The organism is Kitasatospora sp. NPDC059795, assembly GCF_042732175.1.
GTDB lineage: Bacteria > Actinomycetota > Actinomycetes > Streptomycetales > Streptomycetaceae > Kitasatospora.
The window spans coordinates 354,522-466,926 of sequence record NZ_JBHWID010000001.1 but is presented as its reverse complement, the minus strand read 5'-3'; the positions used below and the strand labels follow the sequence as shown (position 1 = coordinate 466,926).

Below are 112,405 nucleotides of genomic sequence, written 5' to 3'. Positions count from 1 at the left end.
CGAGAGCACCGAGTCCGCCGACAGGACGGACGCGGTGCTGCGCCAGGAGCCGATCGACAGGAGGGAGACCGCGGAGCCGACGCTGCCGATCGACAGCGACGACCCGACCGATCCGATCGACAGCACGGAGTACGCCGACCCGATCGACAGGAACGACCCCACCGATCCGAGTGAGAACCCCGCGTCCAGCGCCTTGCGCCACGTGTCCCGGCAGTCCACCACGGTGTGCCCTCCAAGTGATGAGTGATTGTCCGACCGTCCGTCAGTCATACCTGATCGGGGGCGCTGCTTCGAGCGGTCGGGCCCGCCTGCTTGGATGGGTGGCCGCCCGCCGGTGGGCGGGAAAGCGCAGGTCGGAGGGGAGCGGGGATGGGCGCGGTGGGCGCCGAGGTGCTGTCGCTGGGGTTGCTGGGCGTGGTGCTGGTGAGTGCGGTGCGGCGGCCGTTCGGGTGGCCGGAGGCGGTGGTCGCGGTTCCGGCGGCGGCGCTGCTGGTCGCGGTCGGCGCGGTGTCGCCGGCGGCCGCGTGGGCCGAGCTGGGCCGGCTCGGGCCGGTGGCGGGGTTTCTGGCGGCGGTCCTGGTACTGGCTCAACTCTGCGACGACGAGGGGCTGTTCGAGGCGTGCGGCCGCTGGATGGCGAGCACGTCGGGCGGCCGGCCGGTACGGCTGCTGGGTCAGGTTTTCGGGGTCGCGGCGGTGGTGACGGCGGTGCTCAGCCTGGACGCGACGGTGGTGCTGCTGACGCCGGTGGTGGCGGCCACGGCCGGGGTGCTCGCCGTCCGGGCCCGGCCGCACGTGTACGCGTGCGGGCACCTCGCCAACACCGCGTCGCTGCTGCTGCCGGTGTCGAACCTGACCAATCTGCTCGCGTTCGCCGCCAGCGGCCTGACGTTCGGCCGGTTCACCGCGCTGATGGCGCTGCCGTGGCTGGCGGCGGTCGGCGTCGAGTACCTGCTGCTGCGCCGGTTCTTCGCCGCCGATCTGGCCGTCCCGGCCGCTCTTCCGGCGCCCGTCGAGCGGCCTCGGCTGCCGCGGTTCGCGCTGCTGACGGTGGCGGGCACGCTGGCCGGGTTCGTGGTCGCGTCCGCGTGCGGCGTCTCCCCGGCCTGGGCGGCGGCGGCCGGCGCGACGGTGCTGGCGGTCCGGGCGCTGGCGGCGGGACGGACCGACGCCCGCCGGATCGTGGGCGCGGCGGCGCTGCCGTTCCTGGCGTTCGTGCTGGCGCTGGGCGTGGTGGTGAAGGCGGTGGTGGACAACGGTCCGGCGGGGTGGCCGGCCGGCCTGGTGCCGTCCGGCGACTCGCTGCCGGCGCTGTTCGCGCTGGCGGGGCTGGCCGCGCTGCTCGCGAACCTGGTGAACAACCTGCCCGCGACGCTGCTGCTCGTCCCGCTCGCCGCACCGTCGGGCGCGGGCGCGGTGCTGGCCGTCCTGCTGGGCGTCAACATCGGCCCGAACCTCACCTATGCGGGATCGCTCGCCACCCTGCTGTGGCGGCGCATCGTCCAGTCCCGCGCGATCGACGACGGCGGGCTGCGCACCTTCACCCGCCTCGGCGTGCTCACCACGCCGGCCGCCCTCGCCGCCGCCGTCCTGGCACTCTGGGCGTCCCTGCGCCTGCTCGGCGGCTGAGCGCGGTGCTTGAGGGGTGCGCCCGAGCTCGGCGCGCGAATTCGGGTGCGCCGCCGCCGGTCCGGCTCCGAGAATGGCCGGCATGACATCGAGCGGGTTGATCGAGTGCGGCGACGGCGCCGTGTGGGCGGAGGACTCCGGGGGTGACGGGCCGCCGCTGGTGCTGCTGCACCCCGGGGTGGGCGACTCGCAGATCTGGGACGGCCTGTGGCACCGGCTCACCGCGCGCCACCGGCTCGTCCGGTACGACGTGCGCGGCTACGGGCGCTCGCCGGAGCCCACCGGCAGCTACTCGCACGTCGCCGACCTGCACGCGGTGCTGGACCGCTTCGGGCTCGACCGGGTCCACCTGGCGGGGTGCAGCATGGGCGGCGGGACGGCGCTCGGCTTCGCGCTGCGGCACCCCGGACGGGTGGCGTCGCTGGTGCTGGCCTGCCCGGGCGTGCCCGGCTACCCGTGGCCGGACGAGCCGGAGTCGGACGCCGAGTACGAGCGGCTGGTGGCGGCGGGCGACCTGGCGGGGCTGACCGCGTTCGGCCTGCGCGAGTGGGCGGCGTCCGGTTCGGACGCGGCGGCTGTCGAGCAGTTGCGTTCGGCGGCCCGCGCCTGGCCCGGCGAGGACGTCCACCAGCGGGCCGACCCGCCGGTGTTCGACCGTCTCGGCGAACTGTCCGGCGTGCCCGCGGCGGTGCTGATCGGCGACCTCGACCGCCGCCCGGCGGTCGACTGCGCGGAGCGGACCGCCGCCGGGCTCGGCTGCAAGCCGGTCCGACTGCCCGGCGTCGACCACCTGCTGCCGCTGCGGGCGCCCGACGCCGTCCTGCGGGCGATCGAACAGGTCACGGCCGCCCGCTGACGCCGAGGCATCGCCTCCGGGCCGCGAGCCACGCCGCCGCTCCGGCGGCGGTCACCAGCGGCAGCACGTACAGCACCGCGCCGGCCGCCGCCAGGCCCCGCATCCAGACCGCCGTGTTGTCCAGGCTCCCCAGGCCGATCGCGCAGCCTCCGGCGGGAAGCACGGCGATCCCGACCGCCACCGTGACCGCCAGCGTCGCCCAGGCCCGGTTCCGTCCGAGCCGCCGGCCCAGGAAGACGCCCGGGACGGTGCCGAGGACGATCGCCCCCACCGGCGGTCCGACGAGCACGTTCCTGAGCACGACCATCCCGACGAACGGCCCGACGAACGCCAGCACCGTCCAGCCGACGGCCCGCGCCACCGGACGGGTGCTCTTCCCCGCAGCCGCAGCCTCGTTCTCCACTGCTTCCCTGTTCCCCCCGAGCCCAATGGTTCGTGCACGTCATCATGCCACAGAACTGAACACGTTCAACATCGATCCCCCTGTTCCACCGGCCGGCCGATCGGCCACGCTGCCGAACAGCCGAACCCGCTGCTCGGCCGGGATGAATGTCCTGCCAGCCCCACCTGTCGCGCCTGGCACCGCCCGTCCCGCAGGCCATAGGGTCGCTTCCGGCCCGGGGTCGGGGAGATTTCCCCACGTCGGGGAGATTTCTCAGCACTTTTTCGTTATCCGCCGGCCACCGGCGGATCTCCGATGGGTGTGAGGGCACGACGCGAGAACACGAGGACGGTCCGGGCTGTGGACAGTGGGCAGGTGGCGACGCTGGTCGGTCAGGCGCAGCACGGCGACCGGCAGGCGGTGGCAGAGCTGGTGGGTGGTCACCTGCCGCTGGTGTACAACGTGGTGGGCCGGGCGCTGTCGGGGCATCCGGACACCGACGACGTGGTGCAGGAGACCATGCTGCGCGCGGTGGACGGGCTGCCGGGGCTGCGGGATCCGGCCGGGTTCCGCAGCTGGCTGGTGGCCATCGCGCTGAACCAGGTGCGCCGCCGCTTCCGGGACGACAGCGGGGCCGGCGCGGTGCCGGATCCGGCGGCGGTCGCGGACCCGTCGGCGGACTTCGTCGGGTTGACGATCGTCCGGCTGGGCCTGTCGGAGCAGCGGCGGGAGGTCGCGGAGGCGACGCGCTGGCTGGACGAGGGCGACCGGGACCTGCTGGCGCTGTGGTGGCTGGAGGCGGCGGGCGAGCTGTCCCGGGCGGAGTTGGCGGCCGCGTTGGAGGTGTCGCCGCAGCACGCGGCGGTGCGGGTGCAGCGGATGAAGGGCCAGCTGGAGGCGGCCCGGGTCGCGGTGCGGGCGCTGGCGGCGGTGCCGGGGTGTGCGTGGCTGGCGGAGTTGACGGCGGGTTGGGACGGGGTGCCGAGTGCGCTGTGGCGCAAGCGGATCGGCCGTCATGTCCGCGAGTGCGCGGTGTGCGGGGAGCAGCGGCGCGGGCTGATGCCGGCCGAGGGGCTGTTGGCGGGCCTGGCACTGGTGCCGCTGCCGGACGGTCTCACCTCGCTGCCGCTGGACCTGGCGGGGTCGACGCCGGGCGGGACGGGCGGGACGGGCGGGACGGGCGCTCACCGGGCCGGTTCGCGGGGCGGCTCGCACCGGGCGGGGGCGCGGCACGGTCGGCGGGCGGCGCCGCGTCGGGGGCCGGGCCGGGTGCTGGTGGGCGGCGGGGTGCTGGCCGTCGCGGTGGGGCTGGTGGTGGCGGTGGGACTGTCGGACTCGTCCTCGACGCCGGGCGGTCAGCAGGTGGCGGCCGGTCCGGAGCTGGCGGAGGCGTTGGCCGCCCCGGCGAACGGCACGGCGCCGTCCGGTTCCGCGTCCGTCCCGGCTTCGGCCTCCGCATCGGCCTCCGCATCCGGGTCCGCATCCGCGTCCGCGTCCGCCTCGCCGAGTGCGAAGCCGTCGGCCTCGCCGTCCGGTCAGGCGTCCGCGTCGCCGGGCGCGAAGGCGGCCAACCGGCGGGTGTCGGGGGATCTCGGGCAGCAGGTGCTGGACCTGGTCAACACGCAGCGCGCGCAGGCGGGTTGTTCGTCGCTCAAGGCCAACGACCGGTTGACGTCGGCGGCGCAGGAACAGTCGGACGACATGGCGGAGCGCAAGTTCTTCGACCACACGAACCCGGACGGCGACGGCCCGCAGGAGCGGATCGACGCCGCCGGGTACGAGTGGAGCGAGTGGGGCGAGAACATCGCCCGCGGGCAGAAGGACGCCGCCGCGGTGATGGCGAGCTGGATGAACAGCCCGGGCCACCGCGCGAACATCCTGAACTGCGCGTTCACGGAGCTGGGCGTGGGGGTGCACCAAGGCACGGGTGGTCCCTGGTGGACGCAGGATTTCGGCACTCCGGGCTGATGGCCCCGGGCCGTGCTGCGGTCGCCGCGGCCGTCGCCTTCGACGCTGCGGCCTGCCCGCTGCCGGTGCGGTCGTCTCCGTCGACGCCGCGGATGCGGTCGTGCAGTCGTACGGTCGTGCAGACGTGCAGTCGTTAAAGCCGTTCGGTCATACGGTCGTTCAAGCCATACAGCCATACAGCCGCGCGGTCGTCGCCCGTGCCGCCGCCGCAGCCATCGTCGTTGACGCGCCGCGGCCCTGCCCGCCCGGCGGGTCAGTCGGCGACGGCGCGGCTGCCCTCCCGGGGGCGTGGGACGGCGTCGTTGCCGTCCGCGTTCGCCGTGCTCTCGTTCATGAAGGCCTCGCGCAGGTCGGCGAGGGCGTCGTCGACGGAGTCGTGGACGTCGAAGATCCGTTGGATTCCGAAGAGTTGGAGGATCTTGCGGGTGTGGGTCTCGGGTCCGGGGAGGACCAGCCGGAGCCGGCCGCCGCGGGAGGACAGCATGCGGCGGGTGGCGACCAGCACGGCGAAGCCGGTCGAGTCGCAGAAGTCGACCCGGCTGATGTCCACCACCATGCGCAGACAGCCTTCGGTGACCAGCCGCTGGAGACGCTCGCGGAGTGCGGAGACTCCGCTGATGTCCACCTCGCCGGCGACCTGGACGACCGTCCAGCCGTATCGCTCCCCGTAGCTCACGCTCAGTGCCACTCTGGTGCCTTTCTCCTGGGATCGCGGGGGGTATGCGGCCTCTGCCCGATTCCGACGGCCCGAACCCTGTTCCGAGTGACGATTTCGCGGCTGGAGGGAGGAATTTCCGCGAAATGTCATGTCAGGGATCCGTTCGACGGTCGAATTCAATGCTTCACCCGACGATCTGCACAGGATTTCCTCCGCTTGGCGGTACCGGAGGCGGGCGCTCGACGTCCCGGCCGGGACGCGCCGTCCGGGGGCCGGTGACAGGCTGGGAGGGAGTGCCCGGCGAAGGGAGACCGCCATGATCACCACCGATTTCGTGCCCGGCTCACCGTGCTGGCTGGACCTGGGCGCACCGGACGTGTCGGCCGCCGGCGACTTCTACGGGGCAGTGCTGGGTTGGGAGTTCGAGCCGATGGAGGACTCCGGCGGCGCCTTCGGACTGGCCAGGTCGCGGGGCCGCACGGCCGCGGGGATCGGGCTGCTGACCGAGCGCGGGGCCCGTTCGGCGTGGATGCTGTACTTCTTCACCCCGGACGTCCACGAGACCGCCGCCTCCGTCCTGCGGGCGGGCGGCACGGTGCGGGTGGAGCCGCAGGACGCGGACGGCTGGGCGGCGGTGGCGCAGTTCACCGACCCGCAGGGCGGCCGGTTCGCGGCGTGGACGCCGGGCCGGGCGCGCGGCCTGGAGGCGACGGACGATCCGGGCGCGCTGTGCTGGACGGAGCTGTACACCTCGGACGCGTCGGCGGCGCTGGCGTTCTACCAGACGGTGTTCGGCTGGCAGCGCGAGGACATGGCGATGCCCGGCGGCGGGGGCGGGACGTACGTCATCGTCACCCCGGCCGGTCAGCCCCGGGAGCGGATGCACGGCGGCATCCTCCAGGTGCCGGCCGAGCAACTGTCGTTGTCCCAGGGCGTGCCGGACTGGCACCCGGTGTTCACGGTCACCGACTGCGACGCGGCCGCCGCCACCGTGCGCACCAAGGGCGGCGAGGTGCTGGTGGGCCCGTCGGACGCGCCGGGCATCGGGCGGATGGCGGTGTGCCTGGACGGCGCGGGCGCGGACTTCGTGCTGATGACCCCGGCCGCCGTGCCGACCTACTGACCGCCTGCCAGGCCGCGCGCCTCCCGCAGGCGGCGCCCGGTGCTGTCGGGGTCGATCAGCGGGTCGGGGTAGTCGGCGGGACGTCGGCGGGCCCGCCAGGGGCGGTGGATCTCGCGGCCGGGCAGCGCGGCGAGTTCGGGCACCCAACGCCGGACGTACGCCCCGTCGGGGTCGTAACGGTCGGCCTGGGCAAGGGGGTTGAGGACCCGGTTGGGTCGGGTGTCGGTGCCGGTGCCGGCCACCCACTGCCAGTTCAGCTGGTTGTTGGCCAGGTCGCCGTCGACCAGGTGGGCGAGGAAGTGGCGGGCGCCGAGCCGCCAGTCCAGGTACAGGGACTTGGCCAGGAAGCTCGCGGTGAGCAGTCGGGCCCGGTTGTGCATCCAGCCGGTCTCGGTGAGCTGCCGCATCCCGGCGTCGATGATCGGGAACCCGGTGCGGCCCTGCCGCCAGGCGGCGAGTTCGTCCTCGTCGGTGCGCCAACTGTCGTTCCGGGTGCGGTAGTCGGCGTGTGCGGCGGCCGGGCGGGCGGCGAGCACCTGGTGGTGGAAGTCGCGCCACACCAGCTGCCGGACGAAGGCGTCCGCGCCGGGTCCGCCGCGCCGCTCGGCGAGGTGGACCAGCTCGTTCGCGGACAGGCAGCCGAAGTGCAGGTACGGCGACAGGTGCGAGGTGCCGTCGGCGGCCAGGTCGTCGTGCAGGTCGGCGTACTGGCCGCTGTCCCAGTGCCGCCAGGCCCGGCGGGCGGCGCTCTCGCCGGGTTCGGGCAGGCGGGCGGCGGTCGGCTCGGCGGCCTCGACGTCCGTGCCGCGCAGCCCGGTCGGGGTGGCGACGGCGCGGGGCGCGGGCAGCGGGGTGCGGCGGCCGACCTGCTGCCAGGCCCGGTGGTAGGGGGTGAACACCGCGTAGTGGTCGCGTCCGGCGGGTGTCACCGCGCCGGGCGGCACGGCCGTCAGCGAGCCCTCGTGGACCCGCAGGCGGTCCCCGAGGGCGTGCCGCAGCCGCTGTTCGCGCCGCCGGGCGTAGCCGCTGACCCCGGCGGCGAGATGCACGGCCGTCGCATCGACTTCGGCGGCCAGCCGGGCGGTCTGCTCGGCGGTGTCGCCGTGGCGCACCAGCAGCGCGCTGCCGGCCCGACGCAGCGCGGTGTCCAGGTCGGCGAGGCAACCGGCAAGGAACGCAAGGCGGTTGGGGGCGTCGAAGCCGGCCGCGGCGATCGCCGGGTCGGTGACGAACAGCGGCACCACCTGGTCGGCCTCGGCGCACGCGGCGTGCAGGGCGGGGTTGTCGTGCAGGCGCAGGTCCTGGGTGAACAGGACGACGGCGACGGTCATGGCGGGGGCGCGCCTTCCGTGGGCGGTGCGGACCGGACGAACGGGCCGCAGGGGACGGGCGTCCCCCTGTCTTCTTCGGAGCGAACACCGCCGCGGATGAGCATTCGGTGCCAACTTCCTTGCGGCGTCGGGAACATCCCGGCGCGCGGCCACGTTCCTCCGAGGTCCCCACTGCCTTGCCGCCCTTGGGAGCGCCATGCCCGAACTCACGTCCGCCGTGTCCGCCGTCCACTCGGTCCTTCCGCCGCTCGGCGCCCAGGCCGAGCGCCTGGTCGAGTTGGGGGTGCACGAGACCGCCCGGCTGTCGGCCGCCGACCTGCGCGCCTTCGCCGCGGCCGCCGAGACCACCGCGCCCGCCGACGGCGCCCTGCTCGCCGTCCGTCCCGACCTCGCCCCCGCGTCCGCGCTCGCGCCGCTGCTGCGCCGGGACGGGAAGGCGGGCTTCGTCGTCGTCGACATGCCGGACGTGGACGACTTCGGGCCGATCGGGACGGTGTCGCTGCCGGACGCGCCGCTGTACCTGCTCACCGGCCTCGACCGGGGCGACCGGATGGCCAACTGGAGCCCCGACGAGGCACTCCCGGCCCTGGCCGCCGAGGACCGCACCCCGCTGCTGCTCACCGAGGGCATCCACTGGGTGCTGCAACAGCCCGAGGTGCTGGAACGCAACCACTGCTTCATGACCATCGGCTCCCGGCTGCGCAAGCCCACCGGCGCGCTCGACGCCCGCACCCCGGCGCTGTGGATCAGCAACGGCACCGGGCGCGACGGCCGCGAGCGCCGCGACGCGCCGAAGGTCGGCTGGTGCTGGGCCGGCAACCGGCACACCTGGCTCGGCTTCGCCTCCGCGACCGGCCGCCACCCGTAGACCCCGACCCGGCCCGGACGTTCGAGTACCGTCGGGTCCGAACGGCGCGGGACGTGACAGCGGCCCGCGCACAGCCTCGACGCAGCAGGAGCGACAGCGTGCAGCAGCTCACGTACGGCGACATCAAGGCGGCCGGCGAGCGGATCGCCGGGCGGGTCCGGCCCGTCGCGGTGGCCCCGCTCGACCTGCCCGGCGGGGCCGGCGAGGTCTGGGCTGCGCTCGAACTCCTTCAGCACACCGGGTCGTTCAAGGCCCGCGGCGCGCAGAACTTCGTCCAGGCGCACCGGGAGGCCGGCACCCTGCCCGACGCGGGGGTGACCATCGCGTCGGGCGGCAACGCGGGCCTGGCGTGCGCCTGGGCGGCCCGGCAGCAGGGCGTCCGGGCGACGGTGTTCCTGCCGGAGAACGCGCCGGCGGTGAAGGTGGCCCGGCTGCGCGGCTACGGGGCCGAGGTGCGGCTGGCGGGCCGCGAGTACGCGGAGGCGCTGGCGGCCTGCGAGGAGTTCGCGGCGGCCTCGGGGGCGTTGGCCTCGCACGCCTACGACCATCCGCTGATCGCCGCCGGCGCGGGCACCCTGCTGGACGAGGTGCGCGACCGGCTCCCGTCCGTGGACACGGTGGTGGTGTCGGTCGGCGGCGGCGGCCTGTTCGCGGGCGTGGCCACCGCGGCGCGCGAGCACGGGGTGCGGACGGTCGCCGTGGAGCCGGCGGGTTCGCAGGCGCTGCACGCGGCGGTGGCGGCGGGCCGGCCGGTGGACGTCACCGTGGAGTCGGTGGCCGCCGACTCGCTCGGCGCCCGGCGGGCCTCCGCGGCGGCGCTGCTGGCCGCCGGGCAGGACGGGGTGAGCTGCGTCCTGGTGTCCGACGAGGAGATCGTCCGAGCGCGCCAACTCCTCTGGGACGGGCACCGGTTGGCGGTGGAGCACGCCGCGTCGACGGCGCTCGCCGCGCTCACCGGCGGCGGGTACCGGCCCGCCGAGGGCGAGCGGGTGTGCGTGGTGCTGTGCGGGGCCAACACCGATCCGGGCACGCTGGCCTGACGCCACGTCAGGTTCCTGCTCCGCCGTATCCGCCCTGTCGGAGGGCGGCGCTACGGTGCTGCCCATGACCTCTCGCCACGCCCCGGTCGACAACGACTGGGACCGTCAACTCGCCGACGCCTTCGGGATGATGATCGGCCGCCCGCTGCACGAGTTCGACCCGGACGCGGTGTACGCGGCCGGCCTCGGCGGCAACCTGATCAACGAGGTCGAGTTCGACCACGACCCCGCCTGGGTGCGGCCGCAGGCACTGAGCGGGGCCGAACCGGTGTGCTGGGACGCCTCGTTGTTCGACAACAGCGCCCGCACCCCGGTCTTCGACGCCGCCGGTTCGATCTTCGGCATCCCCGCCGACCGTGACTCGCCCGCCCTGCCGGAGCCGTTCGCGTCCTCCGTGGCCGCAGCCTGCTTCTCCGACGGCCTGATCCGCGGCGCGGACCTCGCCCCGCTGCTGGTCGAGCACGGCGTCGACCTTGCCGAGCACCCGGGCAGTTGGGTGGTCCACTTCGCCCGCCTGCGCTCCGACGGCACCCTGCTGGACGCGTTCCGCGCCGCCCTCGACACCGGCCGCACCCCCGAGGAGCTGATCCCGTTCGAGGTCACCCCGGAGGAGGGCTGGGAGGAGGACCTCGCGACCGTCGCGCACCCCGGCCTGCGCGCCCACGTCTCCTACTTCCTCACCGACGGCGAGGTGGGCCTGATGCCGATGTTCGACGACGCCCGCGCCTTCGGCCTCGACGACTACGCCTGCGAGGCCGTCATGGGCTGGGAGGACGGCTTCGGCCAGATCGACCTGAGCATCATCCGCCTGAGCCCCGAGGTCGCCGGCCCCCGCACCTGAGGCCCCACTTTCCCCCGGCCCGCACGGCCGCTCAGACCCGTACGACCGCTCAGATCCGTACGGCCGCCGCCCGGGCTTCCGGCGCCGGGTGGCGGTCGCGGAAGGTGAAGGCGTCCGGGCCGGGCCCGTGGTCCCGGAGGCGGGCGATGCGGCCCATGGCCTCGGCGGCGGTCGGGCGGTGGCCGGCCGGGACCCACCACAGGGCCTGGTGCGGGCCGTCGGGGCGCTCGAACCACTCGCGGCGGCGGCTCAGCACCCGCAGGTGGTCGCTGCGGAAGGCGTACTCCCACAGCGCCTCGACGGACTCCCACACCGAGCAGTTGAGCTGGAACTTCTCGTCGGCCAGCTCGGGGTGCGCGGCGACCGCCGCCGGCTCCGCGTCGTCCACCAGCCGCCACACGAAACCGGGGCTGCGCTCGGCGAGGGCGTTCATCTCGTCGAGCTGGTCGACGAAGTCGGCGACCAGCGGGGAGTGGCGTGGGGCGAGGAGGCGGCCGATGTTGATCTGGGCGAGCTGATAACCGGTCATGGGGCAAGCATGGCCCGCCCCACGATCTATCGTCAATGATTTTAGTTTTTAGAGAGTGCGACGCAGCATCCGCCCGGGCACGCCTCCATCCTCGCCGACCACTCCTCCCCCGCCAGGCCGTCCAGCAGCGCCAGGTTCATCCCGCAGACCAGGCCCGGGAACTCCTCGGCCAGCGCGTGGAACGGGCAGTTCCGCAGCCGCAGCACCTCGCCGTCCCGGAACGGCGCGTAGCCGCGGGCCCGCAGCGCCTCCTCCAGGTCCGCCCCGGCCGCGTCCGCCTCCGCCGCGCCGGCGGCCTTCGCCGCCGCCTGCAACTCCAGGTCCAGCCCGGCCCGTTCGACCGTCTCGGCGAGCAGCCGGCCGGCCGCGTCGTAGGAGCGCGGCGGCACCGACACCGCGAACTCCCCCTCCGCCCGCCGGTACAGCTTGGCCGGCCGCCCGGCGCCCGGGCCGGTCCGGCCCGACAGCCGCCGGTAGGAGACCGTCAGCAGCCCGGCCTCGACCAGCTTGTCCAGGTGGAACGCGGCCAGCGACCGGGAGATCCCGACCGCCTCCGCCGCCGCGTCCCGCCCCACCTCCTCCAGCGCCCCCGCCACATGCCGGTACAGCCTGCGCCGCACCGGTTCGCCCAGCGCGCCCAGCACCGCGTACGAGTCGTCCTCAGCAGTCATTCGGCGAGTCTATGACCAACAGTCGTACCCGAAAGAACGTGCGGCTGCCCGGTGGCGCGAATCCGCTGCCGGGGCGGCGACGTTGCGCCAGGCTCGGGGATTCCCCGCCAGCACTATCTACACCTCTGTAGAGTGATCTCTCCCGATCGGACTCGAAGGAGGCCCACAGTGCTCCCTCCGCAGCTGCGGACCGACCCCGCCTGGTGCCCGCCGGAACCCGAAGTCCGCCCCGCCTACCAACCCGTCGAGGTCCGCCTCGACGACTCCGACGACTGGACCCTCGGCCGCATCAACGCCTGGTGGCACGCCCCCGACGGCACCCCCTGGTGCCGTCTGCGCCTGATCGGCGCCGAGCCGCACTGGCGCCCGTACGACCCCGACCGCGTCCTCCTGCTGCCCAGCGTCGGCACCTGACGGCCCGACCGCACGCGAGGTGCGGCCGGGCCGTCAGGTGCGGTCAGCGGCGCGTGCGGTCAGCGGCGGGTGCGGTCAGCGGCGGGTGCCGCAGCTGGGGCAGAACGCCGAGCCCGCGGGAACGTCCGCGTGACAGGAGGTGCACTGCGCGGGTTGGGCGAGCCGGAAGCCGCAGGCCGGGCAGAACGGGGTGCCGTGCGTCTCGGCGCTGCACTGCGGGCAGACGAGTTGGCGCGGCGCGGTGACGTCGAAGTTCCGGGCCTGGGACTGGCCGTGCTGGTACGCGTTCTCCACCACCGCGTCGTTGAGGCCGCGCTGCGTGGCGGCGACGGCCTCGGCGGCGGTGTCGGGCGCGCAGCCCAGGCACAGGCCCTGGGCGGCGTTCCAGCAGCGTTCGCAGACGTAGTGGGTGCAGCGGGCGCAGCGCTTGAAGTGCTGCTGGGCGTTGCCGACGGCGCGTTCGAAGGCGGCGTCGCGGCCGTTGCCCCAACTCGCCCCGGCCAGGCCGTCAGCGGCGTTGGTGAGGCCGTTGGAGGCGCTGCCGCCGAGCAGGCTCCACGCGGCGTTGACGCCCTTGTTGATCCAGCCCGCGGCCTGCCCGGTGCGGAACGGCTCGAACGGTGAGCGCCAGGTGTCGTAGCAGCGCGAGCAGGAGAACTCGAACTGGAATCCCGCGCCGGTGCCGTGCTGCTCGCTCAGGTCCCGGTAGTTGTTGCTGAAATAGATCTCACTCATGGCCGCCGCCTTACCCCCACAGTTCTCACAGGTTCGCCGCAAGGCTCCCACACGGCCGTGCCGGAGCCGGGACCGGCCCCCGAACTTCCGCCTGGTGGTGCCCCTTTGACGGGGGTCAGCGGCCGAAGAGGACTGGTCCCAGCACGGAGGGACGGAACAGCGCGCTCGGCGGTTCCACCATGGAGACGACGCGGTGGAACGCCGCGGAGACGGTGGCGTCGGTGGCGGCGCGGACGAGGACGCGGTCGAGGTAGCGGTGCTGGAGGCGGACGACGGGGCCGCGTCCACCGCCTGTCGTGCCGGCGAAGCGGACGTCCTCGTTGGCGGCGATCACCCAGGGGTGCCGGGTGACGGCGCAGATCGCCCGGCGGGCCTCGCGGACGGTGGCGGGCCCGAGGGCGCCGTGCCGGCGGGCGGCCTCGCGCAGCGCGCGGGCGCCGAGCGCGGCGACGCTGATGCCCTGCGCGTAGACCGGGTTGAAGGTGCACGCGGCGTCGCCGAGGGCGAGGAAGCCGGGCGGGTCGGTGCGTTCGTGGCGCCGCCACACGCTCGGGCCGGGGACGAACCCCCGTGCCGGGCCGACGGGTTCGGCGCCGGCGATGGCCTCGGCGATGGCGGGGTCCCGGAGTTCGCCGAGCTGCTTCTCGAACTCCTGCGGCTGGATGGACGGTTCGAAGCCGCGCATGCCGCCGAGGCTGACCAGCCAGCGGTTGCCCTCGACGGGCAGCAGGACGGCGAACCGGCCGTGTTCGGGGGCGCGGGTCTGCACGTCGAGGGCGATTTGGTCCTCGCGCCCGGGCGGGCGGTGGTAGAACCGGCTGGCGTAGGCGACGCCGGCGTCGATCCGCTCCACGGGCGTGTTGGGGAAGCCGAGCCCGATCAGCCACCGCCCCGAGCGGGTGCCGCGCCCGGCGGCGTCGACGACCAGTTCGGCGGCGAGGTCGGTGACGGGCGCGCCCTCGCGGCCGCGTTCGCGCAGCTGCACGCCGGTGACGCCCTGCCGGCTGCCGAGCAGGCCGACGACCTCGGTGCCCTCCAGGATCTCGATCGACGGTTCGCTGCGGACCCGGTCGAGGACGGTGCGGTCGAGCAGCGGCCGGCTGCAGCTGAGGATCGTCACCTCGCTGTCGTAGGGGGCGAGGTGCCCGATCGAGGTGAGCACCCGCAGGCCGCTCGGGACGGCCACCAACTGGGCTCCGGCGGAGAGGAGTTCGGCGAGCGCTCCGGGCATCAGCTCGTCGATGGCGCGGTGCCCGGCCTCCAGCAGCAGGTGCCCGTGCCGACCCTGCGGGACGCCGGCGCGGAAGTCCGTGCCGTCCGGGTAGCGGTCGCGTTCGACCACCACGACCCGCCGCGCGACGCCGCGCAGCGCCCAGGCGGCCAGGCACCCGGCCGGCCCGCCGCCGATCACCACCGCCGTGCCGCGGTCCCCGACCGCCCTCCCCGCAGGACTCATGCACCGTACAGTAGGGGACACGACGCGCACCGTCACCGGGGCGCGCGGCTCCGACCGCCACTGCGCCGTCCGGGCGACCCTGCGGGCGTTGCGAGCCGACGGATCGTCAATGTCCGTCGTGGGATTGGCCGGTGACTTCCGAACAGATCCTGATCGGGTCGGGGCTGACGGTGGTGCTCGCCGTGGCGTCCCAGGTGCTGGCGGCCCGGCTGCGCGTCCCGGCGATCATCCTGCTGCTGCCGGCCGGGTTCACGGCGGGCGCGCTCACCGACGACGTCCAACCGGACCGGCTGCTCGGCCCGGCGTTCTCCCCGCTGGTGTCGCTCGCCGTCGCGGTCGTCCTGTACGACGCCGGGCTCGGCCTGGACCTGCGGCGACTCACCGGCGGCACCCGGCACGCGGTGGTCCGGCTGGTGTGGGTCGGCGTCGCCCTGACCGCGCCGACCGCCGCGCTGGTGGCGGCCCCGCTGCTCGGGCTGTCGGCGGGGGCGGCGGTGATGCTCGGCGCGATCCTGGTGGTGTCGGGGCCGACGGTGGTCGGCCCGCTGCTGAACTTCGTCCGGCCGACCGAGCGGGTGCAGCGGATCCTGCTGTGGGAGGGCTCCCTGATCGACGCGGTCGGCGGCATCCTCGGCGCGCTGGTCTTCCATGCCCTGCTCAACGAGCAGCACCGCACCCTCGGCCACGGCCTGCTGGGGTTCGCGGCCAGTGTCGGCGTCGGCCTGACCCTCGGGCTACTCGGGGTGGCCCTGCTGTGGTGGCTGCTGGTGCGCGTGCGGCTCGGCGAAGTCCTCGGCACCAGCGTCCAGTTGGCGGCCGTGCTGGGCGTCGCCGCGGCGGCCGACGCGCTGCGCGACGACACCGGGCTGATCACCGCGATCGTGATGGGCGTGGTGGTCGCCACCGTCCCCGCGTTCGACCTGCCGGCCCGCCGGCCGTTCTTCGAGACCCTGGTGTCGCTGATCGTCGGCGTGCTGTTCGTGTCGATCTCCGCCACCGTCTCCTGGTCCGCGCTGCGCCCGGTGCTGCTGCCCGCGCTCGGGCTGGTCGCCGTCCTGGTGCTGCTGGTGCGACCGCTGGTCGGCGCGCTGTCCACGGCGGGCTGCGGACTGACGGAGGGCGAGCGGGCCTTCGTCGGCTGGATGGCGCCGCGCGGCATCGTCGCCGCGTCCACCGCCGCGACCTTCTCCACCGGCCTGGTCGCGGCCGGCGTCGGCGGCGCGCAGAAGATCCTGCCCGCGACGTTCGTGGTCGTCGTCGCCACCGTCACCCTGTACGGCCTCACCGCCGTCCCCGTCGCCCGCCTGCTGCACGTGGTGCGCCGGGCCCGCTCGCGCCCGCTGCTGGTCGGCGGCGAACCGTGGACGGTCGAACTCGCCACCGTACTGCGCTCGGCCGGCCTCGACGTGCTGCTCTGGGCCGGCCGCGACGAGCAGCGCGCCCGCATCACCGCCGCCGGACTCCCGCTCGCGGAAGGCGAGTTGCTCGCCGAGACCGCCGAACAGGAGGGCATCACCGCGGTCTACCTGCTCACCCCCGAGGACGAGTTCAACGCCCTCGCCGCCACCGTCCTGCGGGACACCACCCCGCTCCCGGTGCACCGCCTCGCCGCCACCCGTCCCGGTCCGGGCATCACCGCCCCCGGCCCGCCGGTCTCCGTCCTGCCCGCCGCCCTCACCGCCCCCGAACTCGCCCGCCGCCACGCCGCCGGCGCCGCCGTCCGCCGCCACCCCGCGCACGGCCCACTCCCGCCCGGCCACACCCTCCTCTTCACCCTCGACCGCACCGGCACCCTCCTCCCCGCCACCCCCCGGGGCCGCCCCGCCAAGCCCGGGCAGATCACCGAACGCATCACCCTCGGCCCGCCCTGACGCGGCCTCACGTCAGCAGGATCGGATTGGTCAGCGCCGCCGGCCGCCCGTCCGGGTGACGGACCTCGACCCGCACGAAGGACGTCTCGGCGGCATCCGCGGTCAGGCCCGCCTGCCACCGCGCCTTGCCGCGTTCGGTGTGGACGCGCACCTGCGGGTCGGGCACCCCGGCCAGGTCCAGATGCAGGGCGACGGGGCGGCCCGCGGTGGCCAGACGCTCGCCGATGCCGGCCCGGCGGCCGTCCGCCTCGGCGGTGAACTCCAGCTCCACGGCGGCGGATTCGGCGATCCAGCTGCGTCCGGCGCGCAGCGCGGCGAGGATCGCCGGGGAGTCGAGCTGCTCGGCGTGGACGACGGTCTGCGGGGTGCCGAGCTGGCCCGGCAGGTGGGCGTCGCTGTTGCCGAGGGCCGGCTGTGGGCGTCCGGCGCGCACTCCGGCGGCCAGCCGGCGGCCCCATTCGGCGTGCGCGGCATGGTTGTCGGCGTTCCACGGCCGGTCGGAGGTCCACTCGCCGTTCCACACCTCGACCGCGTCGAACGCCTCCAGCGGGAACATCAAGTCCCCGCCCGGGTACGGCGCGTGGGGGTGCGCGGCGACGCACAGACCGCCGGCCGCCCGCACCTCGCGCAGTGCCCGGTCGAAGGCCGGATCGCCCACCCGGTGCCGCCAGTCGACGAGTTGCCCCGGGCGCAGGCCCAGGGCCAGCCAGTGGCCGGTGCGGGTGGTGACTTCCTGCCCGAGCAGGATCAGCAGGTCGTCGCCGCCGAGTTCGTCCCAAACGCCGGGCGGGGCGGGGCAGTTGTGTTCGGTGACGGCCAGGAAGTCCAGCCCGGCGGCGCGGGCCGCCGCCGCCAGTTCGGCGGGCGTGAGTTGACCGTCCGAGTGCACCGAGTGCACATGGCAGTCGCCCCGGTACCAGTCGCCCATCGCCCACCTCCCCGCCGTCAACGGCGCTGCACCGCAAGGGAGTTCCGCGAGCGGCTCAGCCGAGTGCGAACCAGGGGGCGGGGGCGTCGGCGAGGGCCTTGTCGAGCAGCAGGGTGTCGTTCGCGGAGAGCGGCGGGAGGGCGTCGAGGGGATACCAGTCCACGGCGAGGGATTCGTCGTCGTTGACGTGGGCGTCACCGGCCAGGTAGCGGCAGCGGAAGGCGACGTTGAGGAACTGGACCTGGTCGCCGTTGGCGCAGACGGAGGCGGGGAGGGTGAGCACGCTGGTGATCCGCTCGGGGCGGACGGTGACGCCGGTCTCCTCCAGCACCTCCCGCACCACCGCGTCGGCGGGCTGCTCGCCGGGCTCGACGATGCCGTGCAGCAGCGCCCAACGCCCGCTGTCGGAGCGGCGGTTGAGCAGGATCCTGCCCTCCTCCACGACCACCGCGGTGACGCCGGACAGCCAGAGCGGGGCGTGCCCGATGTGCTCGCGCAGGTCGAGGATGAACTTCGGAGTGGCCATGCCCGTACCTTAGGGCCTGTCCGGTCGATCTTGTCGGATCAGCGCGCGTCTCCCCCGGCCCTTGCGGGCCGGGAGGTGCCCCCATTTCGCGCCCGGCTGGGCGTGCCGGCGAACCGTCCTCGTACTGGGTGTACTTGGATGGTTTGCCGGTGCGTCCAGGCGGGATGATCCGGCGGCGCGCGCCCGGCAAGAACGACCGGACAGGCCCTGAGCAGCGCCGGGACCGGGGATCAACCACCATCCGTGCCGTGTCCGAAGGCGGGACCGGGGATCAACCACCGTCCGCACCGTGTCCGGGAGCGCCCGGAAAACGCGGAGCGCCGCCGCCCGCCCCGCGAGGGGCTGTGGCGGCGGCGCTCCGACGGTGCGTCAGGCCAGGGTGCCGAGCGCGTCGTTGAAGGTCTTCGACGGGCGCATCACGGCGGCGGCCTTGGCCGGGTCGGGCTGGTAGTAGCCGCCGAGCTCGACGGGCTGGCCCTGGACGGCGATCAGCTCGTCGACGATGGCCTGCTCCTGCTCGGCGAGGGACTGCGCGAGCGGGGCGAACGCGGCGGCCAGCGCGGCGTCCTCGGTCTGCGCGGCCAGCTCCTGGGCCCAGTACAGGGACAGGTAGAAGTGGCTGCCGCGGTTGTCGATGCCGCCGAGGCGACGCGACGGCGACTTGTCCTCGTTGAGGAAGGTGCCGGTGGCGCGGTCCAGGGTGTCGGCGAGGACCTTGGCGCCGGTGTTGCCGGTGGTGGTGGCCAGGTGCTCGAAGGAGGCGGCCAGCGCGAAGAACTCGCCGAGCGAGTCCCAGCGCAGGTAGTTCTCCTTGACCAGCTGCTGGACGTGCTTCGGGGCGGAGCCGCCGGCGCCGGTCTCGAACAGGCCGCCGCCCGCCATCAGCGGGACGACCGACAGCATCTTGGCGCTGGTGCCCAGCTCCAGGATCGGGAACAGGTCGGTCAGGTAGTCGCGCAGCACGTTGCCGGTGACGGAGATGGTGTTCTCGCCGCGGCGGATGCGCTCCAGGGAGAGCTTGGTGGCCTCGACCGGGGACAGGATCTGGATGTCCAGGCCCTCGGTGTCGTGCTCGGGGAGGTAGGTGTTGACCTTCTCGATCAGCACGGCGTCGTGCGCGCGGTTCGAGTCCAGCCAGAACACGGCCGGGTCGCCGGTGGCGCGGGCGCGAGTGACGGCCAGCTTGACCCAGTCCTGGATCGGCAGGTCCTTGGTCTGGCAGGCGCGGAAGATGTCGCCCGGCTGGACGGCCTGCTCCAGCACGGTCTCGCCGTCGGCGTCGACCAGGCGGACGGTGCCGGCGGCGCCGATCTCGAAGGTCTTGTCGTGGCTGCCGTACTCCTCGGCGGCCTGGGCCATCAGGCCGACGTTCGGGACCGAGCCGATGGTGGCCGGGTTCAGCGCGCCGTGGGCGCGGCAGTCGTCGATGACGGCCTGGTAGACGCCCGCGTAGGAGCTGTCCGGCAGAACGGCCAGGGTGTCGGCCTCCTTGCCGTCCGGGCCCCACATGTGGCCGGAGGTGCGGATCATGGCCGGCATCGAGGCGTCCACGATGACGTCGCTGGGGACGTGCAGGTTGGTGATGCCCTTGTCGGAGTCGACCATGGCGAGGGCCGGGCCGTCGGCGATCTCGGCGTCGAAGGAGGCCTTGATCTCGGCGCCGTTGGCGAGCTTGTCCAGGCCGGCCAGGATGCCGCCGAGGCCGTTGTTCGGGTTCAGACCGGCGGCGACCAGCTCGGGGCCGAACGCGGCGAAGGTCTTCGGGAAGAAGCTGCGCACCACGTGGCCGAACAGGATCGGGTCGGAGACCTTCATCATGGTGGCCTTGAGGTGCACCGAGAACAGCACGCCCTCGGCCTTGGCGCGGGCGACCTGCGCGGCCAGGAACTCGTTCAGCGCGGCGGCGCGCATCACGGACGCGTCGACGACCTCGCCGGCCAGCACCGGGACCTTCTCGCGCAGCACGGTGGCGGCGCCGTCCTCGGTGACCAGCTCGATGCGCAGCGCGCCGTCCGCGGCGATCACGGCGGACTTCTCGGTGGAGGCGAAGTCGTTGACGCCCATGGTGGCGACGTTGGTCTTGGAGTCGGCCGACCAGGCGCCCATGCGGTGCGGGTGGGTCTTGGCGTAGTTCTTCACCGACAGCGGGGCGCGGCGGTCCGAGTTGCCCTCGCGCAGCACCGGGTTGACGGCGGAGCCCTTGACCTTGTCGTAGCGGGCGCGGACGTCGCGCTCCTCGTCGGTCTTCGGCTCGTCCGGGTACTCCGGCAGCGCGTAGCCCTGGGCCTGCAGCTCCGCGATGGCGGCCTTCAGCTGCGGGACGGAGGCCGAGATGTTCGGCAGCTTGATGATGTTCGCGCCGGGGGTCTTGGCCAGCTCGCCCAGCTCGGCGAGGGCGTCCGCGATGCGCTGGTCCTCCTGGAGGTACTCCGGGAAGACGGCGATGATCCGACCGGCCAGCGAGATGTCCCGGGTCTCCACGCTCACACCTGCGGTGGCGGCGTAGGCCTGGACAACCGGCAGGAAGGAGTACGTGGCGAGGGCGGGCGCCTCGTCCGTGTGGGTGTAGATGATGGTCGAGTCAGTCACCGTAGCTCCAGCTTCCACGTCTGCAACGTCTTGACGTCAAGATATCTCGACTCGGGGGCATCTCCGCAACCAACCCCCCGCACACGTCCCCCGACGGGCCCCGCCCGATGTCGGCGGGCCAGGCCAGACTGCCGCCATGACCTCCCCGTTTCCCACCGCCCCGACCACCCGGCAGCACCTCGAAACCCGGCTCAGGCTCCCCCGACGTGCCGCCTCCCGTGGCGAGGGTTGGTGTCGTCAGCGGGTCTCTGCGCGGTGGGCGATGTTGCGGGCCATGCCGCCGAAGACTGCGGCGTGGAAGGGGGCGACGGACCACCAGTAGGCCTGGCCGGCGAGGCCGTGGGGGTGGAAGAGGGCGCGTTGGCGGTAGCGTGCGCCGCCGCTCTCGGGGGTGACGGTGAGTTCGAGCCAGGCCAGGCCGGGCAGGCGCATCTCGGCGCGCAGGCGGAGCAGGCGGCCGGGTTCGATCTCCTCGACGCGCCAGAAGTCGAGGGAGTCGCCGACCCGCAGCCGCCCGGGCGAGCGCCGTCCGCGCCGCAGGCCGACGCCGCCGGCCAGCCGGTCGAGCGCGCCGCGCACCCACCAGGCGAGCGGGAACGAGTACCAGCCGTGCTCGCCGCCGATGCCCTCCACCACCTGCCACAGCGCCTGCGGGTCGGCGTCGACGTGGCGTTCCCGGACGTCCTGGTAGAGGCTGCCGCCCGCCCAGTCGGGGTCGGTGGGCAGCGGGTCGCTGGGCGCGCCGGGCAGCGAGGCGGAGGACCAGCGGGTGGCGACCTCGTCGTCGCGGATGCGGCGCAGCGCGAGCGAGACGGCCCGGTCGAAGCCGATCGCGCCGCCGGGCGGGTCGGGGATCCAGCGCGCCACGTCGTGTTCGGCGCACACCACTTCGTGCCGCAGTGATTCGACCAGCGGCCGGGCCAGGGCGCCGGGGACGGGCGTCACCAGGCCGACCCAGTGCGCGGACAGTCCCGGGCTGAGTACCGGCACCGCGACGATCACCCGGCGTCGCAGGCCCGCCAGCAGGGCGTAGCGCTGCATCATGGCGCGGTAGGTGAGCGCCTCGGGCCCGCCGATGTCGAACACCCGGTCGGTGTCGGGTCCGTCCGGCAGTCCGGCCGCGCCGACCAGGTACCGCAGGACGTCGCGGACGGCGATCGGCTGGATCCGGGTGTCCACCCAGCGCGGGGTGACCATCACGGGCAGCCGTTCGGTGAGGTGGCGCAGCATCTCGAAGGAGGCCGAGCCGGAGCCGATCACCACGGCCGCCCGCAGCTCGGTGACGGGCACGCCGCCCTCGCGCAGCGCCCTCCCGGTGGCGACGCGGGAGCGCAGGTGGGGCGAGAGCTGCCCCTCGGGGACGTCGCGCGGCGCCAGCCCGCCCAGGTAGACGATCCGCCGCACCCCGGCCCGGGCGGCGGCGTGCCCGAACGCGCGGGCGGCTTCCCGGTCCAGGGTCTCGAAGTCCGGGCCGGTGCCGAGCGAGTGCACCAGGTAGTAGGCGACGTCCACGCCGTCGAGCGGCCCGTCGAGGGTCTCGGGCCGGGTGACGTCCCCCGCGAGGGCCTCCACCGCGCCGCGCCACGGGTGGTCGCGCAGCCGGGACGGCTCCCGCACCAGGCAGCGCACCCGGTGGCCGTCGGCCAGCAGTTCGGGCACCAGTCGCCCGCCGAGATATCCGGTCGCGCCGGTCACCAGACAACGCACCGTCTCCGCCTCCTCGTTCCGCCGGTCGGTTCGGTCAGTTCGGTCGGTTCGGTCGATCATCCCCGGATCGGCGGTTCCTCGGCGATCCGGGCGCGGCGGTGGGCGGCGACCCGCTCCCGGGTGGCGCAGCGGCGGGAGCAGTAGCGGCGTTCGGGGCCGCTGCCCTGCGTCAGGTACACGTTCCGGCAGCGCGACGCCGCGCAGCTCCCGCCGGGCGGGCGGCCGCGTTCCCACAGCAGCACGGCCAGCGCCAGGCAGGACGAGGCGATCAGCCACTCGTCCCACGGCGCGTCGTCGTCGCGGTCGAGGTGCGGGTGCCAGCCGGTGGCGCCGCCGTGGGTGGTGAGCCGCAGCGGGCCGGTGTGTTCGCGCAGCAGGCGGTTGAGGGCGGCGGCCGCACGGTCGGTGTCGGGCGCGTCGAACACCTCCCGCAGCAGTCCCGCGGCGGCCCGCAGTGCGTCCGCGTCCTGGTCCGTGAGCGCGACGGGCTCGGGTTCGCCGTGCGCGCGCAGGATCTCGGCGAGTGCGGACGGGTCGGCGGTGGCGGCGTTGATCAGGGCGGCGGCGCGCCGGGCCGAGGTGAGGACGGACGGGCGCGGGTCGGCTGGGGTGGTCGGCACGTCGGCAATGTAACGCACCTTGTGGGGTTTTCCGTTACCGACGTAGCGTCCGGCGGGTGATCAGCCGTACTCCCCTGGCCCGCTGCCTGACCGGTGCCGCGCTGGCCCGCACGGGTGACGAGATGTCCGGTCCCGCGCTGCTGCTGGCCGGCTTCGCCGCGACGGGCTCCACCAGCGGGTCCGCCGCCCTGCTCGCCGCCCTGACCGCCGCCTCCGCCCTCGGCGGCCCTCTCCTCGGCATCCGCCTCGATCGCTCCCCCCGGCCGGGCCGTCTGCTGGCCCGGTCGCTCGGGCTGTACGCGGCGGGTCTGCTGGCGGTCCTCGCCGCTCTGGGCCGGCTCCCCCTGCCCGCCGTCCTCCCGCTGGCCGCCGCCGCCGGGCTGCTCGGCCCTGCCGTGTCCGCCGGATGGACGTCCCAACTTCCGCGCGTGGCACCGCTGTTGGCCAGGTCCACCGCCCTCGACGCGATGACCTACGACGCCGCCGCGCTCGCCGGCCCGGCCCTGGCGGGCGCGACGGCGACGGCGCTCGGCGGGGACGCGGCCGTCCTGATCGCGGCGGCCCTGATCGCCGCCGCGCTGCCGGCCGCGTGGGCCCTGCCCGCCCGCGACGGGACGAGCCGCGCGGGCCTGGACGACACCGATCCGCACCCGGATGACAGTCGGCCCCGGCTGTGCCCCACCACGGCCCCCGAGCACGCCGCGCCCGGCCGCGAAGCCGTCTCCCTGCGCGCCGAACTCGCCTCCGGCCTAAGGGTGTTGATGTCCCGCCCGGCACTGGCGCGGGCGACGGTCGTCTCGGTCGGCGCGTCCGCAGGGCAGGGCATGCTGGCGGCCTGCCTGCCGCTGCTGGGCGAACGCGCCCTCGGCGGCGCGAACCGGGGCCCGCTCCTGCTGGCCTGCACGGCGGTGGCCGCCCTGCTCGCGAACGCGGTGCTCGCCCGCCGCCCGCATCTGCTCGCGCCGGACGCGGCGGTCCGGTTCGGCGCGCTGCTCCAGGCGGCCGCACTGGCCCTGGCCGCGACCGGCGGGCCGCTCGTCCTGGTGGTGGCCGCCGTTCTGGCGGGTCTCGGCGAGGGCCCGCAGCTGACCGGCCTGTTCGCCGTCCGGCACCGCGAGGCCCCGTCCCGCCTGCGCAGTCAGATCTTCGCCACCGGCGCCAGTCTCAAGATCACCGCCTTCGCCCTCGGCGCCGCGCTGGCCGGCCCCCTCGCGACCCGCTCGGTGCCCGCCACCCTGGCCCTCGCCGCCGCCCTGACCGCCGCCGCGGCCCTGTGCCGCCCGCCCCGGCGCGGGAACGCGCCGGCCGCGCGTCGCGGGGGCGGTTCGGGTCGATGAGGGTGTCGAGTGCGCAGGCCGGGTACCCGACCCGCAGGCCGGCCGGGCTCAGGCCGCGCGGTTGGTGCGGATCGACCTACCGGTGACGGTGGTCGGCGTCAGGCGGACCCAGCGGCCGTGCGCGGGCGGCTGGGGGAGTTCGGCGAGGAGGTCCGGCTCGGTGACGTAGTCGAGGGGGCCGGTCATCAGGACGCTCCAGCCCTCGCGGAGGTCGGGGTCGGCGCGGTCGACCTCGAAGGCGACCTCGCGGCCGGCGTCGGGGGCGAGGGCGCCGTCGGGGTTGGTGCGGTAGAGGACGGTGCGGTCGTGCACCACGTAGCCGACGGGCCGGACGACCGGGCCGTCGGGGCCGGTGCGGGCGAGGCGGCCCAGGCCGCTGCTGCCGAGGCGGTCCCAGCACTCGGCGACGTCGAGCTCGCCGAGGACCGGCGGTCCGACCAGCGGCGGGCCGCCGTCGGCGTGCGGTCCGGACGCGGCGTCGTGGACGCGGTCGGCGGGGCGGCCGGCGACCAGTTCCTGGTAGTCGAGGCCGCAGACGGCGGCGAGTCGCAGCAGCGCCGGGGCGTCGAAGTCGCGGCCGAGGTCGAGCACCCGGCGCAGGTAGGCGGTCGACATTCCGGCCTTGGTCGCGGCCTGCGCCTCGGTCAGTCCGAGGTCGGCGAGGCGGGCGGCGAAGCGCCGGGCGAGCCCGGTCGGTGCGCCGGCGGTGGCGGGTGCGTCGTCGGTGCTCACTTCGGTCACCTCCCTGATGGTGGCGCCTGATGGTGGCGACACCTCCATGGTGCGCGACTCCGGGCCTCCCCGGCAGAGGCCTTGGGCCCGTTTGGCTCCCCCGCGCAACCGGCCCGGCCCCCGCGCACCGCCCCGCGCACCGGCTCCGACCCGTCACGGACGGGGCCCTGTGCCGAAGGGACCAACGGCCCACCCGTGCGGGCCCCGCGACCCTGGCGGGCCCTCCGGGGTGGGGGAAGAGTGGTCAGCGACCCCGAGGCGGGCGAAGAGGCCCGCGGGGACCCGAACAGGGAAAGGCACTGCCATGACTCGTCCCGTTCTTGCCGCCGTAGACGCGTCCGTTCGCAGCCGGGCCGCCGCCCAGTGGGCCGCCCAGGAGGCCGCCCGCCGCGGCGCGCCGTTGCGGCTGCTGCACGCCTGGCCGTACCTGGGCCGCAAGGTCAACGACCTGGTCAAGATGGACGAGCTGGAGACGGGCGCGCAGACCATGATGGGCGACATCGCCCAGGAGCTGGCGGCCGCGTACCCGGGGGTGGCGGTCTCCTCGGAGCTGGTGCCGGACTCGGCGATCGACGGGCTGACGGCCGCCGCCGAGCAGGGGCAGCTGCTGGTGATCGGCACCCGGGGCCTGGGCGGGTTCCGCGGACTGCTGGTCGGCTCGGTGAGCCTGGGCGTGGCCGGCCGGTCGAAGACGCCGGTGGTGCTGGTCCGCGAGGGCGGCCCGGCCGCGGTGTCGGCCGAGCCGGAGGTGACGGTCGGCTTCGACGCGATGGAACCGTCCGACGCCGTCATGGAGTTCGCGTTCGAGGAGGCGCAGCTGCGCGGCGCCCGGGTGCGGGTGGTGCACGGCTGGGAGCTGCCGCCGACGTACGGCTACGCGGGCTGGATCCCGGTGGAGAGCGAGCGCCAGGAGCTGGGTGCGCTGGCCGTGGGCATGGTCGCGGACGCGGTCGCGCCGTGGCGGGAGAAGTACCCGCGGACGCTGGTGCTGGAGGACGTCCGGACCGGTGGCGGCGCGGCCGCGCTGGTGGAGGCGTCGGCGCAGTCGGACCTGGTGGTGGTGGGCCGTCGCACGCGGACCCTCAACATCGGCCCGAAGCTCGGTTCGGTCGCGCACGCGGTGATCCACCACGCGCAGGCCCCGGTGGCGGTCGTCCCGCACGACTGACACCCCCTCAGCCCCCGGCCCCTCCCCCGGGCCGGGTCTCCAGGCCGCCCCGTCATCGACCCACCGCCTCCGGGTCGCGGCGGGGCGGCCGCAGGTCCGGAGCCGGTGCGTTGTCACACCGGGCGGGCAGGCTGGCCGCCATGGACAACGACGAGTTCTGGCAGCTGATCGACTCCGCCCGGGCCGCGGCCACGCCCGAAGTCCCGTTCGAGCACGCGTTGGTGGACGTTCTGGCGGCCCTCCCGGAGTCGGACATCCTGCGCTACGAGGTCGCCTTCGACCGGCTGCACGGCGCGCTGTACCGGTGGGACATATGGGCGGCGGCGTACCTGATCGGCGGCGGCTGCTCCGACGACGGCTTCATGGACTTCCGGGCGGGCGTGATCTCCGAGGGCCGCGCCTGGTACGAGCGGGTCCTGGCGGGGCCGGACGTGATCGCCGAGCATCCGGCGGCGGTCGGCGAGAACCGCTTCGACGCGGAGGAGGTGTTCTTCAACGAGGCCGTCAACTACGCGGCCTCGCAGGCTTTTGCGCGCCGTACCGGCGCCTGGGAGGAGTTCCACCCGGCGTACGAGCGCCACCGCGCGGAGCAGGGCATCGCCCGCGCCCCCGGGGCCGTCGAGCCGTGCTCGGGGGAACTGTTCGACTTCGACGACGACGCCGAGATGCACCGTCGGCTGCCCCGCCTGGCCGCGCTCTACCTCGTCGACTGACCTGCACCACAGTCAAGTTGACGGATCGTCAGTGATTGAAGGAGAAGGCCAGCAGCGTCGCGTCGTCCTCCGACAGCGGGCCGGACATGTCGCGGACCACGGCGTCCACCAGATCCTGCAGGGCGGGTTCGGCGGCGTGCGCCTCGACGGCCGCGCAGAGGGCGTCCAGGCGCACGTCGATGTCCTGGTCGCGGCGTTCGATCAGGCCGTCGGTGTAGAGCAGCACGACGTCGCCGCGCCGGACGTGGGTCTCCGCCGCCCGGTAGGTGACCGTCGGCAGGACGCCGAACGGCGGGCCGACCTCGGAAGCCAGCAGGGTGGCCCGGCCGTCGCGGAGCAGCACCGGCGGCGGGTGGCCGGCGCAGATCCAGCGCAGCAGGTCCCGGTCGGGGTAGTAGCGGGAGACGATCGCGGTGGCGGTGGACTCGTCGCTCTCGTCGCAGGCGATCCGGTTGAGCCAGCCGCCGAGCGACTCCACCAGGGCGCCGGTGAACGCCAGCCCGGCCAGCGCGTGCCGCAGCATCGACATCAACGCGACCGCGTCCAGCCCGTGCCCGCGCGCGTCGCCGACCGCCAACAGGGCTCGACCGTCGGGGAGTTGACGCATCTTGAACCAGTCGCCGCCGACCCGCCCCTCGGCCGGGCGGTAGGCGACGGCGGAGCTGACGCCGAGGCCGTCCAGGGTCGCGGAGCGTGGCTGAAGGGCGTCCTGGAGGCGCTGGACGACGATGTGCTCGGCGTCGGCGCGGCGGGCCTGCCGCTCGGTCTCCTCCTGCTGCTCGCGCAGCCGGCGCTGGCTCTCGTACAGCTCGGTGACGTCCTGCAGGACGGCGCGCAGGCCCTCGATCGGGCCGTCCTCGTCGCGGACCACCTCGGCGACCAGGCGGACCCGGCGGGGGAAGCCGATGCCGTACAGCTCGGTGAGGACGTCGATGTCGGCACCGGTGGTGAGCAGCCGGTCGAGGGCGCGGTGGAGCTCGGGGCGGGCGGTCTCGGTGACCCGGGCGAGCATCTGTTCGAGGCTCAGCGTCGTGGTGTCGGCGGGGCGGCCGAGCAGGACGGCCAGGCCCGGCGAGACGTCGAGGCGGCCGTCGCGCAGGCTCCATTCGGCCCAGCCGACCCGGGCGATGCGCTGCGCGGCGCGGGCGACCTCCTCGGTGCGGTCGTCGGTCCACAGCAGCAGCAGGCGGCGGCCGAGGCGGTGCACGGTGAGCCGTTCGCGACGGCTGCGGGCGCTGCCGTCCGGGCCGGCGCCGTCCCACCGCACCGGCAGCCCGCGCGCGGCGTGCCCGGTGCGCAGCACGTCCTCGACGGCGTCCGCGAAGCGGTCCGTCCACAGCCCCGGGTAGGCCTCCCGCAGCGACACTCCGTGCCCGTCGGCGGTCTGCCGGAAGTGCTGCTCGGGGTGGTGCGGGTGGCGGAGCGCGGCGTCGTTGACCACCACCACGGCGAGGTCGAGCACGGCGCCGTCGCCGTCGCGGACGGGTTCGGCGAGCAGGGAGGCCTGCGGGACGGCGTCCAGCAGGCGGTGCAGGTCCTGGTCCGGCGGGCGGGCGAGGTCCGGGTCGAGCGCGGCGTCCGGGACGATCGGCGGCACGCCCGGGGGGAGTTCCGGCGATCGGCCCGAGTGCTCCTCGCGCAGCCGGCGGATGGTGCGGCGCAGCGCCTCGCCCCAGTCGGCCTGCTCGGCTCGCCCGTCCAACCTCCGCCCCTCTCCGCTCGGCATTCCCTGCCACTGTTCCGGCCCGTCCCGCCGCCCGGCGACCGCACCGGACCGGACGGGTGAGCGCCGCGGCCGAACCGGCCCCGCCGCACGACCCGGCCTTCCGTCAGGTCCGGGAACCCCCAGCTCAGGTGAGGCGTTGTCGGCACGGAACGATCTTCGGTTCGAGTGGAGGACCAGCATGTCAACGGCCTTGGCCAAGGGCGCCAACGCTCCCGTGCTCCGGGACGGCAAGGGCCCGACGAGCGTCCTGGTCGGCCTCGGGTGGCAGGCCGGCGGCGAGTACGACCTGGACGCCAACGCGCTGCTGTGCGACGGCGACGGGAAAGCGCTTTCCGACCAGCACTTCGTCTTCTTCAACAACCTGACCAGCCCCGACGGCGCCGTCACCCACATCCCCGACCCGGGCTCCGGCACCGACCGCGAACAGCTCCGCGTCGACCTCGGCGCGGTCGAGGAGCGAGTGCAGCGGATCGTCTTCACGGTGGCGATCTACCAGGCGGAAGAACGCCGCCAGGCGTTCGGCTCGGTGCACGGCACGTACGTCCGCGTGGCGGACGCGGCGGGCGGCGGCGAACTCGCCCGCTACGAGCTCGGGCCCGAGGTGACCACCGAGACCGCCGTCGTCTTCGGCGAGCTGTACCGGCACGGCGGCGGCTGGAAGTTCCGCGCCATCGGCCAGGGGTACGCCACCGGCCTGGCGGGCATCGCCACCGACTTCGGCATCGCGGTCCTCGCGCCCGCGCCCGCGCCCGCCGCGCCGGTTGCGCCCGTCACTCCGGCCGCGCCTGCGGCTCCGCCGATGCCCGCCGCTCCCCCGGCCGCGGTGGCTGTGCCCACGCCGACGGTGGCCGTGGCCGTGCCGGCCGCTCTCCCGCCCGAGACCCTCGGAGGTTCCCCGGTGACCTGCTTCTTCGACCCCGCGCACGGCCCCGGCACGACGGCGGTCCTGTGGTCCCCGCAGTGGGGCGTCCCGCGCCAGATCCAGTCCTGCGGGGCATGCGCGCAGCGCGTCCAGACCACGCCGCCGCCGTACTACACGGCCCCCGCCGCCGCGGGCTACCCGCAGCAGCAGGGCTACGCCCAGCCCGGCTACCCCCAGCAGGGTGGCTACCCCCAGCAGGGCGGCTACCCGGCCCAGCCCGAGCAGCAGCAGGGCGGTCGCCGCTTCGGCACCGGCGCGCTGATCGGCGCGGGCGCGGCCGGCCTGGTCGGCGGCGCGCTGCTGGCCGAGGCGTTCGACGACGACAGCCCGGACGTGGTCGTCAACAACTACTACGAGGACTGATCCCCCTCACCCTCACCCTCGCCCGCCCCCGCCTCCGGCCCCTCCCGCGCTGCCGACAACTCGCTTGCGGGAACGTACAGGTGAGGGTGTAGAAATCCAGGGCCCGCGCCAACCGCGGGCCCTGGAACAAGGGGGTTTCCGCGCCATGCGGAAGAACGTCTTCACGCGCGCCGCCGCGGCCCTGCTCGGCGCCGCCGTCCTCACGCTCGCGGCTCCGGTCGGCACCGCCGCGGCGAAGCCGCCGGCCACCGAGAGCACGAACCTGCCGAGCGGCCAGAAGCTCCTGTCGGGGCAGAGCATGATCAGCGGCGAAAGCGAGCTGGTGATGCAGTCCGACGGCAACCTGGTGCTCTACCTGGACGGTGACACCGGCCACCGCGGCCCGGTGCTGTGGGCCACCGGCACCTACGGCAACCCGGGCGCGTACGCCTCCATGCAGCCCGACGGCAACTTCGTCGTCTACCGCCAGGACGGCGGTGCGCTGTGGAGCACCGGGAGCTACGGCCACCCGGGCGCGACCGCCTCCCTGCTGAACGGCTGGCTGGCCGTCAGCGGCGGAAGCCTGTACTGGCAGAGCCACACCGGGTACAGCCCCGCCGTCGGCGAAACCAACGACACGCTCGACCAGCAGCGTCCCACGCTCGCGTCCGGCACCTGGATCGAGTCGAACTCGGTCTGGCTGCTCATGCAGACCGACGGGAACCTGGTGCTCTACCGCAAGCGCGACGGCGCGGCGCTGTGGTCCACCGGCACCTACGGCCACCCGGGGACGAACGCGTTTCTCATGGGCGCGACGAACTACCGGGCCCTGGAACTCCTCAACGACACCGCCGGCCCGATCTGGTCGCTCCCGATCGCGGGCCGGCCCGGCGACCGGGCGAAGGTCCAGGACGACGGCAACTTCGTGCTCTACGGCAGCGACGGCACCGCACGCTGGTCCACCGGCACCTGGGGCAACTGGTAACCGCCCCCTCCCCGTCTGTCGACAACTCGCTTGCGGGGACGCCCGGGTGAGGGTGTAGACATCCAGGGCCCGCGCCGACCGCGGGCCCTGGAACAAGGGGGGGTTCCGCCCGATGCGGAAGAACGTCTTCAAGCGCGCCACCGCAGCCCTGCTCGGCGCTGTGGTCCTCGCCCTCGCGACACCTGCCGGCGCCAATGCGGCGGTGCCGGCGGACCCGTACGGTACGAACCTGCTGAGCGGTCAGAAGCTCACGCCGGGGCAGAGCGTGATCAGCGGCGAGACCGAGCTGGTGATGCAGACGGACGGCAACCTCGTGCTCTATCTGGACAACGACTCCGGCCGCCGCGGCCCGGCGCTGTGGGCCACCGGCTCCTACGGCAACCCGGGCGCGTACGCCTCCATGCAGCCCGACGGCAACTTCGTGGTCTACCGCCAGGACGGCGGCCCGGACTCCGGCGGCGCGCTGTGGAGCAGCGGGACGTGGGGCCACCCGGGCGCGGCCGCCTCTCTGGTGAACGGCTGGCTGCTGATCGGCGGTCCGACCGGCTACTTGCAGACCATCGTCAGGTTCGGCCGGGGCACCGACGGCGACAGGTTCGGCCCGCTGCCCTCCACCATGGACGGCAACCACTGGATCGAGTCGAACTCGGTCTGGCTGGTCATGCATGCCGACGGGAACCTCGTGCTCTACCGCAAGCGCGACGGCGCCGTGCTGTGGTCCACCGGGACCTACGGCTATTCGAGTACGTACACGTGGGCGACCGCCAGCGGTTCGGCGAACGAAAGTGCGCTGCAGCTCTTCAACTTCGGCACCGGATCGTTCCCGATCTGGTCGATCCCGATCAAGGGCAGGCCCGGTGACTGGGCGAAGGTCCAGGACGACGGCAACTTCGTGCTCTACGGCAGCGACGGCACCGCACGCTGGTCCACCGGCACCTGGGGCAACTGGTAGCCGGCCCCTCCCCGCGAGGGTGCGCCGGCCCCGATGCTGCGCAGCCCCTTGACGGTGCACCGACCAGCACCTACCGTGCGGACACCGATGGCCCCGGGCGGGTGGCCACGGCATCCCCCCCACTCCGTGCCAGGAAGGGCGGCCGTGTTGCCCGTTCACCCGCTCCCCCGTCCCCACCACGCCGGCCCCCTGCCGGACGGTGCCGCCCCGCTCTCGGCTCTCCGGCCTCCCGGGCCGACGCTCGCCCAGGTCGCCGCGCACGCGGGGGTGTCCAGTGCCACCGCGTCCCGGGTGCTGAACCGGTCCGCGCCGGTCTCGGCGCAGATCGCCGCCCGCGTCGAGCTCGCCGCCCGCGAACTGCGCTACGTCCGCCGCCGGGCGCCCGCCGCGGCCGCTGCCCGCGACACCGGCGCGATCGCCGTGGTCGCGTTCGCGGACGTCCTGCGCTTCCACGCCGACCCGTTCCCGGTACGGCTCCTCGCGGGCGCGCAACACGTCGCCCCCGAACGGGAGTTGGTGGTGCTCACCGCCGGCCCTGGCCCGGCCCGGCCGTCGCTGGTGCGCTACCTGTGCGGCGGGCACGTGGACGGGGTGCTGCTGGTCGGACGATGGGGCGATCCCGCGCTGCCCGGGCTGCTGCAGGCGGCGGGCGTGCCCGTGGTCGCGCTGGGGCGGCCCCCGCAGTCGCAGCGCCTGGCGCACGTGGACGCCGACAACCTGAGCGGGGCCCGCGCCGCCATGGGCCTGCTGCACCGGGCCGGCCGTCGGCGGATCGCCACCATCGCCGGGCCGCCCGACACCGCCGCCGGCGCGGACCGCCTGGCCGGGTACCGCCGCGCCCTGCTCGACCACGGCGACCCGACCCGCACCGCCGTCGCGTACGGCGACTTCGGGACGCGTTCCGGTGAGCACGCGATGCTCCGGCTGCTCGACCAATTCCCGGACGTGGACGCCGTGTTCGCCGCCTCCGACGCGATGGCCGTCGGCGCCCTGCGCGCGCTGCGCCGACTGGGCCGCCGCGTCCCGGACGACGTCGCCGTGATCGGCTTCGACGACTCCCCCGCCGCCGCGACCGTCCGCCCCGGGCTGACCACCGTCCGCCAGCCCGTCGAGGACCTCGGCGCACGCGCCGTCGAACTCCTCCGCGACCCGTCCCCCGGCCGCTCCGTCGTCCTCCCCACCCACCTGGTGGTCCGTCAGTCCTGCTGACCGCCCCGGAACCCCACAGGACCCGGCCGCACCACCACACGGTCGGCCGCCGGGTCGAACCCGAGCACCGGGTGCGGGCAGTCGCCCTCGGCGCTCATCAGCACCGGCCGTACTGCTCGCCCGCGCGGAGGGCGCGCCGCTCGACGGCCGGACGCTGCTGATGGTGCTGACGCTGTCGTGGGCGCTGTTCGCCGTCACCATCGGCGTGCAGTTGCCGCTGCTGATCCGCTTCGGCTGCGCCCGGGCGAGCGTGCTGGGCTCCACCCTTCCGCCGGCGCTGGTTGATGCCGGCCGTGCTCCGCGGCTGCACCTGACGGTCGACGCCGTCCGCCCCTGCTCGCCGCCGTGGCCCTCTCCGCCCTGCTGGCGGGCCCGCGCGCCCGGGCCGGCGGAACGGGCCGAACGGCCTGGGCGGCTCCGCGCGATCCGGCCGGCCTGCGTCGGCGTCATGTACGTTTCACGCCGCCGGCGGTGCCGACCAGCGGGTTCGTCCCGCTTCTGGGTGGCCCCGTTGTCGGCCGGGTGGGCGGGCCCGCTAGCTGGTGGGCCCACCCGCGAGGCAGGAGAGTTCCCCGATGCGTCCCGTTCCCCTTGCACGCCCGGCCGCCGCCCGGCTGCCCGCCCGCCGGCGGCGGCCGCTGTCCGCGGCGGTGGCGGCCGTCGCGGTCGGCCTGGCCGGTGCGGCGCTGCCCCAACTGTCCGCCGGCGCAAGCGAGTCCGCCGCGCCCGCGTACAGCTGGAACAGCGTCCGGATCGGCGGTGGCGGCTTCGTCCCCGGCATCGTCTTCAACCAGGGGCAGCAGGGCCTGGTGTACGCGCGCACCGACGTCGGCGGCGCGTACCGGCAGGACCCGGTGACCGGGCAGTGGACCCCACTGCTGGACTCGGTCGGCTGGGACGACTGGGGCCTGACGGGCGTGGCCTCGCTCGCCGCCGACGCCAAGGACCCGAAGCGGGTGTACGTGGCGGCGGGGAGCTACACCAACAGCTGGGATCCGGCGAACGGCGCGATCCTGCGCTCCGCCGACCAGGGCGCGACCTGGCAGCGCAGCACGCTGCCGTTCAAGGTCGGCGGCAACATGCCGGGCCGCGGCATGGGCGAGCGACTCGCCATCGACCCGAACAACGACGCCGTGCTCTGGTTCGGCGCGCCGAGCGGCAACGGCCTGTGGCGCAGCGCCGACTACGGCGTCAACTGGCAGAAGGTAAGCGCTTTCCCGGTGACCGGCACGTACGCGCCGGACCCGTCGGACGGTTCGGGCTACCAGAGCGACCCGCTGGGCATCCTGTGGGAGGTGTTCGACAAGGGCAGCGGCACGGTGAACGGCGCGACCCGGACGATGTTCGTCGGCGTCGCGGACAAGCAGAACAGCGTGTACCGCTCCGACGACGGCGGCTCCAGCTGGAGCAGGATCGGCGGCCAGCCGACCGGCTTCGTCCCGCACAAGGCGGTGCTGGACACGTCCGGCGGCAACCTGTTCGTGGCGTACGGCGACACCGGCGGCCCGTACGACGGCGCGCACGGCGACGTGTGGAAGTACGCGACGGCAAGCGGGACGTGGACGAACGTCAGCCCGGTGCCGTCCTCGGACAGCTCGAACAACTACTTCGGCTACTCGGGCCTGACCGTCGATCGCCGGCACCCGAACGTGCTGATGGTGACGGGCTACAGCTCGTGGTGGCCGGACACCCGGATCTGGCGCTCCACCGACTCCGGTGCGACCTGGAAACCCTTCTGGTCGTACGGGAGTTACCCGAACCGCAACGACCAGTACACGATCGACGTCTCCGCGGCGCCGTGGCTGACCTTCAACGCGAACCCGTCGCCGCCGGAGGAGACGCCGAAGCTCGGGTGGATGACGGAGTCGCTGGAGATCGACCCCTTCGACTCGGACCGGATGCTGTACGGCACCGGCGCGACGCTGTACGGCTCCTCGAACCTGACCTCCTTCGACAGCGGCCAGAAGATCACAATCGCCCCCGTGGTGAAGGGACTTGAGGAGACCGCCGTCAACGACCTGGTCTCGCCGCCGTCGGGCGCTCCGCTGCTGAGCGCGCTCGGCGACCTCGGCGGGTTCCGGCACGACGACCTGACGAAGGCCCCGGCGCGGATGTTCACCCAGCCGGACTTCTCCTCCGGCACCTCGCTCGACTTCGCGGAGTCGACGCCCGCCACCATGGTGCGGGTCGGCGACCTCGCCTCGGGCTCGACCGCCAAGCACATCGGCTACTCGACCGACGGCGGCGCGAACTGGTTCGCCGCCTCGGCCGAGCCGTCGGGCGTGACCGGCGGCGGGCAGGTGGCGCTGGCGGCGGACGGCAGCGCCACGGTGTGGAGCCCGAAGGGCGCGGGCGTGGTGCGCTCCACCGGCTTCGGCGGTTCCTGGACGCCGGCCGCGGGCCTCCCGGCCGGGGCGTCCGTCCAGGCCGACCGGGTCGACCCGACGACCTTCTACGCCTGGTCCGGCGGCACCTTCTACGTCTCCACGGACGCCGGTGCGACATTCGCCGCGAGGACCGCCACCGGCCTGCCCACCGACTCGGTGCGCTTCAAGGCCGTTCCCGGTGCCAAGGGCGACATCTGGCTGGCCGGCGGCACCAGCAGCACCGCCTACGGCCTGTGGCACTCCACCGACGGCGGCGCGACCTTCGCCAAATCGGCGGGCGTCGACCAGGCCGACACCATCGGCTTCGGCAAGGCCGCCCCCGGCCGGTCCTACCCCGCGCTGTACGCCACCGCGAAGATCGGCGGGGTGCGCGGCATCTTCCGCTCGGACGACGCGGGCGCGACCTGGATCCGCATCAACGACGAAGCCCACCAGTGGGGTTGGACCGGCGCGGCGATCACCGGCGACCCGCGGGTGTACGGCCGGGTGTACGTCAGCACCAACGGGCGCGGCATCCTCTACGGCGACCTCGCCGGAGGCTCCTCCCCTTCGCCGTCCCCGACCACCTCCCCCTCTCAGTCCAACTCGCCTTCCCCTTCCGGGACTTGCGAGGTCGACTACGCGGTGGCGAGTCAGTGGGGCGGCGGCTTCGGGGCCAACGTGACGATGGTGAAACGGAGTTCGACGGCAATCGACGGCTGGTCGGTGGTGTGGACGTTCCCGAGCGGGCAGCAGGTCACCTCGCTCTGGAACGGCAACGTCACACAGTCCGGCGCGAAGGTCACCGTCACCGATGCGGGATACAACTCCTCGATCGCGCCCGGCAGTTCGGCAACCTTCGGCTTCAACGCCAGCTGGAGCACGGCGAACACCGCACCGTCCGCGTTCACCCTCAACGGCAAGGCCTGCACCGTCAAGACCGGCTAGTACCGGAACGACCGCGGGGGCCGGGGCGGCCCGATGGCTGCCCCGGCCCCGTTCATGAGCGGATGGTGCCGACGGGATGGTGGTACTCGGTCACTTCCAGCTGTCGTTGAGCGTCACGCTGCCGGAGGCTCCGGTGGTGTAGGTGCGGTTGGCACCGCTCTCCCAAGTGACGTTGCCCGAAGCGTCCTTGACGATGTACTTGTACTCGAACGCGGTGCCGGAGGGCAGGCTGAGCGTGAGTTTCCAGTTCGGGTAGGAGGCAGCGGACATCGGGAGTGCGCCGGCCGGGTTCCAGCTGCCGAGCTGGGCGGTCGAGCCGACAAGGTAGACGTTCTGCCCGTAGACGGTGGTCCTGTTCTCGGAGAAGGTGACCGAGACCTGGCCGGGGTTGCTGCCGGTGGCGCCCCAGCTGTCGTTCAGCGTCCCGCCGGAGGCTCCGGTGTTGGCGCTGTGGTTGGCTCCGCTCTCCCAAGTGACGTTGCCCGAAGCGTCCTTGACGATGTACTTGTACTCGAAGGCGGTGTTGGCGGGGAGTTGAACGCTGCCGCTCCACACGGGGTAGCCGGACGACGAGAGCGCGACGGCCGCGTTCGGGTCCCAGCTGCCGAGCTGCGCGAGGGAGCCGACGAGGTAGACGTTCTGGCCGGCCACGGTGGTCTTGTTCTCGTTGAACGTCTGGGTGACCGTGCCGCTGGGGTCGGTCGGGCCGCCGGACGGCGACGGGCCGGAGGACCCGGACGGCGACGGGCTGGCGGTGCCGGTGGTAGCGGTGTACAGCGCCACCGCGTCGCCCGCGTTCACGGTGACGGTGGCCTTGCCGGAGCCGTCGACGGTCACGGTCGGGCCGGTGCAGGCGGAGCCGTTGATGTCACCGTGGACGATGTCGCAGTAGGTGCCGGCGGCCAGGCCGGTGGTGAAGGTCTGGGTGACCGCGGAGCCGCTGTTGTTGATGGCGACCCAGCCCTTGCTGCCACGGCTGAACGCGATGGCGTTGTTGCCGTTGTCCCACCAGTTGGCGACGGACTGGCCGCGGGTCGCGTTGTGCCAGCCGACCATGTTGGCGATGCCCTGGTCGCGGTCGGTGCAGGTCCAGGTGTTGTTCGAGCAGTTGACGTCGGTGACATAGCCGTTGCCGTCGGCGGGCGGCGAATCGTCGCGGTTGGCGAACCGGTAGCCGGAGTAGACCTGCGGGGTGCCGTAGCCCCAGGCAAGTTCGAAGACGTGCGCCAGCCGGTACTTGGAGCCGTCGTTGTACGTCAGGGTGGTCTTGTCGCGCTCCAGGTCGTGGTTGGTCACCATGACGGCGGACTTGTCGCTCGGCTCGAATCCCCAACTCTGGCCGAACGTCTTGAGGTTGGCGATGTTGCCGGTGAACTGCTGGGAGAGCTTGGAGGCGTAGGTGAACTCCAGCACGCTGCCGTTGCCCTCGAACGCGGCGGGCGCCAACTGGCCGCTGCTGCCCGGGAAGATCTCCTGGTAGACGTACGGGCGCCCGCCCCACTGGGTGTTGTCCAGGCGGGAGACGATGTTGGCCATGTCGACCTGGGCGATGTGCTTGGCCGCGTCCACCCGGAAGCCGTCGACGCCCGCGCCGATCAGCGTGTTGAGGTAGCCGGCGATCTTGCCGCGGACGTAGTCGCTCTCGGTGTTGAGGTCCGAGAGGTTCAGCAGCTGGCACTCCTGGACCTGGGTGACGTTGTTCCAGTCGTTGATGCTCAGGTCGGCGTTGGGGCACGGCGGAGAGCCGTGGAAGTCGGACTTGGAGTAGGGCACGGCCGAGTAGCTGTAGGCGGCCGCGTTGAACCCGGACCCGCCGTACGAGGTGGAGCTGGTCTGGTTGGTGCCGGCCATGTGATTGATCACCGCGTCGGCGTACACCTTCACGCCCGCGTCGTGACAGGCCGACACCATCGCGCGGAACTGCGCGTCGGTGCCCATCCGGCTGTTCAGGTTGTACGAGACCGGCTGGTAGACGTCCCACCACGGGTGGCCCGCCACCGAGATCGACTCCTGCGGCGGGGCGACCTGCACCGCGCCGTAGCCCTTCGGGCCCAGGACGTTGGTGCACTCGCCGGCCACCGAACTCCAGTTCCACTGGAACAGGTTGGCTATCACGTCCCCGCCGTTGGGGACGGGGGTGGCCTGCGCGGCGCCCTGCAGGCCCAGCGGCAGCAGGGCTCCTGCCACCAGGGCGGCGGCGGAGACGGCCGCGGCCGGAAGGGTTCGCCGGCCGCGGCGGGTGGGGGTGGGCGGAGCCGCAACGGCTCGGCGCGCAAAGGACATGGGTGGACTCCCGGGTGGTGGAGGACTGGGGGAGGGAGGTGCCCGTCTCGACGGAGACGAGCGGTGTGACCGCGGTGGACGGGAGGCCGTCGCGGCAGTTGCCCGGAACGGAGCAGCGGGCGTCGGCAACCAGGCCGGCGCCGGCGCTGCCGCCGGCCGGGCCGGAACAGATGAATCGGGTCGCACCCGCGGGGCCGGAGCCGGATCTCTCGGCTCCGACTCCGGCGCTCCCGCCGATCGGTGGGAAGACCATCCCGTCCCGCTCGCCCCACCGTCAAGACAGTTACGCAAGAAATTTCATCGCCTTTCAATAGAAGCGAAGGCAGCTTGATGTCGGATTTGAACCTATAGATCCCTACAACAGGCCCGCGCCATCCACTGGTTCACCACAGCCGACCAGGAGACTCTCCGGACCGACTGAAAGGCCTTGCAGCAAGGTTCAGTTCGGCGCGGGTCGGTGCGCAGAGCACCGGAGCGGCCGGGCGAGTGCGTGGCGGATTCCGTGACGCACGGGAGAGGAGACGCGGTCGAAGAGCTTCCTCGCCTCGTTCATGGTGACGGGTGCCTCGGCCGGGTACTTCGGGTGAACTCTGCTGGCCCGAAAGCTAGTTGACTGCGGGCTTCCAGCCGAGCAGCGGGCCGAGTCGGGTGGCGAGGTCGGTGAGGATCTGCGTGTAGTCCTCGGGTTCGAAGGTGAACGGCAGCGCGACCGCCACCTCGTCCACCTCGCGGAACGAGGCGTTCGCGTAGAGGAGTTCGGCGAGCTGGTCGGCGCCGCCCACCAGGTCGGGGGCGAACAGCAGCCGGGCGGGGCCCTGCGGGGTGTGGGTGCGGGCGTGCCGCGCGGCCGCGTACGCCCGGTACTTGGCCCGCTGGGCGGGCGTGGCGCTGTCGGTGGGGATCACCACCAGGCCCTGCGAGACCCGGGCCCGTTCGCCGTCGGGGTGTTCGGCCCGGAAGGCGCGGATCTGGGCGTGCTGGTTGGGGTCGAACTCGGTGCCGGTCTCGGCCCGCACCACGTTGCTGGTGAGCAGCCGGAGTCCGTGCTGCCCGGCCCAGCGGGCGGAGCGCAGGCTGCCGCCGCCGTACCAGACCCGTCCGGCCAGGCCGGGCACGTACGGCTGGACGCGCGGGGAGTACGACTCGATGCCCTCGGCGCCCTGGAAAGCGCTTGCCGTGTCGCCGCGCAGCAGTCCGAGCAGCCGCTCGACCCGTCCGTAGCCGAAGTCCTCCCGGTCGGCGGAGTCGGGGTACAGCGCGTCCTTCACGTCCTCGTAGTGCGCGGGGACGCCGATGCTGACGCCCGGGTTGAGCCGGCCGCGGGACAGCACGTCGACGGTCGCCAGGTCCTCGGCGTACCGCAGCGGGTTCTCCCAGCCGAGCGGGGTGACGGCGGTGCCGAGGGCGATCCGGCGGGTGCGCTGGCCGGCGGCGGCGAGCACGGTGAGCGGCGAGGAGATGCCGTACTGGAGGTGCCGGTGCCGCAACCAGGCGCTGTCGAAGCCGAGTTGCTCGCCGAGTTCGATCAGGCGCAGCGTCGCTTCGTGACCCTCTGCGGGCCGGTGCTCGTCGAACAGTCCGATGGTCAGAAAGCCCAGCGAACGCAGTGGCCGGTCGGGGGTGGGCACCGGGTTCCTCCTTGCGCGGCGGCGACCCCGCATGGCCGCCCGTTCCGTTCCCGTCACGCTCACACACCGGGCGTGACGCGATCAACGGGCGGCGGACGATTGTCACTTGCCGTCACCGCGCCGCAATGGCGCGAAATCCTCCCACCGGGCCGGGGCCGTCGCCGGGCGCGGCTACCGTGGTGCACCAACCGTGCTGCGTCGGGTTCTTCGGGAGGGACGATGGTGCACTTCGACGGTCGGCGGGGCCTGCTGGCGGCCGGACTGCTGCTCACCGGGCTGGCCGCGACGGCCTGCTCCTCCACCCCGGCTTCGTCCCCTCCCCCCTCGCCCTCCCCTCCCCCCTCGCCCTCCCCGTCCTTCCCGTCCTCCTCGCCCTCCTCGCCCTCCGGTGCCGGCTCCGTGAGCGTCACCGTCAGCGGTCCGCCGGCCGATCCCTGCTCCGTTCTCACCGACGCGCAGGTCAGCGCGGCCATGGGCGGCACGGCGCAGCTGCTCGCGGAGGGGCCGTCCAAGGAGGAGAAGTGGGGCTGCGTCTGGGGTGCGCGCCGCTCGTACGTGGCGATCCGGCTGGTGGCGGACGATGCGTTCGCGAGGACGACGGCGAGTCCGGACCTGAAGGTGGAGCCGGTGGCGGGCATCGGCGACAGCGCCGTCCTCACCACCTACCGGGAGGACGGGCGGATGCCCGAGCTGCTGTTCACGGTCGGCGCCGCCCATTTCGCCATCGAGGCGGTCGCCGACCGCGGCGACTCGGGCCCGACCAACGCTCCGGCGGAGGCCGCGGCCGAACAGGCGTTGGCCCGCCTGGTCGTGCCGCGCCTGCGCTCGTGATTCCGCGTCAGCCCCGGTAGGTCTCCAGCAGCCGCAGCCACACCTCGCTGATCGTCGGGTACGCGGGGACGGCGTGCCACAGGCGCGACAGCGGCACCTCTCCCGCGATGGCGACGGTGGCGGAGTGCAGCAGTTCCGCGACGCCCGGGCCGACGAACGTCACGCCGACCAGCGTCTCCCGGTCGAGGTCGACGACGGCGCGGGCGCGGCCCCGGTAGCCGTCGGCGTACAGCGCGGCGCCGGACACGTTGCCGAGTTCGTAGTCGACGGCGCGCACCCGCAGGCCGGCGTCCTCGGCCTGGCGCCAGGTCAGGCCGACGGCGGCGACCTCGGGGTCGGTGAAGACGACCTGCGGGACGGCGGTGCGGTCGGCGGTGGCGACGCTGCGGCCCCAGGGCGCGAGGTCGAGCGGGCGGCCGGCGACGCGGTCGGCGATCGCCTGTCCGAAGATCCGGCCCTGGTACTTGCCCTGGTGGGTGAGCAGCGCACGGTGGTTGACGTCGCCGGCGGCGTACAGCCAGCCGCCGGGGACGTCGCCGGCGACGCCGGTGTCGTCGGTGGTGATCCAGCGGCCGGGGGTGAGGCCGACGGTGTCCAGGCCGAGGTCGGCGGTGTTGGGGACGCGCCCGGTGGCGAACAGGGCTTCGTCGGCGGGCAGTCGGGTGCCGTCGGACAGGTCGAGGGTGAGGGTTCCGTCGTCGGCGCGGTGCACGGCGGTGGCGGAGACGCCGAGGCGGATGTCGACGCCGGCCTCGCGCAGGCCGTCGGCGACCAGTTGCCCGGCGAAGTCCTCGGTCCGGTCGAGCAGTCGGTCGCCGCGCACCAGCAGCGTCACCTCGCTGCCCAACGCCCGCCAGGCACAAGCCATTTCGACCGCGACGACGCCGCCGCCGACCACCGCGAGCCGCCCCGGCACGCTGCTTGCCGAGGTGGCCTCCCGGCTGGTCCACACCTTGGCCTCGGCCAGCCCGGGCAGGTCGGGCAGCGCGGCCCGGGTGCCGGTGCAGACGGCGACGGCGTGCCGGGCGGTGAGGGTGCGCCGCCCGCCGTCGGGGGTCTCGACGGTGACGCGCCGCTCGCCGTCGAGCCGCCCGTGCCCGCGCACCAGGTCGACGCCGACGGACTTCAGCCAGGCGACCTGTCCGTCGTCCTTCCAGTGCGACGCGAACTCGTCCCGCCGCTTCAGCACCGCCCCCGCGTCCAGCTGCCCGCGAACGGCCTCCCGCGTCCCGGCCAGCCGCCGGGCGTCCGCGAGCGCGGCCGCCGGCCGCAGCAGCGCCTTGCTGGGCATGCACGCCCAGTACGAGCACTCACCGCCCACCAGTTCGTGCTCGACGATCGCGACCGTCAGTCCGCCGGCCCGCGCCCGGTCCGCCAGGTTCTCCCCCGTCGGCCCCGCCCCGAGCACCACCAGGTCGTAGCTGTCGCCGTCCGCACCCATCAGCCGCTGCCCTCCCGCATCCGTCGATCCGCGTCACGCACCGCGCTTGTGACGCCCCGTCATGCCCATTCGTACACCACGGCCCGCCCCGAACCCACACGCCTCACGGAACACCACCCGCCCACCCCGGCCGAACCGATGCGTGGCCACACCTCGCCCCCTCGAATTCCCCCCCGCTCTACCATTGCCCCAATTCGCCTCACCCGCACGGCCGTTCCTTACCTATGGGCACAATGGCACGCCCCCTGATGCCCGTTCGACCATTGCCTCCGCCCGCGTTCGCCACGCGCCGGCCGGGTGACGCAGCGCCCAGCGCAACGTCGGCCCGGCATCGGCCGTCCGCAGGAACTCGCCCACGGCGACCTCGCTCTCCGCATCGCACACCGTCCGCCACGCAGCCACTGCCGCCACCACATCCGCGACGGACCTGCCGAGCTCGACGTCCCGCGGCCGACAACTCAGCCGAAGCCGCCCGTCCTTGGTGTCCCCCAGCACCAGGCAGGCCAGCCGCCGCCCGACCGGCGGCCAGTCACGGTCCGCAGGGTCGTCCGAGACGTCCGTCGAGTCGATGAAGCCGGGCGCGCCACCCACCACCGTGCGCGTGTTGGGGCCGTAGTGCCGATGTGTGACCACCACGCACTCCACGAGGTCACCCTTGGCGAAGTCCGAACTCTTCACCGCATCCTCCCCGGAATCCCGGCCGCCGGCCGACTGGTACCCTCACCCACCGAAAGCCGCCGCCAATTCGGTGGCCACAAACAGGAATCCCCTTCCCCGCCCGACGCAATGCCAGCCCCCCCCTGCACTCCAGAAAGCTCCCCCATGACCAAGCAGCCCCCCAAGCAGCCCCCCATCCCTCCGCTCAACGCCACCATCGCCAAGGGCGGCCGCTTCGGCGACCTGCGCGGCTGGCAACTCGTCCTCACCCTCCTGCCCCTCGCCCTGCTCTTCCTCGGCGGCGCAATCGGCGGCGCGATCGGCGCCCTCGGCTCGCTCAGCAACGCCGCCATCGCCAAGAAGAAACTCTCCACCCCCATCACCGCCCTGGCCATGCTCGGCGTCACCCTCGCCTGCGCCATCGTCGCCTTCGCCGCAGCCGCGCTGATAGCCGGCGCATTCACCGAGTAACGAGAAGAGGTCGCTGAGGGCCGGGTTGACCACCTTCCGGCCGATGGCAAGGGTGTCCCGGTCGGGACGGTACGATCCTTCGGCCTCGGCCGCCGGGTGAACGAAGTTGGGACAATCGCGCAGGACTTGACCGAACCGTTCGGCCGGGACGGCGCTCTGCGCGACCTGAACGGCGCTGCGTGCGGCGGCCCCGAACTGCGCGGCGCGCTTCCCGGTGCCCTTTCCGTACGGCGCCATGCGGCGAGCGCGTCGAGCACGTGGGTGCAGCGTTGGCCGCGCTGCCGCCCGTCGGCGACGAGTACGACCTCCGATTCGCCAATTCCGATGCCGCCGACGGCTGGGACCACCTCGGCCGCCAGGCAGCCGGCAACCTGCGCCGCGCCTTCGAGAAGCTCCGCACCGATCCCCGCGCCACCGACCGCCCCGACCGCCAGCACTGCTTCAAGGGCAAGCTCGGCACCGGCACCTTCAAGGGCCAGGAACTGGAGCGCCGGCAGTACGAGGTCACCGGCGGCGGACGCATCTGGTACCTGCTGGACGACGCCGGTCGAACAGCCTGGATCACCTACGCGGGCACCGGCCGTCCGAAGGCCACGGACTGAGCCGACCCGCTGCGCCACAGTGTCACGGGTGGTCGGGGGTCAGGCCCGGGGTGGTGGGGAAGAGGGCGGAGGGGTCGGTGGGGGCGGGTTGGTGGGTGGGTTCGGTGCCCGGCGGGACGAGGATCTGGGTGGCGGTGAGGAATTCGGCGAGGGGGGCGGTGGAGGCGAGGACGGTGGCGCGGGTGGCGTCGGCGCCGCGGAAGGCGAGGCGGATGCGGCCGTTGGGCCAGGGGCGGATGCGGACGGCGCCGTCGCCGGCGGGGCCGGCGAGGCCGGCGGCGAGGAGGTCGCGGGCGATCAGCCAGGTGACGCCGCCGTCGGGGGTGCCGTCGGGGAAGGTCAGGCGGACGGCGTAGGGGTCGCCCGGGTGGTAGCCGACGACCATGACGCGCCGCCCGCCGGTCGGGCCGAACACGTGGACGGGCAGGTGGCGTTCGACGCACGTGCGCATCAGGCGGGTCTCCTCGTTCCGATGTCCGCAACCGCCTTCCCCGGGTGGGGTGTTGCATGCGTCCGAAGCGCGGACGGGCGGGCCCACATGGTACGGCGTGGGCGGGGCATCCGACGGTCCTGGCGGTACCCGGCCCCGGGAGGTCCGATGACGGAGGAACACCGCAGCACAGTGACGCGAAGTGACGCGCCGCCGACTGCAACGGGAAAGCGTTTTCCCGTTGCAGTCGGCGGCGTTGCGGACGGCGGCGTTCGACGACGGCGTTACGGTCCCCGACGTTGCGGGTCTCGGGCGCGCCGTCAGCCCTGCTTGATCGCGGAGATGTCGAACTCCAGCACCACCTTGTCGCCGACCAGCACCCCGCCGCCCTCCAGCGCCGCGTTCCAAGTGACGCCGTACTCCTTGCGGCTGATGGTCACCGAACCCTCCAGCCCGACCCGCAGGTTGCCGTACGGGTCGACCGCGTTGCCGGTGTACTCGAAGTCGATGGTGACGGGGCGGGTGGTGTCCTTGATGGTGAGGTCGCCGGTGACCCGGTAGTCGGTGTCGGAGCGCTGCTCGACGGACGTGGTGCGGAAGGTGATGTCGGGGAAGTTCGGCGCGTCCAGGAAGTCGTTGGTGCGCAGGTGCTGGTCGCGCTGATCGACGCCGGTGTCGATGCTCGCAGACTTGATGACCAGCTGGCCGGTGGACTGCGACGGGTTCGCGCCGTCCAGGTGCGCGGTGCCCTCGAACTGGTGGAAGGCGCCGCGCACCTTGGTGACCATGGCGTGGCGGGCGACGAACCCGATCCGGGTGTGGGCGGGGTCGAGGACGTAGTCCCCGGTGAGCTCGGGCAGGCTGACGGTCATGGTCTGCGCTCTCCTCGTGACGGCGTGACGGCGTGGTGGCCTGGCGGCCGGACGGCCTGGTGGTGCATGGCGGTGCGACGACGACGGGCGCACCCACCGGGATGCTCCGCCCGCTCGCCGCCGCCCGTCCACGCTAGGCGCTCGCCCTCGCCCGACCCGGATGTGACACACCGTCACCCCGGGCCGGTCCCGCCCGCCGGCGCGAATCGGCCGAAGCGAGCCGGCCGAGACGAACCGGCCGAATCGGGTCAGCCGAAGCGGCCGTTCACGTAGTCCGCGGTGCGCGGGTCGGCCGGCGAGGTGAACAGGCTCTCGGTGGGGCCCGCCTCGACGATCCGGCCGGGGGTGTCGTGCGAGGCGAGGAAGAACGCGCAGGACTGCGAAACCCGCTGCGCCTGCTGCATGTTGTGGGTGACGATGACGATGGTCAGGCGGTGCCGCAGTTCGGCGATGGTCTCCTCGATGCGGCGGGTGGAGGTCGGGTCGAGCGCCGAGCAGGGCTCGTCCATCAACAGGATCTCCGGGGAGACCGCGAGCGAGCGCGCGATGCACAGGCGCTGCTGCTGGCCGCCGGAGAGCGCGCCGCCGGGCGTGCCGAGCCGGTTGCTGACCTCGTTCCACAGGCCGGCCTGGCGCAGGCTGGACTCGACCAGGTGGTCGCGCTCGTCGCGGCTCGCCTTGATGCCGGCCAGCTTCAGCCCGCTGATCACGTTGTCGTACAGCGACATCGCGGGGAACGGGTTGGGTCGCTGGAACACCATGCCGATCCGGCGGCGGACCTCGGCGGGGCGGCGGCCGGTGGCGTACACGTCCTCGCCGTCGAGCAGCACCTCGCCGGCCAGCGCCGCGCCGCGCACCATCTCGTGCATCCGGTTGAGGATCCGCAGGTAGGTGGACTTGCCGCAGCCGGACGGCCCGATCAGTGCGGTGATCTCGCCGGCCCGCATCTGCAGCGAGACGCGTTCCAGCACCTTGCGCTGCCCGAACCAGGCGGTCAGGTCGCGGGTCTCCAGCCCGGACAGCCCGTTGGACGGCCCATGGGAAGGCCCGTTGGACGGACCGCCCGACGGCCCGTCCGACGGACCGCCGGGCACCCCGCCGGGCACCCCGCCGGCGGGCACCGGCGGCAGCGGAATCGTCGGCGGGTCGGTCGTTCCGTCGCCGAACTCGGCTGCGGGGTAGGGGGGTTGTGCGGTCTCGGTCATCGGCGGGCGGATCCTCTCCGGCGGTCAGGAAGGCAGGTCAGTAGATGTTGGGCAGCAGCGCGGCGGCGTTCTCGTACACCGCCCAGAACAGCGCGGCGAGCACCGGCGCGAAGCACAGGTAGCTCGCGCTGCGCCGCCAGTGACGGGCCGCGAGGCCGGCCGCGACGACCACCAACAGCAGGGCCAGCGACCAGAGTTGGAGCGCGGAAAGGGCGCCCTTGTCGGCGGCCAGGGCCTTGTCGGTGGGTGCGGCGGCGGGGCGGCGGGCGCCGAGCGGCTGCGGGTCGCCGTCGAGGCGGGCGCCGATCAGCACGGTGCTGGTGGGGATCCAGGAGGAGTCCCCGGTGACCAGCACCAGCCGGTTGGGCGCGCTGTCCTTGATCGGGTGGTCGCCGTCGCCGGAGGCGTTGACGGTGTAGTGGAAGCTGCCCTGGCCGGTGGTGATCTCGATGCCGTCGCCGGGCCGCAGTCCGGCGAGGCCGGCGAAGGGCGCGCCGAACGCGGTGGAGCGGCCGAACAGCACGGCCACGCCGGGCTGTCCGGGCAGCACGGTGTCGCGTCGGTGCCCGGGTCCGCGCATCAGGTCGCGTCCGTTGGTGCCCTCGACCACCACGGCCTGGTGCAGCCCGAGCGCGGGGATGTCCAGCACGGCGAGCGGCGCGCCGTCGGTGGTCGGCCCGGTGGGCGCGGTGGCCTTGCCGAGCTGGTCGCGCAACGTGGCGTACGCGGTGGACTGGTGGCGTGCCTCCTGAAGCCCGGAGAGGCCGAACAGGTAGCCGGCGAAGCCGAGCAGCACCACGGCGGCGATCGTCACCGACCAGGCGACGCCCAGCAGCCGGCGTCGCCCCCGCCCGGGCTCGCGCACGGCGGCGGCAGTCGCGGCAGCAGTCGCGACGGGAGTCTCAACGGGCTTGGTCATCAAGGGAGTTGTCATCGGGGACCCGCCGCGGTGTTGCGACGGCGCCACCAGGCGGCCAGCAGCGGCGGGACGGTGACCACGCCGAGCAGTTCGAGCGCGGTGAGGGTGGACAGCAGCCAGTCCTGCGGGCGTCCGCCGAGCGCGACCACCGTGCCGGGGACGTTGCCGCCGCCCGAACCGCCGCCGTTGCCGGAGTCGGAGATGACTTCGCCGGTCTGCGGGTCGACGGCCTGTCCCCCGTTGCCGCCGCCGGTGCCGCCGCCCGTCCCGTTGCCGCCACCGCCGCCGTTCCCGCCGCCGTTCCCGTTGCCGCCCGAACCGCCGTTGCCGCCACCGCCGTTGCCGCTGTTGCCGGTCTTCACGGCCTGCCCGTTCTGGACGGTGCAGTCCAGCGGGCTGCCCTTCTTGTCGCAGGGGCTGGGCTGCGGGGCGTTCTTCAGGACGATCAGCTGGCCGCCGGAGTCGAAGGTCGGGTTGGGGCAGTTGGAGAGGGTGTTGGGGTCGACGGGGCTGGCGTTGCCGGGGATGTGCTGGGTCTGCAGCAGTCCGCCGCGCACCAGGTTGCGCGGGATCGGCGAGTAGCCGAGGTCGTCGGCCTCGCGCTGTCCGGCGCACAGCACGTACGCCAGGTAGCGGCTGAGCGCGCTGCCCTTCTGGTCGTTGAACTTGGGCGTCACCGGCAACGGGGTGCCGGCCCGCGGCACGATCAGGTAGCTGTAGGAGGAGATCGGGTAGGAGCGCGGGTCGTTGTTGCTGTAGACGCCGTCGAGGTTCTGCTGCAGGTAGTCGGGGTCGGAGGTGGGGGTGTTGTCGTCCACGCCGCGGATCCTGGCGGCGGTCAGCGCGACGGCGACGTTGGAGGCGCTCGGCAGGGTGTAGTACCCGGCGGGGTTGAGCACCTTGACGACGGGCCAGCCGCTGCGCTTGGCGAACGCGTACTCGTCGTAGCCGATCGCGCCGATGCCGGTCGGCGACTGGATGTAGCTGGCCACCACGTCGGAGCCGTTCTGCGCGGTCATCCGGCCGGCCGCCGGGTAGAACTCGGTGTAGTCGCCGCAGCTGACGCCGTTGACCTGTTGGCAGTAGGCGTCCCACTCGCTCTTGTGGGTGTGCTCCATCCAGCGGGTGAACTGGGCGCTGGCGCCGGAGCCGTCGGAGCGCACCACCGGCGTGATCGGGATCTTGGGCAGGGCCCGGCCGTAGTCGGCGGTGATCTTCGGGTCGTCCCAGGAGGTGATCTTGTTGGTGAAGATGCCGACCACGGTGTCCGGGGACAGCCGCAGGTCGGTGACCTTCTTGCCGCCCACCTCCAGGTGGTACATCAGCGCGGTGCCGCCGGCGGTGATCGGCACGTACGAGTAGCCGTACACCGGGTTCTCCGGCTGGCCCTGGCCGTTGCTGGCCCCGCCGCCTCCGACGCCGGTGTCGGCCTTGGAGCGGAACGGCACGTCGGAGGCGGTGAAGTCGTCCTGGCCGATCGACCACTGGACGCGGCCGGCGGCCGAGCCGCTCGCGGTGAAGTCGATCTCGATGCCCATGGGTTGGACGTCGCGCCGCCACTGGTCGATGGCCGGCCCGGCCCAGCTGGAGCCGTCCGCCTTCAGCGAGGTGGCCGCGTACGCGGGTGAGGCGCCGAGCAGCGCGGCGGGCAGGGCGAGGGCGGCGGCGAGCAGCGCCGACGTCAGGTGACGGAGTCGCACGGGGCGGATCTTCCTTCTCGTACCGAAGAGTTGACGAGGCATCAGTTCGCCACCTGCGCAGCCTGGTTGGCAGCGGAAGCAGTGGCAGCAGCAGCGCGCAGCGGGCGGCGGGTGCGGCGTTCGGTCGGGGTGCGGTGGCGGCCGAGGACGCGGGCGGTGACGAACAGGATCAGCACCACGGCCATCAGGGTGAGGCCGCCGGCGAAGGCCCGGGCCACCATGTCGGGGTAGGGCTGCTTGACGTAGTTCCAGATGAACAGCGGCAGGCTGGCCTGGTTGTCGTGGAAGGCGTCCAGGTTGAGCCGGGTGGTGAAGCCTGCGGTGAGCAGCACCGGGGAGGTCTCGCCGACGCCGCGGGCCATGCCGAGCACGACGGCGGTGGTGAGGCCGGGTCGGGCGGTGGGCAGGACGACGTGCCAGACGGTGCGCCACTGGCTGGCGCCGAGCGCGTAGGACGCCTCCTTGAGGGTGCCGGGGACGAGCCGGACGACGACCTCGGCGGCGCGGGTGACGATGGGCATCATCATGACGGTGAGCGCGAGGGAGGCCGCGAAGCCGCTCTTCTCGACGCCGAGGGTGAGGATGACGACGCCGAGGACGAACAGCCCGGCGACGATCGACGGCAGTGCGGTCATCGCCTCGACCAGCACCCGGACGGGCTTGACCAGGCGTGCGCCGCGCCGGGTGCTGCCGGATTCGACCAGGAAGACCGCGGTGAGGATGCCGAGCGGCACGGAGAACAGGGTGGCCATGCCGAGCTGTTCGAGCGAGCCGACGACGGCGTGCAGGCAGCCGCCGGAGGTGATCGGGTCGAGTGCGGCGGTGCTGCGCATGGACTCGGTGAAGAAGTTGAGGTGCCGGGCGGCGTCCAGGCCGCGGTAGAGGACGTAGCCGATCTGGTCGCCGATGACGGCGAGCACCAGCAGGCCGGAGCTCCAGGCGAGCGCGGTGGCCAGGCGTTCGCGGACGGTCAGGGCGTCCCACTGGAGGCGTCCGGCGACGGCGTAGAGGGCGAGGAACAGCAGGTACCAGCAGAGCAGGAAGCCGAACGCGCCGCTGAACGGCAGGATGCGTTCGTACAGCAGCCAGTCCAGGGCGAGCGAGCCGCCGGCGGCGCCGGCCAGGGTGAGGACCTCCTCGCGGGTGACGCCGCCGAGTCGGATCCGCTGCTGCTCGGGGAGTGCGTCAGGGGCGGGGAGTGCGTCAGGGGCGGGGAGTGCGTCAGGGGCGGGAAGTGCCTCAACGGCGTTGCCGGGATGAGTGGTTGACATTGCGTGGCCTCCGGTCAGTCCGAGGTCGAGGCGCCGGACCGGGACCGGCTGATGATGAACCCGGCGGCCACGTTGACCAGCAGGGTGATGGCGAACAGCACCAGTCCGGCGGCCATCAGTGCGGACAGCGAGAGGCTGTCGGACTCGCTGAAGCGCAGCGCGATCAGCGAGGAGATCGAGTTGCCGCCGTTCTCCAGGACGTGCCAGGAGAGCCGGAACACCGGCGAGATGATCAGTGCGACGGCGATGGTCTCGCCCATCGCGCGGCCGAAGCCGAGCATCACGGCGCCGATCACGCCGCCGCGTCCGAACGGCAGCACGACGGTGCGGACCATGCCCCAGCGGGTGGAGCCGAGCGCGTACGCGCCCTCGCGTTCGCCGGCGGGGGCCTGCGAGAACACCTCGCGGCTGAGCGAGGTGATGATCGGGATGATCATCAGGGAGACCACGGTGCCGGCGATGAACGTGGACGAGGTGTAGGAGGTGGCGATGTCGCCGGTGCGGACCTCCAGGAAGGGCAGCGCGCCGCCGACGTGGACGGCCAGCCAGCGGCAGAAGCCGACGATCCGCGGCTGCAGGAAGAACAGGCCCCACAGGCCGTAGACGATGCTGGGGATCGCGGCCATCAGGTCGACCAGCGAGATCAGCGTGGGCCGCAGCCGGACGGGCGCGTACTCGGAGATGAACAGCGCGGCGGTGAGCGCGACCGGCACCGCGATGCACAGCGCGATGACGGCGATCAGGATGCCGTCGGGCAGCACCGCGGCGATGCCGAAGGAGTGTGCGGCGGTGCGCCAGCGCTGCTCGGTGAGGAAGGACCAGCCGACGGCGTCGAACGCCTCGGTGCCGCGCAGCAGCAGGAAGAACGCGATCAGGCCCATCAGCGCGAACACGGACAGGCCGGCGGCGCGCAGCAGGCCGCGGAAGGCCCGGTCGGCGGGCGAGGCGGGGGCGCTGATCGGTCGGGGCCGGTCGGCTTCGGGTGGTGGGACGCGGGTTTCCGTCGGCTGGACGGCGGCGGTCATGGTGTCAACTCTCCGCGCGGTGAGGGTTCCTGGGGTGGTCGAGGGTGGCCGGGCGGGCGCGCAGGGGCGCCCGCCCGGCGGGTGCGGTCAGCCGTTGCGGCGCAGCAGGCGGTCGCGGAGGCGGCCGGTGCGACGGCGGAGTTCGGCGCCGGCGGGGGTGCCGCCGAGGAGCAGGGCGGCGGGTCCGCCGACCAGCAGGACGGCTCCGGTGGCGAGGATGACGGGCAGCAGCAGGCGGGCGAGGCCGGCCCGGTCGGCGGCGGCCTGGCCGACGGCGGTGGCGCCGAGGGTGGGCGAGGCGCTGCCGCTGGGCTTGGCCCCGCCGCCGGCGCTGTTGTCGCCGGGGGCGTTGTCCCCGGCGGGGGCGTCGGCGGGGTTGCCGAGTGCGCCGGCGCCGGGGTTGCCGGCACCGCCGCCGTTTCCGCTGCCGCCGCCGGAGTTGCCGCCGTTGCCGTCGCCGCTGCCGTTGCCGGGTGCGGTCTGGTTGCCGGGCAGGGCGCTGTCCTGGGCGGCGACGTGTCCGGCCGCGGTCTTCGCCGCCGCGATCTGACCTGTCGTCAGTCCGCCGAATCCGACGGCGAGTTGGCCGGGCTGACGGCCGTAGATCTGCCCCTTGGCGGGGTCGGTGACGGTCCGGACGAAGCGGGCGATGGCGGCGGCCTTGTCCGGGGAGACGCCCTGGGTGGGCAGCATGGCGTACTGGACCATGGTCAGCGGGTACGCCTTGGCGTCCTTGGCGTATGCCGAGTCGGCGTCGCCGTACGGGAGTTGCTGGGTGCCGGTGGCGGCGTCGACGGGCATGTCGGCGGCGGCGGCCTGCATGGAGGCGATCGTCGGGGTGGTGAATCCGCCTGCGGGGTTGGGCAGTTGGGCTTCGGGCAGGCTCATCGCCTGGGCCTGGCCGGCGTCCATGACGGCGAACAGGGCGCGCTTGCCGTTGTCCTGGCTGATGCACTTGGCGTGCTGGCCCTGGACTTCGTCGGGGTTCAGGCAGGACGGCCGGACCTCAAGGGTCATTCGCAGGACCTGGCCGAGGCCGCCGAGCACCGGGTTCCACTCGTACTGCTTCCAGTTGGGGCGGCTCGGCGGGCCGGTGAAGTCCTGCGGCTGGAAGGCGTCGACGGGGAAGCCGGGGTAGCTGGAGCGCAGGTACTTGGCGTCGATGTGCATGCCCCACGGGTCGGCGGCGCCCTGGAGGAACTGGGCGGCGTCGGGGTCGGCGGCGATCCAGGTGGTGAGGCGGGTGACCAGGTCGGTGGTGCCGCCGACGACGATCGGGGCGGTGGCGGCGAAGGTGCCGCCGGCCAGGCAGCCGGGCCAGGTCGGGCCGTTGTCGCCGCTGGGGTTGAGCTGGAGGAACTCGGGGTCGGCGAACAGGCAGACCGGGTTGCCCTTGACGCTGTCGGTCTCGTCGCCGGCGTCGAGCCGGTAGCTCTGCGTCAGCATCTTGGCGAGCAGCCGCTGGTTGAGTTTCAGGGTGCGGATCTGCCGGTGGCTGGCGCCGTCGTCGACCAGGAAGACCACGGAGACGGCGCTGTTGGCGAGCGGCGCGTACGTGTACGGGCGGGCCGGCGGGTCGCGGTCGGGCACCGAGGTGAGTGCGATGTCGCCGCCGGCGCGGCGCAGGAACGCCGAGCGGGCCTGCGGTTCGCCGCCGCCGGAGGTGTACTGCACGGTCAGCGGGTCGTTGCCGCCCTGGCACAGGCCGGTGCGCCACTGCTGGACGGCGCGGTCGGCCATCTCCAGGCCGATCGCGGAGAAGTCGGCGTTCTTGGCGGCGCAGGCCGCCGGGGTGGGGCCGAAGTTGAGCGGCACGGTGACGTGGTTGGCCCAGGCGCAGGCCTCGCCGCTGGCGTAGCGCTTGCCGCCGGTGTTCTCGACCGCGACGACGTTGTCGCTGGCGGTGTTGAACAGGCCGTCGGAGTCGCCGGAGTGGTCGTCGCAGTTGATCTCGCCGGCCGGCCACTGGTAGGCGCCGACGGAGTCGCCGCCGTAGTTCGCCTCGATCACCAGCGAGCACTTGTGGGCGGGGTCGCAGCCGAGGGTCTGGCTCTGCTGCGCGGTCCACACCTCGATGTCGGCCTCGCCGCTCCCGTCGGGGCGGGTCGCGGCGATCGCCATGTTCGACGGGAACTCGGGCGTGGTGGTGCCGGGCGCGGGGAACGGCTGCAGGAAGCCCTTGGCCGGGTCGGCGTTGTACAGGCTGGAGCCGTAGCAGTCGGTGATCTGCGGCTTCTCGCCGCGGCACTGGTAGATCCGCACCGGGTAGCGGGCGACCTTGTCGAAGCCGGAGTTCCCGTGCGGGTTGAGCACCACGGGGACGGGCTGGAAGTCGGCGTCCACGGTCGGCGTGAACCCGCTCCAGGTGACGTGCAGCACCTGGTTGCCGAGGCCGCCGGTCGGTGTGACGGTGACGGATCCGGCGGGGCCGGTGGTCCAGGTCAGCGGGTCCCAGCGGGCGGGCCCGGGCACGGTGGTGCCGGCGGCGGCCTGCGCGGGCTGGACGCCCGTCCCGCCGAGCGGCAGCAGCACGGCGGCCGCACCGAGCGCCCACGTCAGGACGGCCGCCAGCCAGGCCTGCAACGGTCGTGATCGGGTTCTGGGCCCTGACGGGCGGACTCTCATCGGCGAAGCACCTCCGGCGACGGCGCACCGGAGCAGGCACGCACGGATGACAGGGAGCGGAGCGACGGCGTTCGACGCCTCCGACGATATTCGGCCAGTGACGTCTGTCCGGGTGCTGTCCACCAGATGTACGAGGCCCCAATTAGTGCTCGAATCAAGGGAACTGACGTGTCGTCAGCGTCCGAAAACGCGCGCACCGCCCGACCGGACGGGTCGGGCGGTGCGGGTGTGGCGCACGGTGCTGCTGTGACGGCTCGTCAGGAAGCCGGGGTGTAGGACACGGTGAAGGTGCCGACGCTCTGGCCCGCGGTGAAGAACGAGGTGCGCAGCTTGCTGTCGAGGAACTGCGCGCCGGCCGGGTCGAGCGTCAGCGAGGCGGCGTTCAGGTTCTGGGTGGCGCCGGTGCGGGTGACCACGGTCTCGCCGGCCGGGGCGAACAGCGCGACGGGGGTGGTGGAGCCGTCCGGGACGCCGGTGACCTGGTAGCTGTCCGAGGAGAACGACAGCTGGCGGAAGGCGACGGCACTGCCGGTGCGGGCGTCGACGAACAGCAGGCCGCCGCCGAACTGGACGCTGCCCCAGAACTCGGCGATGTTGCCGGATCCGCCGGTGACGGGGAAGCTCGCCGACAGGCCGGTGCTCGGGTCGTAGCCGGCGGTCGCGGTGGGCAGCGGGACGGCCACGATGCCGGCCTGGGCGGCCTGCTGGAAGAACGCGTTGCTCTCGTGGATCACCGCGTTGCCGGCGGCCGGCGCGGCCGAGGCGGTGGTCGCCGAGGCGACGCTGGCGACGAGGGCGAGGCCGGCGGCGGCGGCGGCGATCCGGGCGTACGTGCGGGACATCGTGGCTCCTTCAAACTGGGTGCGGGGTTCTTCGCGGTGCGGCTTGCTCGCGGTGCGGCTTGCTCGCGGTGCGGCTTGCTCGCGAGGCGGGGTGCTCGCGAGGCGGGGTGCTCGCGAGGCGGGGTGCAGGGTGCGTCGTGCACGGCGGGTCGGCCGTTACGGGGCCGCCGCCCGTCCCGCGTGGCTGCGGGACGGGCGGCGGGGGTGGCAGGTGGTGCCGGGGTGGCGGGGTGTCAGTGGATGATGACGCCGCAGCCGGTGGCCGGCAGGTTCAGGAAGCCGTAGCTGGCGATGTCGTTGCGACCGGCGGTGGAGCAGATCCAGCCGCCGTTGCTGAAGATGGCGCGCAGCGCGGTGCCCTGGGTGGTGGTGGCGGTGTAGTCGGCGTCGCGGACCACGTTGAACAGCACGCGGCCGTAGCTGCCGCCGGCGAACGCCGGGTTCAGGGTGTTGGTGGCGGTCAGCGGCGTGACGCCGTTGATGTTGCGCAGGGTCAGCTGGCCGGGGGCGTCGGTGGCGGTGGTGTGGCCGTTCAGCTGGCCCACGTAGTGGCCGACCGAGTACGGGAAGATCGCGTCGAGGTTGCCCGTGAACGCGGAGTCGGTGCCCTCGTTCTCCTCGGGGCCGCTGACGACACAGTTGCCCGGGGTGATGTTGCCGAGGGCCTGAAGGAAGAACGAGCGGGTGCCGGAGCCGCTCTGCGGCAGGTACGCCTTGATGGTGCCGGCGGTGCCGCCGAACTGCGACCAGTCGGTCTTGGCACAGGTGTAGATGTCGACCAGGTTCGCGGTGGTCAGGTTGGCCGGGGCGTGGCCGTTGACCGTGGCGGACCAGGTGACCGCGTCCTTCGCGAAGGCGATGAAGTCCAGGGTGGACGGGTCGGTGGCCTGGGCGGCGCGGGAGGAACGGGCGAAGTCCAGGGTGGCGTTGGTGTTGGCGGCAAGCGCGCTGATGCCGGCGCCGGAGCCGTTCGGGCGGGCGATCGTGGCGCCACCGGTCTTCGGGGTGATCGGGCTGGTGCCGGTGGCGTCCCAGCTGTACAGGCGCGGCGTGGTGGTGTCGGTGGCCGGGATCGTCGCGTTGTAGTCGGCCGAGAACTTGGTGAACAGCGCCTGCGTGGTGTCCGAGCCCACGCCCACGATGTCCTTCGCGGCGGGGGTCACGGTCGGGTCGGCGCTGGCCGGAACGGCGGCGACGGTGGTCAGGGCGGCCGTGATGGCAACGGCCGCGAGCGCCTTGGCAGCGGTGTGACGCATGGTCCTCTTCCTCCGAGGGGGATCGTGCCTCGCTGGACCGGACCTGGCGGGGTCCGGTGCCGGAGAGCTCCGCGGCTTCCCGGCGGGAGTGATCCTCGTCGTCCCGCACCGCCGCCCGGAAGCCTCTCCCGGGCGGCCCGCCCCGTCGGCCGCGCTCCGGCTTCCGCATCAACTCCGCTGGTGGGGGCGACGATTGGCGGTCCTTCACCGGACCTCCCCGGCATGGACACGTTCTTCTCCAGGTGTGCCCACGGGGGTACCTCGGCCATCTCCGCTTCACCCCAGCACCACCGACCCCGGCCGGACGTGCACGAACCCCTCGGGCGACGGTCCCGCACCTCTCGACGAGCCCGACTCACCAGGGGTTCCCGGCCGTTCGGCGCATCCGCTGGACGTGCTCGACGCCCTGCAGGAAGCCGGTGACGCTCTGCCGGCACTGGTCGCGCCGCAGATAGCCGCGGGCGCTGCGGGCCACCGGCTCGCCGCCGCCCGCACCCGCCCGGGTGGACCGGGCCGGCAGGTACGCGGTCCACGTCCACTGCCGGTCCTCGCGCTGGCTCAGCACGAACCGCAGGGCGGCCCGCTCGGCAAGCAACTCGGCGACCCCGGAGGCCAGTTCGCGGTCCGTCCGGTAGCCGCGGACGGCCGCGGCCAGCCGCCGCCCGTTCGCGGCGACCAGCGACCATCCCGCCCGGCCGTCCGCGCCGCGCACCGGCACCAGCCGCGGGCCGCGCCCCGACTCCGCCCTCTGCCGCGGCCCGTCCCCCCGCCCCGGCCCGTCCCCGCTCACCGTCCGCCCCCGGGCGTACCGCCGGGCACCGCCGCCTCCGCCATCCGGGCCAGCAGCGCCGCGAACCGGCGGAACGCGTTCTGGCACGTCGCGTAACGCTCGTACGCCCGACTCGACGTGACCAGCGGATTGCCGCGCGCCCCGGGCACCACCCAGGTCCAGCCCGGCCCGCCCCGCACATGGGTGATCCGCGCCACCAACGCCGGCCCCAGGGCGACGAGTTCGGCGAAAGCCCGCTCGGCGTCCGCGGCGGAGTCGTAGACGGACGAGGAGACCGCCACCACCCGCCCGTTCAGCGCCTTCAGCTGCCACTGGAACCGCCCGTTCGACGCCCGTTCCGTGAACAGACCCTCCCCGCGCACCGCCCGCCACCCCCCGGATCTCCGCCGGCCCGAGGCCCGTCCTCGGCCGCAGCACCGCATGGCGAACGATCCGGCTTCGACACGAACCGGACGCACATCGTCACGCTGCGAACGCTATGTGTGCACAGACAATGTCCGGAAGCGGAATGCCTCCCGAGCTGTCTCTGTTCGCCCCGAAGTTCTCCCTTGTTAATGCGTTGCCCATCCCCGCACCAACGCCGCGCCCGACGGCACCGCCGACCAGGCCGCCACCCGCGCCGCCCGCACGGCCCATCGTGGTGCCGGTGCCATCGTCCCCATCGCCGCCCGTCCTCTTCTCGGCCAGCCACCGGCCCGCCCAGGACTCTGCTGCCCGCCCCTGCCCCGGCCGCAGATGTCGAACGGCCATCCCCCGGACACCCGATGTGCCGATCGGCACACCCGCCGCCGCCCCCACGGCCCCTAGGGTGATCACATGAACGGGGACCTGGGGGCAGCCACGCGCACACGTGAGCGCCCCACCATGCCGAATCGACCGACGCCAGGCCCGCCCGAGGCAGCGTCATGAACGCCGAACTCGCCCGGGCCGCAGCCCGGTTACCCGCGTCGCCACCTGTGCTCGGCTCCACCGCCGAACCGGCCGACCCACGCTTCCGGACAGCCCCGTGAGCACCGAACTCGCCTGGGCCGCAGCCGGGTTGCTCGTCCCCGCCGCCGTCGTCGGGTGGACGCTGTGCCGTCCCCGGCGGGCCGGAGCTGTCGCTGCGCTGTCGATCGTGCTCAGCTGCGCCGCCGGGTGGGCCGGGCCGTACCGGGGCGGGGCGCCGGTGGTGGGGCTGGCCGGGGTGGTCGAACTCGGCGTGCTGCTGGGCCTGGTGGCCCTCGCGGCCCGGAACGGCCGGGGGTGGGCGGTGGCGTGGCCGGCGCCGGCCGTGCTGGGGTGGCCGATGCGGTTCGTCGGGTTCGAGCCGCCGCTGCTCGGCTTCGGTGCCGTCGCCGTTGCCGTCGCCTGCGCCGTCGGTGGGTACCTGCGCGCGCTCGACCGTCAACGCGAGCTCGCCGTGGCCGCCGCCCGGCACGCCCAGCGGCTCGAACTCGCCCACGACCTGCACGACTTCGTCGCCCACGACGTCAGCGGCATGGTCGCCCTGGCGCAGGCCGGAGGCGTGTTGGCCGACCGGTCGCCGGAGCGGGCGGCCGAGCTGTTCGGCCGGATCGAGCAGGCCGGGCAGCAGGCTCTCTCCTCCCTCGACCGGACCGTCGACCTGCTGCGCACCCCCGATCGGCAGGCCGCCCGCGCCCCGCACGACAGCCTCGCCGAACTCCCCGAGCTGGCCCGACGGTTCACCGCCACCGGCGGTCCGGCCGTCCAACTCGCGCTCGCCCCGGGCCCGGTGGGACGCGAGTGTGCCGCGACCGTCCACCGGATCGCCGTCGAGGCGCTCACCAACGTCCGCCGCCACGCCCCCACCGCGCGCGCCGTCCGGATCGAACTCGCCCACCGGGCCGACGAATTGCGGCTGATCGTGCACAACGACGGCCCGCCCGCCACCCGCCGGACCAGGCCGCGTGGCGGTCACGGCCTGGCCGGTCTCGCCGCCCGGGTCGAGGCCCTCGGCGGTGCCTTCCACGCCGGGCCCGTCCCGGACGGCTGGCAGCTCACCGCCACCTTCCCCCGCACCCCCACCCCCACCCCCACCCCGACCTCGGAGACCCCGTGACCATCCGGATCCTGCTCGCCGACGACCACGAGGACATCCGCAGCGCGTACCGGATCATCCTCGACGCCCAGCCGGACATGCAGGTCGTCGCCGACGCCCCCGACGGCCGCACCGCGCTCCAACTCGCCCGCCGGATACGGCCGGACGTCGTCCTCGCGGACATCCGCATGCCGCACCTGGACGGCCTCGACCTGACCCGGCAGCTGGCCGGACCGGACGTCGCCGACCCGATCCGGGTGGTCGTGGTGACCACCTTCGACCTCGACGAGTACGTCCACACGGCGCTCAGCAACGGCGCCACCGGGTTCCTCCTCAAGCGCTCCGGCCCGGCCCTGCTCGCCGAGGCGGTCCGGGCGGCGATGGCCGGCGACACCCTGATCAGCCCGCAGTTGACGATCCGCCTGCTGCGGCACTTCGCCCCGCCGGTGCCGTCCCAGCAGGCCCCTCGCGAGTCGCTCAGCCCGCGCGAGCGGCAGATCGCCGTGCTGGTCGCGGACGGCGCCACCAACGCGGAGATCGCCGCCGAGCTGTTCCTCTCCCCCGGCACCGTCAAGAACCACCTGGCGAACATCCAGCGCAAGCTGGGCGCCCGCAACCGCGTCGGCGTCGCCGCCTGGTCGCTGGCGCACGGCCGCCAGCTCACCTGACCGGTGCGGTCAGTGGAACAGCTTTCGGCCGGCCGGGGTGAGCGCCCAGTCGCCGAGCAGGTTCTCGCCGATCCGCACCGCGTAGAGCACGCCGCCCGCCCCGAAGTGGAACGCGCCGATGGGCGCGTCGCGCTCCTCGCCCGTGTAGCAGAGGGTCTTCGGGGCGTCCGGCGCCGGGTCGCCGTACACCACCGACGGCGGCCCGAACTCGCCCAGCACGTCCGCGAGTCGGCGCTTGTCCTCGGCCCAGTCGAGGACCCGGTCGAGCAGTTCCCGCAGTTCCTCCTCGCCCAGCGCCCGGTCCAGCCGCAGCCAGCCCCGCCGGTGGGCGTCCTCGCCGTACTGGGAGGCGACCAGCGGCGGGTCCGCCTCGGCGAAGCTGTCGCGCAGCAGGGCCGAGACGGTGCGGGTGGTGGTGTCGGGGATCCACGCCGTGCCGCGCGCATCGTCCGGTTCGGTGGCGGCCAGCGCGTTCAGCAGCTCGACCACGGCCGCGGTGCCGCCGAGGAGTTCGGGCTGCCGGACGGCCTCGTTGAGGCTGTCGAGCAGCTCGGACCGCCGGTCGGTCGGGGCGTCGGGGGTCGGCCGCTCGGTGTCGGCGTGGGTGACGGTACTCATGGGGTCCAGTGTGCCCGCCCGTCGCTCATTCGACGGCAACGGGGCAGCTCATCCGCCTGCGGTGGTCCAGTTCCCGTTCGGGGCCGGTGAGTTCGAGCGCCACGGTGTGGCGCACGTCCGCGCTGGACGCGGCGAGTCGCAGCCGCAGCTCGCCGGGCTCGACGATCCGCCGCCCGTCGGGGCCGGTGAACGAGGCCAGGTCGGCGTGGAAGCGGAAACGGACCCGACGGCTCTCGCCGGGGGCGAGCGGGACGCGGGCGTAGCCGATCAGCCGGGCGTCGGGCCGGGTGGTGCGGGCGACGGGGTCGTGCAGGTACAGCTGGACGGTCTCGATGCCGAAGCGCCCGCCGCTGTTGCGGACCGTCACCTCCACCTCCGTGCCACCGTCGGTGGGGAGTCGGTGCCTCGGGTCGGGTCCTGGCGTCCACTCGAAGGCGGTGTAGGACAGGCCGTGGCCGAACGGGTGCAGCGGTGTCGGGTCGAGGTTGCTGACCCCGTTGGCGAGGCCGAGCGGCGGCTGCAGGTACGTCCAGGGCTGGCCGCCGGGGTCGCGCGGGATGCTGACGGGCAGCCGTCCGGACGGGTCGGCCGCGCCGGCCAGGACGGCGGCGAGGGCCGGCCCGCCCTCCTCGCCGGGGAAGAACGCCTGCACGGCGGCGGCGCAGCGCCCGTCCCAGCGGCCGAGCGCGTACGGGCGGCCGGTGAGCAGGACCAGCACCACGGGGGTGCCGGTGGCGAGCAGCGCGTCGATCAGTTCGCCCTGGACGCCGGGGAGTCGGAGGTCGGGGGCGTCGCAGCCCTCGCCGGAGGTGCCGCGTCCGAACAGCCCGGCGCGGTCGCCGAGGACGGCGATGCACAGTTCGGCACCGGCGGCGGCCCGCACGGCCTCGTCGAACCCGGCCCGATCGTCGCCGTCCACCTCGCATCCGGCGGCGAACTCGATCTCCGCGTCGGGGAGTTGATCGCGCAGTGCGTCGAGGACGGTGGGGATGGCGAGGCCGAGCGGGACGTCGGGGTGGTGGGTGCCGACGTGGCTCGGGAAGGAGTAGCAGCCGAGCATCGCGAACGGGTCGTGGGCGCGCGGCCCGACCACGGCGATCCGCCGGGCGCCGGGGGCGATCGGCAGCGTGCCGGCGGGGTTGGCGAGCAGCACGACGGACTGTTCGGCGATCCGGCGGGCGAGGGCGCGGTTGGCGGGCGGGTCGAGGTCGATGCTGCCGCGGACGTCGTCGGGTGCGGTGTCGGGGCCGCAGTCGGCGGGCAGCGCGGGCGGCAGCGGGCTCCAGCCGGGGTCGAGCAGGCCGAGCCGGCACTTCTGCAGCAGGACGCGGCGCAGCGCGCGGTCGACCAGCCGTTCGGGGATGCGGCCGTCGCGGACGGCTTCGACGAGGCGGTCGCCGTAGGCGCGGACGGTGGGGAGTTCGACGTCCACGCCGGCGGTGAGGGCGAGGCGGGCGGAGTCGGCGCGGTCGGCGGCGACCCGGTGCAGGGTCTCCAGGAAGCCGATGCCGAAGTAGTCGGCGACCACGGTGCCGGTGAACTGCCAGGTGTCGCGCAGCAGTTCGGTGAGCAGGGCGGGGTCGGCGGCGACCGGCAGGCCGTCGATCTCGGCGTAGGAGTGCATGACGGAGTCGGCGCCGCCTTCGTGCACGGCCATCTCGAACGGCGGCAGCAGGACGTCGCCGAGTTCGCGGGCTCCGGCCCGGACGGGGGCGAGGTTGCGGGCGCCGGCGGAGGCGGAGTAGCCGACGAAGTGTTTGAGGGTGGCGACCACGCCGGCGGAGCGCAGTCCGCGGACGTAGGCGGTGCCGATGGTGGAGACCAGGTAGGGGTCTTCGCCGATGGTCTCCTCGACGCGTCCCCAGCGCAGGTCGCGGGCGACGTCGAGGACGGGGGCGAGGCCCTGGTGGATGCCCATCGAGCGCAGGTCGCGGCCGATCGCCCGGGCCATGTCGGCGATCAGTTCGGGGGCGAAGGTGGCGCCCCAGGCGAGCGGCACGGGGTAGGCGGTGGCGCCCCAGGTGGTGAAGCCGGCCAGGCACTCCTCGTGGGCGACGGCGGGGATGCCGAACCGTCCGGCGGCGGTGAGCTGCTGCTGGGCGCGGGCGAGGGCGAGCGCGCCGACGGCGGGGTCGACGGGGGCGGTGCCGAAGGAGCGGGTGAGCTGGCCGAGACCGTGGACGGAAAGCGCTTTCAGGTCGACCGGGTCGCACATCTCGTTCTGGTGCGGGGCGACGCCGTCGCCGCTCGCGTCGGCGCCGACCCAGACGCCGTACAGCTGGGCGGTCTTCTCCTCCAGGGTCATCCGGGCGATCAGGTCCTCGACCCTCAGGTGCGGATCCTGCGCGGGGTCGCGCCAGGGGTCGGCCGGGTGCGGATCGGTGGCGGCCGGTGCGGGCTGGGTCGTCATCGGACGTCTGGTGTCCTTCCGCTGCTGGGTGGTTGACGCTCTCGCGGGTGGCTCCGGAGGGCCCGGCCCTTGACGGCGCCGGGGGCTCAGGCTCTGGCGGCACCGGGGGCTCAGGCTCTGGCGGCACCGGGGGCTCTGGCGGTGCCGGGGGGCTCAGCCCTTGACCGCGCCGGCCATGCCGCCGACGATGCGGCGCTCGGCGAACACGAAGAAGCCGAGGGCGGGCAGCATCGACAGGGCGGTGTAGGCGAGGATGCCGGCGGTGTCCTGCGAGTACTGGGACTGGAAGGAGGCGACGCCGAGCGGCAGGGTGAAGTGCGACTGCTCGTTGAAGACCAGCATGGGCAGTTGGTAGCCGTTCCAGGAGCCGAGGAAGGCGAGCACGGCGACGGTGACCAGGGCGGGCCGGGCCAGCGGCAGCGTGATCCGCCACAGGAAGCCGAGCCGGGAGCAGCCGTCCACTGCGGCGGCGTCCTCCAGTTCCCCGGGGATCGCGGCCATGAACGGCCGCAGGATGACGATCGTCACCGGCAGCCCGAACGCCGCCTCGGCCAGCGCCACGCCCAACCAGCTCTCCAGCAGGTGGAGTTGGCGCAGCAGCAGGTAGACCGGCAGCGAGGCGACGCCGAGCGGGAAGAGCAGTCCGGCGGTGAACAGGGTGTGGATGCCCTCCCGACCGCGGAAGCGGTAGCGGGCCAGCGCGTAGGCGGCGGCCGCGCCGAGTCCGCAGGTGAGCACGGTGACGGTGACGGCGATCAGGGCGCTGTTTCCCATCAGCCGCCAGAACATCGAAGAGCCCAGCACCTTGCGGTAGTTGTCGATCACCCAGGGGTGCGGCAGGCCGGTCGGGTCGGCGTTCAGCTGCGCGTTGGTGCGGAAGCCGCCGAGCACCACGAAGGCGATCGGCGCCAGCGTCACGCCGGTCACCAGCAGGGCGGCCAGGTAGCGACCGGGGACGGCCAACCGGTCTGCCGTCACCGCCCGTCGGTCTGTGGCGGCGGGCATCAGTCCACCCTTCCGGTGAGCGCGCCGTAGGTGTCGCGGCGCAGCGCGAACCGCTGGTAGGCGAGTGCGAAGGCGAAGCAGACCGCGAACAGCACCACGGCGACGGCGCTGCCGTAGCCGAACTGGTAGCGGCGGAAGCCGCGGTCGATGACGTAGGTGGCCATGGTGGCGGAGGAGCCGGCGGGGCCGCCGAGCGTCATGATCCAGACCAGTTCGAAGAGTTGCAGTGAGCCGATCACCGACAGGAAGATCCAGATCCGGACGGTCGGGCCGAGCAGCGGCAGCACCACCTTGCGGGTGGTCTGCCAGGCGGAAGCGCCGTCCAGGGCGGCGGCTTCGCGCAACTCCGTTGGCACGCCCTGGAGTCCGGCGAGGAAGAGGATGATGCCGAAGCCGAGGTACTTCCAGGTGGAGACCGCGAACAGGGTGTAGAGCACCAGGTCGGGGTCGGCCAGCCACTGGTGGACGAGGGAGTCGAGGCCGATCGAGCGCAGGGCCCGGTCGACGGCGCCGCCGGGCTGGAGCATCACCAGCCAGGCCACGGCGGTGATCGCCTCGGAGAGCACGTACGGGGTGAAGGCGATCAGTCGCAGCAGGGCCCGGCCGCGCAGGCGGCCGTTGAGCAGCAGAGCGAGGGCGACGGTGAGCGGCAGTTGGACCGCCACGGACAGCGCGGCGAAGACCAGGTTGTGCCGGACGGCGCCCTGGAACACCGGATCGGCCAGCGCCTTGCGGTAGTTGGCGAGTCCGACCATCCTGCTGGGCGGGCCGAAGCCGTTCCAGTCGAAGAAGCTGTAGTAGACGGCGGCGGCGATCGACACCAGCACGAACAGCGCGAGCAGGGCGAGCGCGGGGCCGAGCAGCAGGGCGAGTTCGGCCCGGGTGCGGGTGCGGGTGCTGGTGCGCCGCCGGGCGGGGCGGCCGCGGGACGGGGTGGCGGAGCGGGCCGGGGCGGCGGCCCGCTCCTCGACGGGGCTCATCCTCAGCCCGCCGCGTTCACCGCGCGGGCCACCGAGCCGGCGTCGCCCTTGCCCGCGAACAGGTCCGCTGCCGCGTCGTTGAGGGCCTGGCCGACGGCGGTGGGCAGCGCGACGTCGAAGTACACCTGGATGTAGCTCGCTCGGGCGTTGTAGTCGAAGATCTGCTTGACCACGGGGTCCTTGATGGCGGCGACGGCCGCCGGGTTGACCGGGATGGTCGCCGCGCCGGAGTTGACCAGTTCGGTCTGCACCTCGGCGCCAGTCAGGTACTTGAGCACCTGCGCGCAGTCGGCGGCGCGCTTGACGGTGCAGGAGAAGCCGTCGCCTCCGCCGAGTGCGACGGTCGGGTCGCCGGCCGCGCCGGTGACCGCCGGGAACGGGAACCAGCCCAGCTGGTCCTTGTAGGACGGGTCGGCGGCCAGGCCCTGCATGACGCTCGGGTTCCAGTCGCCCTGGAGTTCCATCGCGGCCTGTCCGGCGGCGACCAGGCCGGCCGAACTGCCGCTGCCCTGCTGGGCGGGGGTGCCGTTGAAGCCGTCCTGGAACGGCTTCAGGGCGATCAGGTCGAGCACGTCCTGCCCGGCCCTGGTGAAGCACGGGTCGGTGAACTTGGCTGCTTTCACCGAGGACTTGAGGGTGTCGACGGCGCATTCGCGGACGGCGAAGTAGTCGTAGTAGAAGGCGTCCGGCCAGCGGTCCTTGCCGCCGAGCGCGATCGGGGTGCTGCCCGCGGCCTTCAGTTTGCCGATGTCGACCTTCAACTCGTCGATGGTGGCGGGCGGTTGGGTGATGCCGGCGTTGCCGAACAGGTCCTTGCGGTACCAGAAGCCGACCACGTGCGAGTCGTAGGGGACGCCGAGCTGCCTGCCGTCGGCGGCCCAGCCCTGGGCGGCCGGGCCGAGGTCCTTGATCCAGTCGGCGGTGAGCGATGTCAGGTCGGCGACCCGGCCGGACTGCGCCTGGGTGGCGAGCAGGCCGCCGCCCTGGTTGAAGTAGATGTCCGGCGGGTTGTCGGACTGCAGGGCCAGCGGGACCTTGGTGGGGAACTGCTCGTTCTGGAGCGGCACCACGTCGAGCTTCGAACCGGCGTGCGCCTGCCGGTAGTTGGCGGCCGCGTGGTCCCACACGGTCTTCAGCGGGTCCTGGGTGCCGTTGTGCCACCAGGTCAGCGCACCGCCGCCGCTCCCCGAACCGCCACTGCCGCAGGCGGTGAGCAGGGCGAACGCGGTGGCGGCGGCCAGCGCGGCCGCGGGCAGGCGTCTGCGAACGAACATGGTGCGGGCCTCCTGGGGCAGGGAGCAGCTCGAAAGTTTCGGGAACGGCGGCGCGGATGGTGCCGGGCACGGTGCACTCAACGCCGGGGCGGCGGCGCTGAGCTGCGGAGCAGCCCGTCACGCGGAGGTGCGGCCGGGGACGATCGAGCGGGTCGAATGTTTCGCGCTCTGCTCGAATATTGCGAGGAAGCTACGGCGGCCGGACGGGCGAGTCAAGACCTCCGACCGAACCGGGCCACCGTTCGCACACCACCCCGCCCGGTCCGCCGGGAGCGCTACTATCCGTGCTATGAGCGCCGCTGAACTCGAACCCGACCCCGCGCCGACCCTGTCGGAGATCGCCCGGGCGGCCGGCGTCTCGGCGCCGACAGTTTCGAAAGTCCTGAACGGACGGGCCGACGTCGCGCCCGCCACCCGCGCCAAGGTCGAGGAGATCCTGCGCCGCACCGGCTACCAGCGCCGCCGCACCACCGCCCCGCCGTCCCGACTGCTCGACCTGGTCTTCCACCAGCTCGACAGCGCCTGGGCGGTGGAGGTGATCCGCGGCGTGGAGAACGTCGCCCGCGACGAGGGCCTCAGCATCGTGCTGTCCGAGTCCGCCGGACGGCTCACCCCCGGCCAGACCTGGGTGGACGGCGTCCTCGCCCGCCGCCCCGCCGGAGTGGTGCTCGTGCTGTCCGACCTGGACGCCGCCCAGCGCGACCAACTCACCAGCCGCGACATCCCGTTCGTCGTCCTCGACCCGGCCGGCGACCCCGCCGACGGGGTGCCCGCCGTCGGCACCGGCAACTGGCAGGGCGGCCTCGCCGCCACCCGCCACCTGCTCGACCTCGGCCACCGCCGGATCGCGATGATCTCCGGCCCGGCCGGCATGATGTGCAGCCGCGCCCGGGTCGACGGCTACCGCACCGCGCTGGAGACCGCCCGGCTGCCGGTCGACCCCGAACTGGTCCACGCGGGCGACTTCCACCACGAGGCCGGGTACGCCGCCGCCCGCACCCTGCTGACCCGCGACGACCCGCCCACCGCGATCTTCGCCGGTAACGACCTGCAGGCGCTCGGCGTGTACGAGGCCGCCCGCGAACTCGGCCTGCGGGTGCCCGAGGACCTCTCGGTGGTCGGCTTCGACGACCTGCCGCTGGCCCGCTGGGTCGGCCCGCCGCTGACCACCGTCCGGCAGCCGCTGGTCGAGATGGCCGAGACCGCCGCCCGCCTCGCCGTCGGGCTCGGCCGCGGCGAACGCCCCGCCGCCACCCGCATCGACCTCGCCACCAGCCTGGTCGTCCGCGCCTCCACCGCGCCGCCGCCCGTCCTCCCGTGATCACCAACTGCCGTGTTCCGCCGATCCGTTGACGGCGGTTCCCGGCTCCCCTACCGTCGTCCGGGACCTCGCCGGAACATTCGCCCCTCACTCGAAACTTTCGAAGCGCTCCTCCCCCGCTCCCCGGTGGCCGGGCACACCCGCCCTGCACCACGCCCGGCCACCGGCACCACCCGTCGACCTCGCGATCAACGCGCAGTCAGCGCCGGACCACCTTGCGTCGATTGACCGGATCGTTGTACGAGGACGATTTCCGACATCCCGTCACATACGCAATCAGGTTGCCCGTGACCGGAGTTGACTTGTGTGAACAGTGTGGAGAAATTGGTGCCGCCTCGGGCCTTCCGCGGCGTGTCTCCGAACCCGTGCGCCAGTGAGTGAGTAGCTACATGCGCCACCCCAGAGGCTTCCGCGCCGCCGCCGTGACGGCCGCCGTCGGTCTGATGTCCGTGCCCGCCGTCTACACGGCCTTCGCGGCGAACGGCACCACCTACACCGTGAACCTGCACCAGGCCAAGGACCTGCCGATCACCGCGGCGGCGTTCGGCGGTCACGGCGCCTGCGCCACCGTCCCGAAGAACCAGGACGGTTGGCACTTCGTCCTCTCCGGCAACAGCACCGACTTCGTCAAGCTCACCGTCACCTTCGAGCCCGGCGGCCAGAAGGTCGTCACCGACTTCGGCCCGCCCAGCAGCAAGCACGCCTATGTCGGCTCGGCCAAGGGCGCCAAGCTCACCTCGGCGGTCGCCGAGGTCCGCGGCGACGACGTCAACAAGCTCAACTTCAACCTCGGCGGCACCTGCCCCGCCACCGGGACCACCCCCTCGCCGTCACCCACCCCGAGCAGCAGCCCCTCACCGTCGCCGTCACCGTCACCGAGCACGTCGGCCAGCCCGTCGCCGTCGCCGTCGCCGTCGCCCAGCGCGTCCGAGAGCCCGTCGGAGTCTCCCTCGCCCAGCGGCTCCCCCACCGAGTCGCCGTCCGAATCGCCGTCGCCCAGCACCTCGCCCTCGGAGTCGCCGTCGCCGTCGCCGTCCCCGTCGGCCGAGCCCAGCACCAGCCCCTCACCGTCGCCGTCACCCTCGCCGTCGACCGACCCGACCGAGAACCCCTCCCCCGAGCCGAGCACCGGCCCCTCGGAGTCCCCGTCCGGAACCCCGGGCCCGACCGCGGACACCTCGGAGCCGGGAACCACCGCCACCCCGACGGACGACAGCCTCGCCTTCACCGGCACTGACGTCCTCGGCACCACCGCCGCCGGCCTCACCCTGATCGGCGCCGGCAGCGCCCTGCTGCTCCGCCGCCGCAAGGGCACCCACCGCTAGCGCAACCCCCTTACCCGCAACGCGAGTTCACCGGTCAGAGCCGCATGAGCCCGGCGGCGGTCGGCCGGAATCCGCACCGGCCGTAGAAGTCCTCCGAGTGCGGCTCGTAGTCGACGTGCAGCCACTCGGCACCGTGCGCCCTCGCCTCGGCGGCAGCCGCCCGCACCAGCCGCACCCCGAGCCCCCGCCGGCGCTCGTCCGGATGCACCGTCGTGTCCAGGATGAACGCGTGCACACCACCGTCACCCGCGACGTTGACGAACCCGACCAGCCGCCCACCCCGCCGCGCCGCAACCCAGGTCGGACTGCGCGCCAGCACCGGCACGAACGAACTCGGCCGGTGCTCCGGCCACGACGCGCCGAACAACTCGTTGAGCTCGGCATCCGTCAGACCGGGTCGCACCGCCAACACCGCATCGCCGGCCTGCGCCGAATCACTGATCGCCATGCCGAGCAGCCTGCCACGCACGCACGGCCGTGATCGCCGCTTCTGCCCGGCGGCGCCAACTGCTAGTACCAGGGCCGGGTGTCCTGCGTGGGCAGGGGGCGGAGGGTCGGCCAGTGGTCGAGCAGGCGGGCGGACAGGGCGGCCGCGAGCTTTCCGGTCGTGTGCAGGTGGTCGTGGTCGCGGGTCATGGTGGCGAGGACGCCGAGGCGGTGGACGAGGCGTTCGCGGGCGGTGATGTAGCCCCAGGTGAAGTCCTCGGTGGGGACGCGGGCGAGGTGATCGGCCGTGCCGCGGTGGGCTCGCTCGACGAGGGCGTCGCCCTGGATCAGCCAGGCCGCGCAGGCGTCGGCGAGGTCGCCGGGCACGTCGCGGCCGGTGAGGGTGCGCCAGGTGGTGCGGTAGACGTTCTCGACCTCGGCGAGCGGCGCGGCGGTGACGGACATGGCGCACCAGCAGGTGGGGAAGCCGATGCGGAAGTAGGCGAGTTCGACCAGGCCGTTGCCGAGCGCGGCCCGTTCGAAGTCGACGAAGCGGACGCCCTCGGCGGTGCGCAGGTCGTTGCCCGGGCAGGGGTCGCCGTGCAGCAGCGCGTGGTGCGGGGCCGGGTCCAACCGGCCCAGCAGAGCGCCGAGTTCGTCGTCGACCCCGGGCGGTACGGGCACGTCGAGCGCCCGGGCCAGGGCGAGGAAGGACTCCGCGTCGGCGGCCGTCGGCCCCGACCAGGCCGGCAGTGCGCCCGCGTCGGCGGGCCCGGTCAGGGCGTGCAGCCGGGCGAGCGACTCGGCGTACCCCGGCATCCAGTCGTCCATACGCCCGAGGTCCTCCACGTACTCGAGGACCATCACCCGCGACGCGACGTCCGTCGCGAGCACCGCGGGCGCGACGGCGGGCGCGGAGGCCCGCCCCGCCAGCCGCAGCCCCGCGACCTCCCGCGCGAAGCGCGTGTCGGCGTCGGCGGCCGCGTCCCCGCCGTCGGTGATCTGCTTGACGACGACCCGCTGCCCGTCCGCCAGCCGCACCCGCCACACCCGTGATCTCGGGCTGCTGTCCAGGAGCTTGGACTGCTTGGGGGCGCCGACGGCGGCACGCAGCACCTCGTTGAAAGGAACTCGCTTCAGCATGCCGACGAGCCTAGGCCTCTTCCCGGGCCCGCCGCCGGGGAACAGCCGCCCGGGAACAGCCGCTGGGGAACAGCCGAAGCGGATTCAGCGGCCGGGGAACAGCCGAAGCGGATTCAGCGGCCGGGGAACAGCCGAAGCGGATTCAGCGGCCGGTGAAGACGATCCGGTTGCCGTCCGGGTCGGCGACGGGCAGGATGCGCGAGCTGGTGGCGGGCCGGGCGCCGCCGTGGTCGATGCCCGCGGCCGTGAGACGGGCGAGGCGGGCGTCGAGGTCGGACTCGTCCAGGACGACGGTCGAGTGTCCGGCGCGGTCGGGCTCGGCCCAGACCTGGACGCCGTACGTGTCGGCGAGGTGCCACTCGACCAGGCCGGGCATCGGTCGGGCGTCCGGGCCCCGTCCGAACAGGGCGGTGTACCAGGCGACGGCCGGGTCCAGGTCGGTGACGGTCAGCTGGGCGAGCAATCGTCGGATCGTCATGTCGGTTCTCCTGTCTCGTTCTGGAGGTGGGCGCCCAGCGCGTCGAGCCACGCTCCGGTGCCCTGCTCGCGCCAGCTCGGCTCCTCGTTGTCGTTGAGGAAGGCGCCCTGCTCGGTCAGGACCAGCAGGGTGCCGCCGCCGGCCCGTGCGAGGAACTCGACCGTGGTCAGCGACACCGTCGCCAGTTCGCTGCCGGCGCTGAGGGTGGAGGTGTAGACGAGCTGCCGGTCCGGGACGATGTCGCGGTACCAGGACTCGAAGACCAGCTCCGGGCCGTCGGCACGCCGGGCCCGGTTGATCTCGCGGCCGCCGACCCGGAAGTCCAACTCGTGGGTGGCGTCCGCACCGGAGAACCAGCCCGCCTTGGCCTGCGGATCGGCCCACGCGGCGAACACGCGGGCGGGCGGGACGGGGTATCGGCGTTCGAGGCAGAAGGTGGCGTGCGTGATGGTTTGCGTAAACTGACGGTCCGTCATGTGCTGCTCCTGTCTTCGGAGTCGGCGGTCAGCAGGCCGCCGAGCCGGTCGAGTCGCGTCTCCCAGGCGGTGCGCCGGGCGGCGAGCCATTCTTCCGCCGCGCGCAGCACGGCCGGCTCGATCCGGCAGGTGCGGACCCGGCCGACCTTCTCCGAGCTCACCAGCCCGCAGTCCTCCAGCACCTGGAGGTGCTGCATCACCGCGGGCAGCGACATCGGGTAGGGCTCGGCCAGCGCACTGACGGACGCCGGAGCCGCGACCAGTTGCTGGACCAGATCCCGCCGGGTGGCGTCCGCCAGCGCCTGGAAGACCCGGTCCAGATCCACCTGTTGCTTAGGCATGTACTTAACTGTCCGCCCATATCCTCGAACAGTCAAGAGGACGGTGAAGTATCGGCCCGGCTCAGCCGGTGCCCGACTGCCAGAGCGCCGCCGGGTCGGCGTGGAGGCGCTGCACGGTGGTGAGGGCCGCGCCGAGGACGGGGCCGCGGCGGGCCAGCGGGGAGGCGCGCAGGGCGTCCTCGGGCCAGGGGCGGACGCGGATCAGCGCGGCGAGTTCGGTCCGCATCGCGGGCAGCAGCCATCGGGCGAGGTCGGCGTACGCGCCGCCGAGCACCAGGGTGGCCGGGTCGATCAGGTGGACGGTCGCGGCGAGCGCCGTGCCGAGCGCCGTCCCCGCGTGCAGCAGTGCGCGCAGCACGGCGGGGTCACCGGCCTCCGCGCATCGCACCAACTCGCCTACGGCGTCGACATCATGACGAAGCGTCAGGCCGGAAGAGCGCAGCACCGCCGCAAGACCGGCGTAGGGTTCGAGGCAGCCGCGGGCGCCGCAGGAACAGGGGCGGCCGTCGGGGCGGACGGTGAGGTGGCCGAGTTCACCCGCGAAGCCCTGCACGCCGCCGAACAGGCAGCCGTCGAGGACGAGTGCGCCGCCGATGCCCTCGCCGGCCGAGATGTGCACGAAGGTGCCGGAGCCGACGCCCTGCCAGAGTTCGGCCATCGCACCGAGGTTGGCCTCGTTCTCGACGGCGGGGGCGGCACCGGGGCCGGGCCAGGCGGCGGGCAGGTCGAGGTGGTGCCAGCCGAGGTTGGGGGCGTGTTCGAGGTAGCGGCCGGGCCCTTCGACGGGGACCCGCACGCTGCCGGGCACGGCGAGCACCCGGCCGACCACACGCAGTCCGAGCGCGACGGCCTGTGCCTCGATCTGCGCGGCGAGTTCGGCCAGTTCGGCGAGGGTCCGATCGGCGGGGCGGGCGGCGTTCGGCGCGGCCCGGTGGAGCTCGATCCGGACGTCGCCGCGCAGGTCGACGACGCACGCGCCGAGGTGCTCGACGCCGACCTCCAGGCCGAGCCCGGCCGGGCCGCTGTCGTTCAGCACGAGGGCGCGGCCGGGCCGACCGACCCGGCCGCTGCGCTCCAACTCGCCCTCCACCAGCAGTCCGCCGGCGATGAGCTCGTCGACCAGGCTGGACACGGCGGTGCGGGTCAGGCCGGTGCGGCCGGCCACGTCGGCGCGCGACAGCGGGTGGGCGGCGGCGACGGTCCGCATCACCAGGGCGAGGTTCTGCCGCCGCATGTCCTGCTGGGAGGCGGGGCCGCGCCGGGGGGCGCGTTCGCCGTCGGCCGGCTGCTGCCCGTCCGCTGCCACGATCGTTCGTCTCCGCTCCGCCGCCCGGGCTGCCGTCACTGCTGTGCGCCGCCGCTTTGCAGGGCCACCGTCTGCGAAATGGTAGTCGCGATCCGTTCGAGGGCCGCGTCGTCACGTTCGAGCGCGGGCAGCACCGGCCCGTCGGCAGTGCCCCAGCGGCGGGCGACGGCGTCGGCCGGTTCGCCGGTGAGCAGCGCTGCGGCCTGCGCGGCCGCGCCGAGGGCCACCAGTTCGCGGGCGGCGGGCAGTTGGACCGGGCGGCCGGAGAGCCGGCGCACCGTGTCCTGCCAGGCACGGCCCTGGGCGCCGCCGCCGATCAGCAGCAACGGCTGCGCGGGGTCCGGGCCTTGGGCCGGGGCTCGGTCCGGGGCTCGGCCCGGGGCTCGGCCCGGGGCTCGATCCGGGGAGTCGACGGCGAGGACGTCGTCGAGGGCGGCGAGCAGCGAGTACGCGGCACCGTCGTATGCGGCCTGGAGGAGTTGGCCGGCGGTGGTGTCGTGGCGCAGGCCGTGCAGCAGTCCGCTGGCGTGCGGGAGGGCGGGCGTGCGTTCGCCGTCGAGATAGGGCAGCAGGACGGCGGTGCCGCCGGGTTCGACGTCGGCGCGGTCGCGGCCGAGCAGGGCGGCGATGCGGTCGACGGCGAGGGTGCAGTTGAGGGTGCAGGCGAGGGGCAGCCAGCCGTCGAGGGCGTCGGCGAAGCCGGCGACGGTGCCGGTGGGGTCGGCGGGGCGGGTGCGGGCGACGGTGTAGACGGTGCCGGAGGTGCCGAGGCTGAGCACGGGGGTGCCGGCGGTGAGGCCGAGTCCGAGGGCGGCGGCCATGTTGTCGCCGGTGCCGGTGGCGATCGGGGTGCCGGGGCGCAGCGGCCCGCCGGGGCGGGCCCGGCCGGCGGCGGTTCCGGCGGGGGCGACGGCGGGGAGCAGGCCGGGGTCGAGTCCGATCCGTTCGAGGACGGCGGGGTGCGGGCCGTCGGGTGTCCACCAGCCGGTGCCGGAGGCGTCGCCGCGGTCGGTGACGGCGTGGCCGGTGAGGCGTTCGGTGAGGTAGTCGTGCGGGAGGCGGACGGCTGCGGTGCGGTCGGCGTGCGCGGGTTCGTTGTCGCGCAGCCAGGCCCATTTGGCGGCGGTGAAGGACGCGCCGGGGACGCTGCCGAGTTCGGCGGCCCACCAGTCGGCGCCGAACTCCCGGACCAGTTCGGCGGCTTGGGGCGCGGAGCGGACGTCGTTCCAGAGCAGCGCGGGTCGGACGGGGTGTCCGGCGGCGTCCAGGGTGACCAACCCGTGCTGCTGTCCGCCGATCGCCAGGGCCTGGGCGCGGTCGGCCCATCCGGTGGCGGCGACGGCCGTGTTGAGGGCGTCCCACCACTGCCGGGGGTCGCTGTCCTGGCCGCACCGGGAGTCCACCCGGTGCGGGGCGCGGCCTTCGCCGAGGACGCGTCCGGTCGCGGCGTCGACGGCCAGGGCCTTGGTGGACTGGGTCGAGCTGTCGACGCCGATCACCACCTGCGGGTGTGCCATGGGCGTGCTCCTGTCTGCGTGGGGTCCACATCGTCTGCGTCGTCCGCGTGGCCTGCATCCCCGGCGCGGCCTGCGTGGCCTGCGGTGGCCGCGTCGCCACCGGGGAGCGGGAAAGCGCTTTCCGTTCGCGTTTCCCGCGAGCGTCCCGCACGGCTTCGGCCCAGGGGCTTCCCTCGCGGGGCAGGCCCATATTAATTTGTCTTCCGGCCTGACGAATAGACTCTCCCCGTCCCCGGTCGTTCCCCCGGTCGAGTCCCCTCGGTCGATCCCCAGCGTTTGGAGTACGCGATGAGCCGGCTCACCCCCACCCCCGACGACAAGTTCACCTTCGGCCTGTGGACGGTCGGCTGGCAGGGCCGTGACCCGTTCGGCGACGCCACCCGCCCGGCGTTGGACCCGATCGAGACGGTCGAGCGGCTGGCCGCCCTCGGCGCGTACGGCGTGACGTTCCACGACGACGACCTGATCCCGTTCGGCTCCTCGGACGCGGAGCGCGGGGCCGTCGTCAAGCGGTTCGCGGCTGCCCTGGAGTCCACCGGCCTGCGGGTGCCGATGGCCACCACCAACCTGTTCACCCACCCGGTGTTCAAGGACGGCGCGTTCACCGCCAACGACCGGGACGTGCGCCGCTACGCGCTGCGCAAGACCATCCGCAACATCGATCTGGCCGTCGAACTCGGCGCCACGGTCTACGTCGCATGGGGCGGCCGCGAGGGCGCTGAGCACGGCGCGTCCAAGGAGGTCCGCACCGCGTTGGACCGCCTGAAGGAGGCGTTCGACCTGCTCGGCGAGTACGTCGTCGAGCAGGGCTACGACCTGCGCTTCGCGATCGAACCGAAGCCGAACGAGCCGCGCGGCGACATCCTGCTGCCCACCATCGGCCACGCGCTGGCGTTCATCGAGCGCCTGGAGCGCCCCGAACTGGTCGGCGTCAACCCGGAGGTGGGCCACGAGCAGATGGCGGGCCTCAACTTCCCGCACGGCATCGCGCAGGCGCTGTGGGCGGGCAAGCTGTTCCACATCGACCTGAACGGCCAGTCCGGCATCAAGTACGACCAGGACTTCCGCTTCGGCGCGGGCGACCTGCGCCAGGCGTTCTGGCTGGTGGACCTGCTGGAGTCGGCCGACTATCAGGGCCCGCGCCACTTCGACTTCAAGCCGCCGCGCACCGAGGACTTCGACGGCGTGTGGGAGTCCGCGGCCGGCTGCATGCGCAACTACCTGCTGCTCAAGGAGCGCGCCCTTGCGTTCCGCGCCGACCCCGAGGTCCAGGCCGCCCTGCGCGCCGCCCGCCTCGACCAGCTCGCCCGCCCCACCGCCGAGGACGGCCTCGCCGCGCTGCTCGCCGACCGCGCCGCGTTCGAGGACTTCGACGTCACCGCGGCCGCCGAACGCGGCATGGCGTTCGAGCGCCTCGACCAGCTCGCCATCGAGCACCTGCTCGGCGCGCGCTGACTCTTCGTCAACTTCCGTATCCAGCACGGCAGATACGCGGAGAGCGCCGTCCCGCGAGGGGACGGCGCTCTCCGATTCCGGCCTGGTTACTGCCCGTAGGTACCGGTGGACCAGATCGCGCCACCCTTGCCCGGGCCGCCGTCGCGCTTGTAGATGACGAAGTTCCCGTCGTCCTGGAGCAGCGCGTACGCGCCGGGGCTCCAGAACGTGCCGGTGGACCAGATCGAGTCGACCAGCTGCGGCGCGGGCTTGTAGAGCACCAGGTTTCCGTCCGTCTGCATCCGCCCCATCGCGCCGGGGTGACCCCAGGTCCCGGAGGACCAGATCGCCTTGTCGTCGCGCTTGCGGTACATCACCAGGTTGCCGTCCGGCTGGAGCACCAGCCAGACCGAGGCGGACTGCGTCCAGCTGCCCGAGACGAGCGTCCCACGCGATCCCTGGATGTCGGGGCAGAACGCGGACGGCTCCTCGAAGGTGTAGGTGCTCCACCCCTTGCCGCTGGTGTGGACGCTGAGGTTGCCGCCCGGGTAGATGACCAGGTAACCGCCGAGCTGGTCAGTGGTGTTGGAGGCCCAGAGCGCGCCGCCGGTCTCCGCGCTGCCGCCGGCCTCGTACACCACGAAGTTGCCGTCCTTCTGCATGGCGGCGTACGCACCGGGGTGGCCCGAGGTGCCGCTGCTCCAGATCTGGTGCTTCGGTCCGCCCGTGGAGTTGATCAGGTAGAACGCCAGGTTGCCGTCGGCCTCCATGACCAGGACGGACTTGTTGTCCTTGGCCAGCAGGGTGTCGCCCGAACGCAGTTGGCGTCCCGGCATCATCTCCGTCGAGCCCGGCCACGGATCGGTCGGCAGCACGCACTTGGGCGTCGGCGGCACCGGGTCGGCGGCCTGGGCGGCCGGTGCCAGACCGGCCATGACGGCGGCGGCCAGCAGGCCTGCCGCGGCAGTACGGATCACGCGTCGCCGCATGATTTCCCCCCTTGAAAATCACTTGGGTGTTCCGAAATCGAACATAGCACTCACAAAGCTGAGGCAAAATCATCAGCCCCACCCGTCACAGGCGTTCGGTGTCCACCCGTCCGCAGAAGCGGTACTGTCGTCGCTGCCCGTCCGGCGTGATCCCCCTCCGGACCGAGCCGTCGACCGTTCCGGCTCCCCTCCGCCACGGGCCCGCCGCCGTGACCACCTCCGGCCCCACCCGAGACACCCGAGACGCCCAAGACACCCAAGACGCCCGAGGCACCCGACGTCGGCACCCCGCCCCTCGACCCGAAAGGTCAACTCGCCATGCGCCCCACCCTGTTCACCGTCGAACGACCCGGCCCCGGCCGCCTGAGCACCATGGCCCGCCCGCGCGGCGGCGACTGGCTCGCGGGCGAGCTGGGCGCACTCGCCGCCGCCGGCGTCACCGACCTGGTCAGTGCCCTGACACCGCCCGAGTGCGCCGAACTCGGCCTCACCGCCGAGCCGGAGCTGGCCGTCGCCGCCGGACTGCGCTTCCGCAGCCTCCCGATACCGGACTTCACCACCCCCGTTCACGCCCAAGTCCGGCCAGCCCTCGACGAGTTGACCGCGCGCCTGCGGGCCGGCGCGCACCTGGTGCTCCACTGCCGGGCGGGCATCGGCCGGTCCTCGTTGCTGGCGGCCTCCGTCCTGATCCTCGACGGCCTGGACGCCGACACCGCGTGGGAGCGCATCGCCCGCGCCCGCGGCGTCGCCGTCCCGGACACCGCCGAGCAGCGCGCCTGGACCAGCCACCTCGGTCGCTGAAGCCGCTGAAACCCGGCGTTCGGGTGGGTCCACCCGTGTCGCACCGCGGGCGGGCACACCCGCCGACCGAACCCGCCTACCGTGGGACTCCCGGTCACTGTGCGTGGTGACGGTGCGCCCCTGGGAGGGTCGATGTCCTCGTCCGCGTCGGACCGGTCCGAACGCCCGCCGTCGGCTCCGCGCCGCGGGCTGCTGTGGCGGGTGGGCTCCTGGTGCGCGCGCCATCCGGTGGTGGTGGTCGTGGGGTGGCTGCTGCTGCTGGCGGGCGTGCAGATCGCCAACCGGACCGTAGGCGGTACGTACTCGGACGATTTCTCGGTGCCCGGCACGCAGGCGCAGGACGGCCGTGACGTGCTTCAGGCGCACGAGCCGTCCGCGGGCGGGACGAGCGCACAGGTGGTGCTGCACGACGGCCAGCCGCTGACGGACTTCCAGTCCCAGGTCGACCAGGCGGTGACGTCCCTCCAGCACCTGCCGCACGTGCTGTCCGCGCAGGATCCACTGCCCCCGCCGGGGCAGGGCGCGCCGCCCGGAGGCGCACTCTCGTCCGACGGGCGTACGGCGTACATCACGGTGCGCTTCGATGCCAATCCGTCCACGTTCGGCGCGGACTACCTGTCGCAGGTGGACACTGCGGTGGCGCCGCTGCGGCAGGCGGGGGTGCAGGTCGAGTACGGCGGCCCGCTGGGCGAGTTGGCGCGGCCGGCGCCGGACGACCGGGTGAGCGAGCTGATCGGGTTCGCGGTGGCGGTGCTGGTGCTGCTGGTCGGCTTCGGCAGTGTGATCGCGGCGGGGTTGCCGCTGGTGAGTGCGCTGGTCGCGGTGGTGGTGGGGCTCGGGCTGCTGGGCCTGCTGGCGGCGTTGACCACGTTCGCGACGGTCGCGCCGACGCTCGCCACGATGATCGGGCTGGGCGTCGGCATCGACTACGCGCTGTTCCTGCTGACCCGTCACCGGCAGAACCTGATGGACGGCGCGGACCCGGTGGCGGCGGCCGGCCGCGCGGTGGCGACCAGCGGCCGGGCGGTGCTGATCTCCGGCTGCACGGTGGTGATCGCGCTGGCGGGCCTGTCGGTGTCGGGCATCGCGTTCATGGCCAAGCTGGGCCTGGCGGCGGGCGTCACGGTGGTGACGGCGGTGTGCGGGGCGCTGACGCTGCTGCCCGCGATGATGGGCCTGATCGGCCGCCGGATGGATCGTTTCACCGTGCGGACGCCGGTCGCGGAGGGCACCGGCCCCGACGAGGACTCGGCCACCGGGATGTGGCACCGCTACGCGCGCCGGGTCGAGCACCGCCCGTGGTGGTACCTGGCGGCGGGGCTGGTGACGGTGCTGGTCCTGGCGGTGCCGCTGCCGTCGATCCAGCTCGGGCACATCGACGACGGCGCGGATCCGGTGTCGTTCACCGACCGGCGGGCGTTCGACCTGATGTCCGCCGCGTTCGGGCCGGGTTCCAACGGGCCGCTGACGGTGGTGGTCGACCAGACGTCCGTGCCGGCCTCGGACCGTCCCGCGCTCGCCTCGTCCGTGCAGCAGGCGCTGACGGGCGTGCCGAACGCGGCGAGCACCGCGCCGTTGCAGACCAGCGGCGACGGCGACGTGCTGTTCACCACCGTCACCCCGGCGCAGGCCCCGCAGGAGCAGGCCACCACCGACCTGGTCGGCCACCTCGCGGACACCGTGCTGCCGAACGCCGTCAAGGGGACGTCCGCCGCCACCTACGTCACCGGCACCACGGCGGCGCAGGTGGACTTCCTGGACCTGGTGGCGAGCCGGCTGCTGCCGATCATCGCCGTGGTCGTCGCCCTCGCTTTTCTGATCATCCTGCTGGTGTTCCGGGCGCCGCTGGTCGCGTTGAAGGCGGCGGTCCTCAACCTGGTGTCGATCGCGGCCTCGTACGGGGTGCTGGTCGCCGTCTTCCAGTGGGGCTGGGGCGGGCCGGCGCTCGGGGTGGCGGGGAAGGTCCCGATCGAGAGCTACGTGCCGATGATGATGTTCGCGATCGTGTTCGGCCTCTCCATGGACTACGAGGTGTTCCTGCTGTCGCGGGTGCACGAACGGTGGCTGCTGACCGGCGACAGCCGCGGTTCGGTGGCGCACGCGCTGGAGACCACGGCGCGGGTGATCGGCTGCGCGGCACTGATCATGGTGAGCGTGTTCGCGGCGTTCATCGTCAGCGACAACGTGGTCATCAAGATGATGGGCCTCGGCCTGGCCGTCAGCGTGCTGATCGACGCGACCGTCGTGCGCCTGCTGATGGTGCCCGCCGCGATGACGCTGCTCGGCCCCGCCGCCTGGTGGACGCCCCGCACACTGGACCGGGTGCTCCCGCACATCGACACGGAGGGCCACAACGCCGAGTAGCTCCACGGCAGTTGATCACGGCTTCGGAATCCGATTGACCACGTCCCATTTGTGCTTGTTCTGTGACAGCGATCCGCCGCGCCCTCTTGTCAGGTTCACCGATGCTCCCTACCTTCGTGCTCCAGGACGTCGGCCCCACCGGGCCGGGCGGTCCACGGCGTTCGCCGACCCGCGGCGCGGCGCCGGAGACACCACACGACCTGGAGGCGCCACATGCCCGTTGCCACCGAGATCCGCGACGCCGGTCCGCTGCTGGTCGACGACGAGATCCTCGTCTTCGAGGACGACGACCGTGCGGACCACGACCCCACCGCGTGTCTCGCCGACCCGTGGGTGACCGCCACCACCCGCGTCGCCTGCGACTTCTGACGGTGACCGCGCCCATCGCCGGCCGCCGCGCCTGGTCCGACGAGATCTGGTCGTACCTGCTCGACCCGCGGATGCCGGCGATGGAGCACGGTTGGAAGCTCCACATCTCCGCCCGCCCCGGCACCCTGGACGCCGTCCTCGCCGCCGTCCGGCCGCTGCTGGAGCAGCACGTCTGCCACGCCAAGTGGGCCCGCGACCCGGACACCCTGCGCGCCCTCAACTCCGGTACGAAGAACGCCGCTTCGGTCGGCAAGGCGCTCACCGTCTACCCCGCGCCGGACGAACTCCGGCCGCTCGCCCGGGCCTTGGTCGCCACACTGCGCGGCCGGCCGGGCCCGCAGATCGTCAGCGACCGCCGCCTCGACCCCGACGCCCCGGTGTACTACCGGTACGGCCCGTTCACCGGCGAGTACCGCACCGGGCGCAGCGGCCGCCTGGAGTCCGTGATGACCGGCCCTGACGGCCGCGTCTTCGACGGCCTGGCCGGCACCGCCTACCGCTGCCCGCCCTGGGCCGAGGACCCGTTCGCCCCGCCGCCCGCCGCCCCGGACCCGACGCCCGCCTCCCAGGCCCCGGCACCGGCCCTCGCCTCGATCAACTCCGGTTTCGGCGGCGGCCGTTATCGCGTCACGGTCGGCATCACCCGCAAGCCGCAGGGCAACGTCTACCGCGCGCTCGACCGGTCCACCGGCACGCCCGTGGTGGTCAAGCAGGCCCGCGCGTACGTCGCCGAGGACGAGAGCGGCGCCGACACCCGCGACCGCCTGCGCCACGAACGGGCCGTCCTCGACCTGCTCGCGGAGACGCCCGGGGTGCCGCGCGCGCTCGACCACTTCCGGCACCGCGACGACGAGTACCTGGTGATGACCAGCTGCGGCGACCACGACCTGCGCCGTGAGGTCCATACTCAAGGCCCGTACCGGGATGCCCAGTTGGGACCGCGCGCGGCGCTGCCGCTGGCCCGCGAGCTGCTCCGTGTCCTGGACGGCGTGCACCGCCGGGGCGTGGTCGTCCGCGATCTCAAGCCCAACAACGTGGTCCTCGCCCCCGACGGCCGCCCCCACCTGATCGACTTCGGCACCAGCGCCGTCCACGGCACCGGCCCCGCCGGCTCCACCCCCGGCTACAGCGACCCGCTCGTCCGCCCCGGCGTCGCGCCCGAACCCGCCGACGACTACTACGCGTTGGGCATGACGCTGCACTTCGCCGCCACCGGCATGGACCCGGTGATCCTGGACCCAGACCCGGCCGTGAACCGCGAACGCACCCTGGCCGCGCTGGAGTTCGCCCTTCCCGATCCTGCGCACCGCCATCTTCGGCTGCTGGTGGCCGAGTTGACGGACCTCGACGCGGCCGTCCGCACGGCGGGCGCGGAGCACCTCCGCCGCTCCACTCAACCGCCGCGCTCCACCCGCCCGTTGCCCCCTCGCCTCTCCCCCGACCTGCTCGCCGAGATCCTCGACCACACCGCCGCGTACTGCGTCGCCGAGGCCCGTCGGATCGCCGATCCCGAACTCGCCGCCCACGCCGCCGTCCCGACCCCGATCGACCTGTACGGCGGCAGCGCCGGCCTCGGTCTGGAACTCCTCCACCACCTCGACCGCCCGGGCGTCCGCGACGCCGTCACGGCGCTCGCCGACTGGACGGCCCGCCAAACCCGGGCGCTGCCGGCGGGGTTGTACTCCGGCCGGACGGGCGTCGACCTCTTCCTCACCGCCGCCGGCCGCCCGCCCGCCGCCACCGTCGCCCTCCCCACCCACGGCACGGACGGCAGCGGCCCCCCGGAGGCCGACCTGATCGACGGCGTCGCGGGCATCGGCCTCGGCCACCTCCTGCTCGCCCGCCACGACACCCCGCACGACACCCCGCACGACGCCCGCCCTCTCGCCGTCGCCGCCGCCTGCCACGACCTGCTCACCAGCGGCGGCGCCCGCCTCACCCCCACCGCCGACCCTCGCCCGGGCGACGCCGCCCTCACCCACGGCCTCGCCCACGGCGATGCCGGGGTCGCCCACTTCCTCCTCGAATACGCCCGCACCACCGGCGATCCGGCCGCCCTCGACCACGCCGACCGCGCCTGCGCGCAGCTCGCCGCCGCCACCCCCGCGATCATCGCCGCCGCCAACCACCCTGCGGCGACCCGCCGTTACGGCTCCTGGTGCCGAGGCCTGGCCGGCATCGGCGCCGTCCTGGCCCACGCCGCGGACGTCCTCGCCGACCCCGCCCACCGCGCCCTCGCCGAACAGTCCGCCCGCACCTGCCTGGCCGTCGCCCCCCGCATGCCCCTGGTCACCCACTGCTGCGGCCTGGCCGGCGTCGGCCATCTGATGCTCCAACTCGCGCCTACCTCCGAGGAGTTCCGCACCGCCGCCGACACCGTCGCCACCCTCCTCCTCACCCGCGCCGCCGGCCCCCCGCACCACCCCGTCTTCCCCGACCCCACCCTCACCGCCCCCGCCTTCCCCTTCGCCACCGGCACCGCCGGCGTCCTCACCTTCCTCCGCCGCCTCGCCTCCCCCGCCGCCCCCGGCCCCGCCCTGCTCCCCTGACCACTGTTCGGCTGTTCGACTACTCCGCGCCCTGGGCCGGGAGGGCCGCCACCGTCGGGTGGTCGTGGGCGATCGGGCCGAGCTTCGTGTGGCCGCCGGGGGCGCCGAGGTCGTCGAAGAACTCGGCGTTCACGGCGGTGAAGTGCCGCCACTGCTCCGGGACGTCGTCCTCGAAGTAGATCGCCTCGACGGGGCAGACGGGCTCGCAGGCGCCGCAGTCGACGCACTCCTCGGGCTGGATGTAGAGCATCCGCGGGCCCTCGTAGATGCAGTCGAGCGGGCACTCGTCGATGCAGGCCCGGTCCTTGACGTCCACACAGGGCTGGGCGATGACGAAGGTCATGCGGCCGCCCTCCTCTCCTGGTCGGTGCTGCTTGCCGCTCCGGCACGGCCGACCGTAGGACCTCAAGTAATGTTGAGGTCAACAGGAGGCTGTGGATGACGCGCCATCGACGCGACGAGAACGGCGCCGCCCCGGACGACTGGCTGAGCATCTGCGAGGTCAGTGCGCGGACCGGGGTGGCGGTGTCCGCGCTGCGGTTCTACGAGGAGCTCGGCCTGATCGCCTCCGAGCGCGACGACCGCAACCAGCGCCGCTACCCCCGGCACATGCTGCGCCGGGTCGCCCTGGTCTCGGTGGCGAAACGCATCGGCATCCCGCTGCAGGACCTCCGCGAGGCGTTCGCCGACGTCCCCCTCGACCGCCCGCCGAGCCACGCCGGGTGGCAGCGCGCCTCGCGCGTCTGGCGGCGGCAGTTGGAGGAGCGCCGGCAGGCCATCGAACGGCTGGAGGCCGAACTCACCGGCTGCATCGGCTGCGGCTGCCTCTCCATGAAGGCCTGCGCCCTGCTGAACCCGGGCGACGCCCTCGCCGAGGACGGCGCCGGTCCGCGCCGACTCTGACCGACCGGCCGGCCGGCCCGGCACACCGAAGCGGTTCAGCGACCGTGCCGAGGAACAGGACCCGCCGAGCCGCATCCGGTACGCCGACCTCGTCCGATCGCCCCACGCCCACAGACCCCCGGAGCCGTCACGTGACGTTCGCACCGCCCGTTCCACCCAGGTTCGCCGAGAGCACTGCCCGGCAGAGGATCGCGAGGATCGTCACGGAGGGCTTCGCGCCGGCGAACCTGGTGATCGCGCTCCTGCTGCTGATCGGCCGGCACAGCACCCACTCCTGGTCCGGCGTCGGCTGGGGGCTGCTCGCCGCGCTGTTCTGCGGCGTCGTCCCGATCGGCATCGTCGAGTTCGGCGTTCGGCGCGGCGGCCTGACCGACAAGCACATCCGCGTGCGGCGCCAGCGGATCCTGCCGCTCGCCCTGAGCCTGGTCTCGGTGGTCGCCGGCATCGTCCTGCTGTACGTCCTGCACGCGCCCGCCGAGGTGTTCGCGCTGGTCGTCGCCATGCTGGTCGGGTTGGTCGCCACCCTGCTGGTCACCGTCGGGTGGCAGATCTCCATCCACAACAGCATGGCCGGCGGCGCCGTGATGATCCTGGTGCTCGCCATGGGCCCGTGGATGCTGCTCGCCGCGCCGGGCGCCGCGGCGATCGGCTGGTCGCGCCTGGTGCTGAAGGCGCACACCCTCGCCCAGGTCCTCGCCGGCACCGCTCTCGGCGCCGTCGCCGCCACGGTGTTCGCACTGCTCCGCTGAATTGACGCCGCGTCATACCACGCCGATTAATCGTTGTTCGCCGCCCCCACCCGGCGGCTACCATCGGCAGGCATGACGCACACCTCCGCTCGCCCGGGCGCGCCCGACAAGCCCACGCTGGACGGCCTCGAATCCAAGTGGGCCCCGTTCTGGGACGAGCAGGGTGTATACGCGTTCGACCGCTCCGCGTCGCGGGAGCAGGTCTATTCGATCGACACCCCGCCGCCCACGGTCAGCGGCTCGCTCCACGTCGGCCATGTCTTCAGCTACACGCAGACGGACGCCGTCGCGCGTTTCCAGCGAATGCGGGGCAAGCAGGTTTTCTATCCGATGGGCTGGGACGACAACGGGCTGCCCACCGAGCGCCGGGTGCAGAACTATTTCGGAGTGCGGTGCGAGCCCTCGCTGCCGTACGACCCGGATTTCACGCCGCCGGAGAATCCCGGAAAGCAGCAGATCCCCGTCTCCCGCCGTAATTTCATCGAATTGTGCGAACGTCTGACGGTCGAGGACGAGAAGGTCTTCGAAAGCCTCTGGCGCCGCCTCGGCCTCTCCGTCGACTGGGGGTGCACCTACCAGACCATCGACGGCCGGGCCCGCGCTGTTTCCCAGCGGATGTTCCTGCGCAACCTCGCCCGCGGCGAGGCGTACCGCGCCGAGGCGCCGACGCTCTGGGACGTCACCTTCCGCACGGCGGTCGCGCAGGCCGAGCTGGAGGACCGCGAGCGGCCCAGCGCCTACCACCATCTGCTGTTCCACAGCGCGGAGTTCGGGCCGCTGGAGATCGCGACGACCCGGCCCGAGCTGCTTCCCGCGTGCGTCGCCGTCGTCGCCCACCCGGAGGACGCGCGGTACCGGGAGCTGTTCGGCACCACGGTGACCACGCCGGTCTTCGGCGTCGAGGTCCCCGTCCTCGCGCACCGACTGGCGGACCCGGAGAAGGGCACCGGCCTGGTCATGGTGTGCACCTTCGGCGACACCACCGACGTCGTGTGGTGGCGCGAACTCGACCTGCCCACCCGCGGCGTCCTCGGCCGCGACGGCCGCTTCCTGCCGGACGCGCCGACCGGCCTCGACAGCGAGCGGGCCCGCGCCGCGTACGCCGAGCTGGCCGGCGCGACCCCGCACACGGCCCGCGAGCGGATCGTCCGACTGCTGGGCGCGGAAGGCGCGTTGGCGGGTGAGCCGCGGCACTTCAACCACCTGGTGAAGTTCTACGAGAAGGGCGACAGGCCGCTGGAGATCGTCACCAGCCGGCAGTGGTACCTGCGCAACGGCGGCCGGGACGCCGAGCTGCGCGAACGGCTGCTCGCCCGCGGCCGCGAACTGGCGTGGCACCCGGAGCACATGCAGCACCGCTACCAGGCGTGGGTCGAGGGCCTGGCCGGCGACTGGCTGATCAGCCGTCAGCGCTACTTCGGCGTCCCGGTGCCGCTCTGGTACCGCTGCGACGCGGCGGGCGAACCGACGGACGAGCTGATCCTGCCGCCGGACGACGCCCTGCCGGTCGACCCGACCAGCGACGTCCCGCCGGGCTTCACCGCCGACCTGCGCGACGCCCCGGGCGGCTTCACCGGCGACCCGGACGTCATGGACACCTGGGCGACGTCCTCCCTGACGCCGCAGATCGCCTCCGGCTGGAGCGTCGACGACGACCTCTTCCGGCGCGTCTTCCCGATGGACCTGCGCCCGCAGGCCCACGAGATCATCCGCACCTGGCTGTTCTCCACCGTGGTCCGCGCCGAGCTCGAACACGACGAACTGCCGTGGCGCAACGCCGCGATCAGCGGCTGGATCCTCGACCCGGACCGCAAGAAGATGTCCAAGTCCAAGGGCAACGTGGTCACCCCGCTCGACCTGCTCGACCAGCACGGCTCCGACGCGGTGCGCTACTGGGCGGTCTCCGCGCGGCCCGGCACGGACACCGCGTTCGAGGTCGCCCAGATGAAGATCGGCCGCCGCCTGGCCATCAAGATCCTCAACGCGACGAAGTTCGTCCTCGGCCTCGGCGCGGGCGCCTCACCGGCCGCCGTCACCGAACCTCTTGACCGCGCGCTGCTCGCCCGCCTCGCCCAGGTCGCCGACGAGGCCACCGCGTTGCTGGAGGGCTACGACTACGCGCGCGCCCTGGAGGTCACCGAACGGTGCTTCTGGCTCTTCTGCGACGACTACCTCGAACTGGTCAAGAACCGCGCCTACGGCGACCCCGGCGACCCGGCCGCCGAATCCGCCCGCGCCACCCTCGCCCACGCCCTGTCCGTGCTGCTGCGCCTGCTCGCCCCCTACCTCCCGTTCGCCACCGAGGAGGCCTGGAGCTGGTGGCAGCCCGGCTCCGTCCACCGCGCCCCCTGGCCCGCCGAGACCCCGCCGGCCGACGCCGACGCCGCCCTCCTCGACCTCGCGAGCGAGGCCATCGCCGCCGTCCGCAAGGCCAAGAGCGCCGCCCGGCTCTCCATGCGCGCCGACGTCGCCGTCCTCACCGCCCACGGCCCGTCCCCCCTCCTGGCCGCCCTCCGCCAGGTCGCCCCGGACGTCCGCTCCGCCGGCCGCGTCGGCGGACTGACCCTCAAGGAGTCCGACGCCGAAGCCCTCACCTACGAGATCGCCCTCCAGTAGATCGTTCCGTGGCACCCCGCCGACCCCCGCCGACCGGAAGTCGGCGGGGGTCCTGCGGTGCGGCCTGCCTGCGCCCCCCGAACGGGCTGGGGGTGCTCGATGTCAGCCGGCGTTGGCGAGGCCAAACTGCCAGAGGCTGTTGACCCGGCTCCGCTCGGTGGCGTTCGGGTACGGGTTGGTGCACGAGGTGCCGGGGCCGCCGCCGGACATCAGCTCGCTGCACGGGCCGGAGTAGTGGTCGGGCAGGCCGAGCACGTGGCCGGTCTCGTGGGCGGTGACGCGCACCGAGCTGTACTGCTGGTTCTGCGCGTAGTCGAGGAAGATGTAGCCGCGGCCGTGGCCGTCGGTGGAGGCGTACGAGCCCCGCGAGTCGTTGCCCTCGTAGTAGCGGAAGTCGGCGTTGGTGCCGGAGCGGAGCTGGACGTTGCCGACCGAGGAGTTCCAGATGGACGCGCTCTGGGATATGACGGTGCGGAAGCTCGGCGCCTGGCTGGCGTCGTACGTGACGGTGACGGCCAGCAGGTAGGGGTTGGCGGCCTGCTTGGCGCGGGCCGACTTCATCACGGCCTCGAAGAACGCCTTGTTGTTGGCGTCCTCGGAGGAGTTGGCGGCGATGCCCGCGGACGGGGTGTAGCCCTGGGTGGTGGCTGCGGCGGCGGGCACGGCGGCGGTGCCGGCCGCGAGGACCAGCCCGAGGGCAGCGGCGAGCACAGTCATGGAGCGGTTCATGTGGGGACTCCATTCGCGGGTCCCGGGACCGAGGGGAGGCCGTCCGGGACGCGGTGACGAGTTGTTGCACCGAGCTTGGGGCAGGGCGGGCCGGGTGCGGAGATGGCAACCGGCGATAGCTCGGGGCAATACCCGTGCGCGACCCTTGATCTGACGGACCGTCGACAGTTCTTGACATGCCCTTGGCGAAGAATGGGCGTCCTGGCTATGCTCCCGTGATGGAGCTCGACGTCCGACACCTGCGGGTGCTGTGCGCCATCGCGGACACCGGCAGCGTCCGAAAGGCCGCCCGTCGACTCGGGATGACCCAGCCGTCGCTGACCACCCAGCTGCACCGCATCGAACGGACCGTCGGCGGACGGCTGTTCACCCGCGAACAGACCGGCAGCCGCCCCACCGCCCTCGGCCACTCGGTGCTCTCCCGCGCCCGCCCCGTGATCACCGGGATGGACGCCCTCCTCGCCGCCGCCCGCGCCGAGGCCGCCGGACCCGGCCGCCGCCGACTGCGGATCGGCAGCGTCGGCAGCCGCGCGGTCGCCGCCTGGCTGCGCCGCATCCACGACCGGCTCCCGGAGACCGACACCACCATCCACATCGACATCTCGGCGATCGCCCTGATCCACCTGGTCGCCGCCGAACAGCTCGACATCGCCTTCGTCCACGAGAGCGAGGGATTTCCGCTCCAGGTGCCGACCGGCACCGAGCAGCGGGTGCTGGTCGCCCGCGAACCCCAGTTCGTCGCCCTCGCCGAGACCCACCCCGCCGCCGGCCGGCCCGTCGTCACCCTCGCCGACCTCGCCCACGACACCTGGATGGTCGACCCGACCGCCGACCACGAATACGCGGCACTGCGCCGGGTCTTCGCCGAAGCCGGACTCGACCCGCGCGTCGTCCAGGTCCGCGACAACGCCACCGCCGCCGAACTCGTCGCCTCCGGCGAAGCCGTCCGCCCCTGCCAACCCACCTCCCCACCCGGCCCCGGCACCGCCCTGCGCCCCGTCCACGGCGACCCGCTCGCCGTCCGCCTCCTGCTCACCTGGCGCCCCGACACCGTCGGCGGCCCCGCCCTCGACGGCCTCTGGGTCGACCTCTGCCACGCCTACCTCGACCTGGCCAGCACCAACCCCGCCTACCGCGCCTGGCTGCGCCACCACAACCGCCCCCTGCACACCCTCCTCGCCCCGGCAGGCCCACCCCCCTGACGCGCCCGCACCCTCTTACGAACGCCTGGGCGGCACCGGACGATGTGCGCGCGGATGCACAAGCACCTGGCCAGACGCCGGAGTTCGCAACCGTCGCCGCCTCCCTCGACCGGCCGCCAGGACCTCGACCGAGCCAATGGGTAGCCTATCGACATATGGCGATACTGGACCTATGCTCGGCCCATGACCGACCATCAACTCCGCGAGCCGACCCGGCTCGTGCTCACCGTGCTGGCCGATGCGCCTCGGCACGGGTACGCGATCATTCAGGAGGTGCTGGCCGTCTCCGGTGGCCGCACCCGGCTCAGCACCGGGACGTTGTACACGGCGCTCGACCGGCTGCTGCACCAGGGGCTGGTCGGGATCGAGAGCGAGGAGGTGGTCGGCGGGCGGCTGCGCCGCACCTACAGCCTCACGCCCCAGGGCCAGAACCTGCTGGCCGAGGAGACCGACCGCCTCCGCCTGGCCGTCGCCGAGGCCGATCGCCGACTCGCCGTCGCCCGCCTGCGCCCGAACGGAGCCACCGCATGACCACCCGCGACGTCCCGCGCACCGGCCGCCTGCTCATGAACCTCTATCCGGCCCGCTACCGGGCCGCCCACGGCGAGGACATCGCCACCGTCTTCACCGAGACCACCGAGGGCATGGGCAGCCGCGCGATGCTCCGCGAGCGCCTCGACCTCGCCACGCACGCCCTGCGGCTGCGGCTGCGCATCGGCCCCACCGACCCGGCCGGCCGGGTGCTCGCGGGCGCGGCGCCCGTCGCTCTCGCCCTCGGCGTCGGCCGCTGTATGTTCTACCTCCTGCCGTATCTGCACGAGGCGGCGAACCGGGTCCGCCACCCGTACCCCGGCCTCGGCTTCGTCTACGCCCTGGTGAGCGCGGTCATGCTGCTGGCCGACCAGTTGCCGTGGCTGCTCGCCCTGGTGTTCGCCGTCGCGGGCCGGTGGCGGCTCGCCCGGGCCGCCGGCGCGTTCGCCGCGTTCCTCACCGTCGCCCTCCAGTGGTGGGAGGGGACGTACGCGGTGTGGCAGATCGGTCAGATGGCGGGCCTGGCCGTCGTCGGCCTGCTGCTCCTCCTCGCGCCGTCCGACCTGGTGAACGTCACCTCGCGGGGGCGGTGGGAGATCGCCGGCATCGCGCTGGGCGTCGCACTGCCGATGATCGCGGCGAACCGGCTCGGCGCGGTGGTCGTCGGCGGCGTGACGGTGGCGACCATCGGCCTGCTCCCGATCTGGCTGTGCACGGTGGCGGCCGTGGTGCTGATGCGGCGCCTGTCCGGCCAACGGCCCGACACACTCCGGGCGGTCGGAGTCGTCCTGGCCACCCTGCCCTGGCTGGCGCACCTCGCGGTCGCGGCCGTGACCGACCCCGACAAGGAGGGCCTGGCGGCCTGGTTCACCGGCTTCTGCCTCGTCCCGCTCGCCGTTGCGGCCGCAGCGGCGGGAGCGGTCCAGCTCCTCCGCCGGCCCCGCGCGACCGAACCGCCCAACCCGGCCTGACCCGCCACCCGCACCCCCGCCCGTCCGACCTCCGACACCACCCGGCCGGACGGGCACGCAGCCGGCCGGACGGAGGCGGAGGCCGTGCCGCCCGCGTCGAGTCCCGGAGGCCGATCGTTCCACCCCGCCAAAACTGCTGCACGGATGGACCGTTGACGTGCTCTCTCTGACCGACATCGCCGAGAAGCCGCTCCGCCTGACGCGCCGCCTGAACGCCGAGGACGGCTCGGTGGTCGTCCTCCGCCCCCTGACACACGCCGACAGCGGGCACCTGGCCGACTTCCTCGCGGCGCTGTCCCCCGCGTCGAGGCGGTTCAGCACGTTCGACGGCTACGACCTCGCCCACGCCCGTGAACTGTGCGACGCGATCGCCCGCTACGACAAGCTCAGGCTGGTCCTGGAGGACGGGTCGTCCGGCCTGATCGTCGGCCTGCTCGAATTCAGCCTCGCCCTGGTCCCGTCCGACATCGCGCGCTACCGGAGCGCGGGCATCCGCCTCGACGAGTCCACCGACTGCCGGTTCGGCCCCACCCTGGCCGACGACCACCAGGGCCGGGGCCTCGGGACGCTGGCCTTGCCACTCGTCGCGGAGACCGCACGACTCCTCGGCAGGACGAGGATCATCCTGTGGGGCGGCGTCCGCGCCGACAACCTCCGCGCCGTCCGCTACTACGAGAAGAACGGCTTCCGCCCGATCGGCTCGTTCACCGAGCCGGACGGCTCCCGGTCGCTCGACATGATGCTGGACCTCGACCCCGGCACCTGAGCCGGACCGGGGCGGGCGCGCTCAGTGCTGCGCGAATCTGGAACCGTTGCGGCGGCATGTCCGTCTCAAGGCCCGGACCGATATGGTCAGCGGAAGTTCTACCGACATTGGGGGTGTCGATGGGCGTCGTACTGCCCGACGAGCTGGCGTGGGTCCTTGATCTGATCGGGATCGACTGGCCGAACGTCGATGAGGACGACTACCGCGAAATGGCCGATGCCATACGGCAGTTCGCGAGCGAAATAGACGATCACAGGACAGACCTGCAGCAGGCTGTCGAGCAGATGGCCGGGGAGAACGCGGGCGCCGCGGTGGACGCCTTCCAGGCGCACTGGGGCAAGGTCAACGGCACGCACATCCACCAACTCGCCGAGGGATGCAGGCTGGTGGGAACGGTGCTGGACGGTGTCGCGGTGGTGATCACCGGGGCGAAGGTCGCAGCCATCGTCCAACTGGTCGTCCTGGCCACCGAGGTGATCGCTGCTCAGGCCGCGGCACCGTTCACCTTCGGCCTCTCCGAGGCGGGCGCGATCGGCGCCACGCAGGCCACCCGGATGATTGTCCGCCGACTACTCAAGGAGGCCGAGAGGCAGATCATCGACCAGCTGATGTCGGTGGCCACCGGGCCGATCGTCAGCGCGCTCGGCAGCATGGCGGGCGAACTGGTGCTGCAGCTCGGCGAGGAGGCTCTCGGCATCGGCGACGGCGTCGACCTCGGCCAGGTCGGCCGGGCGGGTCAGCAGGGCTTCAAGGACGGCGTGGACGACTCGCTGGGACAGGTCGGTATCAACCGCGGTACGGGGGCGATGGCATGAGCGACGGTTTCCAGCACAACCACGAGGAGACGGAGAAGCTCGCCGAGCATTTCAAGGCCGGGTCCTCCAAGCTCCTCTCCTCCGGCGACACCCATCTCGGGCGGGCCCGGCACCACTTCGGCCGCACCAAGGGCCGCGGCGGCTTGGCGCGCGCCGCGGAAACGGGCGTCGAGCAGCTGATCGAAAGCATCACCAAGGGACAGCGGACGCTCGGCAAGCACCTGAACGACGTCGGCACCGGCCTGAAGAAGACGAGCGCCAACCACCGCACCCACGAGCAGGAACTGACCCGGACTCTGAGCAGCATCGCGGGCGGGAAGACGACCCCGAAGGGCCCGGGCGGCGGCAGGCCGAGCTACGCCTCCGTCCTGGGCGGCGGCAACGGTACCAACGCACCCAAGCCGGGTCCGCCCAAGCCGGGTCCGCCCAAGCCCGGGCCGAGGCCCGGGCCTCCGCCCATGCGGCTCAACAACACCAAGCCCAAGGTGCAGGGCAAGCCCCTGACGACCCGTCCGGCCAAAAGCGACCCGGTGGACATCGCTACGGGCGACGTGCTGTTCCCGCAGACCGACGTCGGCCTCGACGCCGCGCTGCCGCTCGTAATTTCCCGCACCCACCTGTCCAGCTACCGGCTCGGCGGCTGGTACGGCCCGAGTTGGGCGTCCACGCTGGACCAGCGGATCGAACTCGACGGAGAGGGCGTGCTGTTCGCCGCCGAGGACGGCATGCTGCTGAGCTACCCGGTGCCCGAGCCGGGCGGCGCCGTCCTGCCGGTCGAGGGGCCGCGCTGGCCGCTGCACTGGGACAGCGCCCCAGGTGGCGAGATACGGATCACCGACCCGCACAGCGGACTGACCCGGCACTTCGCCGAGCCCGCGGGCGGCCCGGGCCCGCACGCCCGGGCGGCCGGCACCCTGCAACTGCCGCTGCGCGCCCTCACCGACCGCAACGGGCACCGGGTGGAAGTGGTGTACGGCAGCGGCGGTGTCCCGGTCGAGGTGCGGCACAGCGGCGGCTACCGGATCGGTGTGACCACCGAGGGCCCTCGGATCACCGCGCTTGCCCTGCTGCCCCGCGAAGGGGTCGCGGGCGAGCCGGTCGAACTGGTCCGGTACGGCTACGACGGCAACGGCCGACTGGCGACCGTCACCGACTCCTCCCGGCTCGCCATGAGCCTCACCTACGACGGCTCCGGTCGGCTCACCGGCTGGACCGACCGGGTCGGCTACCGCTACCGGTACGTCTACGACCGGGCCGGGCGCTGCGTGCAGACCCGCGGCGACGGCGGCTACCTGGACGCGGTGTTCAGCTACGACGACGAGCAGCGCGTCACCACGATGACCGACGCGGTCGGCAACCGGACCGTCTACCAGTTCGACGAGGCGGGCCGACTCGAACGCGAGACCTCCCCGCACGGCGCGGTCGCCACGTTCCAGTGGGACCGGTACGGCAGCCTGCTGTCGCGCACCGACCCGCTCGGCCGCACCACCGGCTTCAGCTACGACGAGGCCGGCAACCTCGCGGTCTCCACCCTGCCCGACGGCACCACCAGTAGCGCGAGCTACAACGAGCGGCACCAGGTCACCGAGTTGACCGCGCTGGACGGCGCCCGGTGGCGCTACGAGTACGACGAGCAAGGCAACACCGTTGCCACCGTCGACCCGATGGGCGCCCGGACCGCGTACTCCTTCGACGAGCGCGGCCGGCCCGTCGCGGTGACCGACGCGCTCGGCAACACCAGCCGGGTGACCTTCGACGCGGCCGGCCTGACCACCTCGCTGACCGACTCCACCGGGGCTGCCAGCCACAGCACCCGCGACGCATTCGGGCGGCTCAACACCGTCACCGACGCGCTCGGGAACACCACCTCCTTCGGCTGGACCCTGGAGGGCCGCCCGGCCTGGCGGCAGGACCCGGACGGCGGCCGGCACGAGTGGACCCACGACGCGCAGGGCCGGGTGATCGCATACCGCGACCCGGGCGGCGGCGTCACCCGCGCCGAGTACGGGCCGTTCGGCAAGCTCACCGCCCGCACCGGCCCCGGCGGCGACCGCTGGACTTTCGAGTACGACGGCCAGTTGCGGCTCACCGCCGTCACCAACCCGGTCGGCGACCGCTGGACGTACCGGCACGACCCCACCGGCGGCGTGATCGAGGAGACCGACTTCGCCGGCCGCACCGTCCGCTACGAGCGGGACCTGACCGGCGTCCTGACCGCCCGCATCAACGCCGCCGGGCAGCGCGTCGCGTACGTCCGCGATGCCCAGGACCGCACGGTCGAAATGCACGCCGACAGCCGGGTCACCCGGTACACCTACGACGGCGCGGGCCGGGTACTGACCGTCGGCGACGGGACCACCGGACTGAGCCGCCACTACGACCCGACCGGGCGGCTGATCGCCGAGGAGTGCGAGGGCCGGGTCACCACCTTCTCGTACGACCTGCTCGGCCGCCGCACCGGCTTGCGCACCCCTGGCGGCGCCGAGTCGCACTGGACGTACACACCGATCGGACTGCCCGAGACGCTGACCGGCACGGGCGGGGGCCTGCGTTTCCACTACGACCGGACCGGGCGGGAAGTGCGGCGCGAGTTCGGCAGGGTGGTGTTCGACCGCCGCTACGACACCATGGACCGGCTCACCGGCCAACAGGTCGGCGCGGACGGCCGGTTGGTGAGCGGTCAGAGCTACGCCTTCCGCCCCGACGGAGCGCTCGCCGAGACCACCGACCACCTGCTCGGCGCCCGGACCACCGGCTTCGACGGCCACCACCGGGTCACCGAGCTGACCGGCGCAAACTGGCGCGAGGGCTACCTCTACGACCCGGCCGGCGAGCTGATCGGCCTCCAACTGCCGGGCGCAGGCAACGATTCCGGCGAGCTCACGGTGGCCAACGGCCGGCCGAGGCAGGCCGGGCGCACCTCGTACGAGTACGACGCCCAGGGCCGCTTGGTGCGCCGCACCCGCCGGCTGCTCTCCGGCGGCGAACTCACCTGGCAGTACACCTGGGACTCGCACGACCAGCTCACCTCGGTCGCCCTCCCCGACGGCTCGCTCGCCCGGTACCGCTACGACGCCTTCGGTCGGCGGCGGGCGAAACAGCTGCTGGCCGCCGACCGGGCCACCGTGCTCGACGAGACGCTGTTCACCTGGGCCAACGAACGGCTGGTCGAACAGGTCCGGACCCTCGCCGACCGGCCCGGGCAGCAGGTCACCGCCTGGGAGTGGACCCTCACCGGGCAGCGCCCGCTCACCCAGACCGACTGGCTGCTGCCCGCAGCGGACGCCCCGCAGCACGAGATCGACCGCCGCTTCCACGCCATCGTCACCGACCTGGTCGGCGCCCCGACCGAACTGGTCGACGAGCACGGCACCGTGGCCTGGCAGCAGCGCACCACGCTGTGGGGCCGCCCGCTGCCCGGCGCGATCGAGAGCGTCGACTGCCCGCTGCGCTTCCCCGGGCAGTACCACGACGCCGAGACCGGCCTGCACTACAACGTCTTCCGGTACTACGACCCGGCGACCGCCCACTACCTCAGCTCCGACCCGATCGGCCTCGCCGGCGGCCCGAACCCGTACGGCTATGTGCACGACCCGCGCCGGATCTCGGACCCGCTCGGCCTCGACCCGGACCTGATCGACCTGTACCACGGCACCACCCACAAGGGTGCCACCGGTGTCGAGCAGAACGGCATCAACCCTCAGCACAGCCCCCGCCCGATGGACTTCGGCCACGGCGGCTTCTATCTGACCACCGACCCCAAACAGGCCCACGACTGGGCCAATACCCAGGACGAGCGATACCCGACCCACGGTGGCCCGGCCGTCATGCACTTCCAGGTATCGCGCTCCGAACTGGAGGCGCTGAACGGGAAGCGGTTCAACAACGACCAGGAGCTGGCCGACTTCATCGCCCACCACCGCAACGACCGCTACGGCAGGCAGATGCACGACTACGACAACGTCGAGGGCAAAATGCTGATGAACCTCCGCCCCTGGCAACAGGACAACACCGTGCCAATGCGACTGAGAGGCCATCAGATAGCGTTCTACCAGCAGCCGGGCGTCGACCTGCTGTCCAACGGCTACATAGGAAGGCACCGACGATGAGCGAGTTCCTCATGGAGGCGGACGAGGAGATGCTGGAGTTCTTCTCCCAGATCGCCGACGTCCTGCAGTCCTTCGGCATCACGCGGGCCGAGGCTGTGGCCAGGGTGAACCGCGCCTGGGGGCATCGGAAGTTCGGTCCCTACCCCGACCTGATGTGCCACGAGGACGCCGACTACTGGGCGTACGGCCTCTACTACGACAACGGCAAGAACGACGGCACGTCGGTGCCGTACTGGGAGGACAACCCCGACCGCAGCACCTGGCAGATCGTCCCGCCGCCGCCCGCCGACTCCCCGGCCTGGACACTGCCCCGGGAACCGTAACCGCAAAGCCCTTCGCCGGGGCGGCTGCTGCCACAGGAGCCACCCGGATGCCACGCGCCGCCGGCGGCCGACCGCCGCTGGTCGCCGCCGCAGCGGGGTTCGAGGCGGATGCGAAGGCCCGCACCGCGGCCGTGGCCCGCAACCTCTGGCGCTCAGCGGTGCTCGGGGTTCTCGAAGTCGAACCGGCAGCCGGCGTCCCACTCGGAGCGCTGGTTGCCGTGGGCCGGGATGCCGCCCGCGTCCTTCAGCATCCGCGCCAGGTGCAGCTGGTTCCAGGTCATGAACGTCGTGTTCCGGTTGGTGAAGTCGTTCTCCAGCCCGCCCGAGCCGGGGTCGAGGTACGACGGCCCGGGCCCGGCTTCCCCCACCCAGCCGGCGTCGGCCTGGGGCGGGATGACGAACCCCAGGTGCTGGAGGCTGTACAGGATGTTCATCGCGCAGTGCTTGGCGCCGTCCTCGTTGCCGGTGATCAGGCAACCGCCGACCCGGCCGTAGAACGCGTACTGGCCATGGGAGTTGAGGATCGACGAGCAGGCGTACAGCCGCTCGATCACCTGTTTCATGACGGAGGAGTTGTCGCCGAGCCAGACCGGTCCGGCGAGGGTGAGGATGTCGGCGTTCATGATCTGGGAGTAGAGGACGGGCCATTCGTCGGTGTCCCAGCCGTGTTCGGTCATGTCGGGCCAGACGCCGGTGGCGATGTCGTGGTCGACGGCACGGATCTGTTCGACCTGGACGCCCTGGCGGTGGAGGATGCCTGCGCTGAGGTCGATCAGGCCCTGGGTGTGGCTTCGTTCGGGGGAACGCTTGAGCGTGCAGTTGACGAAGACCGCTCGCAGGTCGTTGTAGCTGGTCATCGCCGTCCGTTCCGGGAGCAGGGCCGAGGAGCCTCATCGCACCATCCGTCCGCCCACCGCCCCGGGACCGTCCGCCGTCCGGCGGATGCCCGGGCGTGGCGGAGTGACAAGAAGACGATCTGTCTCAGGCCGCGCTCAGCGAGAAGTAGTTCTCCTCCTCCTGCGCGAAGTGCAGCCGCAGCACGGAGTGCAGGCCGTAGAGGCAGGCCCGCAGGTCGTCGTGCTGTTCGGGGGCGAGCGCGCCGGCCGTCTCGGCGTGCGCGAGGTGGGTGGTGATGCGGTGGGCGAGCCGGTGGATCTCGGTGTGGGCGCGGCTCATGGTGGCGGTGGTCTCGGGGCCGCCGAGGGCGTCGGCGAGGGCGGGGTAGAGCTCGCGTTCCTCGGCCTCCTCGTGCGGCAGCAGTCGGGTGGTGAGCAGCCGGTCGACGTGCCGGACAGCGACGAGCGCTTCTGCGGAGGAGGACGAGGTGAGCCGGTCGGCGGCCTCCCGGACGGCTTCCAGGACGTCCCGCAGGTCGTCGCGCTCGGCGGCGAAGCGCTGCACCAACTCCTCGGTGGAGGCGTCGATTTCGGGCCCGATGCCGCGGCCGGGGCGCAGCGCGCGCAGGGCGTTGAGGATGACGGCGACGTCGATGAGTTCCTGGAGCAGGGCGCCGGCGGCCGGCGGCAGCAGGCCGAAGGCGGCGAAGCCCATGGCGACGAGGGAGAGCAGCATGCCGCCGAGTGCGGACTGGACGGCGATCCGGCGGGAGCGGGTGGCGATCTGGGCGGCGTCGGCGAGGCGGTCGACGCGGTCGGTGGTGAGGACGATGTCGGCGGCTTCGGAGGAGGCGCTGGCGCCGCGTGCGCCCATGGCGACGCCGACGTCGGCGGCGGCGAGCGCGGGGGCGTCGTTGACGCCGTCGCCGACCATGACGGTGACGGCGCGGGCGCGTTCGGCGCGGACGGCGGCGACCTTGTCGGCGGGCGACTGCCGGGCTCGGACGTCGTCGAGGCCGACCACGGCGGCGATCTCGCGGGCGGGTTCGGGCCGGTCGCCGGTGATCATGAGCAGTCGGGTGACGCCGGCGGCGCGCAGGCGGCGGACGGTGCGGGGGGCGTCGTGCCGGACGGGGTCGCGGAGCAGGACGGCGCCGATGGGGCGGTCGTCGACGGCGACCCAGGCGAGGGCGGCGCCGTCGAGCGCGGCCCGGTTGTCGGCGGCGCGCGCCCATGCGGGGAGGTCGGTGGTGTCGCGTTGGCCGACGGTGGCGGTGCTGCCGTCGGCGAGGGTGGCGACGGCGCCGGTGCCGGGTTGTTCGGAGACGTCGTGGACGGGTGGCAGGGTGAGGTCGCGTTCGGCCGCGGCGGCGGTGATGGCCTCGGCGAGGACGTGCGGCGAGTACTGGTCGACGGCGGCGGCGAGCGCGAGGACCTCGGCGGGGGTGTGGCCGGGGGCGGTGGCGATGTCGAAGGCGTGGGGGCGTCCGGTGGTGAGGGTGCCGGTCTTGTCGAGGCAGACGGTGCGGGCCCGGCCGAGGGTCTCCAGGGCGGCGCCGTCGCGGACCACGACGCCTCTGCGGGCGGCGCGGGAGATGCCGGAGACGATGGCGACGGGTGCGGCGAGCAGCAGCGGGCAGGGGGTGGCGACGACCAGGACGGCGACGGCGCGGACGGCGTCGCCGCTGAGCAGCCAGGCGAGTGCGGCGGCGGCGAGGGCGACGGGCAGGAACCAGGCGGCGTAGCGGTCGGCGAGGCGGATGACGGGGGCGCGTTCGGCGCCGGCCTGCTGGGTGAGGCGGACGATCTCGGCGTAGGTGGAGTGTTCCTCGGTGGCGGTGGCGCGCAGGTCGAAGGCGCTGCCGGCGTTGACGGCGCCGCTCCGGGCGGGGTCGCCGATCCGGCGGGTGACCTGGGCGGATTCGCCGGTGAGGACGGATTCGTCGAGGACGGCGCGGTGGCCGGTGATGCGTCCGTCGACGGGGACGGTCTCGCCGGGGCCGACGACCAGGCGGTCGCCGATCCGGATGTCGGCGAGCGGGACGGTCTCGGTGGTGTCGCCGGTGCGGCGGCGGGCGGTGCGGGGGGCGTGGCGGAGCAGTTCGCGCAGGTCGCGGGTGGCGCGACGTTCGGCGGCGGCGTCGAGCCAGCGTCCGCCGGAGAGCATCAGGGCGATCAGTGCGCCGGCCAGGTATTCGCCGGTGGCGAGGGTGCCGACGAGGGCGAGGACGGCGATCAGGTCGACGCCGGCGCGGCCGCGGCGCAGGGCCTGGGCGACCCACATCAGGGCGGGGGCGACGGCGACGGCGGTGGCGACGATCCAGCACTGGTCGGCGACGCCGTGGGCGCCGGCGGCCCAGGCGATCAGGCCGACGAGGGTGGCGACGGCGACCGCGCCGAGCAGGACGGGTTCGATGCCGCCGCCGCCCAGCAGTTGTCGGGCGCCGCCCTGCTCGCCGGGTGCGGTGTGCGGTGCCATGGGCGTCTCCTCCGCTCGGGCTGCGGCTGTCCTTTCCAGTGCACCTCTCGGCGGGCGGTCCGGCCAGGGCCGTCGGTCCCGGGGCGGGGGGCAGCATGATCCCGGGTCCCGGTCGGGGCCGTCGGTCCCGGGGCGGGGGGCCGCACGATCCCGGGTCCCCCGGTCGGGGGTGCGGGCGGGGTAGGTTCGGGGGCGTTGGTGTTCCCGTCCGGTCTCCCGGGGTGTCCGGGGTCCGGCGTACAGAGGGCAGGTGGGGCAGATGGAGTCGCTGTTCGAGCTTCCGATCCGGACGCTGGCGGGTGAGCCGTCGTCGCTGGCGGAGCACCGGGGCAAGGTGCTGCTGCTGGTGAATGTGGCGTCGAAGTGCGGTCTGACGCCGCAGTATTCGGGTCTGGAGCGGTTGCAGGAGGTGTACGGGGAGCGCGGGTTCACGGTGCTCGGGTTCCCGTGCAACCAGTTCGCGGGACAGGAGCCGGGGTCGGCGGAGGAGATCCAGGAGTTCTGCTCGACCACGTACGGCGTGTCGTTCCCGCTGTTCGAGAAGGTCGAGGTGAACGGGGCGGGGCGGCATCCGGTCTATGCGCGGCTGACGGAGGTCGCGGACGCCTCGGGCGAGGCGGGCGACGTCCAGTGGAATTTCGAGAAGTTCCTGGTCGGCGCGGACGGCGAGGTGGTCGGGCGGTTCCGGCCGCGGACCGAGCCGGAGTCGCCGGAGCTGGTGGCGGCGATCGAGGCGCAGTTGGGCGGCTGACGGCCCGCGGCCCGGAACGGGCCCGGATTGTCCGGTACCGCCTGCGGGCGGCGAAACTGTACAGGTAACCTGCGCAGTGAGACTGGACAGTCCGGGCCCGTTCCGGCTGCCCCCGTTACGACGAAAGGCACTCGCGTGTCCGTCACCGCGCTCGACCCGACCACCGCCCTGGTGGTCATCGACCTCCAGCAGGCCATCATCGCCGTGCCCGGCGACCCGCACCCGATGCGCGAGGTGCTGGAGCGCAACGTCCGCCTCGCCGAGGCGTTCCGCGCCGCACGGCTCCCGGTGGTGCTGGTGCGGGTGTCGTTCGCCGCCGACGGCGCGGACCTACTGCCCGGCCGCACCGAGCAGCCGCGCCCCGGCAGGGCCATGCCGGAGGGCTGGGACACCCTGACGCCGGAGCTGCACGACCCGGCCACCGACGTGGTGGTGACCAAGCACAACTGGGGCGCGTTCCACGGCACCGACCTGGACGTGCAGCTGCGCCGCCGCGGGGTGACGCAGCTCGTGCTGACGGGCATCGCGACCAGCATCGGCGTGGAGTCCACCGCCCGCGCCGCGTACGAGCACGGCTACCACGTGACGACGGCCGTGGACGCGATGACCGACATGGACCCGGAGGCGCACCGCAACAGCGTGCAGCGGATCTTCCCGCGCCTGGGCGAGACCGGCACCACCGAGGAGATCCTCGACCTGCTGGCCAAGACCCGCTGAGACGCGCCGGAACCCGCCCGGGCGTGCTGCCGGGCGGGTTCCGGGGCTCGAAGGCGGGCTCAGGCTTCGCCGGGGTGCCAGGTCGGCCACTGCCAGGGCCGGTCGTCCCAGTGCACCCGGACCGGGTCGTGCGGGTCGAGGTCGGGGAAGTGGTGCTTCACCTCGGGTTCGAACTCCTCGGGGGCGAGCGGCTTCCAGCCCTCGTCCTTGAAGTGGACGAGGCGGTAGCGGCTGTCGGTGCGGAACTCCGCGACCCGCACCAGGGGCTCGCCGGCCGCGCCCGTCCCGTTGCTGGTGGTGGTGTTGCTGGTGGTCGTCATGCCGCCAGCTTCGGCCGCGCCCCGCCGCCGCGCACGCTCGCACCGCCGGTGCCGTCGCAGGTGTCACCGTTCGGCGGCGGGTGTACCGGGAGCGTCACGGCCTCCGGTGAACCGCGGGCGGTCCCGTACCGTGGAAGGCACATCGGAGGGTTCGTCGGGAGGACCGCGTGGGCAAGGGCAAGGCGTCGAAGGGTGCGGCGGCGGCGCGGATGCGCGGGCTGGACGGCCTGGCGGTGACGCGCTCGGCGTGGGGCCTGTACCGGGAGACCCGGCGGCCCGGCGCGCCCGGACTGTCGGCCCGGGTGGGGGCGCTGCCCCGCCTGCTGCGGGACGTGCTGCTGCGCCGCTACCCGGGGGTGGGGCCCGGCAAGCTGCTGGTGCTGGCGTTCGCGGTCGCGGTGTACCTGGTCAGCCCGATCGACGTACTGCCGGACTTCATCCCGGTGATCGGCTGGAGCGACGACACCGGCCTGCTGCTGTGGTTCCTGGTCGGCCTGACCCGGGAGTCCGGCCGGTACCTGGAGTGGGCGCGGCACGGCGGCACTGTCGGCGAGCTTCCCGCCGACAGCTGAACTCCCCTGCCGCTACAGCGACTTGACCAGCTTCTCGAAGCGCAGGTCGGCGCGGAGCGGGATGCCGAACCGCTCGTCGCCGTACGGGAACGGCTCGTACACGCCGGTGCGGGTGTAGCCGCGGCGCTCGTACCAGGCGATCAGGTCGGCGCGCTGCTCGATGACGGTCATCTCCATCGCGGCGACGCCCCACTCGGCGCGGGCCCACTCCTCGGCGCGGGCCAGCACCTGCCGGCCGAGGCCGCCGCCCTGGGCGGCCGGGGAGACCGAGAACATGCCGAAGTAGCCGGTGGCGCCGCGCCGTTCGACGTGGCAGCAGGCCAGCAGGCGGCCGTCCTGCTCGGCCAGCAGCACCACCGACTCGGCGCGGCCGAGGAGTTCGGCGACGGCGGCCTCGTCGGTGCGCCGCCCGTCCAGCAGGTCCGCCTCGGTGGTCCAGCCGGCCCGGCTGGCGTCGCCCCGGTACGCGGACTCGACCAGCGCGACCACGGCCGGCACGTCCTGCGGCCGCGCGGCACGGAAGGCCGGGCCGGCGTCGGGGCCGGCGTCGGCGAGGCGGGAGGCGGTGGGCTCGGCGGTCATGCGGTGCGCTCCTTCGGGTGCTCGAACGGCCATCGTGCCACAACGGCCCCTCCCGACCGCCGGCCCGCTCAGGGCGCGGGCTCGACCGTCGGCCCGGTCAGGGCGCGGGCTCGGCTGCCGGGACGGGCTGCTCGGGCGGGCCCGGGTAGGGGAGGATCTGCCGGAGCAGTCCGCGCGGGTGGCCGCGGCGGCGCCACTCGCGGGGGTAGCCGAGCGAGACCTCTTCGAAGCGGACGTCCTCGTACCAGGTGGTGCGCGGGATGTGCAGGTGGCCGTAGACGACGGCGGCGACGTTGAAGCGGCGGTGCCAGTCGGCGGTGAGTTCGGTGCCGCACCACTGCGCGAAGTCGGGGTAGTGCAGGACGTCGGTGGGGCGGCGGTCCAGCGGCCAGTGGCTGACGAGGACCAGTGGCAGGTCCGGATCGTGTGCGGAAAGCGCTTTCTCGGTGGTCTCGACGCGCTCCCGGCACCAGTCGTCGACACCCGCGTAGGGCGCGGGGCTGATCCGGAACTCGTCGGTGCACACCACGCCGTTCTCGCGGGCGCGGGCCAGCGACTCGGCCTTGGTGCGCACGCCCGGCACCCGGAAGCTGTAGTCGTAGAGCGTGAACACGGGCGCGACGGCGAAGCGGCCGTCCGGGCCGGACCACACCGGGAACGGGTCCTCGGGGGTGGCGACGCCGATCGCCCGGCAGCGTTCCACCAGTTGCCGGTAGCGTTCGGGCGCGTCGACGGGCTCCTGGTCCTGGGTGGTGGTCCACAGTTCGTGGTTGCCGGGCGTCCAGACCACCTTGGCGAAGCGCTCCGCGAGCAGGCCCAGGGTGTCCGCGACGACGTCGACCTGTTCGGCGACGTCACCGGCGACAATCAGCCAGTCGTCCGGGCCGGTCGGTCGCAGCGCGTCGAGGACGGGCCGGTTCTCGCTGACGCCGACGTGGAGGTCGCTTACCGCGAGCAGGCGTGAATCCGCCACCGCTCCCCCAGTTGTGTGTCCGCCGACCGGTCGGCCGGGCCCGCCGACGCATCGGTGCGGATACGTCGGCGCATCCCGGCAGTGGGACGCGCGTTGACACGCTACCGCCGGGTGGTCGGCGACGCCAGCACGAGCCCGTCCCTGTCGGTGCGTCAACATCCGGTGGAACCCCAGGTGTTCGGTAGTCACACCTATGTTTGTTCGCTCTACATACCTTCTGACGATGTGTTGTTTCAACACTCTGTTGACTGACGGGTCCATGACTATATGTTCTCCGCGGCGACCGAATACCGGCCGCCGCCCTTCACCCCACTGAGGACTCGTCATGCCCGCTTCCGGCACCAGCCGCACGTTCCGCCGCGCCGCCACCGCGGTCGCGTCCGCCGCCCTGCTGGTCGGCGCGGTCGCCGCCGCCGCACCGGCCCAGGCCGCCAAGCCGAGCACCCCCGCCAACTTCCACCCCGAGCTCGACCACGCGGGCTCCACCGTCGTCGCCCACGAGGGCCGCGGCGACGCCGCCCCGAACGGCATCGCCGCACTGGCCGCCACCCAGACCAAGGGCATGGACGTCTCCAACTGGCAGGGCAGCGTCGCCTGGAGCACCGCCTACGCCAACGGCGGCCGCTTCGCCTACGTCAAGGCCACCGAGGGCACCACCTACACCAACCCCTCGTTCGCCCAGCAGTACAACGGCTCCTACAACGCCGGCATGATCCGCGGCGCCTACCACTTCGCGCTGCCGAACGCCTCCTCCGGCGCCACCCAGGCCGCGTACTTCGTCGCCCACGGCGGCGGCTGGTCCAAGGACGGCAAGACCCTGCCGCCCGCCCTGGACATCGAGTACAACCCCTACGGCGCCACCTGCTACGGCCTGAGCCAGGCCGGCATGGTCAGCTGGATCCGGGACTTCTCCAACACCGTCCACACCAAGACCGGCCGCTACCCGGTGATCTACACCACCACCGACTGGTGGACCACCTGCACCGGCAACAACAGCTCCTTCGGCGCCACCAACCCGCTCTGGATCGCCCGCTACGCCTCCTCCGTCGGCACCCTGCCGGCCGGCTGGTCGTACCAGACCATCTGGCAGTACGCCGACTCCGGCACCCTGCCCGGCGACCAGAACTGGTTCAACGGCGCCCTGGACCGCGTCCAGGCCCTCGCCAACGGCTGACGGCCCCCTGCCCGCGACCGGATTCCACCCCGCTCCGGTCGCGGGCGGACCGGCGGCTCACCCGACCGGGACGATCAACTCCCAGCTGTCGACGGCGAAGTCGAGCACCATCCCGTGGTCGCGGTACAGCGCGGGCGCGCCGGTCGCGTTCTCGGTGTCCACCCCCAGACCGACCCGGGTGCGGCCGCGCTCGGCGTACACCGCGAAGAAGTACCGCAGCAGGAAGCCACCCAGGCCCCTGCCGCGCACCGCCTCGCTCACCCCGATGTGCGAGGCCCACGCCGCGTCCGACCGGTCGTCCCGGGTGCGCAGCACGGCCACGTCGCCGAGCCCGTCGAGCTCGGCTATCCACACCAGCGACCAGTCGGCGCTGTCCGCACCGGTGTCCGCGCACCACTTCTCGTAGCTGCGCGGCTGGAAGTCGTAGTGGCCGACGAAGGTCTCGTGGATCAGCCGGTGCACGGTGCGCCGGTCGTCCTCGGTGCTGCACGCCCGCACCCGCACCCCCGCCGGGGCGTCCGGGAACGGGTCCGCCTTCGGGTCGACCTCCCGGGTGAGCGCGTGGTGACGGCGCACCTGCCGCCAGCCGCGACCGGCCAACGCGACGGTGTCGAACGTGGGTCGGGCGCTCAGCATCAGGTGCAGCACGGCCCGGTCGGCCCCGTTGGCCCGCGCGTGCTCCGCGCCCCGGGCCTCCATCAGCTCGAACAGGTGCAGCCCCGCCTCGGTGTGGCCCGGCAGCATGTACTGGTCGAGGTCGATCCGCTCCCCCGCCGAACGGTCACGCACGACGCCGTACCCGATCAGCCGCCCGTCCGCGTCGTTCAGCAGCCACGAGTCCCGCGCCAGGTCCATCGACGGGTGCCCGAGGTCCTCCTCGACCTCCGCGAGATCGGTGAACGCCCGCCCCACCTCGATCTCGTCCACCTGGTTGAGCAACGCGCACACGGCCTCGGCATCCCCGCGTTCCGCCGCCCGCACCGTCCATCCCTCCGGAAGCGCCACGCTCCCCCTCCTTCGCCGTCGGATCCGCAAACCCGGCCTTTCTACCGCCTCAACACCCTTGGGCGAAAAGGATTTTGAGCGCCGCGCCGGGGGTGTCTGCCGGGGGCCCGCCGTGTCACGCCGCGTCGAGCAGCCGTTGGATCGCGGCCTGCGCGGGCGGCAGCCAGCTGGGCTTGCCGCCCGGGCGGCCCGCGCGGCCGGCCTCGCCGATGAGGAGGCCGCCGAACGCGCGCAGGACGGCCCAGCCGCGGGCGCGGCGGCGGGTGGCGGGGTCGGCGGCGGGGCGGTAGGCGTGGTGGAAGCGGTCCCGGGCGTCGGCGGGGAGCAGTGTCCACGCGGCGGCGAGGTCGCAGGCGGGGTCGCCGGCGCAGAGGTCGCCGAAGTCCACGACGCCGCTGTAACTTCCGTCTGCGGTCAGGAGGTTGGCGGGGTGCAGGTCGCCGTGCAGCCAGCTGCGCGGGCCGGTCCAGGCAGGTGCGGCGAGGGCGTCGCGCCAGAGGGCGCGGATGCCGTCCGGGTCGGTGATCAGGCCGAGGCGGGTGGTCTCGGCGAGGCCCTGCTCGAACGACCGGTCGTGCTCGGCGAGCGGGCCGCCGCGCCCGCGTCCGGCCGGGGCCTCGGCGGGGGCGGGCCGGTGAAGGGCCGTCAGGAACCCGGCCAGGGCGTCGGCGGCGGCCGCACCGTCCGTGACGGGGGCGCGGTCGGCCGGTTCGCCCGGCACCCAGGTGGTGACCAGCCAGGGCCGGGGGAACGCCGCGCTGGGCTCGCCGAGCCGCTGCGGCACCGGCACGGGCAGCGGCAGGTCCGCCGCCAGTGCGGGCAGCCACGCGTGCTCCTTGCGCAGCAGTGCGTCCGCGTCGCCGGTGGCCCACGGCATCCGGACGGCAAGGTCCTCACCGAGCCGCCACAGCTGGTTGTCCCACCCGAACGCCCCGAACCGGACCGGGAGTTCGGCCAGATCGGGGTGCTGTTCGCGCAGCAGACGGGTGATCAGTTCGCCGGTGATCCCGGACTCCTCGATGCTCATGCCCGCCCACGCTACGCCCCCTCCTCCGCGCCACCGGGCGCACTCCCCCGCTGCTACGCCGGGTGACGCCCTCCGTCCTCGGGGCGGACGACGGCCACGGGCGCTGCGGTGTGCTCCGGCCCGCCCGCCGAGCGGGGCCGCGCGCTCCTTGCCGCACCCCGTCATGTCATTAGGATTTCCCCAAGTCGCTTTGTGCGACCGCAGGTTGTGAGTCCGAAGAGCCGCCGCCGACCGAACGAGCGCGCCGTCGCCCGGGCGTCACCGACCGCAGGCCGCAGGGCCGCGCGCCATCCTCCCCGTCCGCCCGTCGTCCAGGAAAAGAGCCACGCACCATGTTCCGACGCGTCGCACCGGCCCTCGCGGCCGGTCTCATCGCCACCACCCTCGGCTTCGCCCCGACGGCCGCCGCCGCCGACACCGCGAGCACCGCCCGCACGGCCGCCGTCCGGTCGTACGACCACTGCCGCACGGGCTACTTCTGCATCTACAGCGACTGGGGCGGCGGCGGCACCCAGTGCTCCTGGGCGTCCTGGCAGTACCCGCGGGTCGCCAACACCGCGGACATGTGTTCGTTCATCCGCAACGGCCACCCCGTGCGCTCGGTCGCCAACCGGACCGACCACCGCGTCCAGTACTACACCGGCACCAACTACAACCACCGCGTCGGCTCCACCACCTCCGGCGGCGCGGGCAACCTCCAGGGCAGCTACCAGATCCGCTCCTTCCGCCCCCAGTAGCCCGCACCCCGGGGGGCCCGTGCCGGTGCACCCGCACCCGCACGGGCTCCACGCCGTCAGGCGGGGCGGCCCGGCGGGACCAGGCCGCACTGGTAGGCGAGCGCGACCAGTTGGGCGCGGTCGCGGACGTCCAGCTTGGCCATCGCCCGGTGGACGTGGGTGCGGACGGTGAACGGGCTGACGAAGATCCGCTCGGCGATCTCCTCGTTGGTCAGGCCGGTCGCGGTCAGCGCCATCACCTCGCGCTCGCGGGCGGTGAGCACCGCCAGCCGCTCGGCGCCGGCCGGCGCCCCGGCGGCCGGGCCCGGCTGGGCGCGGAACCGGTCGATCATCGCGCGGGTGGCGGCGGGCGACAGCAGGGCGTCGCCCACCGCCACGGTGCGGATCGCGGCGAGGAGCTCCGCGGGCGCCGCGCCCTTGCCGAGGAAGCCGTCGGCGCCCGCGCGCAGGGCCTGGGCGATGTACTCGTCGATCTCGAAGGTGGTCAGGATCAGCACCCGGGTGCCGGACAGCTCCTCGCTGCCGCAGATCTCCGCGGTCGCGGCGAGACCGTCGCCGCCGGGCATCCGGATGTCCATCAGCACCAGGTCGGGCCGGGTGGCGCGGGCGCACTCGACCGCCTCGCGGCCGTTGGAGGCCTCGCCGACCACCTCCATGTCGTCCTCGGCGTCGATCAGCATCCGGAAGGCGCCGCGCAGCAGGGCCTGGTCGTCGGCGAGCAGGACGCGGATGGTCATCGGGGGGAGTCCTTTTCCTCGGGGTCGGCGAAGGCGGGGGTGTCGCGGCTGCCGGTGCGCAGCGGCAGGTCGGCGGTGACCAGGAAGCCGCCGTCGGGGCGGCGGTCCGCGGTGAGCCGGCCGCCGACCGCGCCCGCCCGCTCGCGCATGCCGATCAGGCCGAAGCCGCCGGGGCCGTCCTGGCGGAGCGGGGCCGGCACCGGCCGTCCGAGCCCCCGGCCGTTGGCGACGGACAGGGCGATCCGGCTGCCGGTGTAGGCGAGGGTGACCTCGGCGTCGGTGCCGCGGGCGTGCTTGGCGACGTTGGTCAGCGCCTCCTGCACGATCCGGAACGCCGTCAGGTCGACGCCCGGGGAGAGCGGGCGGGGCTCGCCCGCGACGGTCAGCCGGACCGGGACCCCGGCCTGTTCGAAGGCGGTGAGCAGGTCCGGCAGCCGGTCGAGGCCGGGCGCGGGCTCCAGCGGGGCGGGCTCCTCGGCGCGGCGCAGCAGGCCGACGGTGGCGCGCAGTTCCTGGAGGGCCGAGCCGGTGGCGTCGGTGAGGTGGCTGAGCACCTCGCGGGCCCGGTCGGGGTGCCGGTCCATCAGGTGGACGGCGATGCCGGCCTGGGCGTTGGCGAGGGCGATGTGGTGGGCGACCACGTCGTGCAGGTCGCGGGCGATCCGGATGCGTTCGTCGGCGACCCGGCGGCGGGCCTCCTCCTCGCGGGTGCGCTCGGCGCGTTCGGCGCGCCGCTCGATCGCGGCCAGGTGGGCGCGGCGGTTGCGGACCGAGTCGCCGAGGGCGCCGGGCAGCAGCGCCCAGGCGAGGACGCCCAGCCGTTCGCCGACCGGACCGTCCGGGCCGAAGGCCAGCGCGGTCACGGCAAGCAGGACGGCGCTGGCGACCGAGGCGCGCAGCGCGGTGGAGCGGTCGGTGCGGACGGCCAGCAGGTACAGCGCCGCCAGCAGCGGCGCGGCCAGGGCGACGGTGAGCCGGGCGCTGGTCACGCCCAGCGCCATGGTGCACGCCAGGGTGGCGGCGACCACCGCCCGGGGGTGGCGGCGGTGCAGGAAGACGGCGGCGGTGGAGGCCGCGGCGATCAGGACGGAGGCCGCGCCGGGCAGGAAGAAGTGGCCGTTGTTCTGGTCGGCGCTGACGCCCTGGGCGACGACCAGCAGCAGCCCGGTGCCGCCTGCGGCGTCCAGCAGCCGGGGGTGGTCGCGGCGCAGGCGCTGCCACAGGTCGGTCATCACGGGGCCTTGGTTCTCGAAGTGGGGGGTGTGCGGCGGCGGGACCGCCCGGGTGGGGCGGTCCCGCTCTGCAACGGTAACGTTCCGGGCCCGAACCACCGTCCGGGCCCGGAACGCGGTGATGCAGGTCAGACGGTCACGGGCTGCCGGTCCTCGGCCGTCTCGTCGGCTGCGGACTGCAACTTGGCGCCCTCGACGTCGATGTCCGGCAGGACCTTGTCGACGCTCTTCGGCAGCCACCAGGCGCGGCGGCCGAGCAGCGCCAGCACCGCCGGGACGAGCGCCATCCGGACCACGAAGGCGTCGAGCGCGACGGCGGCGGCGAGGCCCAGGCCCATCATCTTGATCATCGGTTCGTTCATCCCGATGAAGCCGGCGAACACCGAGATCATGATCAGCGCGGCGGCGGTGACCACCCGGGCGTTGTGCCGGAAACCGGTGACGATCGCCTCGGAGGGGCTCTCGCCGTGCACGTACGCCTCGCGGATCCGGGTGACCAGGAACACCTCGTAGTCCATGGCCAGGCCGAACACCACGCCGACCATGAAGATCGGCATCATGCTCATCACCGGCCCGGTCTGGTCGACGCCGATCAGGTCGGCCAGCCAGCCCCACTGGAACACCGCGACCACGGCGCCGAGCGCGGCGGCCACCGAGAGCAGGAACCCGACCGCGGCCTTCACCGGGACCAGCACCGAGCGGAACACCAGCAGGAGCAGCACGACGGCCAGGCCGACCACCACGGCGAGGTAGGGCACCAGCGCGTCGCTGAGCTTCTGCGACACGTCGATGTTCATCGCGGTGGTGCCGCTGACCAGCACGGTCGCGCCGGTGGCGGACTTCAGGCCGGCCGCGTCGTCGCGGATCGCCTGGACCAGGTCCTTGGTCTTCGCCTCGGCCGGGCCGGTCTCCGGGACCGCGTTGACCAGGGCGGTGTCCCCGGCCGGGTTGAAGATCGGCGGGGCGACCGCGACCACTCCGGGCAGGCCGGAGACGGTCTTGGCGACCTGCTCGGCGGCGGCCTTCGGGTCGGGCGTGCCCTTGGCGTCGACCACGACGGTCAGCGGGCCGTTGAAGCCCGGGCCGAAGCCCTGGGACAGCAGGTCGTAGGCGCGGCGCTCGGTGGTCGAGGTCGACTTCGCCTCGTCGCCGGGCAGGCCCAGGCGCAGGTCCAGCGCCGGGGCGGCGATCACGCCGAGGCCGATCACGCCCCCGATCAGCACCAGCAGCGGGCGGCGCAGCACGAACCGGGCCCAGCGGGCGCCGCCGTTGTCGCCGGCCGCCCGGCGGGCGCCGTTCGCGGCGGCCTTGCGTTCCTTGCGGGGCAGCACCTTGCGGCCGATGAAGCCGAGCAGCGCGGGCACCAGGGTCAGCGCGACCAGCACGGCGACGACGACCGTTCCGGCGGCGGCCATGCCCATCTTGGACAGGATCGGGATGCCGACCACGGACAGGCCGGCCAGCGCGATCACCACGGTCAGACCGGCGAACACCACGGCCGAGCCCGCCGTGCCGACGGCCCGCCCGGCGGCCTCGCGCGGGGCGCGGCCCTCGGCGAGCTCCGCCCGGTAGCGGGAGACGATGAACACCGCGTAGTCGATGCCGACCGCCAGGCCGAGCATCATCGCCAGCGTGCCGGTGGTGGAGGACAGGCCGAGCGTGCTGCCCAGCGCGGTGATCAGCGCCATGCCGAGGCCGACGCCGACCACGGCGGTCAGCAGCGGCAGGCCCGCCGCGACCAGCGAACCGAAGGTGATCACCAGCACGACGGCGGACAGCGCCATGCCGATCGCCTCGCTGCTGCCGCCCGCCTCGCCGTGGCTGGCCAGCGCGGTGCCGCCCATCTCGACCTTCAGCCCGGCGTCCCGGCCGTGCTGCGCGGCCTGCTCCAGCGCGGCGGTCGCCTCCCCGGACAGCTCGCCGGCCTTGGCCGAGTAGCTGACGGTGGCGTACGCGGTGGTGCCGTCCTGGGAGACGGTGTGCGCCTGGAACGGGTCGACCGCGCCGGTGACCTCGGCGGCGTGCGCCAGCTCGCCGACCGTCTTCAGCACGATCTGCTGGTTCGGCTCGGCGGTGATCTTCTGCCCGTCGGGGGCAACGAACACGATCCGGGCCTGCGCGCCGTCCGCGTGGCCGCCGGGGAAGCGCTCGTTCATCAGGTCGAAGGCCTGCTGCGCCTCCGTGCCGGGTATCGAGAAGCCGTCGGCGGGCGGGGCGGGCGCCTTGGCCGCGAGCACTCCGCCGACGGCGAGCACGGCGACCCACAGCAGGGTCACCAGCTTGCGCCGGTCGAAGGCCCAGCGGCCCAGGCAGTACAGGAACGTGGCCACGGGGGTGCGGCCTCCTTCGGGTCGGTGCACGGTCGCGGAACACGCCGCGGGCGGCGCCGCGCACCGGTTCCCGGCGCGGTCCGCCCACAGCGTGTTCCATCGTTCGTCACCGCCCCCACCTGCGTCGTCGTCCCTATGCAGGCTGCTGTGTACTGCGTCCGCAGTAGGTCTCCGACCGCCCGGTCCTCCCTCCGGCATCTGACGGACCGCCACCCCCGGCGTTCCCCGGCCTCTGCACCCACCCGACCGATACCGGGGAACGCAAAACGGCCGGGGGGTAACGCAATGAGTGGGGTAGAACCGCCGGCAGTTGGGGGGTGTCGCGTTGGGGGGGGGGGGGGGTTTTTACCCCACCCCCGGTAGGGGCCAGGGACCAGAAAACAGCGGGGCGGGC

The 112,405-nt window shown here is 73.6% G+C and carries 99 protein-coding genes and 1 pseudogene (1 of these 100 running past the window's edge); 44 read left to right on the top strand and 56 right to left on the bottom strand.

Annotation, left to right across the window (positions count from 1 at the left end):
* Nucleotides 1-222, bottom strand: partial view of a hypothetical protein gene (locus ACFV4P_RS02185; protein ID WP_380466346.1) — the 5' portion only. The gene continues 75 nt to the left of window position 1, outside the view; only the first 222 of its 297 coding nucleotides appear in the window; the start codon lies at nucleotides 220-222; its stop codon lies off the left edge, out of view.
* A gap of 147 nt (nucleotides 223-369) precedes the next feature.
* On the opposite strand from ACFV4P_RS02185, the gene ACFV4P_RS02180 reads away from it, so the two are divergent.
* Together ACFV4P_RS02180 and ACFV4P_RS02175 are read left to right on the top strand one after the other, a co-directional pair.
* On the top strand, nucleotides 370-1,629 hold the full coding sequence (locus ACFV4P_RS02180; protein ID WP_380466344.1) for an SLC13 family permease: 1,260 nt from the start codon (nucleotides 370-372) through the stop codon (nucleotides 1,627-1,629).
* Nucleotides 1,630-1,711: 82 nt separating this feature from the next.
* Nucleotides 1,712-2,485, top strand: coding sequence for an alpha/beta fold hydrolase (locus ACFV4P_RS02175; protein ID WP_380466342.1), 774 nt, complete (start codon nucleotides 1,712-1,714; stop codon nucleotides 2,483-2,485).
* Here ACFV4P_RS02175 and ACFV4P_RS02170 read toward each other — a convergent pair.
* Complete coding sequence (locus ACFV4P_RS02170) at nucleotides 2,469-2,888, bottom strand: hypothetical protein (RefSeq protein WP_380466340.1); 420 nt, start codon at nucleotides 2,886-2,888, stop codon at nucleotides 2,469-2,471. The genes ACFV4P_RS02175 and ACFV4P_RS02170 overlap by 17 nt on opposite strands.
* A 339-nt stretch (nucleotides 2,889-3,227) precedes the next feature.
* On the opposite strand from ACFV4P_RS02170, the gene ACFV4P_RS02165 reads away from it, so the two are divergent.
* On the top strand, nucleotides 3,228-4,835 hold the full coding sequence (locus ACFV4P_RS02165; protein ID WP_380466338.1) for a sigma-70 family RNA polymerase sigma factor: 1,608 nt from the start codon (nucleotides 3,228-3,230) through the stop codon (nucleotides 4,833-4,835).
* A gap of 253 nt (nucleotides 4,836-5,088) precedes the next feature.
* On the opposite strand, the gene ACFV4P_RS02160 is transcribed toward ACFV4P_RS02165, so the two are convergent.
* Nucleotides 5,089-5,523: an STAS domain-containing protein gene (locus tag ACFV4P_RS02160; protein ID WP_380466336.1), complete on the bottom strand. Its 435-nt coding sequence runs from the start codon at nucleotides 5,521-5,523 to the stop codon at nucleotides 5,089-5,091.
* 286 nt (nucleotides 5,524-5,809) lie between these two features.
* Here ACFV4P_RS02160 and ACFV4P_RS02155 point away from each other — a divergent pair, with 286 nt between their 5' ends.
* Entirely contained in the window at nucleotides 5,810-6,616 is an 807-nt protein-coding gene (locus tag ACFV4P_RS02155; protein ID WP_380466334.1) for a VOC family protein, read from the top strand.
* On the opposite strand, the gene ACFV4P_RS02150 is transcribed toward ACFV4P_RS02155, so the two are convergent.
* Nucleotides 6,610-7,947 carry a cryptochrome/photolyase family protein gene (locus ACFV4P_RS02150; protein WP_380466332.1) on the bottom strand — a complete coding sequence of 446 codons (1,338 nt, stop codon included), beginning with the start codon at nucleotides 7,945-7,947 and terminating at the stop codon, nucleotides 6,610-6,612. The genes ACFV4P_RS02155 and ACFV4P_RS02150 overlap by 7 nt on opposite strands.
* Before the next feature lie 196 nt (nucleotides 7,948-8,143).
* Between ACFV4P_RS02150 and ACFV4P_RS02145 the strand changes: the two genes are divergently transcribed.
* The 3 genes from ACFV4P_RS02145 to ACFV4P_RS02135 all read left to right on the top strand — a co-directional run bounded on the left by ACFV4P_RS02145 (nucleotide 8,144) and on the right by ACFV4P_RS02135 (nucleotide 10,696).
* Nucleotides 8,144-8,815, top strand: a complete 672-nt coding sequence (locus tag ACFV4P_RS02145) for a DUF5701 family protein (RefSeq protein ID WP_380466330.1) — start codon at nucleotides 8,144-8,146, stop codon at nucleotides 8,813-8,815.
* A gap of 98 nt (nucleotides 8,816-8,913) precedes the next feature.
* Nucleotides 8,914-9,855 carry a serine/threonine dehydratase gene (locus ACFV4P_RS02140; protein ID WP_380466329.1) on the top strand — a complete coding sequence of 314 codons (942 nt, stop codon included), beginning with the start codon at nucleotides 8,914-8,916 and terminating at the stop codon, nucleotides 9,853-9,855.
* 64 nt (nucleotides 9,856-9,919) lie between these two features.
* Nucleotides 9,920-10,696 (top strand): hypothetical protein, encoded by a 777-nt coding sequence (locus ACFV4P_RS02135; RefSeq protein WP_380466327.1) that lies wholly within the window; start codon nucleotides 9,920-9,922, stop codon nucleotides 10,694-10,696.
* A 49-nt stretch (nucleotides 10,697-10,745) separates the two neighbouring features.
* On the opposite strand, the gene ACFV4P_RS02130 is transcribed toward ACFV4P_RS02135, so the two are convergent.
* Both ACFV4P_RS02130 and ACFV4P_RS02125 read right to left on the bottom strand, forming a co-directional pair.
* Nucleotides 10,746-11,225, bottom strand: a complete 480-nt coding sequence (locus tag ACFV4P_RS02130) for a DUF3291 domain-containing protein (protein ID WP_380466325.1) — start codon at nucleotides 11,223-11,225, stop codon at nucleotides 10,746-10,748.
* 41 nt (nucleotides 11,226-11,266) lie between these two features.
* The gene (locus ACFV4P_RS02125; RefSeq protein ID WP_380466323.1) at nucleotides 11,267-11,896 is read right to left on the bottom strand and encodes a helix-turn-helix transcriptional regulator; all 630 of its coding nucleotides are present in this window, start codon (nucleotides 11,894-11,896) and stop codon (nucleotides 11,267-11,269) included.
* 168 nt (nucleotides 11,897-12,064) lie between these two features.
* Here ACFV4P_RS02125 and ACFV4P_RS02120 point away from each other — a divergent pair, with 168 nt between their 5' ends.
* On the top strand, nucleotides 12,065-12,310 hold the full coding sequence (locus tag ACFV4P_RS02120) for a hypothetical protein (protein WP_380466321.1): 246 nt from the start codon (nucleotides 12,065-12,067) through the stop codon (nucleotides 12,308-12,310).
* Nucleotides 12,311-12,385: 75 nt separating this feature from the next.
* Here ACFV4P_RS02120 and ACFV4P_RS02115 read toward each other — a convergent pair whose 3' ends face one another.
* Both ACFV4P_RS02115 and ACFV4P_RS02110 read right to left on the bottom strand, forming a co-directional pair.
* On the bottom strand, nucleotides 12,386-13,045 hold the full coding sequence (locus tag ACFV4P_RS02115) for a zinc ribbon domain-containing protein (protein WP_380466319.1): 660 nt from the start codon (nucleotides 13,043-13,045) through the stop codon (nucleotides 12,386-12,388).
* Nucleotides 13,046-13,160: 115 nt separating this feature from the next.
* A complete protein-coding gene (locus tag ACFV4P_RS02110) occupies nucleotides 13,161-14,501 on the bottom strand; it encodes an NAD(P)/FAD-dependent oxidoreductase (protein ID WP_380466317.1) in 1,341 nt (446 codons plus the stop codon).
* A gap of 131 nt (nucleotides 14,502-14,632) precedes the next feature.
* Here ACFV4P_RS02110 and ACFV4P_RS02105 point away from each other — a divergent pair, with 131 nt between their 5' ends.
* Nucleotides 14,633-16,372, top strand: a complete 1,740-nt coding sequence (locus tag ACFV4P_RS02105) for a cation:proton antiporter (RefSeq protein ID WP_380466315.1) — start codon at nucleotides 14,633-14,635, stop codon at nucleotides 16,370-16,372.
* 7 nt (nucleotides 16,373-16,379) lie between these two features.
* Here the strand turns inward: ACFV4P_RS02105 and ACFV4P_RS02100 are convergent, their stop codons facing one another.
* The 5 genes from ACFV4P_RS02100 to ACFV4P_RS02080 form a co-directional block, all read right to left on the bottom strand.
* Nucleotides 16,380-17,300 (bottom strand): CehA/McbA family metallohydrolase, encoded by a 921-nt coding sequence (locus ACFV4P_RS02100; RefSeq protein ID WP_380466313.1) that lies wholly within the window; start codon nucleotides 17,298-17,300, stop codon nucleotides 16,380-16,382.
* Between the two features lie 55 nt (nucleotides 17,301-17,355).
* On the bottom strand, nucleotides 17,356-17,826 hold the full coding sequence (locus tag ACFV4P_RS02095) for an NUDIX domain-containing protein (protein WP_380466311.1): 471 nt from the start codon (nucleotides 17,824-17,826) through the stop codon (nucleotides 17,356-17,358).
* A gap of 369 nt (nucleotides 17,827-18,195) precedes the next feature.
* Entirely contained in the window at nucleotides 18,196-20,415 is a 2,220-nt protein-coding gene (locus ACFV4P_RS02090) for an NADP-dependent isocitrate dehydrogenase (protein ID WP_380466309.1), read from the bottom strand.
* A 237-nt stretch (nucleotides 20,416-20,652) separates the two neighbouring features.
* On the bottom strand, nucleotides 20,653-22,182 hold the full coding sequence (locus ACFV4P_RS02085) for an SDR family oxidoreductase (protein WP_380466307.1): 1,530 nt from the start codon (nucleotides 22,180-22,182) through the stop codon (nucleotides 20,653-20,655).
* Entirely contained in the window at nucleotides 22,179-22,742 is a 564-nt protein-coding gene (locus ACFV4P_RS02080; protein ID WP_380466305.1) for a CGNR zinc finger domain-containing protein, read from the bottom strand. The genes ACFV4P_RS02085 and ACFV4P_RS02080 overlap by 4 nt, the downstream gene beginning before the upstream one ends.
* Nucleotides 22,743-22,798: 56 nt before the next feature.
* Between ACFV4P_RS02080 and ACFV4P_RS02075 the strand changes: the two genes are divergently transcribed.
* Entirely contained in the window at nucleotides 22,799-24,079 is a 1,281-nt protein-coding gene (locus ACFV4P_RS02075) for an MFS transporter (RefSeq protein ID WP_380466303.1), read from the top strand.
* Nucleotides 24,080-24,127: 48 nt separating this feature from the next.
* On the opposite strand, the gene ACFV4P_RS02070 is transcribed toward ACFV4P_RS02075, so the two are convergent.
* Nucleotides 24,128-24,820 (bottom strand): pyridoxamine 5'-phosphate oxidase family protein, encoded by a 693-nt coding sequence (locus ACFV4P_RS02070; protein ID WP_380466301.1) that lies wholly within the window; start codon nucleotides 24,818-24,820, stop codon nucleotides 24,128-24,130.
* A gap of 295 nt (nucleotides 24,821-25,115) precedes the next feature.
* Between ACFV4P_RS02070 and ACFV4P_RS02065 the strand changes: the two genes are divergently transcribed.
* Nucleotides 25,116-25,979 carry a universal stress protein gene (locus ACFV4P_RS02065; protein ID WP_380466299.1) on the top strand — a complete coding sequence of 288 codons (864 nt, stop codon included), beginning with the start codon at nucleotides 25,116-25,118 and terminating at the stop codon, nucleotides 25,977-25,979.
* Nucleotides 25,980-26,119: 140 nt separating this feature from the next.
* Nucleotides 26,120-26,692 (top strand): DUF4240 domain-containing protein, encoded by a 573-nt coding sequence (locus ACFV4P_RS02060; protein WP_380466297.1) that lies wholly within the window; start codon nucleotides 26,120-26,122, stop codon nucleotides 26,690-26,692.
* A gap of 28 nt (nucleotides 26,693-26,720) precedes the next feature.
* Here ACFV4P_RS02060 and ACFV4P_RS02055 read toward each other — a convergent pair whose 3' ends face one another.
* Entirely contained in the window at nucleotides 26,721-28,394 is a 1,674-nt protein-coding gene (locus ACFV4P_RS02055; protein WP_380466295.1) for a PP2C family protein-serine/threonine phosphatase, read from the bottom strand.
* 202 nt (nucleotides 28,395-28,596) lie between these two features.
* On the opposite strand from ACFV4P_RS02055, the gene ACFV4P_RS02050 reads away from it, so the two are divergent.
* The 5 genes from ACFV4P_RS02050 to ACFV4P_RS02030 all read left to right on the top strand — a co-directional run bounded on the left by ACFV4P_RS02050 (nucleotide 28,597) and on the right by ACFV4P_RS02030 (nucleotide 36,142).
* Nucleotides 28,597-29,703, top strand: a complete 1,107-nt coding sequence (locus ACFV4P_RS02050; protein WP_380466293.1) for a TerD family protein — start codon at nucleotides 28,597-28,599, stop codon at nucleotides 29,701-29,703.
* Nucleotides 29,704-29,848: 145 nt separating this feature from the next.
* Nucleotides 29,849-30,667 carry a hypothetical protein gene (locus ACFV4P_RS02045; protein WP_380466291.1) on the top strand — a complete coding sequence of 273 codons (819 nt, stop codon included), beginning with the start codon at nucleotides 29,849-29,851 and terminating at the stop codon, nucleotides 30,665-30,667.
* Between the two features lie 112 nt (nucleotides 30,668-30,779).
* Nucleotides 30,780-31,619 carry a hypothetical protein gene (locus tag ACFV4P_RS02040; RefSeq protein ID WP_380466289.1) on the top strand — a complete coding sequence of 280 codons (840 nt, stop codon included), beginning with the start codon at nucleotides 30,780-30,782 and terminating at the stop codon, nucleotides 31,617-31,619.
* 144 nt (nucleotides 31,620-31,763) lie between these two features.
* Nucleotides 31,764-32,828: a LacI family DNA-binding transcriptional regulator gene (locus tag ACFV4P_RS02035; protein ID WP_380466287.1), complete on the top strand. Its 1,065-nt coding sequence runs from the start codon at nucleotides 31,764-31,766 to the stop codon at nucleotides 32,826-32,828.
* Between the two features lie 575 nt (nucleotides 32,829-33,403).
* Nucleotides 33,404-36,142, top strand: a complete 2,739-nt coding sequence (locus ACFV4P_RS02030) for a cellulose binding domain-containing protein (protein WP_380466285.1) — start codon at nucleotides 33,404-33,406, stop codon at nucleotides 36,140-36,142.
* Nucleotides 36,143-36,232: 90 nt separating this feature from the next.
* On the opposite strand, the gene ACFV4P_RS02025 is transcribed toward ACFV4P_RS02030, so the two are convergent.
* Both ACFV4P_RS02025 and ACFV4P_RS02020 read right to left on the bottom strand, forming a co-directional pair.
* On the bottom strand, nucleotides 36,233-38,425 hold the full coding sequence (locus ACFV4P_RS02025; protein ID WP_380466284.1) for a carbohydrate-binding module family 20 domain-containing protein: 2,193 nt from the start codon (nucleotides 38,423-38,425) through the stop codon (nucleotides 36,233-36,235).
* A gap of 605 nt (nucleotides 38,426-39,030) precedes the next feature.
* Complete coding sequence (locus tag ACFV4P_RS02020) at nucleotides 39,031-40,053, bottom strand: LLM class flavin-dependent oxidoreductase (protein WP_380466282.1); 1,023 nt, start codon at nucleotides 40,051-40,053, stop codon at nucleotides 39,031-39,033.
* 219 nt (nucleotides 40,054-40,272) lie between these two features.
* On the opposite strand from ACFV4P_RS02020, the gene ACFV4P_RS02015 reads away from it, so the two are divergent.
* Nucleotides 40,273-40,884, top strand: a complete 612-nt coding sequence (locus ACFV4P_RS02015) for a hypothetical protein (RefSeq protein WP_380466281.1) — start codon at nucleotides 40,273-40,275, stop codon at nucleotides 40,882-40,884.
* A 7-nt stretch (nucleotides 40,885-40,891) separates the two neighbouring features.
* Here ACFV4P_RS02015 and ACFV4P_RS02010 read toward each other — a convergent pair whose 3' ends face one another.
* The gene (locus tag ACFV4P_RS02010; RefSeq protein WP_380466279.1) at nucleotides 40,892-42,325 is read right to left on the bottom strand and encodes a dihydrolipoyl dehydrogenase family protein; all 1,434 of its coding nucleotides are present in this window, start codon (nucleotides 42,323-42,325) and stop codon (nucleotides 40,892-40,894) included.
* A gap of 222 nt (nucleotides 42,326-42,547) precedes the next feature.
* Nucleotides 42,548-43,003 carry a hypothetical protein gene (locus ACFV4P_RS02005; protein WP_380466277.1) on the bottom strand — a complete coding sequence of 152 codons (456 nt, stop codon included), beginning with the start codon at nucleotides 43,001-43,003 and terminating at the stop codon, nucleotides 42,548-42,550.
* A 144-nt stretch (nucleotides 43,004-43,147) separates the two neighbouring features.
* Here ACFV4P_RS02005 and ACFV4P_RS02000 point away from each other — a divergent pair, with 144 nt between their 5' ends.
* Together ACFV4P_RS02000 and ACFV4P_RS01995 are read left to right on the top strand one after the other, a co-directional pair.
* Entirely contained in the window at nucleotides 43,148-43,453 is a 306-nt protein-coding gene (locus tag ACFV4P_RS02000; protein ID WP_380466275.1) for a hypothetical protein, read from the top strand.
* A 257-nt stretch (nucleotides 43,454-43,710) separates the two neighbouring features.
* Entirely contained in the window at nucleotides 43,711-44,055 is a 345-nt protein-coding gene (locus tag ACFV4P_RS01995) for a hypothetical protein (RefSeq protein ID WP_380466273.1), read from the top strand.
* Nucleotides 44,056-44,077: 22 nt separating this feature from the next.
* Here the strand turns inward: ACFV4P_RS01995 and ACFV4P_RS01990 are convergent, their stop codons facing one another.
* From ACFV4P_RS01990 to ACFV4P_RS01935, 12 genes are all read right to left on the bottom strand, one after another.
* Entirely contained in the window at nucleotides 44,078-44,506 is a 429-nt protein-coding gene (locus ACFV4P_RS01990) for an SsgA family sporulation/cell division regulator (RefSeq protein ID WP_380466271.1), read from the bottom strand.
* Nucleotides 44,507-44,805: 299 nt separating this feature from the next.
* Complete coding sequence (locus ACFV4P_RS01985) at nucleotides 44,806-45,357, bottom strand: YceI family protein (RefSeq protein WP_380466269.1); 552 nt, start codon at nucleotides 45,355-45,357, stop codon at nucleotides 44,806-44,808.
* A gap of 248 nt (nucleotides 45,358-45,605) precedes the next feature.
* The gene (locus ACFV4P_RS01980) at nucleotides 45,606-46,562 is read right to left on the bottom strand and encodes a phosphate ABC transporter ATP-binding protein (protein WP_380466267.1); all 957 of its coding nucleotides are present in this window, start codon (nucleotides 46,560-46,562) and stop codon (nucleotides 45,606-45,608) included.
* Nucleotides 46,563-46,599: 37 nt separating this feature from the next.
* Nucleotides 46,600-47,481 (bottom strand): sortase, encoded by an 882-nt coding sequence (locus ACFV4P_RS01975; protein WP_380466265.1) that lies wholly within the window; start codon nucleotides 47,479-47,481, stop codon nucleotides 46,600-46,602.
* A gap of 11 nt (nucleotides 47,482-47,492) precedes the next feature.
* Entirely contained in the window at nucleotides 47,493-49,181 is a 1,689-nt protein-coding gene (locus tag ACFV4P_RS01970) for a substrate-binding domain-containing protein (protein WP_380466263.1), read from the bottom strand.
* 41 nt (nucleotides 49,182-49,222) lie between these two features.
* On the bottom strand, nucleotides 49,223-50,452 hold the full coding sequence (pstA, locus tag ACFV4P_RS01965; protein WP_380466262.1) for a phosphate ABC transporter permease PstA: 1,230 nt from the start codon (nucleotides 50,450-50,452) through the stop codon (nucleotides 49,223-49,225).
* A 14-nt stretch (nucleotides 50,453-50,466) separates the two neighbouring features.
* Nucleotides 50,467-51,477 (bottom strand): phosphate ABC transporter permease subunit PstC, encoded by a 1,011-nt coding sequence (gene pstC, locus ACFV4P_RS01960; protein ID WP_380466260.1) that lies wholly within the window; start codon nucleotides 51,475-51,477, stop codon nucleotides 50,467-50,469.
* Nucleotides 51,478-51,564: 87 nt separating this feature from the next.
* Complete coding sequence (locus ACFV4P_RS01955; RefSeq protein ID WP_380466258.1) at nucleotides 51,565-54,060, bottom strand: hypothetical protein; 2,496 nt, start codon at nucleotides 54,058-54,060, stop codon at nucleotides 51,565-51,567.
* Nucleotides 54,061-54,359: 299 nt separating this feature from the next.
* Nucleotides 54,360-54,944: a hypothetical protein gene (locus ACFV4P_RS01950; RefSeq protein WP_380466256.1), complete on the bottom strand. Its 585-nt coding sequence runs from the start codon at nucleotides 54,942-54,944 to the stop codon at nucleotides 54,360-54,362.
* Between the two features lie 233 nt (nucleotides 54,945-55,177).
* Nucleotides 55,178-56,200: a PstS family phosphate ABC transporter substrate-binding protein gene (locus ACFV4P_RS01945; RefSeq protein ID WP_380466254.1), complete on the bottom strand. Its 1,023-nt coding sequence runs from the start codon at nucleotides 56,198-56,200 to the stop codon at nucleotides 55,178-55,180.
* 355 nt (nucleotides 56,201-56,555) lie between these two features.
* Nucleotides 56,556-56,912, bottom strand: a complete 357-nt coding sequence (locus ACFV4P_RS01940) for a hypothetical protein (RefSeq protein ID WP_380466252.1) — start codon at nucleotides 56,910-56,912, stop codon at nucleotides 56,556-56,558.
* Nucleotides 56,913-56,986: 74 nt separating this feature from the next.
* Nucleotides 56,987-57,352 (bottom strand): DUF1508 domain-containing protein, encoded by a 366-nt coding sequence (locus ACFV4P_RS01935; protein ID WP_073809859.1) that lies wholly within the window; start codon nucleotides 57,350-57,352, stop codon nucleotides 56,987-56,989.
* 644 nt (nucleotides 57,353-57,996) lie between these two features.
* Here ACFV4P_RS01935 and ACFV4P_RS01930 point away from each other — a divergent pair.
* Together ACFV4P_RS01930 and ACFV4P_RS01925 are read left to right on the top strand one after the other, a co-directional pair.
* Nucleotides 57,997-59,052, top strand: a complete 1,056-nt coding sequence (locus tag ACFV4P_RS01930; RefSeq protein ID WP_380466250.1) for a sensor histidine kinase — start codon at nucleotides 57,997-57,999, stop codon at nucleotides 59,050-59,052.
* Nucleotides 59,049-59,699: a response regulator gene (locus ACFV4P_RS01925; protein WP_380466248.1), complete on the top strand. Its 651-nt coding sequence runs from the start codon at nucleotides 59,049-59,051 to the stop codon at nucleotides 59,697-59,699. Before ACFV4P_RS01930 ends, ACFV4P_RS01925 begins: the two co-directional genes overlap by 4 nt.
* Before the next feature lie 9 nt (nucleotides 59,700-59,708).
* Here the strand turns inward: ACFV4P_RS01925 and ACFV4P_RS01920 are convergent, their stop codons facing one another.
* The 5 genes from ACFV4P_RS01920 to ACFV4P_RS01900 form a co-directional block, all read right to left on the bottom strand.
* Nucleotides 59,709-60,317, bottom strand: a complete 609-nt coding sequence (locus ACFV4P_RS01920) for a hypothetical protein (RefSeq protein ID WP_380466246.1) — start codon at nucleotides 60,315-60,317, stop codon at nucleotides 59,709-59,711.
* Between the two features lie 25 nt (nucleotides 60,318-60,342).
* A complete protein-coding gene (locus tag ACFV4P_RS01915; protein ID WP_380466244.1) occupies nucleotides 60,343-62,727 on the bottom strand; it encodes a glycoside hydrolase family 3 N-terminal domain-containing protein in 2,385 nt (794 codons plus the stop codon).
* A gap of 153 nt (nucleotides 62,728-62,880) precedes the next feature.
* Nucleotides 62,881-63,732 (bottom strand): carbohydrate ABC transporter permease, encoded by an 852-nt coding sequence (locus ACFV4P_RS01910; protein WP_380466242.1) that lies wholly within the window; start codon nucleotides 63,730-63,732, stop codon nucleotides 62,881-62,883.
* Nucleotides 63,732-64,712: a carbohydrate ABC transporter permease gene (locus tag ACFV4P_RS01905; RefSeq protein WP_380466240.1), complete on the bottom strand. Its 981-nt coding sequence runs from the start codon at nucleotides 64,710-64,712 to the stop codon at nucleotides 63,732-63,734. The genes ACFV4P_RS01910 and ACFV4P_RS01905 overlap by 1 nt, the downstream gene beginning before the upstream one ends.
* A 2-nt stretch (nucleotides 64,713-64,714) precedes the next feature.
* Nucleotides 64,715-65,986: an extracellular solute-binding protein gene (locus ACFV4P_RS01900; protein WP_380466238.1), complete on the bottom strand. Its 1,272-nt coding sequence runs from the start codon at nucleotides 65,984-65,986 to the stop codon at nucleotides 64,715-64,717.
* 289 nt (nucleotides 65,987-66,275) lie between these two features.
* Here ACFV4P_RS01900 and ACFV4P_RS01895 point away from each other — a divergent pair, with 289 nt between their 5' ends.
* Together ACFV4P_RS01895 and ACFV4P_RS01890 are read left to right on the top strand one after the other, a co-directional pair.
* Nucleotides 66,276-67,307 (top strand): LacI family DNA-binding transcriptional regulator, encoded by a 1,032-nt coding sequence (locus tag ACFV4P_RS01895; RefSeq protein WP_380466236.1) that lies wholly within the window; start codon nucleotides 66,276-66,278, stop codon nucleotides 67,305-67,307.
* 389 nt (nucleotides 67,308-67,696) lie between these two features.
* Nucleotides 67,697-68,632, top strand: coding sequence for a hypothetical protein (locus ACFV4P_RS01890; protein WP_380466234.1), 936 nt, complete (start codon nucleotides 67,697-67,699; stop codon nucleotides 68,630-68,632).
* Nucleotides 68,633-68,666: 34 nt separating this feature from the next.
* Here ACFV4P_RS01890 and ACFV4P_RS01885 read toward each other — a convergent pair whose 3' ends face one another.
* From ACFV4P_RS01885 to ACFV4P_RS01855, 7 genes are all read right to left on the bottom strand, one after another.
* A complete protein-coding gene (locus tag ACFV4P_RS01885) occupies nucleotides 68,667-69,080 on the bottom strand; it encodes a GNAT family N-acetyltransferase (protein WP_380466232.1) in 414 nt (137 codons plus the stop codon).
* Between the two features lie 62 nt (nucleotides 69,081-69,142).
* Complete coding sequence (locus ACFV4P_RS01880; RefSeq protein WP_380466230.1) at nucleotides 69,143-70,201, bottom strand: phosphotransferase family protein; 1,059 nt, start codon at nucleotides 70,199-70,201, stop codon at nucleotides 69,143-69,145.
* Nucleotides 70,202-70,343: 142 nt separating this feature from the next.
* Nucleotides 70,344-70,679 carry a VOC family protein gene (locus ACFV4P_RS01875; protein ID WP_380466228.1) on the bottom strand — a complete coding sequence of 112 codons (336 nt, stop codon included), beginning with the start codon at nucleotides 70,677-70,679 and terminating at the stop codon, nucleotides 70,344-70,346.
* The gene (locus ACFV4P_RS01870) at nucleotides 70,676-71,155 is read right to left on the bottom strand and encodes an SRPBCC family protein (RefSeq protein WP_380466226.1); all 480 of its coding nucleotides are present in this window, start codon (nucleotides 71,153-71,155) and stop codon (nucleotides 70,676-70,678) included. The genes ACFV4P_RS01875 and ACFV4P_RS01870 overlap by 4 nt, the downstream gene beginning before the upstream one ends.
* The gene (locus ACFV4P_RS01865) at nucleotides 71,152-71,496 is read right to left on the bottom strand and encodes an ArsR/SmtB family transcription factor (protein ID WP_380466224.1); all 345 of its coding nucleotides are present in this window, start codon (nucleotides 71,494-71,496) and stop codon (nucleotides 71,152-71,154) included. Before ACFV4P_RS01865 ends, ACFV4P_RS01870 begins: the two co-directional genes overlap by 4 nt.
* A gap of 61 nt (nucleotides 71,497-71,557) precedes the next feature.
* Entirely contained in the window at nucleotides 71,558-72,802 is a 1,245-nt protein-coding gene (locus ACFV4P_RS01860) for an ROK family protein (protein ID WP_380466222.1), read from the bottom strand.
* A 35-nt stretch (nucleotides 72,803-72,837) separates the two neighbouring features.
* Nucleotides 72,838-74,319 carry an FGGY family carbohydrate kinase gene (locus ACFV4P_RS01855; protein WP_380466220.1) on the bottom strand — a complete coding sequence of 494 codons (1,482 nt, stop codon included), beginning with the start codon at nucleotides 74,317-74,319 and terminating at the stop codon, nucleotides 72,838-72,840.
* A 288-nt stretch (nucleotides 74,320-74,607) separates the two neighbouring features.
* Here ACFV4P_RS01855 and xylA point away from each other — a divergent pair, with 288 nt between their 5' ends.
* Nucleotides 74,608-75,774, top strand: coding sequence for a xylose isomerase (gene xylA / locus ACFV4P_RS01850; protein WP_380466218.1), 1,167 nt, complete (start codon nucleotides 74,608-74,610; stop codon nucleotides 75,772-75,774).
* 86 nt (nucleotides 75,775-75,860) lie between these two features.
* Here xylA and ACFV4P_RS01845 read toward each other — a convergent pair whose 3' ends face one another.
* Nucleotides 75,861-76,730 carry a hypothetical protein gene (locus ACFV4P_RS01845; protein WP_380466216.1) on the bottom strand — a complete coding sequence of 290 codons (870 nt, stop codon included), beginning with the start codon at nucleotides 76,728-76,730 and terminating at the stop codon, nucleotides 75,861-75,863.
* A 330-nt stretch (nucleotides 76,731-77,060) separates the two neighbouring features.
* Here ACFV4P_RS01845 and ACFV4P_RS01840 point away from each other — a divergent pair, with 330 nt between their 5' ends.
* From ACFV4P_RS01840 to lanL, 4 genes are all read left to right on the top strand, one after another.
* Entirely contained in the window at nucleotides 77,061-77,543 is a 483-nt protein-coding gene (locus ACFV4P_RS01840; protein ID WP_380466214.1) for a tyrosine protein phosphatase, read from the top strand.
* A 132-nt stretch (nucleotides 77,544-77,675) separates the two neighbouring features.
* Nucleotides 77,676-79,907 (top strand): MMPL family transporter, encoded by a 2,232-nt coding sequence (locus ACFV4P_RS01835; RefSeq protein ID WP_380466212.1) that lies wholly within the window; start codon nucleotides 77,676-77,678, stop codon nucleotides 79,905-79,907.
* A gap of 213 nt (nucleotides 79,908-80,120) precedes the next feature.
* Nucleotides 80,121-80,276: an SflA family class IV lanthipeptide gene (locus ACFV4P_RS01830; RefSeq protein WP_380466210.1), complete on the top strand. Its 156-nt coding sequence runs from the start codon at nucleotides 80,121-80,123 to the stop codon at nucleotides 80,274-80,276.
* A gap of 2 nt (nucleotides 80,277-80,278) precedes the next feature.
* Complete coding sequence (gene lanL, locus ACFV4P_RS01825) at nucleotides 80,279-82,825, top strand: class IV lanthionine synthetase LanL (RefSeq protein WP_380466208.1); 2,547 nt, start codon at nucleotides 80,279-80,281, stop codon at nucleotides 82,823-82,825.
* A gap of 19 nt (nucleotides 82,826-82,844) precedes the next feature.
* Here lanL and fdxA read toward each other — a convergent pair whose 3' ends face one another.
* The gene (gene fdxA / locus ACFV4P_RS01820) at nucleotides 82,845-83,168 is read right to left on the bottom strand and encodes a ferredoxin (RefSeq protein ID WP_380466206.1); all 324 of its coding nucleotides are present in this window, start codon (nucleotides 83,166-83,168) and stop codon (nucleotides 82,845-82,847) included.
* A 95-nt stretch (nucleotides 83,169-83,263) separates the two neighbouring features.
* Between fdxA and soxR the strand changes: the two genes are divergently transcribed.
* From soxR to valS, 3 genes are all read left to right on the top strand, one after another.
* Nucleotides 83,264-83,728: a redox-sensitive transcriptional activator SoxR gene (gene soxR, locus ACFV4P_RS01815; protein WP_380466204.1), complete on the top strand. Its 465-nt coding sequence runs from the start codon at nucleotides 83,264-83,266 to the stop codon at nucleotides 83,726-83,728.
* A 131-nt stretch (nucleotides 83,729-83,859) separates the two neighbouring features.
* A complete protein-coding gene (locus tag ACFV4P_RS01810; protein WP_380466202.1) occupies nucleotides 83,860-84,477 on the top strand; it encodes a hypothetical protein in 618 nt (205 codons plus the stop codon).
* A gap of 72 nt (nucleotides 84,478-84,549) precedes the next feature.
* The gene (gene valS / locus ACFV4P_RS01805; RefSeq protein WP_380466200.1) at nucleotides 84,550-87,093 is read left to right on the top strand and encodes a valine--tRNA ligase; all 2,544 of its coding nucleotides are present in this window, start codon (nucleotides 84,550-84,552) and stop codon (nucleotides 87,091-87,093) included.
* 102 nt (nucleotides 87,094-87,195) lie between these two features.
* On the opposite strand, the gene snpA is transcribed toward valS, so the two are convergent.
* Nucleotides 87,196-87,822, bottom strand: a complete 627-nt coding sequence (snpA, locus tag ACFV4P_RS01800; RefSeq protein WP_380466198.1) for a snapalysin — start codon at nucleotides 87,820-87,822, stop codon at nucleotides 87,196-87,198.
* A 218-nt stretch (nucleotides 87,823-88,040) separates the two neighbouring features.
* Between snpA and ACFV4P_RS01795 the strand changes: the two genes are divergently transcribed.
* The 7 genes from ACFV4P_RS01795 (at nucleotide 88,041) to ACFV4P_RS01765 (ending at nucleotide 96,539) form a co-directional block, all read left to right on the top strand.
* Entirely contained in the window at nucleotides 88,041-89,024 is a 984-nt protein-coding gene (locus ACFV4P_RS01795; RefSeq protein WP_380466196.1) for a LysR family transcriptional regulator, read from the top strand.
* 183 nt (nucleotides 89,025-89,207) lie between these two features.
* Nucleotides 89,208-89,555 carry a PadR family transcriptional regulator gene (locus tag ACFV4P_RS01790; RefSeq protein ID WP_380466194.1) on the top strand — a complete coding sequence of 116 codons (348 nt, stop codon included), beginning with the start codon at nucleotides 89,208-89,210 and terminating at the stop codon, nucleotides 89,553-89,555.
* Nucleotides 89,552-90,526, top strand: coding sequence for a hypothetical protein (locus ACFV4P_RS01785; RefSeq protein WP_380466192.1), 975 nt, complete (start codon nucleotides 89,552-89,554; stop codon nucleotides 90,524-90,526). Before ACFV4P_RS01790 ends, ACFV4P_RS01785 begins: the two co-directional genes overlap by 4 nt.
* A gap of 157 nt (nucleotides 90,527-90,683) precedes the next feature.
* Nucleotides 90,684-91,292: a GNAT family N-acetyltransferase gene (locus ACFV4P_RS01780; protein ID WP_380466190.1), complete on the top strand. Its 609-nt coding sequence runs from the start codon at nucleotides 90,684-90,686 to the stop codon at nucleotides 91,290-91,292.
* 119 nt (nucleotides 91,293-91,411) lie between these two features.
* Entirely contained in the window at nucleotides 91,412-92,107 is a 696-nt protein-coding gene (locus ACFV4P_RS01775; RefSeq protein ID WP_380466188.1) for a WXG100 family type VII secretion target, read from the top strand.
* A complete protein-coding gene (locus tag ACFV4P_RS01770; protein ID WP_380466186.1) occupies nucleotides 92,104-96,216 on the top strand; it encodes an RHS repeat-associated core domain-containing protein in 4,113 nt (1,370 codons plus the stop codon). Before ACFV4P_RS01775 ends, ACFV4P_RS01770 begins: the two co-directional genes overlap by 4 nt.
* The gene (locus ACFV4P_RS01765) at nucleotides 96,213-96,539 is read left to right on the top strand and encodes a hypothetical protein (RefSeq protein WP_380466185.1); all 327 of its coding nucleotides are present in this window, start codon (nucleotides 96,213-96,215) and stop codon (nucleotides 96,537-96,539) included. Before ACFV4P_RS01770 ends, ACFV4P_RS01765 begins: the two co-directional genes overlap by 4 nt.
* Before the next feature lie 152 nt (nucleotides 96,540-96,691).
* Here ACFV4P_RS01765 and ACFV4P_RS01760 read toward each other — a convergent pair whose 3' ends face one another.
* Complete coding sequence (locus ACFV4P_RS01760) at nucleotides 96,692-97,396, bottom strand: flavodoxin family protein (protein ID WP_380466183.1); 705 nt, start codon at nucleotides 97,394-97,396, stop codon at nucleotides 96,692-96,694.
* A 124-nt stretch (nucleotides 97,397-97,520) separates the two neighbouring features.
* A complete protein-coding gene (locus tag ACFV4P_RS01755; protein WP_380466181.1) occupies nucleotides 97,521-99,854 on the bottom strand; it encodes a heavy metal translocating P-type ATPase in 2,334 nt (777 codons plus the stop codon).
* A 259-nt stretch (nucleotides 99,855-100,113) separates the two neighbouring features.
* Here ACFV4P_RS01755 and ACFV4P_RS01750 point away from each other — a divergent pair, with 259 nt between their 5' ends.
* Together ACFV4P_RS01750 and ACFV4P_RS01745 are read left to right on the top strand one after the other, a co-directional pair.
* Nucleotides 100,114-100,605 (top strand): glutathione peroxidase, encoded by a 492-nt coding sequence (locus tag ACFV4P_RS01750; protein WP_380466179.1) that lies wholly within the window; start codon nucleotides 100,114-100,116, stop codon nucleotides 100,603-100,605.
* 135 nt (nucleotides 100,606-100,740) lie between these two features.
* A complete protein-coding gene (locus ACFV4P_RS01745; RefSeq protein ID WP_380466177.1) occupies nucleotides 100,741-101,322 on the top strand; it encodes a hydrolase in 582 nt (193 codons plus the stop codon).
* A gap of 59 nt (nucleotides 101,323-101,381) precedes the next feature.
* On the opposite strand, the gene ACFV4P_RS01740 is transcribed toward ACFV4P_RS01745, so the two are convergent.
* Nucleotides 101,382-101,642 carry a hypothetical protein gene (locus tag ACFV4P_RS01740; protein WP_380466175.1) on the bottom strand — a complete coding sequence of 87 codons (261 nt, stop codon included), beginning with the start codon at nucleotides 101,640-101,642 and terminating at the stop codon, nucleotides 101,382-101,384.
* 377 nt (nucleotides 101,643-102,019) lie between these two features.
* Between ACFV4P_RS01740 and ACFV4P_RS01735 the strand changes: the two are divergent.
* Nucleotides 102,020-102,118: pseudogene (locus ACFV4P_RS01735) on the top strand (YkvA family protein); the annotation flags it as partial.
* A 108-nt stretch (nucleotides 102,119-102,226) separates the two neighbouring features.
* Here the strand turns inward: ACFV4P_RS01735 and ACFV4P_RS01730 are convergent.
* On the bottom strand, nucleotides 102,227-102,796 hold the full coding sequence (locus tag ACFV4P_RS01730; protein WP_380466173.1) for a GNAT family N-acetyltransferase: 570 nt from the start codon (nucleotides 102,794-102,796) through the stop codon (nucleotides 102,227-102,229).
* Between the two features lie 97 nt (nucleotides 102,797-102,893).
* Entirely contained in the window at nucleotides 102,894-103,769 is an 876-nt protein-coding gene (locus tag ACFV4P_RS01725; protein ID WP_380466171.1) for a metallophosphoesterase family protein, read from the bottom strand.
* A 325-nt stretch (nucleotides 103,770-104,094) separates the two neighbouring features.
* Between ACFV4P_RS01725 and ACFV4P_RS01720 the strand changes: the two genes are divergently transcribed.
* Nucleotides 104,095-104,943 carry a lysozyme gene (locus ACFV4P_RS01720; RefSeq protein ID WP_380466169.1) on the top strand — a complete coding sequence of 283 codons (849 nt, stop codon included), beginning with the start codon at nucleotides 104,095-104,097 and terminating at the stop codon, nucleotides 104,941-104,943.
* Nucleotides 104,944-105,000: 57 nt separating this feature from the next.
* Here the strand turns inward: ACFV4P_RS01720 and ACFV4P_RS01715 are convergent, their stop codons facing one another.
* Both ACFV4P_RS01715 and ACFV4P_RS01710 read right to left on the bottom strand, forming a co-directional pair.
* Entirely contained in the window at nucleotides 105,001-105,948 is a 948-nt protein-coding gene (locus tag ACFV4P_RS01715) for a GNAT family N-acetyltransferase (protein WP_380466167.1), read from the bottom strand.
* Nucleotides 105,949-106,063: 115 nt separating this feature from the next.
* On the bottom strand, nucleotides 106,064-106,975 hold the full coding sequence (locus tag ACFV4P_RS01710; protein WP_380466165.1) for an aminoglycoside phosphotransferase family protein: 912 nt from the start codon (nucleotides 106,973-106,975) through the stop codon (nucleotides 106,064-106,066).
* Between the two features lie 332 nt (nucleotides 106,976-107,307).
* Between ACFV4P_RS01710 and ACFV4P_RS01705 the strand changes: the two genes are divergently transcribed.
* Nucleotides 107,308-107,712 (top strand): peptidase inhibitor family I36 protein, encoded by a 405-nt coding sequence (locus ACFV4P_RS01705; RefSeq protein WP_073809766.1) that lies wholly within the window; start codon nucleotides 107,308-107,310, stop codon nucleotides 107,710-107,712.
* Between the two features lie 56 nt (nucleotides 107,713-107,768).
* On the opposite strand, the gene ACFV4P_RS01700 is transcribed toward ACFV4P_RS01705, so the two are convergent.
* The 3 genes from ACFV4P_RS01700 to ACFV4P_RS01690 all read right to left on the bottom strand — a co-directional run bounded on the left by ACFV4P_RS01700 (nucleotide 107,769) and on the right by ACFV4P_RS01690 (nucleotide 112,011).
* On the bottom strand, nucleotides 107,769-108,449 hold the full coding sequence (locus ACFV4P_RS01700; RefSeq protein ID WP_380466162.1) for a response regulator: 681 nt from the start codon (nucleotides 108,447-108,449) through the stop codon (nucleotides 107,769-107,771).
* Nucleotides 108,446-109,681 carry a sensor histidine kinase gene (locus ACFV4P_RS01695; RefSeq protein ID WP_380466160.1) on the bottom strand — a complete coding sequence of 412 codons (1,236 nt, stop codon included), beginning with the start codon at nucleotides 109,679-109,681 and terminating at the stop codon, nucleotides 108,446-108,448. Before ACFV4P_RS01695 ends, ACFV4P_RS01700 begins: the two co-directional genes overlap by 4 nt.
* Nucleotides 109,682-109,809: 128 nt before the next feature.
* Nucleotides 109,810-112,011, bottom strand: a complete 2,202-nt coding sequence (locus ACFV4P_RS01690) for an MMPL family transporter (protein WP_380466158.1) — start codon at nucleotides 112,009-112,011, stop codon at nucleotides 109,810-109,812.
* Nucleotides 112,012-112,405 lie beyond the last annotated feature (394 nt).

Coding starts and splice junctions, on each gene's coding strand:
- ACFV4P_RS01710 (WP_380466165.1), bottom strand. CDS start 106,975: ATGAGCATCGAGGAGTCCGGGATCACCGGCGAACTGATCACCCGTCTG.
- ACFV4P_RS02010 (WP_380466279.1), bottom strand. CDS start 42,325: ATGGGTGCGGACGGCGACAGCTACGACCTGGTGGTGCTCGGGGCGGGG.
- ACFV4P_RS01905 (WP_380466240.1), bottom strand. CDS start 64,712: ATGAGCCCCGTCGAGGAGCGGGCCGCCGCCCCGGCCCGCTCCGCCACC.
- ACFV4P_RS01760 (WP_380466183.1), bottom strand. CDS start 97,396: ATGACCAGCTACAACGACCTGCGAGCGGTCTTCGTCAACTGCACGCTC.
- ACFV4P_RS01750 (WP_380466179.1), top strand. CDS start 100,114: ATGGAGTCGCTGTTCGAGCTTCCGATCCGGACGCTGGCGGGTGAGCCG.
- ACFV4P_RS02155 (WP_380466334.1), top strand. CDS start 5,810: ATGATCACCACCGATTTCGTGCCCGGCTCACCGTGCTGGCTGGACCTG.
- ACFV4P_RS02085 (WP_380466307.1), bottom strand. CDS start 22,182: ATGATCGACCGAACCGACCGAACTGACCGAACCGACCGGCGGAACGAG.
- ACFV4P_RS02015 (WP_380466281.1), top strand. CDS start 40,273: ATGGTGCACTTCGACGGTCGGCGGGGCCTGCTGGCGGCCGGACTGCTG.
- ACFV4P_RS01790 (WP_380466194.1), top strand. CDS start 89,208: ATGACCGACCATCAACTCCGCGAGCCGACCCGGCTCGTGCTCACCGTG.
- ACFV4P_RS01835 (WP_380466212.1), top strand. CDS start 77,676: ATGTCCTCGTCCGCGTCGGACCGGTCCGAACGCCCGCCGTCGGCTCCG.
- ACFV4P_RS01945 (WP_380466254.1), bottom strand. CDS start 56,200: ATGCGTCACACCGCTGCCAAGGCGCTCGCGGCCGTTGCCATCACGGCC.
- soxR (WP_380466204.1), top strand. CDS start 83,264: ATGACGCGCCATCGACGCGACGAGAACGGCGCCGCCCCGGACGACTGG.
- ACFV4P_RS01700 (WP_380466162.1), bottom strand. CDS start 108,449: ATGACCATCCGCGTCCTGCTCGCCGACGACCAGGCCCTGCTGCGCGGC.
- ACFV4P_RS01980 (WP_380466267.1), bottom strand. CDS start 46,562: ATGACCGAGACCGCACAACCCCCCTACCCCGCAGCCGAGTTCGGCGAC.
- ACFV4P_RS02100 (WP_380466313.1), bottom strand. CDS start 17,300: ATGGGCGACTGGTACCGGGGCGACTGCCATGTGCACTCGGTGCACTCG.
- ACFV4P_RS01840 (WP_380466214.1), top strand. CDS start 77,061: ATGCGCCCCACCCTGTTCACCGTCGAACGACCCGGCCCCGGCCGCCTG.
- ACFV4P_RS02110 (WP_380466317.1), bottom strand. CDS start 14,501: ATGAGTCCTGCGGGGAGGGCGGTCGGGGACCGCGGCACGGCGGTGGTG.
- ACFV4P_RS01950 (WP_380466256.1), bottom strand. CDS start 54,944: ATGTCCCGCACGTACGCCCGGATCGCCGCCGCCGCCGCCGGCCTCGCC.
- ACFV4P_RS01705 (WP_073809766.1), top strand. CDS start 107,308: ATGTTCCGACGCGTCGCACCGGCCCTCGCGGCCGGTCTCATCGCCACC.
- ACFV4P_RS02025 (WP_380466284.1), bottom strand. CDS start 38,425: ATGTCCTTTGCGCGCCGAGCCGTTGCGGCTCCGCCCACCCCCACCCGC.
- fdxA (WP_380466206.1), bottom strand. CDS start 83,168: ATGACCTTCGTCATCGCCCAGCCCTGTGTGGACGTCAAGGACCGGGCC.
- snpA (WP_380466198.1), bottom strand. CDS start 87,822: ATGAACCGCTCCATGACTGTGCTCGCCGCTGCCCTCGGGCTGGTCCTC.
- ACFV4P_RS01755 (WP_380466181.1), bottom strand. CDS start 99,854: ATGGCACCGCACACCGCACCCGGCGAGCAGGGCGGCGCCCGACAACTG.
- ACFV4P_RS01885 (WP_380466232.1), bottom strand. CDS start 69,080: ATGGCGATCAGTGATTCGGCGCAGGCCGGCGATGCGGTGTTGGCGGTG.
- pstA (WP_380466262.1), bottom strand. CDS start 50,452: ATGTCAACCACTCATCCCGGCAACGCCGTTGAGGCACTTCCCGCCCCT.
- ACFV4P_RS02175 (WP_380466342.1), top strand. CDS start 1,712: ATGACATCGAGCGGGTTGATCGAGTGCGGCGACGGCGCCGTGTGGGCG.
- ACFV4P_RS02130 (WP_380466325.1), bottom strand. CDS start 11,225: ATGACCGGTTATCAGCTCGCCCAGATCAACATCGGCCGCCTCCTCGCC.
- ACFV4P_RS02150 (WP_380466332.1), bottom strand. CDS start 7,947: ATGACCGTCGCCGTCGTCCTGTTCACCCAGGACCTGCGCCTGCACGAC.
- ACFV4P_RS01740 (WP_380466175.1), bottom strand. CDS start 101,642: ATGACGACCACCAGCAACACCACCACCAGCAACGGGACGGGCGCGGCC.
- ACFV4P_RS01880 (WP_380466230.1), bottom strand. CDS start 70,201: ATGCTGAAGCGAGTTCCTTTCAACGAGGTGCTGCGTGCCGCCGTCGGC.
- pstC (WP_380466260.1), bottom strand. CDS start 51,477: ATGACCGCCGCCGTCCAGCCGACGGAAACCCGCGTCCCACCACCCGAA.
- ACFV4P_RS01775 (WP_380466188.1), top strand. CDS start 91,412: ATGGGCGTCGTACTGCCCGACGAGCTGGCGTGGGTCCTTGATCTGATC.
- ACFV4P_RS02065 (WP_380466299.1), top strand. CDS start 25,116: ATGACTCGTCCCGTTCTTGCCGCCGTAGACGCGTCCGTTCGCAGCCGG.
- ACFV4P_RS01920 (WP_380466246.1), bottom strand. CDS start 60,317: ATGAGTACCGTCACCCACGCCGACACCGAGCGGCCGACCCCCGACGCC.
- ACFV4P_RS01765 (WP_380466185.1), top strand. CDS start 96,213: ATGAGCGAGTTCCTCATGGAGGCGGACGAGGAGATGCTGGAGTTCTTC.
- ACFV4P_RS01890 (WP_380466234.1), top strand. CDS start 67,697: ATGCGCCACCCCAGAGGCTTCCGCGCCGCCGCCGTGACGGCCGCCGTC.
- ACFV4P_RS01910 (WP_380466242.1), bottom strand. CDS start 63,732: ATGCCCGCCGCCACAGACCGACGGGCGGTGACGGCAGACCGGTTGGCC.
- ACFV4P_RS01895 (WP_380466236.1), top strand. CDS start 66,276: ATGAGCGCCGCTGAACTCGAACCCGACCCCGCGCCGACCCTGTCGGAG.
- ACFV4P_RS01915 (WP_380466244.1), bottom strand. CDS start 62,727: ATGACGACCCAGCCCGCACCGGCCGCCACCGATCCGCACCCGGCCGAC.
- ACFV4P_RS01870 (WP_380466226.1), bottom strand. CDS start 71,155: ATGACGGACCGTCAGTTTACGCAAACCATCACGCACGCCACCTTCTGC.
- ACFV4P_RS01990 (WP_380466271.1), bottom strand. CDS start 44,506: ATGCGCACGTGCGTCGAACGCCACCTGCCCGTCCACGTGTTCGGCCCG.
- ACFV4P_RS02125 (WP_380466323.1), bottom strand. CDS start 11,896: ATGACTGCTGAGGACGACTCGTACGCGGTGCTGGGCGCGCTGGGCGAA.
- ACFV4P_RS01975 (WP_380466265.1), bottom strand. CDS start 47,481: ATGACCAAGCCCGTTGAGACTCCCGTCGCGACTGCTGCCGCGACTGCC.
- ACFV4P_RS01785 (WP_380466192.1), top strand. CDS start 89,552: ATGACCACCCGCGACGTCCCGCGCACCGGCCGCCTGCTCATGAACCTC.
- ACFV4P_RS01695 (WP_380466160.1), bottom strand. CDS start 109,681: ATGACCGACCTGTGGCAGCGCCTGCGCCGCGACCACCCCCGGCTGCTG.
- ACFV4P_RS01830 (WP_380466210.1), top strand. CDS start 80,121: ATGCCCGTTGCCACCGAGATCCGCGACGCCGGTCCGCTGCTGGTCGAC.
- ACFV4P_RS02060 (WP_380466297.1), top strand. CDS start 26,120: ATGGACAACGACGAGTTCTGGCAGCTGATCGACTCCGCCCGGGCCGCG.
- ACFV4P_RS02115 (WP_380466319.1), bottom strand. CDS start 13,045: ATGAGTGAGATCTATTTCAGCAACAACTACCGGGACCTGAGCGAGCAG.
- ACFV4P_RS02145 (WP_380466330.1), top strand. CDS start 8,144: ATGCCCGAACTCACGTCCGCCGTGTCCGCCGTCCACTCGGTCCTTCCG.
- ACFV4P_RS01855 (WP_380466220.1), bottom strand. CDS start 74,319: ATGGCACACCCGCAGGTGGTGATCGGCGTCGACAGCTCGACCCAGTCC.
- ACFV4P_RS01770 (WP_380466186.1), top strand. CDS start 92,104: ATGAGCGACGGTTTCCAGCACAACCACGAGGAGACGGAGAAGCTCGCC.
- ACFV4P_RS01730 (WP_380466173.1), bottom strand. CDS start 102,796: ATGACCGCCGAGCCCACCGCCTCCCGCCTCGCCGACGCCGGCCCCGAC.
- ACFV4P_RS02135 (WP_380466327.1), top strand. CDS start 9,920: ATGACCTCTCGCCACGCCCCGGTCGACAACGACTGGGACCGTCAACTC.
- ACFV4P_RS02040 (WP_380466289.1), top strand. CDS start 30,780: ATGCGGAAGAACGTCTTCAAGCGCGCCACCGCAGCCCTGCTCGGCGCT.
- ACFV4P_RS02045 (WP_380466291.1), top strand. CDS start 29,849: ATGCGGAAGAACGTCTTCACGCGCGCCGCCGCGGCCCTGCTCGGCGCC.
- ACFV4P_RS01865 (WP_380466224.1), bottom strand. CDS start 71,496: ATGCCTAAGCAACAGGTGGATCTGGACCGGGTCTTCCAGGCGCTGGCG.
- ACFV4P_RS01795 (WP_380466196.1), top strand. CDS start 88,041: ATGGAGCTCGACGTCCGACACCTGCGGGTGCTGTGCGCCATCGCGGAC.
- ACFV4P_RS01720 (WP_380466169.1), top strand. CDS start 104,095: ATGCCCGCTTCCGGCACCAGCCGCACGTTCCGCCGCGCCGCCACCGCG.
- xylA (WP_380466218.1), top strand. CDS start 74,608: ATGAGCCGGCTCACCCCCACCCCCGACGACAAGTTCACCTTCGGCCTG.
- ACFV4P_RS02000 (WP_380466275.1), top strand. CDS start 43,148: ATGACCAAGCAGCCCCCCAAGCAGCCCCCCATCCCTCCGCTCAACGCC.
- ACFV4P_RS02180 (WP_380466344.1), top strand. CDS start 370: ATGGGCGCGGTGGGCGCCGAGGTGCTGTCGCTGGGGTTGCTGGGCGTG.
- ACFV4P_RS02030 (WP_380466285.1), top strand. CDS start 33,404: ATGCGTCCCGTTCCCCTTGCACGCCCGGCCGCCGCCCGGCTGCCCGCC.
- ACFV4P_RS02095 (WP_380466311.1), bottom strand. CDS start 17,826: ATGGCCACTCCGAAGTTCATCCTCGACCTGCGCGAGCACATCGGGCAC.
- valS (WP_380466200.1), top strand. CDS start 84,550: ATGACGCACACCTCCGCTCGCCCGGGCGCGCCCGACAAGCCCACGCTG.
- ACFV4P_RS01875 (WP_380466228.1), bottom strand. CDS start 70,679: ATGACGATCCGACGATTGCTCGCCCAGCTGACCGTCACCGACCTGGAC.
- ACFV4P_RS02050 (WP_380466293.1), top strand. CDS start 28,597: ATGTCAACGGCCTTGGCCAAGGGCGCCAACGCTCCCGTGCTCCGGGAC.
- ACFV4P_RS01985 (WP_380466269.1), bottom strand. CDS start 45,357: ATGACCGTCAGCCTGCCCGAGCTCACCGGGGACTACGTCCTCGACCCC.
- ACFV4P_RS01900 (WP_380466238.1), bottom strand. CDS start 65,986: ATGTTCGTTCGCAGACGCCTGCCCGCGGCCGCGCTGGCCGCCGCCACC.